Consider the following 114,033-nt stretch of genomic DNA (forward strand, 5'->3'; position numbering starts at 1 on the left):
ATGCGACCGAGCCGGCGACGGTCTACCTGTCCTGCTGGGCGCGCGTGGAGTCCCTGGAGATCGCCGACGTCGACCGGGCGCTGTACGGCGACCGCAGCCTGGTGAAGCAGTTGGCCATGCGCCGCACGCTCTTTGTGTTCCCGCGCGAGCTCCTGCCGGCGGTCTGGCCGAGCGCATCCGCCCGGGTGGCGCGCTTCGAGCGGGCTCGGATGGCCAAGGAGGTCGAGCAGTCCGGGCTCACCGACAACGGTGACGACTGGATCGAGCGGGCCGGCGCCGAGGTCCTCGCAGTACTGGCTGAAGCGCCCGATGGTCGAACTGCCGTGGAGGTGCGCGAGGCGATACCGATGATCAACGTGAAGGCCGTACGGACGGGCGGCGCGGTCTGGGCGGCGAACGCGGTACTCACCCATCTCGGTGCCAACGCCGACATCGTGCGTGCCGGCAACGCCGGTCACTGGCGCACCTCGCGATCGCGCCTGACCCTGATGTCGCACTGGCTCGGCGAGGTCCCGTCGCCGTGGGATGCGGCTGACGGGTACCGCGAGATCGTGCGCCGCTGGCTGTACACCTTCGGTCCAGGCACCGAGGAGGATCTTGTCTGGTGGCTGGGTTCGACGAAGACCGTGATACGAACTGCGCTGGCCGAGCTCGACGCCGTCGCGGTCTCGCTCGAGGACGGCGGTACTGGCTGGCTGCTGCCGGATGACCTTGATGAGCCTGCGGATCCCGGCTCGTGGGTCGCGTTGCTGCCGGTGCTCGATCCGACGGTGATGGGCTGGCAGGGGCGGGACTTCTACCTCGGCGCCCATCGCGAGCCGCTGTTCGACACCCGCGGCAACGCCGGTACGACGGCTTGGGTCGACGGTCGTGTGGTGGGGTGCTGGACGCAGGATGACGCCGGTGTCGTGACCGTGGGCTTGCTCGGGAAGGTCTCGGCCAGCGCGCGCCGCGCCCTCGACGCCGAGGCCTCCCGCCTCACCAAGTGGCTCGGTGGCCTCCGCATCGGCACCGTCTACTCGACACCAGCCATGAAATCCAACCGGCTCCAGGTCTAGGCCGTACTACGACCTGACGAGGTCGTGGCGGAGGAGGACCGTGCGGTTGTCGAAGGTGCGGGACTCGGCGAGCTCCAGCGACAGCCGCTCCTTGACCGGGTGGTAGACCGGCTTGCCGCCGCCGAGGAGTACCGGGTGGACGATCACGTGGTACTCCTCGAGCAGGCCGAGCTCGGTCAGCGTGGCGGCGACGGTGGCACTGCCGGTCAGCAGGATGTCCTTGCCGGGTCGCGACTTGATCTCGCGGAGTGCCTCGGCGTCGCGGATGATCTCGGTGTTCCAGTCGGCGCCTTGCAGGGTCGTCGACAGTACGAGCTTCGGCATCTCGCGCCAGATCGGGGCGAACGTGATCTCGTGCTCGTCGGCTCCGGTCGTGTCCGCGGTCGGCCAGAACGACGACATCATTTCCCAGACGGTCCGCCCGTACAGGAAGAGATCCACGCGCTCGGTGAGGCTCATCGAGTACTCGGACAGCTCCGGCCCGAGCACCGGCCAGTCGAATTCACCGTTCGGTCCTTCGATGAACCCGTCGAGCGACTGGTGAACGTAGTAGATGATCTTCCGCATGATCTGCTCCTGATCTCGCCGGCCCTGTTGGCCTGTCTCGCCCAAGAGTCGGAGCTCAGCGGGCGTCCTTGACATCCGTCACCGGGAGTTCCAAGGGGCGGCGGTGGAGGAGCGTGTGGTGAGGGTCGCCGGTAGGAGTTGCTCGGGAGTGATGTCGCCGGACTGCATCTGAGCGTGCAGGAGGGCCCACGCGCGGCGGCCGAGCTCCTCCTTCGGGAGCGTGACGGTGGTCAGCGGCGGCCCGAGGAACGCGGCGACCGGGATGTCGTCGAACCCGATCACCGACAGCTGGGACGGCACGTCGATCGACAGCTCCCGCAGCCGGGCGAGCGCGCCGATCGCGACGATGTCGCTGAACGCGATCACGCCGGTGACTTTTTCCGCGAGAAGCGCGGGCAGTCGCGCGAACCCGTCGTCGCTCGTCGAACCGGCCCGCGACCGAGACAACCTCCACCCCGTACTCCGCGGCTGCCGCGCGCAGGCCTTCACGGCGTAGGCCGTCCGACCAGGAGGTCGCGGGACCGCCCAGGTACCCGATCTTTCGATGGCCGAGGTCGTGCAGATGCGCGATCGCCTGGCGCATCCCGGCTGCCGAGTCGATGCCGACGGTGCCGAAGGGGAGTTTGCCGACCGAGCGGTTCGTACAGACGACTGGCACGCCGAGAGCGGAGATCTGCCCGAGATCGCTGACGGGCATGCGGGGGGAGCAGAGGATGATGCCGTCGCAGGTGCCGGCGAGTTGGGTGACGAGTCGCAGCTCCTGCTCGGGGTTCTCGCCGGAGTCGACCACCAGCAGGCGATGGTCGCCGGCGGAGACGTCCTCGGCGAGGCCTTTGAGGACGTGCGGGAAGAACGGGTTGGCGAGATCCGGTACGACGACGCCGATCGTGCTGGTGACGCCGCGGCGGAAGTCGCGGGCGACCACGTTCGGGCGGTAGCCGAGCTCGGCGGCGGCCTCGCGGACCCGGCCGGCCAGCAGTTGGTCGGAGATGGTCTGGCCGTTCAGAACGCGGGAAACGGTCGAGATCGACACCTGCGCACGCTGCGCGATGTCGACGATCGTCGTTCGCTTGCCGGGTCTGCTCACGATCCTCCGATCAGGTCCTGGGGCCGAGGCTACCCGGTCCGACGGTGGGGAAACTTCTTGCCGGTTCGTTCTTGACAACCGTTCATAGTTGACCAAATGCTAATCAGACAACGTTTTCTGAGCAATCTTCTGCTGATCGATTGTGAGAAGGTCCGACGTGAACCGACCGCCCCGGCGTCGGGCGATAGCGGCTGCCCTGACCCTGGCAACCGCGCTCGCCGTGCCCACCACGCCTGCCCACGCCCTGCCCACCACGCCTGCCCACACCGTGCGCGCCACGACCGCCCTCGCTTCCTCCGCCGCTGTCGCGCAGCCCATTTCAGCCGTGGCCGCAGCCGGGTCTTCCGCGCCTCGGGATGGGGTGATTCCGGAGCGGTTCGTCGGGTTGAGCATCGAGTGGTCGTTGATCGAGCGATATATGAGTGCGGAGGCGCGACCCGCGTTCGTGAATCTGCTCCGCAACCTCGGCAGCGGCGTACTGCGGATCGGCGGGTCGTCGCAAGATGTCATGCCGTTCGAGCCGGCTGCGCCGAACACGGACGAGATCATCACTCCTGAGGACCTTCAATCCATCCGTGCGACTCTCGATGCCGTCAACGCTCCTTCTGCGGAAGGCGGAACGCGATGGGCAAGCGACGGCGGATCAGGCGGAGGCGGCGGCCGCTGGCTGAGTGATGGCGCAGCTGATGGTGAGGGCGGGACGAGGTGGCTGAGTGATGGCGCGGCCGATGGTGAGGGCGGGACCCGCTGGCTGAGTGATGGCGCAGCTGATGGTGAGGGCGGGACCCGCTGGCTGAGTGATGGCGCAGCTGATGGTGAGGGCGGCACCCGCTGGCTGAGTGATGGCGCAGCTGATGGTGAGGGCGGGACGAGGTGGCTGAGTGATGGCGCGGCCGATGGTGAGGGCGGCACCCGCTGGCTGAGCGACGGCGCGGCCGATGGTGAGGGCGGCACCCGCTGGCTGAGCGACGGCGCAGTTGAGGGTGGGTCTGGTGGTGGTGGAACCCGCTGGCTGAGCGGCAGCGCGACTGGTGGTGGGCCGCAGTGGCAGGTCGTGTTGGGGACGGCGATGGCGCCGGTGAAGGAGACCAGGCCGTTCGTCAGTCCGGAGCATGCGCGGGCGTTTGCGGATGCGGTGAAGCAGACGTTCCGGCCCGGGCCAGGTGCTTGGGGTTGAACTCGGCAATGAGGCTGATCTGTCGTACGGGACCGCGGGATTGCCGAGCTACCTGACCGACCTCCCGAAGTACGCCGAGGCGGTGAGTCCGTTGCCGGTGGTCGCGCCGAATACCAGCGAGGACATCCTGCCCTGGCAGAGCATCGACGCTCGCAGCGTTCCGACGCGCTGGTTCTGGAACTGGCCGGAGATCCTCGACAACCACCCGGCGTACGGGAGTGATCATTTCTACCCGCTCGCCCGGACCTGTGCGAACAAGCCGTACCGCTGCCCGTCGATCCCCGCGTTGCTCTCCGACGAGCATCTGCAAAGCCTCGACTACCAGGTCGATGAGCACGCGAGAGAGGCCGGGGAGCGCTCTCTGCCGTATCGCCTGGAGGAGACCAACACCGCCGCCGGGCGCGGTGCGGACGGCGTCAGCAACGTCGCGGCGAGTGCGGCGTACGCACTGGACATGATGTTCCACGTCGCCTGCCCACAGTCTCCGAAGACGCCCGGCGCAAACCTCGATTGCAAGGTCGGCGGAGTCGGCGTCAATCTTCACAACGCCGAAGTCCGCGCCTTCTTCGAACCGCAGGAAGGCAACGGCTACTACAACGCGATCAACTACGATCCCACCGCCGCGATGGGTGCGCCGACCGCGGCCCCGGAGTACTACGCGTTGCTGTTCTTCGGCCGATTCGCCCAAGGATCAAAGGGTTTGCGGCCGTTCGAGACCGGTACGCCGGTCAAAGGCTGGCGGACCGACGACCGATTGTTCCTGATCAACAAGACAGACCAGCCGGTCAGTGTCCCGGCGCCCAAGGGATTCGTCGACCGGATGACGCCGTACGACGCGACGGGTGCCGGCAAGTTTCTCGACGCCGCGCAGGTGCGCATCGACGGTCGCCAAACGCGAGCAGACGGTACCTGGCCGGGTTTCCGTCCGCACGTAATGCACAAAGGCCGCGTGACCCTGGCTCCCGGCGAAGCGGCAGTCATCAGCAAGTCTTTCCCAGCTTGAGGAGTTCGGAATGAGCTACAGAACTGCGGCGGTCGCCTTACTGGCGTTCGGCCTTACCACCTCCGGCGTCGCGTACGCCGGTGCGAGCGACACCGAGATCCAATTAACGGTGACGCCGAATCAGTCGAACGGGCGGATCACCGGGGACAACCAAGGATTCTCGGTGGAGTCGGCGGACTTTGCGCACGGCTATCTCACCAAGCAGCGGATGGCTCAGCGGTTACGGACGCTTGGTCCCGGCGTACTGCGGCTTGGTGGCTATTCGATGGATCTTGTCTGGCCCTCGTTCGGTGCGGCGAAGGGCACTCCGGCGCCGGACTGGGCGATCGGGGGCACGGTCGATCGCTCCGACTTCGAGCAGTTGAAGCAACTGGTCCGCGCGTCCGGCTGGAAAGTGACGCTCGGTGCGCCGTTGAAGTCCGTGCTTGATGGTCAGGTGACGATGGATCAGGTCGTCGAGGAGGTCGCCGTCGCGCACGAAGTACTGGGTGACGATCTGCTGTCGGTCGAAATGGGCAACGAGTACGACCACGTCACGACGCTGACTCCCGCGCAGTACTGGGAGAAGCTCAAGGAGTACCAGGCCGCGATTCAGGCGAGGTTGCCCAAGGCAAAGATCAGGATGTCCGGTCCGTCGGCGAATACCGCGAAGACGAACACCCAGCTCGACGGCTTCGCTACCGCGGCGTTGGCCGATCCGGTGGTCAAGCCGAGTGACGTGCTCGGCGAGATCTCCTCGCACTGGTATCCGGGCAGCCATTGCGGCACCTCCAACCTCACCATCCCGCAGCTGATGTCTGCCGCCACGTCCACGACGACCGAGGCCAAGCTGGCGGGCATCGAGAGCATCGGAGAGCGCTTCCTGAAGCCGATCCCGATGACCATCAACGAATCCAACAGCGCGTCCTGCAGCGGCCAGCCAGGAGTGAGCACGAGCTATGCGACCTCGCTGTGGTCGCTCGACTATCTGCTGCAGACGGCGCGAAGCGGGATCAGTCGGCTGCAGTTCCACACGAACACCGCGGCGATCTGCGGCGACTTCAAGCCACGCGCCTCGCCCGACTACCCGATCTCCTACCGGTACTACGGCGCCTTCTGCGCGGCGGACCAAGCCGCGCTCGACCGGGGCGACCTGTCGGCCACGCCGCTGTACTACGGGATCTGGGCGTTCCGCCAAGTCCCGCAAGGCCGGTTCGTCACGCTGGACGTCGCCGCTGCCGATCTCGGCAAGCTGCGCGCGTACGGCATCGAGGGGCGGCACGGTGAACTGACAGTCGTACTGATCAACGTGCAGGACCCGGCAGCGGCCGACGGTACGACGGACAAGGTCAGCTTGGCGCTGTCGGCCGACTACCGGCACGGCAGGCAGGTGACGTTGCGCAGTACGGCACCGGAGGGCTTGGCCTCGTCCGACCCGTCGACGATCACCCTTGGCGGTCAGCAGATCCGTCCGGACGGCAAAGCCACCGGTACGCCGCACGCCCAGGCGCTCAATCCCCACGGCCGAGCTCTTACCGCGGAGATCCCTGCAGGGACTGCCCAGCTCATCACCCTCACCCGCTAGACCCGAGCCCGGGCCCGTTTCACCAGGGCGGGCCTGGGCTCGCCGTCACGCTGGGTAGTGCGGACACGCGTAGTACAGGGGGATTGACTAAGAGGTGGGGGAGGGGGAGGGTCTGAGGGACGGGGTTTGTCAGGGGGAGGTCTGGCGGCCGTCCGGGGGACCAGGCGCTCTCTGGGGTGGAATTCGCGCCGCGTTCGATGGTGGCTCGCCGGTCTGGCCGGCGCGCCTGCGAGCGCGCCGGTCGACAACGTGGAACGGCCGCGCGGCTTTGGAGGAGTCATGGGCGAGTTCACGATCGAAGACTTGAGAGAGCGTGTCAGGGGGCCGGTCTTCGCTGCCGGCGACGACGGGTACGACGAGGCGCGCAAGGTGTACAACGCGATGCACGACAAGCGCCCACGGGTCGTGGTGGGATGCGAGAACGCCGGCGACGTGATCGCGACGGTGAACTTCGCCGCGACCAACGGCCTGGAGTTGGCGGTTCGAGGTGGTTCCCACAGCGTGCCCGGCTTCGGCACTGTCGATGACGGAGTGGTGGCCGACCTGGGCAGGATGCGGCAGGTGCGGGTCGATCCGGTCGCGAGAACGGCGCGCGCCGGCGGTGGAGCGACCTGGGGTGACTTCAACGCCGCCACGCACGCGTTCGGCCTGGCGACGACCGGCGGCATCATTTCGACCACCGGGGTCGGCGGGCTGACGCTCGGCGGTGGGATCGGCTATCTGGCTCGCGGACTCGGGTTGTCGTGCGACAACCTGATCTCGGCCGACGTGGTGACCGCCGACGGGCGGTTCCTGATGGCGAGCGAGAAGGACAACGAGGACCTGTTCTGGGCGTTGAAGGGTGGTGGCGGCAACTTCGGTGTCGTGACTGCCTTGGAGTTCAGGTTGGAGCCTGTCGACACGGTGTACGGCGGGCCGATGTTGTTCGAGATGTCGGACGCGGCCGCAGTACTGGCCGGCTTCCGGGACCTGATCAAGGATGCGCCGGAACAGCTCGGTGGCTTCCCGGCGTTCCAGCTCGCGCCGCCGCTGCCGTTCATTCCCGAGGATCGGCATGGTGATCCGTTCGCGCTGATCGTCGGGTGCTGGGCCGGGAGTCCGGAGCAGGGCGAGCAGCAGATCGCGCAGTTCCGCGAGTTCGCGCCGGTCGTCGCCGAACAGGTCGGGCAGATGCCGTATCCGGCGCTGAACACGGCGTTCGACGGGTTGGTGCCGCCGGGGCTGCAGCACTACTGGAAGGCGAATTTCGTCACCGAGCTGACCGATGACGCGATCCAGGCGCACCTCGAACACGCGCCCGGACTGCCCGCGGTGAACTCGACCGTGCACATCTACCCGATCGACGGCGCTTGCCATCGGGTGCCGGCCGACGCGACCGCGTTCGCGTACCGCGACGCCAACTTCGCGACGGTGATCGCTGGGATGTGGCCTGATCCCGCGATGAACGAGGCCGGCGTCGAGTGGGTTCGCGGGTACTACGACGCCCTCGCGCCGCATTCGGAGGCGGGCGGCTACGTCAACTTCATGGCAGGGGACGACCAGGGGCGGATCGCCGACAACTACAAGGGCAACTACGACCGGTTGGTGGAGGTCAAGCGCAAGTACGACCCGGACAACCTCTTCCACCTCAACCAGAACATCGTGCCGTAGTACGACGCGCAGCCGCAGCCGGGGTCGAGGACCCCGGCTGCGACGTTGGGCGGTCTAGAGGGTGAGGAGGCGGTCGAAGAAGGCTCGGTAGCGCTGCAGGGCGCCGCGGAGGTCTTCGGTTGACGGTTCGCCGTCGGCCCATTGGCCTTCGAGGCTCTGGTGCTGCTGGTCGAACGTGCTGGACAGTCGCTGCAGCACGTCGCCGACCAGCTTGTCGGCGTCGGTGACCGCTATCCGCGGGTCATCGACGAATCCCTGCTGGATAACGTCCCAGCGCGCCTTGAAGTCCACCGCGATGTCATCGGGAACCAGCGGATCCTCAGGGCTCACCGTCGGCTCGGCCGACTTGTCGCCGTCCACCGCACGTGCGCTGTCAGCCGTCTGCCCGTCCCGGTCGTCGAGGGTGTTGTCCTCCGACCCAGCGGCCGGGCGATCCAGCGCATCGGAGCCGGACGTCACACGGTCGCCGTCATCGACGCCGTCGGCGTTCCCGTAGCCAGCTCGGTCCGACCCATCCGCGTACGCCGGGTCGCCCTCGCCAAGGCCGCCACTGCGGTCGCCCTCGCCGAGGCCGCCACTGCGGTCGCCCTCGCCGAGGCCGCCACTGCGGTCGCCCTCGCCGAGGCCGCCACTGCGGTCGCCCTCGCCGAGGCCGCCACTGCGGTCGCCCTCGCCAAGGCCGCCACTGCGGTCGCCCTCGCCAAGGCCGCCACTGCGGTCGCCCTCGTCAAGGCTGCCACTGCGGTCGTCCTCGCCGAGGCCCGTAGTACGGGCCTGGTCGTCTGCGTAGGTGCGTTCACCTTCGTCGGAGTACGCAGTACGGTCCGGGACTTGGTCAGTCGGGGTGCGATCGTTGTCGGGGGTGGTCATGCTTGCTCCCTCTTGTGCGTCGGTCGCGTGGTGTGATCTTCGTGGCCGTGGTCGAGCAGTGCGACGACCAGCCGTCGGTACGCCGTCACTGCCTGGCGGAGGTCTTCCGTGTCGGCCTCGCCTCGGGTCTGCGCGACAGCGACGCGGTGCGCCTGCCGGTAGTTCTCTGCGACCTCTGGGTGATCAACGGAGATGTCGTCGGCGCGCTGGTCGAACTCGTCGACCGGGTAGCCGGACTCGCGCATCATGCGCAGTACAAGGCGATCCGCTTGCGCTACAGCTTCCCCAGGTGCGTCCACGAACCCGCCCTGCAAGTTGTCCCACTCGGCGCGGTACTGCGCGGCGGACTCGTCGCTCAGTGGCGTCAGCTCGAGCTTGGACCGGCGCCGTTCGCGTTCGTGCAGGTCGCGTTCCGCCGTCCGGCGGTCGCCCGACTGCTCCAGCGTGCGTTCGTACTCCGGCCCGAACCGCTCCTGCAGCTGACCCGACCTTCGTCGCTGGTAGGCGTAGAACGCCGCGGCGGCGGCGATCAGGACCACGACGATGACGATGATGGTGATGACGGTTCCCATCAGACCTCCAGTCCAACTTGTGGCAGGCCTGCGATCTGGGGCGGATCGCCAGGACCTCTGTCCGGCCACCGTTTCCGGTGTGCCGTCTGCCCCCGTAACTCGTCTGGTACCCAGGCCCAACCACCCACAAGCGGTCCCTGTACGGAATGCGAAACGTCCGGAGGCCCCAGGGCCCTCCGGACGTTTCGCACCCCGTCAGGCTTTCGGCGCCAGCTTGTGGACGACGATGCCGGACTTGAAGGTGGTGGTGCCGAGCAGCTCCAGGTGAGTCATCGCCTGACCGTCGAAGAGGCGCTCGCCGCTGCCGACGAGGACCGGGAACACCCAGAAGTGGTACTCGTCGACCAGCTTGGCGTCCAGCAGTGCCTGGGAGAACTCGCCGCTACCGAACTTGATCAGGTCACCGCCATCGTCCTCCTTGAGCCGGCGGACGGCCTCCACTGCGTCGCCCTTGAGCAGTTCGGCGTTCCAGGTGGTCTCGGTGAGCGTCCGCGACGCCACGTACTTCTTCATGTTGTTGAAGAGATCCGCCTGCGCACCGCTGCGCACCGCTGCGCTGCGACCAGGCTTCGGCGAAGCCCTCGTAGGTGACGCGGCCGAGCACTTGTGCGTCGACGGTCTCCATCAGGGCCGCGGAGTACGCGAAGTGCTCCTTGTCCCAGTACGGAGGGCTGTAGTCCTGCGGGTTCGAGATGACGCCGTCCAGGCTGACAAAGGTGGACTCGAACAACTTCCTCATGGTTCTGGCCTTTCCAGGGTTGATATCTAGGCTTGGTAGGGGTGCTTGGTGCGCGCATCCCGGAGTGCTTGGGCCCACCAAACGAGCTGGTCGAGCAAGAGCTTGGCGGCGGCGTCGTAGCCGCTGCCAGGGCGGGGCCAGCTGCCGTCGGCGGCGAACTGTTTCCAGTAGCAAGGAAGGGTGACCGTGTTGCGGATGGTGACGGCATGGAGTTCGGTGAACACCTGCCGCAGCTGAGCCACCGCGTGCAGGCCTCCGCTTTCCCTGCCATAGGCGACGAGGGCAACAGGCTTGGCATGCCACTCGTCGTAGTACCAGTCGAGTGCGGTCTTCAGCGGTGCAGGAAAGCTGCAGTTGTACTCCGGTGTCACCACTGCGAACGCATCCGCCGCAGCAAGACGTGGAGCCAGTACTGCGACTGTGGCGGGCGTCGGCTCGTCGGTGCCGGTCAGTGTGGGTGGCAGGTCGGCAGTAGCCAGGTCGATCACGTCTACGTCGAGGTCGGCCCACTTGGCAGCCTGCTGTGCGAACCAGTCAGCCACAGTCGGCCCGAACCGCCCCGTACGCGTACTCCCGACGATCACCACCAGCCGTACCTTCATCCCCTTCACCTCCCCGCTCAGCCCCCTCCGCCTTCCCCGCTTTCCTTCCGTGCTCCTCGCCCTCGCTTTCCTTCCGTGCTCCCCGCCCTCCGCTTTCCTTCCGTGCTCCTCGCCCTCCCGCTTTCCTTCCTTCCCTTTCTTCTCTTGTTCTTGACTCTGCAGGAGTGGGTTTACGGTTTCTTTCCGATCGGCCGTAAGCCCCGGAAAGATATGGTGCGGCCATGCGTTTCGGGGTGCTCGGACCGGTGACGGCCTGGACCGACGACGGTGTCGCCGTCACGGTGCCGGGGCTGAAGGTGCGAGGCCTACTCGCCGATCTCCTCGTGCACGAGGGACGCCCGGTGCCCGCGGACCGGTTGATCGACGACCTCTGGGGCGACGACCTGCCCGGCAACCCGGCAGGGACGCTTTCGGCGAAGGTCTCGCAGCTACGCCGCGCTTTCGAGGACGCGGAGCCGGGCAGTCGTGCCCTGGTCGTGTCGGGGCCTGCTGGGTACTCCCTGAAGGTCGACAGCGCCAGCTATGACGTACTGCGGTTTGCGGCGCATCTGGAGGAAGGCCGGCTGGGGGAGGCGCTCCAGCTTTGGCGCGGCCCGGCGTACGCGGACTTCGCGGACGAGGCGTTCGTGGAGACGACCGTGGCGCGCCTCGCGGAGCTACGGCTAACTGCGCAGGAGGACCACTTCGAAGCGCGGTTGGCGGCGGCCGACTATGCCGTGAGCGAGCTGGCGGACCTGCTGGCGCAGTACCCGCTGCGCGAGCGCCTCCGGGCCACGCATATGAGGGCGCTGTACTGGGCGGGACGGCAGAGTGAGGCGCTGGAGAGCTACGAGCAGGTACGCCGGTTGCTGGCGGAGGACCTGGGGCTGGACCCGAGCCCGGAGCTTGTCGAATTGCAGCGATCGATCCTGGCCTAGGACCTGCCGCGGGAACTGCACCAGGGTGGGCAGCGGGGGTCGTCGCGGGACGAGCGCCAGCAGCGCGGGTTATCGCGAGATCTGTCGCAGCACGATGCAGAGCCTCGGCGTAGGAGCAATCTGCCGGCGCAGCTGACGGAGCTCATCGGACGGTCGGAGGCCGTCGACGAGATCAGGTCGCGCTTGTCCACTGACCGGCTGCTGACCCTCACTGGTCCAGGTGGGGTAGGGAAGACTCGACTGGCTCTTGCTTCGGCCGCTGGCGTGATCGACAGGTTCCCGGACGGCGTGGTCCTGGTCGAGCTGGCTGCTGTAGCACCGGATGCGCTCGACGTCGCCGGGTCGCTCACTGACGCAGTACAGGCTGCTCTGGAACTGCGGGATGCAGGTGGTGCAGGGGAGCCCGCGGTGGCTCGGCTGGCTGCGGCATTGGGGGAGCGGCTGTTGGTGTTGGACAACTGCGAGCACGTCATCGACGAAGCGGCTGCGCTGATTGACCGGCTGCTGGCAGCTGCACCTGGCCTGCGGGTGCTTGCGACGAGCCGTGAGCCGCTAGGCCTTGCCGGCGAAGCCGTGTGGAGTGTGCCGACGCTAGAGGTTCCCGGGGCTGGGGCTGACCTAGAGAATCTCGCAGAGCTCAGTGCGGTGCGGTTGTTCATTGCCCGTGCAGTTGCTGCGGACAGAAGCTTCGCGTTGGATGCCGAGTCCGCTCCTGCCGTCTCGGTGCTTTGCCGGCGACTCGACGGGATCCCGCTCGCCCTGGAGCTTGCAGCGACTCGTGTACGCGCGCTGGGTGTCGATGGCATGGTCGCCCGACTCGACGACCGGTTCCGGCTGCTCGCGACCGGTCACCGAGGAGCTGCGCCTCGCCAGCAGACGTTGATGGCGATGATCGACTGGAGCTGGGATCTGCTGTCTCCTGAGGAGCAGGCCATACTCCGGCGACTCGCAGTACACGCAGACGGCTGTACTGCGGATGCCGCCGAGCAAGTGTGCTCGGAACCCGGCGCACTCGACATACTCATCCGTCTCGTCGACCGGTCGCTCGTAGTAGTACAGGCAGGTGGTCGCTACCGACTGCTGGAGTCAGTAGCCGCGTACTGCGTCGCCAAGCTCCGCGACGCCGGCGAACTCGAGCAAACGCGACTGAGCCATCGCCAGTACTACGTGGAGCTGGCTGAGCTGGCGCGACCTCACCTGTATGGCGGCGAGCAACGTCTGTGGCTTCAGCGATTGGATGACGAGTCCGGCAACCTCCGGAGTGCGCTGGACGGCGCTGTAGCGGATGGCGACCACGAGTTGGCTACTCGGCTCGTGGAGGCGCTCGGCTGGTACTGGTTCCTGCGTGGCCGGTTCGCCGAGGCGAGGCGTTCGCTGGAGGCAGTTCCCGATTCCCCTGCGGTGGCAGCGTGGTTGTCAGGGTTCATGTATCTGCAGGGCGACGCCGCTGCGGCCGCAGTACGGGATCGCTGCTTGCTGGATGTGGATGCACGGGCCGAGTGGTGGATGTCCTTCACCGGCAGCGATGCGGGTGACCTCGCGAAGTGCTTGGAGATGCTGGAGCACTCGCTGAAGTCCTTTACCGCCGACGGCGATCAGTGGGGAGTCGCTGCAGTGCTGGTGGCTCGGGCGAAGCACGCACATGTCCGTGCTGATCAGAAGGCCTTGGAGAGCGACGCTTCGGAGAGTGCGGCGATCTTCGGGACGCTCGGCGACCGGTGGGGCTTGCTGCAGGCAACCGCTTGGCTCGGTGCGCAGGCAGAGCTGACAGGTGACTTCGATGAAGCAACGCGACTCCATGCGGAGGGCCTTCGGATGGCGGAGGAGCTGGGCTCGTGGCCGGAGGTCGCTGCCGAGCTTGGCTGGCTAGGGTGGACCGCTGTCCGGCAGGGCGACTACGCGGCTGCGCGCGAGTACGGCGTACGGGGGCTGCGGTTGGCGACCGAGCAGGGGCACAGGGCGGCGCAGGCTCTGACGGAGCTTGTACTGGGGTTCGCGGCACGGCGTTCGGGAGATCTGGATGAAGCGGAGCGCTGTCTGCAGGACTTGGTGGATGCTGCGCGCCGGCAGGATCAGCCGGTGCTCTACCTGTCGATCGTGTTGGACGAGCTCGGCTTCACCTACGAGCTGGGTGGGTCGTACGCGAAGGCTCGGGCGCTGCATGCGGAGGCGTTCCGGATCTCACAGGACTACGGGTCGACCCGTGCCATGTGCTGGGCGCTGGAGGGACTCGCTGCCGCCCTCGTGGACGAGCCGGAGCTCGCGGCGTGCCTACTGGGTGCTGCTGCCACTGTCGGAGCAGCAGAGGACTACGTAGTGACCGCGGCAGAGGCCGGAGACTTGGAGCGCGCTACTGCCCGAGTGACGGGCTTCGACGCCGCCTACGCGCGAGGCAGTGAGTTGTCGCTGGAGGAAGCCTTCGCTCTGGTGTCAGAGGTAGAGATCTCCAGCTAGGTCCAGCGCCATCCGGTCCTTGTAGCTGCCGGTCGGGTTGCCGCCTTCCAGCTTCACCAGCACCCGTACGGCGCCCGCCGACACGATCTGCTGCAGCTGGACGAGGGAGTGTCGCTGATGGTCTGCAGTACCGAGTCGAGGATCACTGGCGTTGCCGTTCAGTCCGCGAAGATTGCTGGTACGTCGGCGACGAGGCGGCCGAGGCTGCGGGTGAAGCGGTCGCGCTCGGTGGCGGGGAGGTCCTCCAGGAGCCCTTCGAGGCGCACGGTCAGTTGCTGGTGGAACTTGTGGACCGCATCGGCTCCGGCCGGGGTCAGGGTCACCTTGACGACACGGCGATCGCGCGGATCACCCTCCCGTACTACGAGGCCGCGGTGCTCGGCGCGGTCGACCAAGCCGGTCAGGCTGGACCGCTCGAGCCCCAGCACGCCAGAGAGGTCTGCCATGCCAAGGGACTCTTCGGTGAGGGCGCACAGCATCTGGGCCTGGGCGACAGTGAGGTCGCAACCGCGCCCGACCTCGGCGTACACGTTCTGCACCAGGAAGGTCAGGCGGACCAGGCCGCTGGCCGCGCCGAGGGTCTCCTTCATCCTGCCTCCTCTCGTCGGTGCCGGTTCCGCTTGTGATTGTTCGTGGCACGAAGTAATTTGTTCGTCAGGTCAATATTACGTGGCACGAAAGATCTGGAGCAATGAATGGCGGACTACGGGCACGAGCTGGTCTTCGGCACGTTCCTGACCCCGGCGGTGGAGAACCCCGAGCGGGTCATCGCCCTGGCGCAGCTGACCGAGCAGGTCGGGCTCGACCTGGTCACTGTGCAGGACCATCCGTACCAGCCGCGGCTGCTGGACGCGTGGACGCTGCTGTCGGTCATCGCTTCACACACGCAGACCGTGAAGGTCGCGACGAATGTGGCGAACCTGCCGCTGCGGCACCCCGTAGTACTGGCTCGCAGCGTTGCCACGCTCGACCTGATCACTGGCGGCCGGGTCGAGCTCGGCCTGGGGGCGGGCGGGTTCCGGGACGCGGTCGCGGCCAACGCGGGGCCGCGTCTGACGGCGGGGGAGAGCGTCGAGGCGCTGGAGGAGGCGCTGGCGATCATCCGCGAGGTGTGGACGCCTGAGGGTGGCGGCATTCGTCTGGCGGGCAAGCACTACGAGATGGCCGGGGCGAAGCGGGGGCCGGCTCCTTCGCATGACGTCGAGATCTGGCTTGGCGCGTACAAGCCGCGGATGCTTGGGGTGACCGGACGGCTTGCTGACGGGTGGCTGCCGAGCAGTTCGTACACGCCGCCAGAGGTGCTTGCGGAGATGAACAAGATCATCGACGAAGCCGCTGTGGAGGCTGGACGCTCGCCGGCTGAGGTGCGGCGGCTGTACAACGTCTCGGGGCGGTTCGGGAACGGTAGTGGGTTCCTGCAGGGGTCCGAGGCGCACTGGATCGAGCAGTTGGCCGAGCTGACTGCGACTGAGGGGATGAGCACGTACGTGCTGGCGTCGGACGACCCAGACGACGTCCGCCGCTTCGCCGACGTCGCCGCCGGAGTACGAGAGGCCGTAGCAGCCGAGCGCGCAGGCGCTGTCGCGCTAGAGCGTCCTGTGACCGGGGCTGCGGCCGTCGAGGGTCCTGCGACTGCGGCGGCTTCTGCCGCGACGTCGGCGGCACCTGCTGCGGAGCCCGGGAGTGCTGCGACTGGCGCCGCCACCGTGAGTGCTGCTGTGTCGGCGGCTCCTGCCGCAGCTGGCGGCGCGGCTGCTGCGGCCCGTACGGGTGGGTTCAGCGTGGTGGCGACGCCTGCGCCCGCAGTACGGCGTAGTGCTGTGCAGCCGTGGGATGAGTCGGACCGGCCGACCGGACCTGCGCTGGACCCCAGCCGGAGCTACGCGCCTCACCAGCTTGCGTCAGGGCAGCACCTGATCGACGTACACGACCATCTGCGAGCTGAGCTCGAGCAGATCAGGGACCTGGTCGAGCAGGTGGCCGCGGGCTCCATGGGAGTCGGCGCGGCGCGGTCGCACATCAACACCATGACGATGCGGCAGAACAACTGGACGCTCGGCGTGTACTGCGAGTCGTACTGCCGTCTCGTCACCACGCATCACTCGATCGAGGACGCATCCCTGTTCCCGCGACTCCGCCGCGCCGACCCAGCACTCACACCGGTCGTCAACCGCCTCCAGGAAGAGCACCTGGTCATCCACGACGTCCTGGAGGGCGTCGACAAGGCCTTGGTGGCGCTAGTGGACGGCTCAGGTGACATAGACGGTCTCAGAGCCGCCGTAGACCTCCTGGACGACACCCTCCTGTCGCACCTCTCGTACGAAGAGCGCGAACTAGTAGAACCCCTGGCCCGCCTCGGCGTGATGTAACACCACCTCCGTGCATCAGGTGAGTACTTCTCGCGCGAGAAGTACTCACCTCGTGCACAAAGCGCTCGGTGCGTGCGGCGGCCCTTCGCTACTTCGCTTCGCCGAGGAGGGAGGCGAGGATATCGAGGAGGCGGAGGGTGGGGGCCTCGGCGAGCAGCCGGGCGGCGGAGGTGGCCGGCTCGGCGATCAGGCGGACCTGGAGCAGCTTGAAGTCGCGGACGTTCGCCGGGTTGACCAGGTCGCGGTGCACGGCGGCCAGGAAGTCGGGGCCGGCGGAGGCGTCGCTGTAGGTCATCCGGATGAAGCTGTCGCTGACGGGGAAGAGATATGGCCGCTTGAGGTGCAGCAGCTTGGCCTTCTTCGCGTGGCCGAAGCCGCGGTGGCCGGAGAACTTCTCGTCGAGCTCGGTGGCCGCCTCGAACAGCGGGCTGCCGGGCGCGGCGTCCTCGAGTCGCGCGTCGACCGGGACCGCGGCGAACTCCTTGTCCGCTTCCACCTCGAGCAGCCAGACGATGTCCAGGGCGCGGAGATCCGACCCGATCAGCATCGTCCGGGCCAGATCCTCCAACATGATTCGATCCGGGTCGGACCCGCCGATGTTATTCATTCCGGGCAGACCGTCGTAGTACTTGAGCACCGCGCCGTTCGTCTCGGCGTACAGCCGCAGCTGCGCGATTGCCTCGTCCACGACGATCTTCCTACTGCCGATGTTCATGAGCCACACCCTCACACTCTTCGTGGCAGACCCGCCAGCCGGATTGGGCGATCCGACTCCGAATCCGAGCTACATCCGGATGCGGTGCATCGTAGGGGACGGCCGAGTGACCCCCGGCACAGGGTGACATGCCCACTTGTCCACAGCCTGTAACCATCCAGCCCATCCAACCCAGGAGCTCCGTAAACTCTCCGTCACACCCTTTCACAAACCAGGGCCCACCTGCCTACCTCCAGCCTTCTTTCTCCTCTGGTTTTGGTCAGGCGACGGTGAGGGTGCTGGTGATGGGGCTGGTGGAGGCGGTCCACCAGCGGAGGGCGCCGTCGGAGGTGGAGCCAGTCATGGTCCAGGTGTAGGTGCCTTTGGGGACGAGGGCGCCGGCGGTGTTGCGGGCGTCCCAGGAGAGGACGGCGCGGCCGGTGGTGTTGGCGCAGTTGAAGGTGCGTACGACGGTGGTGCCGGAGCGGATCGTCAGCGTGCAGGTGGGGAGCGCTTTGCTGAACGGGAAGTCGGGGGTCCAGCGGTCGTTGACGCCGTCGCCGTTCGGGGTGATGGTCGACGAGCCGAGCGCGTTGCCGAGGTAGCGGGGCGGGTCGACGAAGGTGGAGTTCGGGGCGAGCCGGGCGACGCCGTCCGTGCCGATCCACGCCAGCAGCTCGTCGTGGGCGTCGAAGGCGTTCGGGCCGACACCGCCGTAGTACGTGCCGATGGTGCCGATCGCGGTGGTCCCGAGCCGCAGCTCGCGCAGCAGCGACGGCGAGCCGCCGTACGTGCCCGGGATGCCGTAGACGGCGTGGCCGCCGGTGAGCTTCATCCGGACGGCGACGTTCGTGGTGCCCACCCGCGTGGCCGCGGCCATCGTCACCATGTTGCGGAAGGCAACCATGCCCTTGGTGCAGCCGGCGATCACGCATTCGGACCAGCCGACGTACGAACCGAAGACGCCGATCGCGCCGACACCGTACCCGGCTGCCTTCACCGTGACGGTCTTGTTGCTGGACAGATCGCGGCGGTAGATCGAGCCATCGCGGTTCGACCACACGACGTACGAGCCCCAGAGCGCCCATTTTGTGGTGGTGGCATCGCCGAGTCGCGTACTGGTCCCCGTCCGCAGGTCGTACAGCATCGCCGATTTGGTCCCGTACTGCGGGCAGCCGGGCGCGCACGGATCTCCGGTCAACTCCGCCCGCGTCCACAAGACCCGCGTCCCGGAGACGGTGAAGGTGCCGTCCTGGATGGTCGCGGTCGCCGTGGATGCGAAGACGAGCCGGTCGGGCTCACCGTCGGCACGGACAAGCAGGCGGTCCGTGCCCTCACCTTGCCAGGTGCGTAGCAGGAGCCGGCCACCGTCGGCGCCGAGTTGCCAGGCGGCAGGGCCCTTGTTCACCGAAGGGCCGAGCGTGATCGTCGTTGCAGATTTCGAATAGGTCCGGGTGTGCAGCATGACCTGCGGCAGGCCCGGTTGCGGTGCGGGCGCGTCCGAGTCGATATAGGCAACCTTCGACGCGTCGACCGCGATCGCGCTGGCGTAGGGCGGATAGTGCGGGAGCGTGACCACGCGTTCGAGCGCGGCTGGATCTGCGGCTGACGGACCACGATCGATGGTGGTGTCGACACCGAGCCGCACGAAGTAGAAGGCGGTTCCGTCCGAGGCGAGCGTTTGTACCGCCGGCAGCCTGCTTGGGGTGCCACCGGCTGCGGGCACGGTGGTTGCGGTGCAGTCAGAATCCACGCAGTTGACGTATCCCGTCGCGGTACTCGTGACGGCCATGCCGACGAACCAATCGCGGCCGACCGGGATGTCCTGACTGCTCGGTTGTCCCAGGATCCTGCGGTGAATGATCAGGGGGTCGTCGGTGCCCGCTCCCTCGACCCACGCGATCACGTTGCCCACCAGGGTCGTGTAGTTGTAGACGTAATCGTCGGTGTCGACCAGGCGGGCGGTCGCCGGGGTGGCGAAGGAGTGGTACTCGAGTACGTGAACGCCACCGTTGCCGGCATGGGTGGTGACCTCGACGAGGAAGCCGGTCGCGTCAGCTGTGAGCAAGCGCGCTGTCGGGATCGTCGTCAGGGTCCGGATCGTGCAGCCGGTCGAGCCGGCGGTGACGAGCTGGATGACGCCGGCGCTGTCGGCGCGGACCCAGCCCGTTGGAATGAATGCCCGTTGCTGCCCGGCCGTCGGGCAGCTGTGCAGGGTCGGGTCCGAGATCGTGCGGTACGTCGTGTTGGTGTCGTTGTTGTCGCGGGAGAAGATCATCGAACCGCTGATCGCGGTGGTGTTGTTGGAGACCTGGAAGCTGGGTGCGCCGGTTGGTTTGACCCACGTCGTGATGCTGAGCCCGGAGTCGAGGCCGCGGGTGTCGTAGAGGAGTCCGGCGGTGCTCGCGGACATCGAGAAGACTCGTGCGTGGCCGGTCGGTGTCCCATCGAGCAGCACCGTGCCGACCGGATCAGCCGCAGCCGCCCCGCCGACGAGCGTGGCGCCGACCAACAGCGCCCCGAGTCCGATCGCGATCGATCGCAAAGCCTTCACCGGCATGTCGCGCTCCCCTCGGGTGATCCTCACTCAGACGATGCAGAGCCCACCCTGAAAGTTGCGAGCGAGTCGGCGGAGCTCGCGCCGGACGTAGCCGGCCTGCGTTCCCGCGAGTTCTCCGATCCCGGTCAGGCCTGGATCGGCCGAGAGGGCGGCGTACGGACGCAGAGCGTCACCGGGTCCGGCTGGCCCCGTACACCGGCGCCGGGCCGCGCGGCGTCGTACGGGTCTGGCGGCGCTAGTGGGTGAGGAGGAGCTGGGTTGCGAGGGCGCAGATGAGGAGGGATGAGGCCAGGGCTGTGCTGAGGCGGCCGTGGGGGCTGGTGAGGGCTCGGCCCAGGAGGGCTCCGCCGCCGGCCAGCAGGAGTTGCCAGCTGGTGGAGGCGATGAAGGCGGCGATGACGAATACGGTTTGGTGGAGGAGGGACGGGGTGCTGCGGGCGCCGAGTACGAGAGCGGTGAAGTAGATGACGGTGGTCGGGTTGAGCATGGTCATGCCGAGCAGGCCGAAGTACGCCCGGGTCGGTGTCGGTGTCGGTGGCGGTTTGGTCGGGCTGGACGATGTCAGGCGACGGTGTTGGTTCAGGGCGGTTGCTGCGCTGCGTACGGCCAGCGCGATGAGCACCAGCGCGGAGATCCACTTCAGCGGGGTGGTGATCGGTTCGATCAGCGGCGCGATGACTGAGCCGCCGAGAGTTGCGATGAGTGCGTACAGGCCGTCGGCGGTCGCTACCCCCAGAGCGGCGTACACGCCGATCTTGAGGGAAGTCCGCGCGGTGAGAGCTACTACGTAGGTCGCGACGGCTCCGACAGGCATGGCGATGCCATAGCCGGCGAGCAGCCCCGCGACGAGCGCGGCGGTCACGACCGCGAGTGGATTGGCCTCCGCACCAGGCCGGTCTGCTGCTGGACCCGCACCGTACGAACGGCGGAGCTCAACAGGAGAACGGTTTCGGTCGTGGTCATACCCGAATCCTGCGTTGCGGGGCTCCCGCGCGGCAACCTATTTAGTAATTGTCTAAGGCCCTTGTTAGAGGGTTTGGGAGACGGCTGTGGTGGGGGCGAGGAAGAGGAGGACGGGGCGGCCGCTGTTGGGGAGCATGTCGGTGTACGCCTGTAGCTGAGGGGCGTAGTAGGCGACTCGGGCGTCCAGGGCGGCTGCCGGGACGGCGTCGGTTTTGTAGTCGACGATGATCAGGGTGCCGTCGTCTTCGCGGTAGATCAGGTCGACGAAACCTTCGAGAACCGTGCCATCGGGTTGCAGAGTGCCGATGTACGACTCGCGCCAGTGCTCGCGCGCGGCTGCTCGCCGTACGACGTCCGAGCCGAGCGCCGATCGGACCAGCGCGGTGACGACCTCGGAGTACTCCACCACTCCTTCAGCCAGACATTGCCCAGCGACCGCGGCGTCGAGGCCGGCGCCGGTGGCGAGGTCGACGACTTGGAGTACGCCGTGGACGGCGCGGCCGATGGCGGTGCCGTACCGGCCTTTGGACCAAGGCGGCAGCTCGATGTCGCGCGCGGCCTTGGCGCTACCAGGGTCGGCGCCGTGCAACGCGACATCCGGGCCGGTGCCTTCCAGCCCGGACGCGCTCTGCGCCGACCGACGCCGGCTCGCCTGTCGCGCTTCGGTGATCTTGGCTTCCCACTCCTGGCGATTGACCGGCGGAGCGACCTCGGCCGAGGCGCGCGCGTCGTCCGACGACACCTCGACCGGTGGGCCGTGGAAGAATGTCGTGTGAGGTGCTTCGGCGGCTCCGGCGCTGGTCAGCAACTCGGCGTTGCTGGAGTGCTTTCGACTGCCGGAACGGTGGAGCGAGACGACGAGGTGGTCCCGCGCACGGGTCGCCGCGACGTACAGCAGTCGTCGACGCTCGTAGTCGTCCATCTGCTCATCGACGGGTTGAACCAGATCGAAGTCTTCGGTCTGCACCGACGCTTTGAGCTTGACCGCGTAGCCGCCGTCGGGTGGCCACAGCACCTGTACGCCGCGTTGCCTGTTCGGTGCGGCCGTCATGCCGGACAGGATGACGATCGGAAACTCCAGGCCTTTGGCGGCGTGGATCGTCATCACTCGTACGGCGTCCGCGTCGGTCTCGGGCAGCACGGCCTCCGCGACTCGCGAGGCTTCCTCGCCTTGGTGAGCGGCCCAGGCCAGGTACGACCGGAGGCCGCCGTGCTCGACTTCGGACCAGGCTCGCGCTTGATCGACGACGAAGCGGACTCGGCGCCACGCGTCGCGTGCTCGCGGACCGGTCGCGGCGACCTCGAGCATGCGGCGGTCCGCGACGATCTTCGCGAGTACCTCGCTCGGGGTGAGCCAGCGGGCGGCGTAGTACGTGCGGCGCAGCCATTCCATCGCTTCGCCGACCGGGTGGGTCAGCAGTGAGTCGGGGACCGGCGCGGTGAGAGTGAATGAGCCGCCGGATCGCTTCCAGACGAACAGGTCGTCGTCGCCGCAGCCGAACAGCGGTGAACGCAAGGCTGTCACCAGTGCGAGTTGGTCGCTCGGGTCGCCGAGCGCGCGAGCGCAGGCGAGGAGGTCGCGGACCTCGGAGGTTTGATAGACGAGTGAGCTGGCCTCGGCGCGGTACGGGATGTCGGCGCGGTCGAGGGCATCCTCGAGGAACGGCAGGGACGTTCGGGCGGGAACCAGTACTGCGATGTCGCCGGCGCCGGCGGTGCGCCAGGTTTCGGCCTTCTCGTCGTAGACCTGCCAGCCTTCGCGCAAGGCGCGATCCACGACGGCGGCGACGTCGGCCGCCTCGTGTTCGCGGAGGGCGGTGGCTTGGGCGCGGGGGAGACCGTCGTGCGGCTGGGCGCCTAGCACCGTGACCGCGGGTCCGCCCGGGATCGACGGGTCGCCCGCTGTCGTGGGGGCGAGGTCGTCGGAGGCGAGGTTCGGGACGGAGACGGCGAAACCGCGCCGAAGCGGGATAACAGTGGCGAGGTCCGGCACCTCAGGCGCAGGGTCAGGCTCGCTGTCGGGCACACGCTCAAGCGAGACGTGCGGCTCTGGCGTGGCGTCGAGATCAGGCGAGGCGTGGGGATCAGGCGAGGCGTCCGGCTCAAGTGTGGTGTCGGGTGGAGTGCCGTCGTCGCCGAGGAGGGACAGTTGGTCACCGCTTACTGCACTCGGCTGGTGGTCGACGGCGGGCGCCTTTGAAGCACCCGCGGGGACTGGAGTCGTCGCTGACGCCGAGGTTGGCATGCCTGGCGGGAGGGTTTTGGGTGGCGTTGCCGGTGCCGTCGAGGTCGGCGAGCCTGATGGGAGGGCTGTGGTGGTGGTGGAAGTTAGGTGACGGGTGGTGGGGGCGGGGGTGCGGTGGGGGGTTAGGGGTTGGTAGGCGGGCTGGGCGTTTTCCTGGGGCTGGATGAGGGTGGTGAAGACGTGGTTGACCCAGTCGAGGACCTGGGGGACTGTGCGGAAGTTGGTGGTCAGTTCGACCGTCTCGCCGAGTAGGTCCTGGGCCGTCAGGTAGGTCGCGATGTTCGCGCGGCGGAAGCGGTAGATCGACTGTTTCGGATCGCCGACCACGAAGAGACGCCCAGGGGGTACTTCGACGTCGCGCCAGTCGGGAGCGTCCGCTGCCGCGCCGCCTGCGATTCGTACTGCGAGTTCGATCTGGATCGGGTCGGTGTCCTGGAACTCGTCGAGTAGCAGCCGTTGGTAGCGCTCCTGTAGGGCTGACCGGACGGAGGTCTCACGGCGAAGCAGGTTGCGGGCCAGTACCAGGAGGTCGTGGAACTCCAGCCGGCCCTCGGCGCGGCGTAGCTCGGCCGACTCCAGCACTCGCACCGCGACCCAGTGCGAAAGATGCCGTAGGCAAGCATCGAGGAGCAGCTCGACCAGCGAGCCGGCGACCTCGACGACCTCGGTGCAGTCACCGCGCGTCTTGGTGATGTCGGGCCAGTTCTCCTTGCGACCGATCTTCCCCACCTTCAGGCCGCGCAGGTTCTGCAGGATCGCCAGCTGGGTCTCTTGGTCGTTCGCCGCGTCGAGCATCAGGCCGAGGTCGCGGATCCGATGCACCTTCGGTAGCAGCCTGTCCTCGTCGGTCAGGCAATCTACCGCGACCGAGCCGATCTGCGCGGCGGCCGCGATCAGCCCGCTCAGATCCGGCATCTCGACCAGGTCGGGTGGATCCACCAGCACCCGGTCGCTGATCAGGTCCCAGTCGTTGCCGAACAACCGCGCCAGCGACCGCAGGTGCTTCAGTTCGACCCCGACGGCCATTGCCAGCAGCAACGGCTCCGCGATCGTGTCGTCGTCCAGCAACTGCTGCTGCAACTCCGACCAGCGTTCCTCGAACGCCACCGACGAACCGACCTCGTCCAGTACGTCGATCAGCGGTGGCAGCCCGGCTTCGATCGGATGCGCGAGCAGAAGCTGTTGCGCGAACGAGTGCAACGTCCCGATCGACGCCGAATCCAGATCGTCCAATGCCGCATCAGCCAGCTGCCGCGACGGCCCCCGACGAGCTTTCTCGAACTCCACCCGCAGCCGGTCCCGCAGCTCCGCACCCGCCTTCTCGGTGAACGTGACAGCTGCAACCGTGCTCAGCGGGATCCCGTCCCGCAGCACCAAGGTCGTCACCCGATCCACCAACGCATGCGTCTTCCCAGACCCAGCCCCAGCCTCGACGAACAGCGTCTCGCCGGTGTCCGACCGAATCTGCTCCCGCGCCTCCGCGTCCAGCAACTCCTCACTCATCGAGGGCCACCTCCTCGAATGCAGGTAGCGCGCCTGGGTCGATCAGTCGGACCAAGCGTTCCAGCTCTGGATCCTGGCGTTTCCGTTCCCATCTGGTTCGAACCCCGCTGTGGCCGATTCCGTCGGGGTTGCAGTACGGACATTGCACCCAAAGGAAGTCCGGTACTTCGGGTGCCTTCGCCGGGAACTGGCCGGAAGCGATCGACGACACGATCACCTCCAGCGTGTCCACGTACCTGGCCTCGACCTCGTCCGTCAGCGGCACCGGAATCCGCCGGCCGCCCTTGCGCACGAACCAGTACGCCGCCTCCACGGGCGTCGACTCTTCGCCCAGCCGAGCGCGCGCCGCATACGCATAGACCGGCAGCTGCAACTTGGTCCCGGCCGCCACCGGATCCGACTCGATCGCCTCGTACCGCGAGAAGCCACCGGTCTTCACATCGGTGACGTAGATCGTGCCGTCCCGGCCGAGATCGACCTTGTCCGCCGAGCCCCGCAACAGCACCCGCCCCGATGGAATCGGGATCTCAACCGCCGGCTCCCCATCGAAGCCGAACCGCAGCTCGCTCGCGACCACCGACGCGTCATGCTCGAACCGCCAGCGATCATCATCGGCAAGCAGCACCAGCAGATCGCCCAGGATCCGCAGCCGCTCCCGCTGCCACAACCGCGGATGCCCGGTCAGCCCCTCGGCCTCGAACCGATCGGCCAGCTCCGCACCGATCGCCAGCAACAGCGATCGCTGCTCGGCCGACCATTCCTCGCCGTACTCAGGCAGCGATCCGGCCAGCCGGGACACGAACGCGTCCAGGCTGTTGTGGATCAGATTCCCCACCTGCAGAGGCGAGATCACCAGGAGATCTTCCGGCGACTCAAGCGGCTCCACCTGCAGCAACCGTTCGACGAAGTACGCGTGCGGACAGGTCGCATACGACTCCAGCAATGTCGGCGAGGCAACCCGATCCTCCGACGCGTAGTCCGGCAGGCCGGGCACCCCCGACAGATTCCCGTCGAACCGCGTGAACTCGTCGCCCGAACGCGCCCGCAACAGCACCCGAGCCCGCTCGACCACCTGGTCGGGCAACGCAAGCCCCGCCGACAACGCCCGCACCTGCCAGTCCTGCTCCGTCGCCGCCATCCCTGCCGTGGTCAACGAACCGGCGTACGACGCGGAGGTGAGCGGCCGATCGCCGTACTCCGCTCGGTCCCACTCGGTCGCGGCAAGCGCGTGGTCGCCGGTCAACGACCGCAACGTACCGAGCAACCAGCGCGTCGGTAGCCGACGGCTGGATCGGCGAAGATCGCCACGCGGGAACGACGCGACGACCCGTTGCGAACCGGCCGAGAACGCCGCGAGCAGATGCCGCTGCTTCTCGTCCAGCCGGTCGCGGAACGATGCCAGCTCCGGCGCGGCGGCCTCCCGGACCCGATGGGGGAGTAGCGCGTCCTCGTGAACCCGCCCCGGATAAAGGTCTTCCGACAACCCGACCACGAACACGATGTCCACCGAGAGCCCGATGCTCGTGGACATCGGCGCCACCAGCACTCCGGTGCCGAACGTGCCCACTCGCGGCAGCGATTGCTGCAACTCCAGATCGAGGACATCGCGCAGTACGGTCAGGCCGGCCGGCGTACCGAGCTCGTCGAGGGTCGACAAGCCATGCAGAGATCCCTCCACCGCAACCGCTGCGTATTGCTCCTCGACCGGCAACGAATCGGTGTCTCCCAACAGATCCTGGAAGAGCTCAAGTACCGCGGCGGCCAGCTCCGACCAAGTCTCGAACAACGCGACCGCCTGAAGCCGTCGACGCAGCTCCGAAGCGAACTGATGAAGCCGCTCCGCCGTCTCCGCGTTGTACTGCGCACGCCGTACTGCGGCGGGCCGGGAATCCTCAGCCGCTGCCTCTTGATCGGCCGTACGACGTTCTGACTCCGCATAGCGCGCCAGCCGGTCGTCCCAGTCGTCACCGCGAACCACTCCGGCGACCCGCGACATCCGCTCCCACTGCGGCACCGGGATCCGTTCGCCGGTGAAGTCCCGAGTCGGAGCGTTGGCCAGCGCCCGGAACAAGTCCGCGCGGGGGAGATCGCGGTCGACCAATGCGAGAACTTCCAGCAACGTCCGACCCAGCGCTCGCTCGTGGACCGGCCTCGTCCCCGGACCGTTGACCTCGATCTTGGCGGCCGCGAGATGCTCGTGCAGCAGCCGGGCATACGGAGTGGCTGCCGAGTAGAGCACCGCGATCCGGTGGGCCGGCGTACGGGCGAGGGAGGCGACCACGGCTCGCACGACGCAGCGGACCTCGTCGTCGGCGTCGGAGGCGTTGAGCACCTCGGTCGCGACCGGATAGTTCTTGGAGATGGACGTCGGCAGATCGATGCCGATCCGCTCCAGCGATCGCCGTACGGCGCGATCGGCGCGCTTCACGTCGGTCAGTCCGACGATCACGGTCAGATCGGCTGCGGCCGTCCCGAGTGCTTCGACGAACCCGGCTTCGGCCTGCGTCAGTTCCTGCGGCAGGTAGAGCACCAGCGCACCGAGCTCGGCAACGATTGCAGGATTCTCAGCCGCCCTCGCGGCCGCAGTCTCCAGCAAGTCGGTCTCGTCGTACCAATCCGGCGACAACTCACCGGTGACATGGCGATGAAGCCGAATCAGATCGGGGCCGAGAACTGAGGCTGAGGACACTTTCTCAAGGACCGGCTCGCTCAGATCGCGCAGCTCCCGATGGGCTGCAGCAAGCGCTTGGATCGTGGCCGGATGGTCGGCGACCTCCGCGAAGACCCCGGGCGCCTTCGACAGCGCAGTACGCCAGGTCGCTGCCACGATCGGGCGGGTTGCGGGACGACGCGGTGCGAGCAGGCCGGAGGCGAGCTGTTCGGCCAAGCGGGGCAGCGTTGCCAGATAGAGCCCGGCGATGCCGGCGACGGCCAGAAAACGCCGTGCGGCCACACCGGCCAGGTTGTTGGGCAGCAACAGGGTGACCGGCTTCATCGGGTCCTCGGCCTTCAGGCCCGCCACGACCTCACGCAGCCGCTCCAACGCGGCCGCGCCGTACGCCGTGGTCTCGATCCGGGTCGCGCTCACCTCTGCCTCCCCCCAACAAGCCGAACAGTCGGACGAGCTTTCGATCACCCCAGACGCTAGACCACCCTCCGGACAAAAAGCGCCGACCCTTCCACAGCAGCAGCGGATCGAGGCGCGCCCATGTCGCTGCGGTGGCGGCCAAGGGCTCGGACAATGAAGAAATGACCAAGGAGACCTCCATCGCCCGCGTTCTGGTGGTGCTGGTCTTCGCCCCTGCGGGTGGCCTGTTCGGGAAGGCGGTCGCCGCGGCGGCAGCCGGTTCGAACTGGTGGCCGTGGCTGGCCGGCGCGCTGGTCTGGCTGGTCGTTCTCGGCCTGGCCGCGGTGGCGGTGTCCAACCGGCTCGACGAGCACAGATAATGCTCCGATGGCCGCCGCTGTGCACCACGTCGAGATCTGGGTCCCGGACCTTTCCCGAGCATTGACGAGCTGGGGCTGGATCCTCGGCCGATTGGGCTGGAAGGACGGTGACAGCTGGCCCGGCGGATACATCTGGATCGCGCCCGACGGCAGTTATCTGGTCGTCGAGCAGAGTCCCGCGATGTCGGCGCCCGAGCACGACCGGCTGCGGCCGGGGATGAACCATCTGGCTCTCAATGCCGCGAGCCGGGCCGAGGTCGACGCGATCGTGGCCGAGGTGACTGGTCACGGCTGGACGCTGATGTTCGCCGACCGTCATCCGTACGCCGGTGGTCCGCAGCATTACGCCGCATTCCTGCATAACACCGATGGCTACGAACTCGAGATCGTAGCCCCTTCGAACTAGTCGGCAGGTGAGACTTCTGATGGCTGAAGTGACACACGGGGCTGATGGTGTGACATGGTTTACGCAGGCAGCGGGAGAGGTCGCGTCGCAGTGGTGGAAGGACGGTGCTCGTGACGGAGAAGCCTGACGGGGAAAGCATGCCCGGACCGGTCTCTCCGGAAGTTCTGGAGTCACGGGTCCGGGGACTGCAGTTCGCGCTCGGGGAGCTCATCGAGAACGCGCGCCGGCTCACCCATGGCGAGCACCAGCGCGCGGTCAAGCTGCACCGGCAGATGCAGGAGCAGACGGTGCTGGCCAGGCGTGAATCGCGTGGCCTGGTAGAGGCCGCGACCGCTGAAGCGCTTGCTTCGGCCGAGCCCGCGGCACGCCTGCTCGCGGATCGCTTGGCGCCGGGGCTCGCCTCGATCCCGCCGAACGACGCCCGCTGGCGGTCAAGACAGCTGGTGGGAGCCGGCACCCCGTCGTACGTGCGGATCGGCCAGTTGGAAGCCGGTACGCCAGTAGTCGCGCCCCTGCTGCGGACGAACGGCTGGAAGGTCACGGCTGACCGCAGCGAGGCAGCGCGGCAGCTCCTGCAAAGCGTGGCGCTGCGGCTGATCGCGGCAGCCGAGCCGTTCCGGTTGCGGATCGACGCGTTCGACCCACGGCTGACCGGGATGATGGGGCTGCTCGGGCATCTGACCACGAAGTACCCGCAATTGGTGCCGCGGGCAACACACACCGCGGAGCAGCTGCACACCGTGCTGTCCGGGCTTGTCGACGTGTCGTCGCTACGGGCCAGCAGGCAGGCGCAGCTCGGGCACAAGCGGTTCGAGGAGCTGATCCGCGAGACCGGCCGCGTCACCGACCCGTACAGGCTGATCGTCCTTTTCGACTACCCCTCCGGCATCGATTCCCTCGCGCAGCGCGATCTGGTCCGACTGGCGGCCACGGGCGGGGACAGGGGGATCTGTTTCCTGGTCCACCACGACCCGGCCACGGCAGGCGAGCACGAGGTGGATCCGCGGCAGCTACTGGACCTGTTGACGCCAGTAGCAATCAGTGGAGGCCGGGTAGAGCTGTCACAGTTGCAGAGCGTCCCGGCTCAGCTTGATCCGCCGTTCGACGCGAATGTTGCTGCAGGCATTTGTGACGTCGTCGCCGAGCTGGCCGAGATCGCAGTCCTGCCGACCATCGAGTTCAACCGCACGCTGCCTGACCGCTCCACCTGGTGGCAGCCGGTCAAGGACGAGCTGAGCACGGTCATCGGGTACGACGATCGCACGCCGGCGCTGGTGCGGTTGCGCAGCGGCAACCCGGCGCTGCCGCACGTTCTGGTCGGTGGTGCAGTCGGGCAGGGCAAGTCGAACCTGCTGCTCGTGCTGATCCACGGTCTTGCCGCGCGGTACGACCCGGTGGACCTGGAGATGTACCTGCTCGACTTCAAGCATGGCGTCGAGTTCTCCGCGCTCGGACCGGCGGGGGAGCGGGAGCATTGGCTGCCACATGTCCGCGTGCTTGGTGTGCACAGCGACCGGGCGTTCGGCCTGGCCGTGCTGCGGCATCTGTCCGACGAGCTGGCGCGACGCAGTGAGATCTTCAAGTCGCACGGCAACGTCGCGGACATCGCCGAGATGCCTGCCGGGCCGGAGCGACCGCCGCGCATCCTCGCAGTACTGGATGAGTTCCAGGTGCTGCTGGAGGACGACGACGAGCTTGCTGACGAGGCGGCGCGACTGCTGGAGCGACTGGTGCGACTCGGCCGCGCGTACGGCGTACATGTGGTGCTGGCGACGCAGACGATCGAAGGGGTCAAGCGGCTGTCGACGCGGCGCGACTCGATCTTCGGGCAGGTGCCTTACCGGATCGCGTTGAAGACGACGCCTGCCGACGCGCAGGCGATCCTGCGGACGGGTAACACGGCTGCGGCCGAGCTGCAGTTCCGTGGCGAAGCGGTGCTGAACGCGAATTTTGGCTCGCCTGACGACAACCAGCACGTCCTGGTCAGCTTCGCGGACAAGGCCGTTCTCGACGACCTCCGCCGCGAGCTGTGGCTGAGATCGGGTACTACGCATCCGCCGCGCATCTTCCATCTCGCGGAACCGGCCAGGTTGACCGACACCGCCGCGTCGGTGAAGCCCGAGCTCGGCAGGCCTTGGACGGGGCTGCCGATCGCGGTGACAGAGGCACCCGTGGCCGTTGAGGTTCGGCCCGAGCCGGGCGCCGGCGTACTGGTGCTTGGTGACGGTCCGGCGGATGCGCTGGGGGTTTTGTCGGGGCTGGCGGTGTCGGCGGCGGCTGCTGCCGTACTGCCGCCGCGCTTCATCTTCATCGACGGCACCGACTCGTCACCCGCGGTTGCTGAGGGCAAGGGTGCGCTGATCCAGGCGTTGAGGCAGCTCGGATCCGAGGTCGAGACGGTCGACAAGCATGAGGACATCGCGCCGCGGTTGTTCTCACTGCGCGATGCCGTGCGCGACGGGCACGTCGGTGGGGAGACCTACCTGCTGGGGTTCGGGTTTCACGGCGTACCGAAGATGCAGACACACGCAGACGGGTACTTCGAGAGTCCAGCGAACGCGCTGCAGGACATCGTGCGCGACGGGCCGACCCAGGGGCTGATCACCTTCGGCTGGTGGAACCGACTGCACGTCTGCACCGAGCAACTCGGCTACGGCCGGGCCAACGTCGCTACGCACATGTTCTTGCGGCACCCACAGGACGGCGTACGGGCAGTGTGCGGGCCGCTCGTGCGGTGGGCATCGGAGCCGCACCGCGGGCTCTTCTGGGACGGGCTGCACCCGGAGGCACAGGTCGTCGTACCGTTCGCGCCGCTGCGCGTGGACGAGGTCGACCGCTATGTAGAGCTGGTACGCCGATGAAGACCGAAGAGCAGGAGTGGTCGGAGTACGTCCGGGCGGTGCGGCAAGTGGCTGGAGCACGTGCGGACGCGCAGCAGACGCAGGACCGGTTGACTGCCAACCGGTCGAAGGCAGAGGCCACAGCGATGGCCGAAGCCGACGCCATGGCCGAGCGGGGGCGCAAGCTGGAGCTGCGGCTCAACGAGCTCGCTGAGAAGGCTGCCGGTTCGTTGCAGCGGGCGGGGTTGCCGGCGGAGGGCAAGAAGACCACTGTCACGATGCCTGCGATCAGGGGACTCACAGACATCGAGGCGGCCGCGGCCAAGCTCACCAAGCAGCTGGCGGACACGGTCGACAAGCTCGAAGAGGTCCGTGCGAAGGCCCGGGCGGAGCAGGAGCGCCGCAAGCGCCGTACTATCAGCGCCGCACTCGTAGTGGTCGGCTTTCTTCTGGTCTGGGTGATCTCCGGATCGTTCCTGGCCGCACTGGAGGACGCTGTGATCGCGGCCGTCACCATGCTGGCCGCATCCCGCGTACTAGGCCTGCCACGGCTGCCCGGAGCACGCTGGTGGGGCTGGGGCGGTGCTGTCCTGGTCATCATCCTGATGGCGGCCGGGCTGCCGTGGTGGATCGCCATCGCCGTACCGGTGATCATCTCCGGAACGGCGATCGTGTTGCCGAAGAAGCGCATTCCCTAGGAAGAAGAGGCAGTCAGTGTCCGACGTACAGCGGCTCAAGGAACAGCTGCAGCAGGTCTCCGCCGAGGCCAAGCAGGCAGCTGGTGGCCTGGCCGGGTTCAAGCTCCGCTTCACCCAGCACAGCGCCCAGGTGGAGAGTCTGATCGCCGGTACGGCGACCGGAGTGGACCGCGACATCGCGGAGATCCTGGACGCCGCCGGCAAGGCGGTCGAACAAGCGGCGGAGGCCTTGGAGATCGCGTCGGCCGGCTGCAAGAGCTACGCCGACCAGATCTGACCTCGGATGCCGTCCGACCTGCAGCGAGTCGCGCAAGGTCTGGTCGAGTGTCTCGACGAGGTGCCGGGCGTCGTCCAGCACCTGCAACGTACGGCGGAACGCTGCCGGGAGAACGCCGCGCTGGCGATCATCGCGTCGCAGGGGCGGGCCACTGTCGCCGCTCAGCAGCTAGATGCCGCCGCTCGCTCTTGCGAAGAGGCCGCCCACTACTTGTCGATGGCGCCACCCAAAGCCAAGGCGTGGGCGTCCCGATTGGTAGGCGGCGGCTCGTCGAGTGGGCGACCAGACGCGGCGTCCGCCGATCGCAACAAGGCGACCGGTGGGATCGGGGATGTCGCCTTACGGGACTCCCAAGGCCGCACGCGCCGACTGTCCGCCCCGCTCAAGCCACTGGACGATGCCGAGGGCAATGAACCACCACTGATCAAGGTCGCCCGCAAGGCCCTCGAAAAGCTCCGCAAGCAACAACAAAAAGACGAGAAAGAACGCGAGGACCGCGGCCCGCTCGAAACCCTGGAAGTCGAGATCGAGGTGACCCCCGACGGCCGAGCAGTAGTAGTCGAGGACCAGGACGCCCCCGAGGAACGCGACTACGAAATCAGCGTAGACATCAACGAAGCCGCCACCGAACTCCTCCACGCCATGACCACCAACACCCCCACCTGGCAAACCGCGGTCATCACCATCACCACAGACCACGTAACCGCCACCTTCGACTACCCCGACCTCCCCGAACCGTCCTCACCGCCGATCATCGACGTAGAACTCCCACCACCGTCCGATTCGGCCGGCGATCAAGCATCGGTGGAACGGATCGAAGTACCAGAAATAGACGCAGCCCTCGACGACCTCGCGGACTTCGACCCTGCATTTCACCCGCGGGCCCGCGGAGACAACTTCGCGCCTGGTATCCACGATCCACTCGGCGCCTTCGAGCCGAAGGAGGTCGAGATCGCGGAGCTGCTCGAGCGGCGGGGATGGAGGATCGACGCCCGGCTGGAGGACCACGGATCCTGGGCCAAGAATCCGGATGCGATGGTTAGGAGGACCCGTGGTGACGTGGGGATCGAGTTCGAGTTCAAGACGCCGAGAAGTGGCGCGAGCAACGCGATCAAACGCAACATCCTGGACGCGAGCGAGCAGGTGCCGCCGAACGGTGAGGTAGTCATCGACGGCCGGAACGTCGACCTTTCGCAGGCCGATGCATTCCGTGCCTACCGGCGGGCCGTCGGGCAGCCGGGTAAGACAACTGCGAGGGTTGTTCACCTGATCCTCGGTGATGGGCGATTGATCACTTACACGAAGGAGTCTTGATGTCTGCTGTTGACAGCATTTTTTTGGCTGTGAATGAGACTCCGGAGGAGGTTGCCGGGTGGCTTACCGAGGTGCACGGTGTCGAGCGGCGTGAAGACCAGGCGGCTGGAGGAGAAGCGGTGGGCCTTCGGGGGAGGGTCGGAGACGATTGGTTAGGGGTGGTGGTTCAGCGGAACGGCTATGTGTTGGTGGATCCCGAGCCCGGTGAATTGCAGGCGATCGACGGGTACGGGATCGATGTCGGGATTCGGTACCGGTCGGAGGATGTGCTCCATCGCGAGTCTCGGCTGATGTTCGGCAGGTTGGTCGAGGCGCACCCTGAGACGGCGATGCTGTTGCTGCACGATCTGGACATCTTGGTGGCGGCGTACCTGCCGGGAGCCGGCGTTCATGACTTCGTCCCTGGAACAACCCAGGACGCCCCCGACGCCGACCACTGGCGCCCCTGGGTCGTCGCTTAGAACTGCTCACGCGGCTGGTGAGTGCTATCAGCTACTCAAGGAGTGCAGATGGCGGATAGTGATGAGGTTTTTCTGGCGGTTGGGGGCGCGGTCGAGGTGGTCGCGGCGCGGGTGGCGGAGGTTTTGGGTCTGGGGGATGGTCTGGAGCCGGAGGATGGAAGTGGCGAGTGGGCGTTTGTGGGACGGGCGCGGACCGTCGACGCGCCGATGGGTGTCTTCATCGGGCCGAACTATCTCGGTTCGGAGCCTGGGGTGCTGACGGCCTTGGACGCATACCCGGTGATGGTCGACATCCAGTTCCGCACGCACAAGCCACTCCAGGCGGAGGAGGCTCGGCTCGCCTTTGAGTTGATGGTCGCCGGGATGCCCGACGTACCGGCGTTGCTGGTCCACAACGTGGAGTTGCTGGTCGCTGCGTATGTGCCAGGGCAGGCGCCGCGGTACTTCGAGGCGGATCTGACGCCGGACGCGGAAGACGTAGAGACCTGGGGCCGTGGGTACTGCGGCAGGATTGAGTGAGGCTAGGCGCGGTACTGGCGTACCTCGTCGTGCCTACGCCGGTGAACCGGGTTGGTGGCGATCCCGTAGAGCCACGGTAACGAGCTGCCCGCCGATGCGTCGTACCGCTGTCGTCGCTCGAAGGCGAGCAGGTGGCTCACGACTGCCTTTGCGCGATCACCCCGTACCGGTTCCCGGCCCATGGTGCGTACCGTGACGCGGCGGTGGGGGCGCGGTTCGGTGGCAGTCAGAAATCCGGGATGAAGAAAATCTGGGGATCGGCGTCATAAGGCTGTGGGTGGGACGTCACTACGAGTGAACCCATCCCCACAGGGAAGTGGAAGTGATCGAAGTGAACCGATGGTCCTCGATGCCGCTGATGGGAACACCTGTAGGCGGCCGTAAGACGCCGATCAAGCCGACCGGGCGCAGGGTGCACTGATGTCCGCCGACGATGCCAGTGCCGACCCCGTCCCGTTAACCGGGCTGGTGGCGGGGATGCAGCGACGCCGCGTACGAGTGTGGTTCGGTGACCACGTCGTCGCGGACTACCAGGCGGAGGCCGAGTTGGCCGACCGCTATGCGGCCGCCATGTCGCGCCGGTTCGCCGGCTTGCGCGTGACGAGCGAACCGATCCTGCCGAGCGAACCGTCGCCGGGCCGCAAGTTGCCGGGCGAGCGGCGCTGGGAGGTCGCGCCGAAATGAGTTCTCGTCGCTTCCGGCTGATCCGCCATCACGACGTCTCCGGTGTCAGTAGTACCGGACCGGTCGCCGAGGGTGTCCAGTTCACCGACGGGGCCGTCGCGCTCCGCTGGTACGGCGACTACCCGACCACGACCGTCTGGGACGCCATCGAGTCGGTGATCGCGATCCACGGGCACCAGGGCGCCACCGAGGTCGAGTGGATCGACCCCGATCCAGGACCGGACCCGGTCCTCAAACTGAGGCCCCGCAGCGATCTGCCGCCACGCCCCTGGCCCGACCTGCACTCAGCACCCGAACCTGATCCCGATTCCGAACAGGAGCACGGGCACGAGCAGGGGCACGCGTACGAACAGCTCCCGGGGCACGAGACCCGAGACCGACCCCAGGCGCACCGCAGTACGAGCTGACCGCACGAAGTACGAGCTGAGCAACCCAAGCACGAGGTGAGCGCACCGACGTACGAGTCAAGCGCACCGAAGTACGGGTCAAGCGCACCGAAGTACGAGAGCTGAGCACGTACTGCGAACTGAGCGCACGCCGGAGTACGAAAGCACGACTGCGTACGCACTGAGACCACGACCGGATCCGGCGCCGCGGACCTGGTCCGACCCCGAGCGGGCCGTCACCTCCTCCTCCCTCCGGTGGCGGTCCGCTCGAAACCTCTACATCTTCTCCAGCAGGTCGAGGTTGTAGAACGTCGGCGGGCCGTCGCAGAGCTCCATCATCTTCGCGGCGTACTCGCTGGTGTCCGCCCGGGCCGAGTTCTCCATCGCGGCCTCGGCCGACGCGAACTCCACGATCGTGAAGTAGTGCCCCGGGTTGTCGCGGTCGGCGCAGACCATCGCGCTGCCGGGCGCGGAGCCGCCGTCGCCGGCCGCCTCCCGCGCCTTGTCGTACTCCTCGCTGAGCGCGTGGACCTCGTCCGGTTTCGAGGTCTCGTACCCGATGATCTGAACGAATCCAGCCATTTCTTCCCCCTTGCTTTCGTGCGTACTACCTTCGACAGTGCTCCCGCCCCGACCACGTAGCAAGGGGTGACGACCAGCGTTGACGCCGCGCGGACAACACACCACGAAGCGTGTTCGTTGCCCGATCAACCGATCGTGGTTCTGCTGTCCGCAGAGGTGATGGGATTTGTCCGTCGTGCCTGCTTGGCTGTTCTCGTGGACATTCTGATTCTCGGTGGAACAGCCTTTCTGGGGCGTGAGATCGCGACCCAGGCGTTGGCGCGTGGGCATGCCGTCACCTGTCTTGCCCGGGGCGAGAGCGGCGGGGTGGCCGACGGCGCGACGCTGATCGCGACGGACCGGAGCAGCCCCGACGCGTACGCCGCGGTCGCGGAGCAGCAATGGGATGCCGTGTTCGAGGTGTCGTGGCAGCCAGGGTTCGTGAGGGGTGCGCTGGATGCCCTTGCAGACAAGGCGAAACACTGGACCTACATCTCGTCCGGCAATGCGTACGAGAAATTCGATACACCGGGCGCGGACGAGTCGGCGCCGCTGAGGGACGCCTTGGACGGGGACGTCGCCGAGCGCGAGCAGTACGGCGAGGCGAAGGTGGCCTGTGAGGTCGCTTCGGCCGACGCGGTGGGGGATCGGCTGGTGATCGCGCGGGCCGGGCTGATCGGCGGGCCGGGGGATGCCAGCGACCGGGGTGGGGCGTGGGTGGCCCGGGCGGCCCGTGCGCCGGAGGAGCCGTTGCTCGTGCCCGACACCCCCGAGCTGGCGACTTCGGTGATCGACGTCCGCGATTTCGCGTCCTGGCTGCTGGATTGTGCCGGGAACGGTCGCACGGGGGCGTACGACGCAGTCGGGCCCGTGGTGCCTTTCGGGGAGTGGATCGAGTTGGTGCGCTCAGTTGGCGGTCACACCGGGCCGGTGGTGCTCGCGCCGCGGGAGTGGTTGGAGGCGCAGGAGGTAAATCAGTACATGGGTCCTGACTCGATCGCGATGTGGTTGACCGAGCCGGGATACGAAGGCTGGTCGAACCGCAGCGGTCAGGCCGCGATCACCGCGGGGCTGAAGCATCGGCCCCGGGACGAGTTCGTCCGCGACACGCTCGCCTGGGAGCGCGAACTCGGGCTGGACCGGGTCCGGAAGGCCGGCCTCAGCCCGGAGCGGGAGAGCGAGTTGATCAGGTCACTGCAGAGCTGATTGTTCTCAGCGCCGGATCGGCAGAGCGTGGGAGAGTAGCGGCATGCGTCTGGTGCTGATCTCGGACACGCATCTGCCGGTGCGGGCGAAGCGACTGCCTGCTGCCGTGTGGGATGCGATCGACGAAGCCGATGTGGTGATCCACGCGGGCGACTGGGTGAACGTGGAGCTGCTCGACGAGCTGGAGTCGCGATCGCAACGACTGATCGGGTGCTGGGGCAACAACGACGGGCCGGTACTCCGGGCCAGGCTGCCGGAGGTCGCGCGAGTTTCGCTCGACGGGCTGGCGATCGCGGTCGTGCATGAGACCGGTGCGAGCAAGGGTCGTGAAGAACGCTGTGAGAGCGCGTTCCCGGGAGTGGATCTGCTGGTTTTCGGGCACAGCCACATACCGTGGGACACCACGGCACCGAAGGGTTTGCGACTGCTCAATCCGGGCTCTCCAACGGATCGCCGCAGGCAGCCGTTCTGCACGTATCAGACCGCCGAGATCAACTCGGGCCGCCTGGAGAACGTTGCCCTGCACAACCTCTAAGGCGCGGGACAAGCTTTTAGTCGCGGGACAGCCCTTGGGTCGCGGGACAACCTCTGAGTCGCCGGCGGTAGATCCGGAGACAGCGGCAAGTGCCGCCGGCAGACGGTTCGCAGTACGGGCTGATCTCCGGCGCCCTGGATCAGGGCGCCGGGCTCGATCAGGCGCTTGCTGCTTCTTTGACGCGGGTCTTGAGTCGATCCCGGACTTCTTCGGGGGTGTAGGCGCGACGCTTGCGCTCGCCCCTAGCGATCACCACACCGGTTGCCGCGACGCCGACAATTCCCGCCAGTCCTACGACCTTCCATGCCTTCATGAGCATTAATGTAGCGATGTGGAGACACGGATTTCACTGGATGACGCTACGGAACTGACACGAACAGGTGACATTTGGCTTTTCCGGGGTGACAGTGCGGCGGATCGGGCGATCCAGCTGACCACCAACAGCCCGGTCAACCATGTCGGCATGGCGATCGTGCTCGAGGACATGCCACCGCTGATGTGGCATGCCGAGCTAGGCCGTTCGCTGCCGGACGTGTGGTCCGGCAACCACCAGCGCGGCGTGCAGCTGCACGATCTGCGCGACGCGGTGGTGACCTGGTCGCGCCGGTATGGCCAGCACGCGTGGCTCCGGCAGCTCGACCACACCGTCACGCGCGAGATGGAGGACGCCGTACTGCGTACTGTCGCGCGCCTGGACGGGACGCCGTTCCCCTCCACCGCCCGGCTCGCGTCGCGATGGGCGCGGGGGAGGATCCCGAAGTTCCGGCGTGGAGAGCGCGAGCTGGAGCTGGAGACCGCGTACTGCGCGGAGGTGGTCGCCATGACGTACGAGGAGATGGGGTTGCTCGCGGGTGGGCGACGGCTGAACTGGTACGACCCGGGCCGGTTCTGGAGCGGTGACGATCTGGATCTCGCCGGCGGGGCGACGCTCGGCGAGGAGATCGCGGTCGACGTACCGCCGGCCTGATACCTCTTTGTTGCTGCAGGGGTCGCGTCCATTGCTGCCGGGGTCGCGCGATAGACGGCGTACGGAAACTGTCGGTGGGCTGTGATTGGCTTGGGGTAGTCGAATCCGGGAGGGCCGGATCGGCTTGCCGGCTTGGGATTCCGGCTGATTCGTCCGAGCTGGACTCGCGTTGGAGGAGGCGCTGGGGATGTATGCCGTCATCGACACCGAGACCACCGGCCTGCTGCCAGGACACCGGCACCGGGTGATCGAGATCGCGGTCGTCCTGCTGGATGCGCAGGGCCGGTTCGAGCACGAGTGGGTCACCTTGCTGAACCCGCAACGCGACCTCGGTCCACAACACATCCATGGCATCCTCACCGCCGACGTGCTGGCGGCGCCTGAGTTCATTGATGTCGCCGCGCACCTGGCCGGGCTGCTGGCCGGGCGGATGGTGGTGGGGCACAACGTGGAGTTCGATCTGGGGTTCCTGCGGGCGGAGTTCGAGCGGATCGGGTACGCCGTGCCGCTGGTCACCGAGCGGGCGATGTGCACGATGGCGCTTGCCGGTTATCTCTATCCGGGCGCCAAGCGGACTCTTGGCGCGTGCTGCTCGGCAGCCGGGATTCCCCTGGAGGGGTGGCATTCGGCGCTTGCCGATACCCAGGCGACGGCGCTGCTGTTCGGGCGCTATCTGCAAGCGTTTCCCAGCCCGCGGCCTTGGCAATGGGCTTACGAAGAGGTGCGAAGATTGCCTTGGCCATCGATCCCGCAGGTGGAGTTCACGCCGACGGTGCGGCCCGTGCATGCGGGCGGCCGGCATGGCTGGATGAGCCGGCTCGTCGATCAGCTGCCACGGGTGCCCGAGCCGCCACAGGCCGACTCGTATCTGGCGGTCCTAGACACGATTCTGGCCGACCGCGAGATCGACCAGGCCGACGCGGATCAATTGGTCCATGTGGCCACCGACTTGGGCCTGACTCGGCCACAGGTGGACGAACTTCATGGCTACTACGTGGCCGCGTTGGCGTCGGCTCTGTGGGGCGGAGGTGAGGTGACCTCGGACCAACGGAATGACCTCGACAAGGTCGCCCTCATGCTCGGCCATCGAGCATCCGAGGTAGACGACGCGTTGCTGACCGCCAGCCGAGGCGCGTACCCCGTGCCGGCGCGACCCGGCGCGCACGGATTCCCGCCTGGCAGCACGCTGGTCTTCACCGGAGACATGGTCGAACCACGCGAAACCTGGTGGGACCGCGCAGTAGCAGCCGGCTTCATCCCCCAGGAGGCCGTCCGCCCAGACACCGACTTCGTCGTCGCGGCGGACGTAGACAGCCTCTCCCTCAAGGCCCGCACGGCCCGCGAGTACGCCGTCCCAATCATCGCCCTAGAAGACTTCCGCCGCCTACTACCTCCGGCCGAACAACAAGCGAGCTGAAATCGCCGCCCCGCCGGAACCTTCCGAGAGGCGAGTCGCTCGAGTGCCCCTGCCGGGACCCCTGACCGCCCGGCCGTTCGGCGTGCCTTGCCGGGGCTCACGGGTACGGGGTTGTTGGGCATGCTCTGGTGAGTGTCGCGCAGTGGGGCCAGCCCGGCTGGGTAGGGTGCGGGCGTGGATCTCGCGGAGCTGGGTGAACGGATTTACCGGACGGCACATCTGACCGGAGAGTTCGTCCTCCGTTCGGGTGTGACTACGGATCGGTACTTTGACAAGTACGCGTTTGAGGGCGACCCCGTCCTCCTCGACGCGATCGCTGAAGCGATGGCGCCGCTGGTGCCCGCCGATATCGAGGTCCTGGCCGGGCTCGAGATGGGCGGGATCCCTGTCGTCACCGCACTCAGCCGGCACACCGGTCTGCCCTGCGCCTTCGTCCGCAAGAAGGCCAAGTCCTACGGCACCCGCCGCCTGGCCGAAGGCGCCGACATCACGGGCCGTCGCGTCCTCGTCATCGAAGACGTTGTCACCAGCGGCGGCCAAATAGTCCTCTCCACCGCCGAACTCCGCTCCCTCGGCGCCGACATCCGAGAGGCCCTCTGCGTCATCGACCGCGAGGAAGGCGGCCCCCAATCCCTAGCCGCCGCCAACATCTCCCTCCTCTCCCTCCTAACAACCACCACCCTCACCCCAACCCCCTAACCCACCCTCACCCCAACCCCCTAACCCACCCTCACCCCAACCCCCTAACCCACCCTCACCCCAACCCCCTAACCCACCCGCACCCCGCTCCCGCCCCGCACCCACCACCCGGCGCGGATCCCACGAGCCCACCCGGCGCGGCATCCCCGCGTCCTGTGTAGGTACACAGGGTCCGCGCTCGGGCCCTCGTGCCCTGGCGGATCAGGTTGTCAGGGTGGCGTCGTATTGGGTTGCTATTGGTGGGGTTACCGGGGTGAGGATTGTGCCGGTGATGGGGTTGCCGAAGGTGCGGGTTCGGGTTGGGTGGGTGGTCGCGTACCAGGAGATGTAGGCGCAGACGACTCCGTCGATGGCGTCTTCCAGCCGTTTGAGGTCGACCTTGCGGGTGGCCGCGTCGAGGTTTTTGCGGATCAGTTGCCATTCGGTGCTGGTGTCGAGGTGCAGTGGTGGCGAGGCGTCGGCGAGTGACTCCAGGTATCCGACCAGGCGGAGCATCTCGCTGTGGAGGTGGTTGAAGTCGCGGCCGGCTTTCGCCTTGTACTGCAGGATCTTCGGCAGGTCGAACAGCGCGACCAACGCGGGATGCGGGTAGACCTCGGCCGCCCGGCGTACGGGGTTGTTCGTCAGATCGACCTCGAGGCCTAGGAGCTCCGCGATCCGCAGCGCGCGCGATCCGTCGGTGAAGCTCGGGTTGGCGGTGTTCGCAGAGTGGCAGTGCGCGCCGTACCGGCCGAAGTACTGACCGATCAGCCGTTCGCACAAGCGTTTGCCTGACGGGTTCACCACGATCAACGGCGCGTCGAACGCGACCAGGCACGGTCCGTCGGTCCACGGCCGCAACCAGGAGACGATCTCCTCGTCGGTCTGCCGGGTCGCGACGTCACGCAGTACGCCGCTGTCGTCGATCACCGCCAGTCCGGTGCTGCCTCGCTGTCCCCAGGCGAGGTCGACGCCGACGAAATGCGGGCGGCTACTCGTCGTCGTCGCCGACCTCGCGCCGCTCGATCTCGAATCGCAGGGACTTGCCCGAGCGGATCCGCTCGACTGCTGCCAGGCAGGCCGTGTCACTCATGTGTACGCCGATCTCGCCGAGCTTGTTCCGCAGTACCAGTGCCGCGTCTTCGGCCGAGCGGGAGCTGGACTCGTTGATCGCCTCGATCGTCGTGGCCGTGAGCTTCTCGCGGATGTCCGGGTGGACCTCATGGATCTCGTGCGTGATTCTGAACTCCGTCATCGCGTCTCACTCCCGGTTCGGCGGCCTGCCCCAGACTCTGGGTCCAGCGTAGTCATCGGAAGCGGTTATGCGAGTACCCGGCTCACGAAACTGTCGAGCCTCTGACCTAGCCGATCGACCCGGACTCCGGAGGCGACCGTTTCGCCTTGCGGTACCTCGGGGTCACGCAGGCCCCGGACGTAGAGCGAGCACGCCAGATCCGCGCAGATATAGGTGCCGACCGTGTTGCCCGCACGCCCGGCCGAACCGGCTCGCCGGGCCGCGAACAACGAGACGTCGATGACTCGGTGCGCGGTGTGGCAGAGGTCGCACAGTCCGGTACCACGCCGGGGCTTGCCGGTCGCTGCGGTTCCGAGCGCGATCGACGTCACGCCACCATCCCGCGGTACGACGAGGTAGGCACGCGCGGGTGCCTTGGGGTCGCGCCAGCCGAGGTAGTCCAGCGACTCCCACGGCAGCTCACCAAAGTCACGCGGCAGCGTCATCGCCTTCACCAGGCTCTTCGTCGAGTTGACGAATCCGCCTCGAATCTCCGCGGCACTCACCGGTTCCACAGCCATTCCCTCCATAGATCAACCCCACCACCCAACCCGCCCACGCTTCACCTCGCAACCCAATAACCCCTTGCCCTCAGCAACAACCTCGCCCTCGGAGGCGGGGGCGTCCGGTCGTGGTGCGACTGGCGAGTCTCTCGATCGGGTAGTGACTGTGGTCCCCGCGCAGCCGCACTCGTGGTACGCCGTTCTCGTACTTCATCCGCACGATCCGGCGCCCGGGCCACAGATCGCCCCGCGGCCGTCGCCTGTTTCGGCCAGCGCCTTTGCGCCCCGCTTGGGCGCTCCTGTGCGGAGGGGTGCTCCGTTGATGCTGGGGTCAGGTGGCGTCTGCGTAGGTGGTGGTGCGGGAGGTGTCGTGGTTGCGGAGGTCTACGCCGAAGTCGACCGAAGCCTTCAGCCGGAGCAGTCTGGCAGCGGCTTTCGGGTGGTGGGGTTCGTGGCGGGGGGCGTCGGGTTCGTCGCAATGGGGTCACGATCGTTGGCGGGGTTGGTTCTGGCCTGGCTCGTCACCTTGGGTGCTGAGAGAATTTCAGTGAGTGCCGGGCTAGGTCCAGGGGGTCCGCCAATGATCGACACCAGGTTCCACCGCTGGCTCCTGCCATTCCTTGGGCGTCGAGGGCGGCGTGCGCCTGAAGAGCTGCGGCCTCGGGGTACGAGTTCCCGCGTGAGCCGACTGTCCGCGCGGTACGACGCCGAGGTGGATCTCGCGTTGCAGCGGCTTTGGCCGAAGGCGCGGGTTTACCACGATCGCGAGTTCACCCGGGATCGTGCTGACTTTCTGTTGGTGGTTCGCGGGCGCGGTGTGATGATCGAGACGAAGGTCAAGAGCGATCCGGGGTTGTTCCACGGATCCACGCTGCCGCCGTTGCTCGATCGCCTTCAGCGCGACGGCCGGCGCCTGGTCGTACTCCTCAACCAAGGCGACCCGACCCCGGCCCGCCAACTGGTCGCCGACAAGCTCGGCGGCAAGGCCCGCGTGATCGTCTGGTCCGGCCCCGCCGACGACGCCGAACTCCGCGCCGCAGTAGAAGCCCTGATTCGCAGAGAAAGCCGCCGCGCTTAACCCGCCCAAGCATTCAACCGTGACTGGGGAACTGCCACGCCTGACCCGGCCAAGCGTCCATCGGCGAGTGGGAGGCTGGAGGGCGCCTGCTCACCCATGCGCCTAGTGGCGGGTGGAGAACGGCCGGGCCTGATCCACTGGTTCGTCTGCCTGCGGAGGTCAGAACCCGGGTCGGCTGGTGCGGCGACGAGTGGAGTGGGGAAACAGACAGCGCGGAGAGCGAGGGGTGTGTGCTCTCCGCGCTGCGAGTTGGCTCCGTGCCGCGAGGTGTGCCCGAAGTGGGCGGCGGATCGGAGTCGTCTGGGGCCCGTCGCCGGGGGCGATGGGGGAGTGCGGTCAGTGGGGAGTGCGGTCAATCAGGAGTGTGCGGTCAGCACTTCACGGGGGTGGTGCGGCCGCCGTCTACTACCCAGCGGCCTTGGACCAGTTCGACGCGCATCTCGTCTAGCCAGCGGGTCGGGGTTTTGGCTGGCAGGACGGTCTTGCCCTTAGAGTCGACGGTGGTGGCCTTCTTCGTGTCGTAGCAGGCGCGGACGATGACGCCGTTGGCCAGCAGAGTCCTCTTGGCCCAGAGGACAGTGGTGACGCCGGTGTTGTGGAGTCGCTTGCCGCGGTAGTACTTCGCTTGCTGGCTGATCGCCTTGTACAAGTTGGTCGTCATGACCGGGACCAGTTGCTTGGTGGACTTGCCGCCGCTTCGCATCATCACGTCCAAGGCGACGCGGTAGTTGTAGTAGGCGTTGACCACCGGGTCGTCCGATTCGGGCGAACCCTCCACTTGGGCGGAGCCGTCCGCGACCGCGTCGGTCAGGCCGTGCTTGGCTGCCTTCTGCGCGCCGGGTGATTGCGCCGCGACGTCGGATGAGTCGCCGTTGCCGCAGCCTGCGAGCATCAGGACCGGGACTAGCGTGGCGGTCACCGCCAGGTTCCGAATACGCATTGGTCCGAACCTCCTGTCGGGCGCGGCGCCGCTGGCAACTACTGGCGCGGCTTGGCCGCTGACACTTATCGGCACTGACCGTGTAACGCTGAGACACAGACCGTGGTCACTGTGACCTAGATCACAGTCGACCCGGTACCGGGGTAGGGGGTCGGATTTGGCTCCCTGGCTGGACGTCTGAAGGCGCGCTGCTTTCTAGGCTCTATCTCAGTTGTTGAGACCAAGGAGAGAGCCATGACGGACGCCATTCACCCGCGCCCCACCCCCATCGATGAACCGCAATCCGGTCACCCGTCCGCCAGCAACCTGCCCGCAGGCACCCCAAGCAGCGCTACCCCGGACGCAGGTGCGCCGCACCCCAACGCCATCCAGCCAGGAGCGCACCCAGACGCCTCGCAGGTAGAGGCCGATACGCCGTACGCCAGTAACTCGCAGCCAGGTGTCGGTTCGCCGTATGCCGGTGACTCGCGGGCTGGTCGGCGGGTGGTGGGGGTGCGGTTGGTGCGGGGGGCTGGGTATGGGGTGGGGCTGGTTGGGGTTGGCGTGGTGGCGGTGGTGCAGTCGGTGGGCGGGCGGTTGGGCTCGGTGCAGGTGCGGTGGCGTCGGATGGCCGGCTATCTGGGGTCGGCGGAGCCGGTGCGTCTTCGTCGGCCGGGGAGGGTCAACTGCTTTGTGCACGGCGTTTTGAGTGTGGTGTTCGGGCTTCTTAGCCTGTTCTTGCTGATGCTTCTTGTGTTGTCGGTCGTTCGTGGTCCGTTTTACGGGTTCGTGGAGGACGGGCCGTTCGGACCGGGGACATGGGGTGGGCCGACCAAGGCCGGAGCGTGGATGGTGCATGCCGCGATCGCCTTGCCGATCATCGTGATGATTCCGTTTGTGCTGCGGGGGCTCGCGCTCCTGCATGCTGCGGAGATCCGGCGGATGTACGGATCGGCGGTCGGATGGTGGGTGCTCCCGGCAACTATTTTGCTCTCGGTCGGAGGGATTCTCTTCTTCTACTCTTGGACCCAGCAGATCTGATGCCCACTCGTGAACCAGGAACGTACGTCGCAATGCATGATCCCCTCGGCAAGGGCGGCAAGGGCGGCAAGGGCGGCAAGGGCGGCAAGGGCGGCAAGGGCGGCGAGGGCGGCGAGGGCGGCGAGGGCGGCGAGGGCGGGGTTGGGGGACTGCAGTGGCAGGGCGGGGGGTGGCGTCGTGGTGGTGCGGTACAGGGGCCGGCGCGCTGGCGGAGTTGTTGCAGGTCGGCGGGGTGGAGCCGGGTGCGTTCTAGGGTCGGGTCGTGACCACTGATCTGCGCTCCCTGGATGATCCGGCCAAGCGGGATGGGTGGCCGGCTGGGTGGGGTGGGTGGGCGGCTGGGGTGGCGGTCGGGGTGGTGGTTGTGCTGACTGCGGCGGATTTGGGGCAGCACTACCGGATTCCGGTGGGGGCGGCGTTGGCGTTGGGGGTTGCTCGGGGGGTCGGGCTGGCGCTGGCGTGGGTACGGCCGGTGGCGAGTGTTCCGGTGTCCTTGGTGGTGGCCGCAATGGTTGCGGTGGTGAGTGTGCCGGTGTCGTCGGATGAGGCGTGGCCGTGGCCGGTGACGAGTGTTTTCGGGATCGCCGGTGGGCTGGCGATCGTTGGGGCTCGGGGGGCGTCGCGTCGCGAGCTGGGTGGCTGGTGGGTGGTCACTCAGTTGGCCGGAATCGTTGCGATGCTGATGGCGCCGGATCGCGGTAGTTGGCCCGGGCTCGTGACCATGGCGGTCTTCTCGGCGGTCGCAGTGGTCGTTGGAGATCTGCTGAGGTCGCGAGCTGACACCAGACGTCAATTGGCCGCGCAGGAAGGAATCACCGCGGACGAGCGGGCAGAGCGGGCGCGTTGGCAGGAGCGGGCCAGGATTGCGCGTGAGCTGCATGATGTCGTCGCCCATCACCTTTCGGTTGTGGTGGTCCGTGCCGACAGTGCGCCGCATCGACTGGCTGGGTTGTCGGACGACGTACGCGAGGAGTTCGCCGGCATCGCGGTGGACGCCAGGTCTTCGTTGACGGAGATGCGCCGCGTACTTCGTCTGCTGCGCGAAGACGCCACCAGGCCTAGCGCACCCGGCACGTCTACCTCGGTCGTCGCTGACGTCCAAGCTCGCGAGCTCGGGCCGCAGCCTGGGTTGGGGGAGTTGGAGGATCTGGTGGCTGGTACGCGGCGGGCCGGTGCTGATGTGCGGCTGGAGGCTGAGGTTCCTGCTGGGCTGGATCCGGCAGTGGAGCTGAACGCCTATCGGGTCGTGCAGGAGGCGGTCAGCAACGCGGTGCGGCATGCGCCGAAGGCCGTCGTACAGGTGGCTGTTCGGGTGATCGATGGCGAGTTGCGGCTGACGGTGGTGAACGGGCCGGCCCTGGTTGGCGTACCGATTGCGCCTGGCAGTGGGCAAGGGTTGATCGGGATGCGTGAGCGGATGGCATTGGTGGACGGGACCTTGCACGCGGGGCCCACTGCGGATGGTGGGTATCTGGTGGAGGCGGCCATCCCGATTGGCGAGGGGGCGGACAGGTGACGGTCAGGGTGCTGGTGGTTGACGACCAGGAGATCGTTCGGGCTGGATTCAGCGCGCTGCTGGATGTGCAGTCGGATCTCGAGGTTGTCGGCCAGGCGTCGAACGGAGCCGAGGCAGTCGAGTTGGCCGGGCAGTTGGTGCCGGACGTGATTCTGATGGATGTGCGGATGCCGGTGCTTGACGGTCTGGCTGCGACCCGGCAGATCCTTGCCGGCGTCGCGCCGGGGAAGCCGCCTCGGGTCATCATGCTCACCACCTTTGATCTGGACGAGTACGTGTACGACGCGTTGCGCGCGGGGGCGAGTGGGTTCCTGCTGAAGCATTCCTCTCCGGATGAGCTGACTGCCGCCGTCCGGGTCGTGGCGGCGGGGGATGCGTTGCTCGCACCTTCGATCACTCGCCGGTTGGTTGAGGACTTCGCGCGGATGCAGCCTGTTCTTCCTGCTACTGCGGGCGGTCTTACTCCGCGCGAGACCGACGTACTGCGATTGATCGCGCGGGGGCAATCGAATCGGGAGATCGCGGCGACGCTGGTGCTTGCGGAGCAGACCGTGAAGACTCATGTCAGCCGGATCTTGATGAAGCTGGAGCTGAGGGATCGGGCGCAGGCTGTCGTGTATGCGTACGAGGCAGGGGTGGTCGCTCCGGGGCCACGGCGCTGACGGGCGTCGCGCTGATGCCGCCGCGGTCGTGCAGGCGCGGTGCTGCGGCCGGGGTGGTGCGGGCGGTGGTGCAGGCGCGGTGGTGGGGCCGGGGTGGTGCGGGCGCGGTGGTGCTCGGTCGGTAGACGGTGATGGGATCGGATCGGATGGTCGACGGTGATGGAGGTGGGTTGTGGACGGGTTGGAGCGGTTGCGGGGGATTTGCCTGAGGCTGCCGGAGACGACTGAGCGGCTGAGTCACGGGGAGCCGACCTGGTTCGTCCGGGACAAGAAGACGTTCGTGATGTTCGCTGATCAGCATCATGACGACCGGACGGGTTTCTGGTGCGCGGCTCCCGAGGGCGCGCAGGAGGCGTTGATCGCGGCCGATCCTGAGCACTTCTTCCGGCCGCCGTACGTGGGGCATCGCGGCTGGCTCGGGGTGTACCTCGACGTCGATGGTGTGAACTGGGAGCAGCTCGAGGACATCGTCGAGGATGCCTTCCGCAAGATCGCGCCGAAGACGCTGATCGCCCAGCTCGACCGGGGCTGACGTACTGGCATTGGCGTTGGTGGTCATTCGGGGCGTCGTTTGAGGGCTAGTACAGCGTCGGGGAGGTCGTCGATCCAGACTTCCTCGAAATCGTCTGAGTCCTCGCAGTCGTCACTGCCGTCGGGCTTGGCCGGAGGATCGGATTCGGGGTTTTCCTCTGCGTCTCCGGGGCCGGTGTGGTCGGGGTTTCCCACTTCATCTTCCTTGCTGGGTGGCTCGTCTTCGCGGTCTTCTGGGGCGTAGGCGTAGGGGCGGTTGTCGGGGTCGGGGTAGTTGGAGAAGGGTGGGTTGAGGTAGGCGGATTGGGCGTCGTGGCGGCAGGGCATGGCGGTTCGGTAGGTCGCGGCTGACAGGAGCAGGACGGTTAGTTCGCCGGTAGTGACGCCGAGGCGGTCGGCGTCGCGGCGCAGCGCTGCTGCGAGGGCGCTTGGTACGTCGTCCAGTACGACTCGTTGGCCATCGTGGTGACCTTCTACTGATTCGACGGGCCAGTCTCTTCCCCAGCGTTCGTCGCCTAGTTGGAGGACTTCGTCGAGCGGCGGGAGTGGGTCCAGCAGTAGGTCCGGCACTTCCGCGAGTGCGCGGAGCATCACCTTGCCCAGGGTGTGGTGGCTGCGCCAATGGTCGAGGTTGTCAGTGGTCATCAGGAATCTGCGGAGTACGAGGCGGAGGCGCTCGACCTCGGAGCTCTTCAGGGAGGGCTCGTGGGTGACTGGCTCGACGGCGAGTCGGCCGTTGCGGAAGCGGAAGGCGAGGAGGGAATCGGCGGGGACGTCGGGGAGCCAGTCTGGTGGACCGCACCAGCCGCCGAACTCGCCGAGTGATGACGTGATGGCGCCGCCTGCGGTGAGGGCGAGGGATCCCTCGTGCACGAGGACCTGGTCGAGGACGGAGAGCTCGGGGCCGGCGTACAGGACCTGTCTTCCTTTGGTGGCGAAGCGGACGCGATGGGTGAGAGCGACGCCGTCGAGCATTCGGCGGGCGGAGTCGAAGCGGCCGTCGGGGAGCTGCACCATCACCGGCGACTGGCGCAGGGCGGTGCGGATCATGGTGACGGGGTTTGTCGATTTGGTCAGGCCGGCGGCGAGGACTTGGCGGCCGAGGTCGTCGGGGGTCTGTGGGCCGGATGCGTTGATGAGGTCGGAACAGAAGATGACTAGTCGTTTGCTCATGCCAGGGAAAGTACGGGTCCTTGACCCCTTGATCACCGTTGTCCACAAGGGAATTTGTTGGGTGAGGGAAGGCCTGGTGCTGATGGTGGGCGGGTGGCGGCTAGGGAAGGCGGGGGAGTGGGGGAGGTCGAGCCGGGCGAGGGGAGGCTTGGTGTTGGTGGGCGGGTGGCGGTTAGGGAAGGCGTGGGAGGGCAGGGGAAGCCGAGCTCGGTTCGGGAGGGCGGAGTTGCGGCAGTTGTCCACAGGTGGGAGTGAGTGGCGGGTGGGGGTGGGTGGGGCGTGGCTAGGGTGGGGTGGTGAGTGAGATGGCGGTTGAGGGGGGCGGTGGGCGGGGGATCGGGGATCGGGTTGCGGTGGGGTTGGCGGTGGTCAGTTCGGCGGCTGTGATGGTGCTGGAACTGGTGTCGTTGCGGCTGGTCGCGCCGTATCTGGGGTTGACGCTGGAGACGAACACGGCGGTGATCGGAGTCGCGTTGGCGGCGATCGCGACGGGGGCGGCATTCGGCGGGAAGTTCGCGGATGCGGTGTCGCCGATCAGGTCGCTGGGGCCGCTGATTTCGTTCGGTGGGGCGCTGGTACTGCTGATCCTGCCGGTGGTGCGGTGGACGGGCGAGGCCGTTCGCGGTGGGGACAGCAATGTGGTGTTCCTGGCCCTCGCAGCCGCGTTGTTCGTTCCGGCGGCTTTGCTGGCCGCGGTGACGCCGATGGTGACCAAGCTGAGGCTCCAGACGTTGAGCCAGACCGGCACCGTGGTCGGACGGCTCTCGGCGTACGCGACTGTCGGTGCGATCGCGGGCACTGTGCTGACCGGCTTCGTGTTCGTGGCGAAGGTGCCGACGAGCGTGATCGTGCTCTGTCTAGGCGGGCTGCTGGTGGTCGGCGGCGGGGCGCTCACGATCTACCTTCGCGGCTTCAAAGCGGCGGCGAGACCGCTCGCGCTCGCGCTGATCGGCACCGGGCTGACCCTCGTCGCGCCTAGGCCGTGCGAGGTGGAGACGGCGTACCACTGCGCGCGCGTGGTCGCCGATCCGGCGCGTCCCAGCGGGCGCACGTTGTACCTGGACCAGCTCAGGCATTCGTACGTCGACCTCGCGGACCCGACGTTTCTCGAGTTCGACTACATCAAGAACTTCGTCACCGTCATCGACGCCAAGTGGCCGGCCGGGCAGCCCGTCAACGCGCTCCATGTCGGCGGGGGTGGGCTGACCATGCCGCGGTACCTGACGGCCACCAGACCGGCCAGCCAGAACAAGGTGTACGAGATCGACGCGGGCGTGATCGAGGTCGACAAGTCGGAGCTCGGCGCCAAGCCGGGTCCGCCGGAGCTCGATGTCCGGATTCGCGACGGGCGCCTCGGCGTACGGTCCGAGCCGGCCGACAGTCGCGACCTGGTCATCATGGACGCGTTCGGCGGTATCGCGGTGCCTTGGCACCTCACGACGCGCGAGATCGTGGCCGACATCCGCCGGGTGCTCAGTCCGGGCGGCATCTACACGGCGAACATCATCGACTACGGGCCACAGGCGTTCCTCAAGGCGGAGATCCGGACGGTCGCGGCCGAGTTCGCGTACGTCGGGGTGATCGCGAAGGCGGCCGAGCTGACCGGCCGGGACGGCGGCAATTTCGTCCTGATCGCCTCCGAGCAGCCATTGCCGGCGGCGGCCATCCGGGCGCGGCTGGGGCAGCGGGCCGAGTTGCTGGACGACTCGGCCGCAGTACGGGCGTTCGTCGGTGACGCGCCGCTGCTGACCGACGACTATGCGCCGGTCGACCAGCTCCTCACGCCGTACCCGAGCTGAAAACCGTCGTCAACGTACGGCGAAGTTGTGCACGCCACCCCTGATGGAGTTGTGCACCGGCCCGAAGGCTTGTTGCATGAGCACATGCACCCACGCGCAGGCCAGCCCGCTCAGCCCGAGGACCTCGTCGATGTCGACGCCTTGCTCGCTGCCTACGACGGGATCACGCCGGACGTCGAGGACCCCGCTCAGAAGGTCGTCTTCGGTACGTCGGGCCACCGCGGCTCGAGCCTGGACGGAGCCTTCAACGAGGCGCACATCCTGGCCATCACGCAGGCGGTCTGCGAGTACCGGGCCGGTGAGGGGACGACCGGGCCGCTGCTGGTCGGCCGGGACAGCCATGGCCTGTCCGAGCCCGCCTGGCGGACGGTGCTGGAGGTGCTTGCGGGCAACAACGTCCAGACGCTCGTGGACAGCGCCGACCGGCTGACCCCGACGCCGGCCGTGTCGCACGCGATCCTGCGGCTCAACCGCGGCGCGGGCGCGGGGGCGGACGGCATCGTCATCACGCCGAGTCACAACCCGCCGCGCGATGGCGGCATCAAGTACAACCCGCCGCACGGTGGCCCGGCCGACTCCGACGCGACCGGCTGGATCGCCAACAGGGCAAACGAGCTGATCGCCGGCGGCAACCGCGAAGTACGCCGTACTCCGTTCGAAGCCGCCCGGGCGGAGGCAGGGGACTACGACTTCCTCGGCCACTACGTGGATGACCTGCCATCCGTGCTCAACCTGGACGCGATCCGATCTGCCGGAGTCCGGATCGGCGCCGACCCGCTCGGTGGCGCGAGTGTCGACTACTGGGCGGCGATCGCCGAACGGCACCGCCTCGACCTGACCGTGGTGAACCCGCGGGTCGACCCGGCCTGGTCGTTCATGACGCTCGACCACGACGGCAAGATCCGGATGGACTGCTCCTCGCCGTACGCGATGGCCTCGCTGGTCGCCCAGAAGGACCGGTACGACCTCGCGACGGGCAACGACGCCGACTCGGACCGGCACGGCATCGTCACGCCCGACGCCGGCCTGATGAACCCGAACCACTACCTGGCGGCCGCGATCTCCTATCTGTTCGCCAACCGGCAGTGGGGTCCGGACGTGGCGGTCGGCAAGACGCTGGTCTCGTCCTCGCTCATCGACCGAGTGGTCTCCGATCTCGGCCGGCGGCTCTGGGAGGTGCCGGTCGGCTTCAAGTGGTTCGTACCGGGCCTGATCGACGGGTCGGTCGGCTTCGGTGGTGAGGAGTCGGCCGGGGCGAGCTTCCTGCGCTTCGACGGCACGGTCTGGACCACGGACAAGGACGGCATCCTGCTGGCCCTGCTGGCGAGCGAGATCACCGCGGTGACGGGCGAGACCCCGTCGCAGGCGCACGCGAAACTGGTGCAGAAGTTCGGCGCCTCGGCGTACTCGCGGGTCGATGCGCCCGCGACCCGCGACCAGAAGGCGAAGCTGTCGGCGCTGTCCGCGGACGCGGTCACGGCGACCGAGTTGGCCGGCGAGCCGATCCTGGACCGGATGACCAGCGCGCCCGGGAACGGTGCGCCCATCGGCGGGCTCAAGGTAACGACCGAGTCGGCCTGGTTCGCCGCCCGCCCGTCCGGCACCGAGGACCTCTACAAGATCTACGGCGAGTCCTTCAAGGGCGAGGACCACCTCGCCGAGGTCTTCGCCGAGGCCCGCGACGTGGTGTCGGCAGCGCTGGGGTAACCGAGCGCGTTTTGTCGGATGGCGTCGCTAGTGCCCCGAGTCCGAAGTTCTTTGACGTGGACCGGCGCCCAGGCACGCACCTCGCGGCACTTGAGAATCATCCACGATGCTTCGCATCGAGGACGCTTCTCAAGCACCCCGATGCACGCACCTGAACACCGCCCACTGTCAAACAACTTCGAACTCGGGGCACGAGGGTACGGCTGGCGGGTGGTGGGTGAAGTGGCCTGTGACCCACCCGGCACCAGCCGCGTTTTCATGACCAAAGATCTAGCGGACGAAGGCGTCGACCAAGCGGTCTAGGTCGGCGGTGGGGTCGCTGGTGAGGCCGCTGTGGATGGGGCTCGGGTGCACGACCGTACTGCGGGGTGCGGCGAGCCAGCGGAAGCGTTCGCCGATCCGGGTGGTCGCCGCCGGACCGCCGTCGGGATCGCCGGCGCAGATCGCGCGGATGTGCTCGAGCGATGCGCAGACGACGTCGACGTCAACGGCCGGGTCGAGTGCCTTCAAGCGCGAAGGCTCCACGTCCCAGGCGGCGCCGAGGAAGTCCAGCGCGCGGCAGTAGAGCACTGCGCCGACGTTGACGAACTCGCCACGCTGGATCCGCGGGGCCGCCCTGAGGATGACGTAGTCGAACGGAACGAGATTCATCCCGCACCGCCCGGCAGCCAGGCGGACCGGTCAGCCAGCCGTGCGGTCAGATGGCCGAGGTACCGTTCCCGGTCTCCCTCGGAGATCCACTCGTCGGGCACCAGCCCGATCACCTCGGTCAACAGCTCTGGGGTGATCTCCGCGGCCAACTGCGAGTCGACGCCGGGCACGGTGGGAGCGATGTCGCGGAAGACATGATCGTTCGCGTCGTAGGGGAGTCCGGTGAACTTCTCGGCGGACATCCAGGAGTGGTGGAAGTACAACGCGGCTCCGTGGTCGATCAGCCAGAGGTTCTTGTGCCAGACGAGCAGGTTCGTGTTGCGCCAGGACCGATCCACGTTCGCCACGAAGGCGTCGAGCCACAGAACCCTGGCCTGGGTCGCGTCGTCGGGTTTACCGCTCGACCCGTCGTACCCGAAGGAGCCGGGCAGGAAGTCGACGGCGAGGTTGAGTCCGGCGCTGCGGATCAGCAGGTCCTGGATCTCCTCGTCGGGCTCGGACTTGCCGATCATCGGGTCGAGTTCCATCAGCTTCAGCTCGGGCACCCGCAGGCCGAGCCGGCGGAAGAGTTCCCCGACGATGACCTCGGCGACCAGCGCCTTCGGTCCCTGGCCGGCGCCGTGGAACTTGAGCACGTAGGTGCCGAGATCGTTGCCTTCGACAACACCCGGCAACGAACCACCTTCGCGTAGCGGCAGCACGTACCGGGTAGCGGTGACGATCGGCAGACTCACGTCGCAGAGCATATGCGTCCGCGGCCGGCGCCCGTCGGACCGGGCACTGTTTCTGCGCTCCCTCACCGGGTACCCGTGAGGGCACCTGACCGAGGAGAGAGTCACTTGAGCCTGCCGTCCATGGGCGTTGAAGAAGAGCTGCTGCTGATGTCCGCCGACGGGCGTCCGCTTCCGATCAGCAAGGCCGTCGCGGCGGGGGCCGGCGACATCGACGTGGAGCTCGAACTGACCAGAGCCCAGGTGGAGATCAACACGCCGGTCTGCACCACTGCCGAGGAGTTGAATGGTCAGCTCCGCAAGATGCGTTCGGTACTGGCTGTTGCCGCTGCCGAAAAGGGTGCCCGGCTGTGCGCGGTAGCCGCGCCGCCGGCGGGCGAGGCCGAACAGGCGGTGACGAAGAAGCCTCGATACCAGGAGATGGAGAAGCGGTACGGCCTACTGGCCCGTGAGCAGGGCGTTTGCGGCTGCCATGTGCACATCGACGTACCGGACCCGGAAGCTGCCGTCCGGGTCAGCAACCACCTGCGGCCGTGGATGCCGACGCTGCTGGCGTTGACAGCGAACTCGGCGATCTACCTGGGGGCCGACACCGGGTTCGCGAGTTGGCGATCGATCATGTGGTCCCGCTGGCCTTGCTCCGGCCCACCGCCGTACTTCGAATCCGCCGAGCACTATGAGGCTCTGGTCGCGATGCAGCTCGCCTCGGGCAGCATCATGGACGAGCGGATGGTCTATTGGGACATCCGGCCGTCCTCGCACCTCTCGACGGTGGAGGTACGCATCAGCGACGTACCGCTCACCATCGACGAGACGGTGTTGCTGGCGACGCTGATCCGCGCGCTGGTGATGACCGCACTCGACGACGGCGGGCTAGGACCGAAGCTGGAGCCGGAGGTACTACGGGCCGCGTACTGGCTCGCTGCTCGCGACGGGATCGAAGGCAACGGTCTCGACGTACTGCGTGCCAGACCCCTGCCGATGAGCGGGCTGCTGGGATTCCTCCAGCGGCACGTCGCTCCGGCGCTGGAGGAGCTCGGCGAGGCCGACGCGGTCGCGGAAGCGGTCCAGCGCCAACTGAGGGATGGCAATGGCGCGATGAAGCAGCGCAAGGTCTTCCGTGAGGGTGACGACATCATCACCCTCACGGAAATCAAGCCCTGAAGCCCCGGATCGGAAGTTCCGTTGCGCTAGCCGCGGAGGAAGTCCTCCAGGCCGTGGAGGTCGTCGGTGTTGAGGTTGTCGACGCCGGCCGCGGTGAGCTCTGACCAGAGGGCGTCCCGGGCCGCGCCGCGGACGTCCGGGGTCTCCCAGAAGCGGACCTTGTAGCCGGCGCGGTGGGCGGTCGTGACGATGTCACGCAGCTTGGTCCGCTCGGCCGCCGGGAACTCGCCGATGCCTCGCCAGGTGAAGTTCTTGGACCAGTTGTCGCTCACCAACGGCATGACCGATGCGGGCAACTTGGAGTTCAGGTCGGACAGCCGGCCGTCGTAACCGGCGTACCGGATCTTCTGTGCCTGCAGGATGTCCAGCGGCCGGTTGCCGCTGATCACCGATGTCACTGCGCCGCGACGCACCTTGCCACCCGCGTACACGGTGCTGATGCCGCGGTACTTTTGCAGTGCCTTGTCGATCGCCGCGTACGTCGTCGGCCCGTCGCTCTTGATGTCGATGAGCAACTGGAAGTCGCGACCATGGCGGTAGACCTGACCGCCGTTCATCCGGACCCGCTGGGTGAGCGGTTCGAGGTACAGGTTCTCCAGGTTCCGGCCCGGTACGGCGTCAGCCAGGTCGTGTGCGACGCGGAGCTCACCGTCGATCAGCCAGACGTCCGCCTCGACACTGTTGAAGCCGCGGTCGAGTGCGTCCAGCAACGGCCGGCGGTGGTCGTAGTCGTTGTGCGCGTGAGCAGTGGGCAGCGACCGGACCGGAGGAGCGTCGTACGCGCGGGGCAGCCGGAAGCCGGCCTCTGCGGCGACAGTACGGACCCGATCCGGGTAGTCGGAGATGACGCCGTCGACACCGAGTCCGATCAGCCACTGCATCGTCGCGGGGTCGTCCACGGTCCACGGCACGACCTTCATCCCGGCCTGGTGGGCCGAGCGCACCATGTCGGCGGTGACATACGGCTGGTATGACGGGTCGGTGACCTTGCCGTTTTGCGGGAACCCGTGCACCGGGGAGATCGCGGCGGCGCCGAAGGACTTGGTCGCCTTCACCAGGTCGCCGCCGAAGTCGTCGATGTCGATCCCGCCGAGCCACGGCGACTTGCCGGGCTTGCCGGTCTCCAGGAAGTCGTAGTTCGTCAGCGCGACCAGTGGCAGCTCCGGGGCGACCTGGCGCATCCGCATCAGCGAGCCCCAGTCGAAGCTCTGGATCGTCACCTGGCGGGCGATGTGTGCCTTGCGGATCTCCTGGGCGACCACCTGGACGAACTGCTCGCGCGGAGCGGTCTGGCTGGGCGCACCCGCCTCGACCTTGGTCTCGACGTTGAGCTTCACCCCGTTGGCGTGGAACCGGTGGACGAGGTCGAACACCTCGCGCAGTTCCGGCATCCGGGCGCCGGGGTCGGGCGTCTGGCCGGGGAAGCCGGCCTGGGGGAGTGAGCCACAGTCGAGCTGCTTCACCTGGGCCAGCGTCAGCGTGTTGATGAACTTGCCGACGTACGGGTATTCGGGGTCGTTCGGCGTGTAAGGCCCGGTGTCCTTGCACTTGCTGCCGGTGACCTGGCGGTCGTGGGTGACCACTGCCTGGCCGTCCTGAGTGATCTGGACGTCCAGTTCGAGCGTGGTCACGCCGAGTTCGAGGCCGCGGGAGAAGGACGCGATCGTGGATTCGACCGTCAGGCCGAGACCGCCGCGGTGCCCTTGGATGTCGAAGTCACGGTGGTTGCCCAAAGCCGAGATCGAGGCCGAAGCCGAGGCCGAAGCCGAGGCCGGGAGGGTGGCTAGCCCCTGGTTCAGCAGGCCGGCCGTGAGGGCCAGCGGAAGGAGCGCGCGGGGTAGGCGGCGCATGAGGTGGGTTCCCTTCGTCGAGTCGGGGCGGACTGTCAGAGGCCGAGCGTGAACGGTTTACGGGACACCCGGCCTTCTAGAAGGTTACCGACAAGAGGCTGAATGGTGAGCGCCTGACGCCGCAACAGCTCACTCGTACTGCAAAGCCTCCAGGGGATCGAGGCGGGCGGCTCGACGGGCCGGCCAGATCGCGGCGAAGATGCCGACCATGACTGAGACGACGGCGAACAGCGCCAGTTGGCCGGTCGGTACGGCGAAGCTGATCTCGTCCAGCCGGGCCGCGAGCAGCAGAGCCAGTCCGAGCCCGAGCAGGATCCCGATCACGGCACCGATCAGCGCGGTGATCACGCTCTCGTGCCGGATCATCCGCTTCACCTGGCGCCGGGTCAGCCCGATCGCCCGCAGCATGCCGAGCTCGCGAGTCCGCTCGAACACCGTCAGTACGAGGGTGTTGACGATGCCGAACAGGCTTACCAGCACCGACAGCGCGAGCAGCACGTAGAGGACGTTGAGGAGGCTCTTGATGCCGTCGGACTGGACCTTCTTGAACTGCTCGCGGGTCAGCGCCTTCGCATTCGGGAACGTACTCAAGGCCTGCGTGAGGACCGCCGTGTTCGCGGTGGTGACTCCACCTTGGAGGCTGACGAAGGTGTACAGGTTGAGTGGCTGCGGGTTGGTGGCGTCGAAGGCCTCGGTCGAGATCGTCACGTTGCCGAACGGTGATCCGCCGGCCGGCGGCTGGAAGATCCCCCGCACGCGTAGCGGCAGGGTCTTGCCGGCCACGGTCTCCAGCGACAGCTCCGAGCCGGTCGTCAGGCCGTGCTTCTTGGCGAAGTCGGCATCGACGACCGCGCCGTCGGCACCCAGTTCGCCGAGGGTCGCCTGCGAACCGGACTTCCAGTCGAAGGTGACCACCTCCGGCGCCTGATCGTCGACGCCGGTGATCGGGATCGTCTCGCCGAACGCCTGGCCCTGTCCGCCGCGCACGCTCGAGAGCGCGTCCACCCCAGGGACGCTCTCCACCGCCGCGGCCACGGTCGGTGGCAACGGGCTGAAGTTGTTCTGTGCGGTGATCGCGTAGTCCGCGCTGAAGATCTTGTCGACGGCATCCTCGAACGGCCGGATGATGCCCGCGCCGAGAGTGGCGACCAGCGTGACCAGGGCCAGCCCGATCATCAGGGCCGCCGCGGTCGAAGCGGTCCGGTGCGGATCGCGCCGGCTGTTCTGGCCGCCGATACCGACAGCGGGCCGATCACTCAGTACGCCGGGGAACTCCGCGGGCCACTCCGGGCGCCAGGAGCTGATCGCCCGGCGTACGGCCATCAGGCCCACGATCACCAGCAGAATTGGATTCAGTACTGCGCCGAGCACCAACCCACCAGCCCGTGACAAGCCTGATCCGGGTCCCCAGAACCCGCGGCGGACAAGCCAGTACGGCAGAGAGAACAGGGGCCAGACCAGGATCGTCAGGACCAGTACCGACCACCGTGCGATCGGGTCCGAGGCGGCAGCGAGCGGCCGCACCAACCTGGCCGAGAACAGGGCGATGCCGATGAAGATCAGCAGTACGCCGAACGCCAGTAGGCCGAGCAGCGTGCCAGTGGCGAGCCCGTTGACGAACAGCCCGACCACCACGAGCGCGACGCCGAGCGCAGCGAGCAGCGCGGCACCCAGCGGGCGGAAGCGGTTGTACTTGCCCGGCGGCAGTTTGGCGCCTTCCCGGACGGCCGCGATCGGCGGCACCCGGGTCGCACGCCACGCAGGTCGCAGGCTGGCGAGCAAGGTGACCAGTACGCCGACAATCAACGCGACGACGATGGTCCGGGTGCGAAACACGAGCCCGTTGTTGGGCAGTGTCAGGCCCGCGGCGTCGAAGATCTTGAACAGGCCGGTGGCGATCCCCAGACCGAGGAAGAGACCGGCGATCGCGGACACCAGACCGGTCAGCAGCGCTTCGAGCACTACGGAGTACAGGACCTGGCGACGCGAGGCACCGAGCGTCCGCAGCGTCGCGAACTCGCGGGTCCGCTGGGCGATCGTGATGGACAACGAGTTCGCGATCACGAAGGAGCCGACGAACAGCGCGATCCCGCCGAATACGAGCAGGAAGGTCCGGAAGAAGGTCAGGAAGCTCGACGTGCCCTTGGCGTCCTCGGCGGCCTGGTCGTCGGCGCTGCGGATCTGGGTGCCGGTCGGCAGAACCTTCTGGACCGCGTCGACGAGTTGCTTGCCGGAGGTCCCGTCCTTGGCCGACAGCAGGATCTGGTCGAGCTTGCCGGCCTTGTCGAAGAGTTGCTGCGCGGTCGGAAGGTCGAAACCGGCGAGCGTGGCGCCGCCGATCGACGACACCGACCCGAACTCGACCAGCCCGGAGATCTTCATCCGCTGAACGGCACCACGAGCCTGTACGCCGATGGTGTCGCCGGTCGCGAAGCCTTTCGCCTGGGCGGTCTTGGTGTCGATCACCACCTGGCCGGAAGTCGGCCAGTCGCCTTTCACCAGGGCCAGGGTGTTGAACTCGGGCCGTTCCGTGTTGATGCTGAACCCGAGATTCGGGGCGCCTCCGAAGACGACAGCCTTGCCGTCGTGGCCGATCAGTTGTGCCTCACCGGCGACCGCGCCGTCGGCCGCGCCGACCTCAGGCAGCGCCGCCACCTTGGCGAGCAGACCCTGATCGAACGGTGGTGTCCTACCGGCGCCGTCGTCCGACAGGTCGAAAGCGGTCTTGCCGGTGATCGCGGCGTCGGTGTTCTTGTAGTTCTCGGAGAAGATCGAGTCGAAGGCGCTCGAGATCGAATCGGTCAGCACGAAGGTGCCAGACACCAGCGCGACGCCGAGCACGACCCCGATCGCGGTCAGCGCGGTCCGCAGCTTCCGGCCGAGCAGCCCGCGCAACGCGAACCGGATCATTGCAGGTCCAGCGAGTCGATGATCTGCAGGATCTCGCCCTGGGTGGTCCGGCCGGTCTCCTTGACGATCTCCCCGTCGGCCAGGAACAGGACGCGGTCGGCCATCGCGGCCGCCCGGGCGTCGTGAGTCACCATCACCGTCGTCTGGCCGTAGGAGTCGACCGAGCCACGCATCAGTTGCAGGATCTCGTTGCTGGTGCGGGAGTCCAGGTTGCCGGTCGGCTCGTCCGCGAAGATCACCGTCGGCCGCGACACCAGGGCGCGGGCGATCGCGACCCGTTGCTGCTGGCCCCCGGACAGTTCCGCCGGGCGATGCGTGAGCCGGTCCGCGAGTCCGACCCGGGCGATCAGCTCGTCGAAGTACTCCGGGTCGGGCTTCTCGCCGGCGATGGTCAGCGGCAGCACGATGTTCTCGCGCGCGGTGAGCATCGGCAGCAGGTTGAAGAACTGGAAGATGAAGCCGATGTGTTCGCGGCGCAGCTTGGTCAGTGCGTCGTCGCCGAGCGTGGTGATCTCGGTACCGGCGATCAGCACCGAGCCCGGGGTGGGCTTGTCCAGCCCGGCCAGGATGTGCATCAAGGTCGACTTGCCCGAGCCGGACGGCCCCATCACCGCCGTCAGCTTGCCGGCCTCGATCTGCACGCTGACTCCCCGCAGCGCGTGCACAGCCGTGTCGCCCTCGCCGTACGTCCGCTCCAGGTCGGTGGCAACCACCACAGAATCCTGTGCGTGCTCGTTCCCCTCCATGCCGATCATCGCCCTCCCGGCCGATCAATTGCCCCCGAGTGTGCTCGCCTTCGGGGCGCGACGGTAGGGGGTTTATCCCTGACCGGCCCCTGACCGCCGCGGTCAGAGCCAGCCGTTGCGGGCGGCGTGGAAACCGAGCTGGAGGCGGGTGTCGGCCGAGACGCGGTCCATCAAGGCCCGGACCCGGCGTTGCACGGTGCGCATCGAGAGGCCGAGCTGATTGGCGACCGCCTGGTCGGTGAGGCCGGCCAGCAGGAGGCCGAGAATGCGGGCGTCCAGCTCCGGAACCCCGGATCGGGGTCCTTCGACCTTGCCGTCGGCGCCGAGCATCAGCGGGATCCCATCCCGCCAGAGCCGGTCGAACAGGGCGAGCAGGGCATCGAGCATGCCGCTGCGGTGCACGATCAGAGCGCCGATGCTGCGCTCGGACTCCGACAGCAACTCCACGAGCGCGATCCGCCGGTCGACGATCAGCAGCCGGATCGGCAGCTCGGGCACCACCCGGACCTCTTCACCCGCCTGGATCGAGTCGGACGCGATCGCGAAGTATCCCGGCCGGTCGAAGGAGCTGCGTTCGATCAGCACCTGGTACCGGACGCCTCGGGTGACGGCCGCGTCCTCGGCCGTGTTCTCCTCCGGCGCGACCACCGCGATGTCCGACTTGACGAAGCCGAGGACCTCCTCGCGAGCGGACATCTGTAGCTGGGTGAAGCGCTGCCCGACGGCCTTGGGGCCGCGCACGACGTCGACGACATCACTCACAGAGCGGTCGGTGTCGGTCCCGCGATAGACCTCGGTCAGCGTCTCGATCTCGCGCTGGGCCCGCCGCAACGCTTCTTCCCGCTGTACTGCGAGCGCAGCGAGCGCCACCGAGGGAGGCGAGGCGACGTACCGGTCGGTGCCACTGCTCGAGCGGGCGGCGAGGCCGAGAGTCTCGAGCGCGGCCAGTGATCTGGCCGCGTCGAGCGGATGGCAGCTCAGCCGCTCGGCGAGACCGGCGGCGTCGTACGATGGCACCTCGACGAGCGCCCGGTAGGCGAGCTCCTCGGAGTCGTCGAGTCCGAGCGCGTCCAGCACAGGTACCTCCCAGACGAAGCGGCCGGCCAGGCCTGCCGCCATCGTGCCAGTAACCGGATCTGCCCGGTACGACATTTCGCCGTGGTTGCCGCCAGCAACCGTCTGAGGAGGGGAAAGTTTGGGGCGTCGGACCGGGAAGCGCCTCACGGCGCGAGGCCGCTCGAAGCGGCTATATTTGGGACCCGGGGCTACCGCGGCCCGACACCTTCATCAGTATAACCCGGTCTTTGAATGCCTTCAGCCTAACCGGTCCGCAAACACCTTGTCCTATTGAGCTTTAGCGCCATAGCACCCCGAAACGCAGGATGCAAGAGACGCCGCCGGACTACCAGCGAGTTACCAGAGTTGCCCGGCTCGTTCGGTCCGCGCCGCGGTCTGGAGCTGGTCAGCCATCTCGACGAGTTTCGAGGCGGACAGGACCTGCCCGTGGCCGTCGTCCGCGAGATGGGCTCGGCCGGTCGCCACGATCCGGGCGAAGGCGGCGGCCCGATCCAGGGTGGTGGCGAAATCGCCGGTCGCGACGCCCCGCAGTACGGCGTCGACCATTTCCCGCACCTCGGTGGGGCCGGGCGGGTCGGCGACACCAGCGACCACTGCGTGGACCTCGGCGTACTCGCGGCCGGTGGCGTACTCCCGGGACACCTCCTCGGCGTGCGAGTGCACCCAGGAGCGCAGCAGGTACAGCCGCCACAGCGTGCCCGGTAGCGAGTCGGAGGGGCTGTCGGACCACAGGTCGGCCAGCTCGTCGAGGCCGTAGTCGTCGGCAAGCTTCACCACGCGTGCGATCACCTCCGCGTCCTCGGTGGACCGGGCGCCACGGACGAGCAGTTCCGCGGTCCGGTGCGCTACCTCGGCGATCGCCGCCGGGTCCGAGGCGCCGGGCAGCGAGTCGAACAGCTTGTTACCCGGCAGGATCGGCCGGCGCGGAGTAGGTACCGTCACTCGCCCAATGGTGCCCGACAGCGCCCAACGCTGCATGCCGACCCGGCAGTGTTTGATCCATTTCCCACCCCACCGCCCCGGTGGGTCAGTCCCCACCGCCCATTGAGTCAGTACAGTCGGTTGTATGGCAGGTGGGCGGAGTCGGTTGGCGAAGAACATGGTCAAGTACGGCGTGCGGTACGGGCCGATGGCGTTCGAAGCCGTCAAGCACGGCCGCGAACCGGCGCAGCAGGCGGTCCAGGCGGCGCTGGCGAAGCGCTCTGCCCGGAAGAAGGCGTTCGAGCACGCGCTGACTGTCCGCGACGGTTCCCTGCTGAAAGTGATCAAGGACGGCCAGGCGGTGTTCTTCGTCTTCAGCGGCGACGCGATCGTGACCACCTACCCGCCGGTGCCACAGCCGTCGTACCCGGAGCTGCTCCGGCACGCCGACCTGGACCGGCGCGAGAACGCGGCGGAACTGGCCGCCAGTCGGCCCAAGCTGACCGACCGGCTGCCGAAGGTCGCACGCCGCCGCAAGGGTTGACGCGGGTGTAACATCCCCGACCCGACCAGGCAACACCTCCCACGCACAGTGGACAGATCCCCGTCTCGGGTCCGACGGGTGTTCCACGAGGGAGGGCGTCATCATGCTCTGGAAGATCAGGACCGAACTCGCCGACCGGCCCGGAGCGCTGGCCGAACTCGCAGCACGGTGTGGTGCCGACGAGATCAACATCCTCAGTCTTGAGGTCTTCACCGCCGAGTCCGGCGCCGTCGACGAACTGGTGGTCTCCACCGGCGTCGGCTGGACCGCCGAGACCCTCACCGCCTTGGTCACAGAAGCCGGCTGCGTCCGTACGACGGTCCGCCCGTGCCAGGCCGATGTCCTGAACGATGCCCCGACCAGGTACCTCCGCGCCGTACTGCGGCTGCTCGACGACCCGATGTCGGTGGACGAGGAACTAGAGAACCTGCAGGGCTTCGAGGAGTACACCCCGGCCGAATGGGCCCGGGCCGATGTCCTGGTGGAGATCGCGGGCCGGTTGGCCGAGCGCGACCAGGCCGCCGTACAGGATGGCCCGCGACCAGGTAGCGGCGTACCGGAGCTCCGGCGAGCCACTGTCGCGGACGCCGAGGCCGTAGTGGCCATGCACGAGCGCTGTTCGTACGAGAGCCGCGCGCGCCGCTATCACGTGCCCATGCCGAAGCTGACCACCCGTACGGCGAGGCACCTGTCCGCACCGGCCGGTGGCATCTCAGTGGTTGCCTCTGTCGGTGGAGCGGTCGTCGGCATGGCCACTGCCGCTCCGTGGGAGGAGCTGGGCAGTACAGCGATGGAGATGGCCGTCCTGGTCGAGGACGGATGGCAGAACCAGGGGCTGGGCAGCCAACTGCTGCGCCGGGTCATCCAGGAGGCTCGAGAGCTCGGTGCGGACCGTGCTGTCTGCATGGTGCAACCAGAGAACGTCGCGATGCTCCGGACGGTCGAGGGGCTCCGGATGCGGACGAGAGTGGTGCAGGATAGCGGTCATCTGATGGTGACTGTTGCACTGTCCGACCAGAGCCTGTCGCATGCGGTGGATCGGGCGCCGGTGCCCTATCGTCAGACGCGTGCCATCCCTGCCCACCGGTCGCAATCCGCACGGTCTCTTGGTCAACCTGCCCGCGAGCACTCGCTCGCCGGTGGTGGAGCTGCTCCGTCGGTTGATGATCGCGCTGGGGCTGTTGATCCTGATGGTGCTCATCGTTCTGGTCGATCGTGACGGTTACAGGGACACCTATGACGGTCAGGTCGGCTTCATCGACAGCATCTACTACGCGACTGTCACGCTGACCACGACCGGGTACGGCGACATCACTCCGGTGACGCCCACTGCCCGGCTGGTGAACGCCTTCGTCGTCACGCCGCTGCGGATCTCCTTCCTGGTGGTGCTGGTCGGTACGACCCTGGAAGTCTTGGCGAACGAAGGTCGCCGCGTCATGCGCGACACTCGATGGAGGAAGCGCATGAAGGACCACGTCGTTGTCGTCGGCTACGGGACCAAGGGCCGCTCGGCGGTGCAAACCCTGCTCAGCAACGGGGTGCAGCGGGAGAAGATCGTCGTGATCGATCCGCGCGCCACGGCGATCGGGGACGCGGGCAACGATCGGATGGCAGCCTTCCACGGCGACGCGACGAACCGGACCGTACTGCGCAGGGCCGAGGTCGTGACAGCTCGCGAGGTGATCGTGACGACGGATCGCGACGACTCGGCCGTGCTCGTCACACTGGCGGTCCGGCAGCTCAACCCGAAGGCGCACATCGTCGTTGCCGTCCGCGAGGAGGACAACGTGCCGCTGCTGCGGCAGAGCGGCGCGGACGCCGTGGTCACTTCGTCCGAGGCGGTCGGCCGGCTGCTCGGTCTGTCCGCGGTCAGCCCGAACCTCGGCGAGGTGATGGAGGACCTGCTCACGTACGGCGAGGGCCTGGAGGTCGCCGAGCGTCCGGTGCTCGGCCGCGAGGTCGGCAAGGCGCCTGCGTCGGTGCCGGACCGTGTGGTCTCCGTCGTCCGCGACGGCAAGGTCCACCGGTACTACGAGTCGTCCGTCTCCGTGCTGGCAGCGGGTGACAAGCTCATCGTCGTCCGCCCCGCCAAGGAGACCCCCTGGGCCGAGCGCCCAGGCGCCGACGACCAGGAAGAGTAACGCCCAGAACTGGCGACTTCGGACAGCAACTGGGGACCTCGGACAGGAAATGACTTGTCCGAGGTCCCCAGTTGCTGTCCGAGGTCCCGGGAACTCCACCTCCGAACCAGCTTGTTGACTGGTCTGGCGCGCTGTTTTATGGTGTGCTCTGTAAACGATTACAAGAACGATTACAGGAGGTCGGCGTGAGTCGTCCGACGATTGCTGGAGTTGCCCGGGCGGCCGGGGTTTCGGTGGCGTCGGTGTCGCGCGTGCTGAACGGGCTGCCGGCCACCGTGGAGATGGTGGAGCGGGTTCAGCGGGCCGTCGAGCAGCTCGGCTACGTGCCGGATGCGCGAGCCCGGTCGCTGAAGGTCGGCCGGACGTTCCAGCTCACGCTGGCCGTCGCCGATGTCGGTAACCCGGTCTACGTGACGATGATGCGGGCGGTCGAGGAAGTGGTCTCCGCCGCCGGATACCGGCTGGTCGTGACCACCACCGGGCCCGATGTCGTCGACGAGGTCGCGCTGGTGCGGGGGATGGCCCGTGGGTACGCCGACGGCCTGGTGATCAGCCCGCTGCGCGTCGACGACGACCTGATCAAGTCGATCCGCGAGTGCGACGTACCGGTGGTTGTCGCCGGTAATGTTCCGGCGAGCGCGGGCGTCGACACGATCCGGGCGAACTCGCCCAAGGGGATGCTGCTCGCGGTCGAACACCTGCTGCAGAAGGGCCGCCGCCGGATCGCGTTCGTGAACGGTCCGGTCGACACTGTTCCCGGCGCGGCCCGGGCGAAGGGTTTCGCCGAGGCGATGAAGGCGAACGGGTTGCGATCGGTGGCCGAGGTCGAGGCGATCGACTTCACCTTCGCGGCCGGTCGCGAGGCGGCTCGCGAGCTGTTGTCCGGGCTGCCGAGAGGCGCTTCCGGGCGCCCCGATGCGGTGATCGCCGCCAACGACCTGCTGGCTGTCGGGCTGATGCACGAACTCGCCGCCGACGGCCTCGAAGTACCGAAGGATGTCGCTGTGGTCGGGATGGACGACAGTGAGCTTGCCGAGCAGTCGTTCCCACCGCTGACGAGCGTGAACCTCGGTTCCGCCGAACGAGGGCGGCGGGCCGCGGAGTTGCTGCTGGCAAGGATCGAGGACGACACCCGCACCCCGCGGCGAATCGTCGTCCAGCCGACGCTCAGCGTGCGGAGGTCAACCCCTTGAGCACCGTGACAACCGGCAGGCCGAAGCAGAACAGGGAGGCCATCTTCCTGTTCCTGCCCGCGCTGCTGCCGATCTTGTTGTTCAGCGTCTACCCGCTGCTGCGTGGTCTGGCGCTCGGTTTCACCAACGCCCGCGCCGGCCTGCACGTCGATACCCACTTCATCGGCTTCGGCAACTTCTCCAAGCTGCTGCACAACGACCTGTTCTGGTCGTCGTTCAAGATCGGCTTGATCTGGACCTTGTCGGTCACGATCCTGCAGTTCGTCGCCGCGCTCGGCCTGGCCCTGCTGCTCAACACGAACATTCGCTTCCGCGGCGTCGCCCGCACCCTCGCGTTGATCCCGTGGGCGATGCCGCCGGTGGTCGTCGCGATCATGTGGCGGTTGCTGCTGCATCCGACCAACGGCCCGGTCAACGAGATCCTGCAGAACCTGCATCTGACCGATCACCCGATCAACTTCCTCGGCGACTTCAGTACCGCGCTGCCGGCGGTGATCGTGGTCGGGATCTGGGTCGGCATGCCGATGACCACGGTGACCTTGCTCGCCGGTCTGCAGGGCATCGACCGAACCCTGTACGAAGCGGCGGCGGTGGACGGCGCGAGCGCGTGGCGCCAGTTCTGGAACATCACCCTGCCGCAACTGCGGACCGTGATCGTGGCGATCACCAGCCTCGACATGATCTGGAACTTCAACTCGTTCGGCCTGGTTTACGTGCTGACCGCCGGCGGGCCGGGTGGCAAGACGATGCTGCCGATGCTGTTCGCCTACAACGAGGCGTTCCGGTACGGGAACTTCGGGATGGCCGCCGCGATGGGTGACGTGATGGTCGTGATCATCATCGTGTTCCTCGCCTTCTATCTCCGCAACCGGCTGAGGAGTGAGGCATGAGGACCAGGCCGGCGACCCGGGCCGCGCAGTACGTGGCCGTCGTTTGTTACTTGATCTTCCTCGGGTTCCCGCTGCTCTGGCTGATCTCGAGTTCGCTCAAGTCGCCGCAGGAGTTCGCGAGCATCGACCCGTCGTTCCTGCCCAAGCATCCGGACTTCTCCAACTTCACCGATGCCCTGGAGGAGCAGGGGCTGGTCCGGTCGATGCTGAACTCCCTGCAGATCTCGGTCGCGTCGACGGTGCTGGTGCTGATCGTGTCGCTGCCGGTGGCGTACGCGCTGGCCAGGTTCCGCAGCCGGCTGCGGCCGATCACGAACGGGTGGATCCTGGTCAGCCAGGTGTTCCCGGTGATCCTGATCGTGATCCCGCTGTTCATGATCCTGCGGCCGCTGCACCTGACGAACACGATCCCCGGTGTGGTGATCGTCTACACGGTCTGGTCGATGCCGTTCGCCCTGTGGATGCTGCAGGGGTACGTCGCCGCCGTACCGCGTGAGCTCGAGGAAGCCGCCTCCGTCGACGGCGCGAGCCGGGTCCGAACCATCGTGTCGATCGTGATGCCGTTGCTGCGGCCGGGGCTGATCGCGACGGCGATGTTCACCTTCATCTCGGCGTGGAACGAGTTCTTCTTCGCCCTGGTCCTGTTGCAGGACCCCCAACTCAAGACGCTGCCGCTGGTGCTCGCCCGCTTCGTCGGTGCCGAGGGCCAGGTCCAGTTCGGACCCCTCGCGGCCGCGTCCGTCCTGGCCACCGTGCCGAGCCTTGTGTTCTTTGCCTTCCTTCAGCGCCGGTTGACTTCCGGCCTGTTGAGCGGCGCAGTCAAGGGTTAGAGATCCCCTGAGGAGATGCAGATGAAGAAAGTACTGACCGCGCTGCTGGCGGCGAGCGCCCTGGTGACGCTTGCTGCCTGTGGTGGCAACGACGACAACGGCTCCGGCTCCGGTGATTCGGGGTCGACCGAGAAGGTGACGCTGAAGTTCCAGAGCCTCGCCTTCCAGAAGACCACCGTTGCCGCGAGCAAGAAGATCGTCGCGGACTGGAACGCGGCCAACCCGAACATCCAGGTCGAGTACGTCCAGGGCAGCTGGGACTCGGTACACGACCAGCTGGTCACCCAGTTCCAGGGCGGCACCGCGCCGGACATCATCCATGACGAGTCGGCCGACATCACCGGTTTCGCCAACCAGGGCTACCTTGCCGACCTTTCGCCGTACCTGAGTCAGGAGACGAAGGACGCCGTACCGCAAGGTGTCTGGGACAGCGTCTCGAGCGACGGCAAGACCTTCGCGGCGCCGACGCTGCTCCAGTCGTACGTCGTGTTCGGCAACACCGCGCTGCTCAAGCAGGCCGGGATCACGACCACCGGCGACTCGCTGAGCTGGGACGACCTGCAGGCGGATGCCAAGAAGCTCACGGCCGGCGGTAAGTACGGACTCGGCTGGGGACTGAAGAGCCCGACCGCGACCGTGCTGAACCTCGGGATGAACTTCGACGCGGCGTTCTTCGACGGCACCGGCCGCGACGCCAAGGCGAAGGTCGGCGATCCCGAGCTCGAGGTGCCGAAGCGGATCCACGCGATGGCGTACACGGACAAGTCGATCGATCCGACGTCGCTGACGCAGAGCGCTTCCGACGTCCTGCCGGGATTCTTCGGCGGCAAGTACGGAATGATTGTTGCCGGCAACTACGTGGCTCAGCAGATCGTCGAGCAGGGCCCGAAGAGCTTCCAGTGGGAGGTGCTGCCGCCGCTGAAGGGGACTTCGGAGAAGCAGGCCGCGAACCCGCAGACGCTGTCGGTACCGGCCGAGGGTAAGCACGTGAAGCAGGCGGCGCAGTTCATCGACTACTTCATGAAGGCCGACAACCTCGCCGCGGTCGGCCAGGGTGACTGGCTGATCCCGACCACACAGGCGGCCCGCGACGCGATCGCCAAGACGACCGGCGGCAAGAACGGCTGGACCCAGACGCTGGCCAGTGGCACTGAGCTGACCAAGGCGCCGTTCCAGAGCGTGGAGAACTACCCGAAGTGGAAGGACCAGATCGCCACCCCGGCCCTGCAGTCGTTCCTGGCCAACAAGATCGATCTGACGACGCTGGGCAAGAAGCTGTCGGACGGGTGGGGACAGGTCAACGGCTGATGCCTGAAAAGACCAGCACAGTGCTCGAAGACAAGTCGGTAGGTGCCCTCGTCGGCTCGGCGGTCGGTGACGCGATCGGTGGCGCCGTCGAGGGCTGGACCCCCGAGGCGATCCGGGAACGGCACGGCGGCTGGGTGACCGGCATCGTCGGTCCCTGGTACGAAGACTGGCGCAACGCACGGCCGATCGCGCCGTACCACAAGGGCGACGGGCACATCACCGACGACACGTTGATGACGCACGCGCTGGTCGAGGTGTACGACGAACGCCGCGAGCACCTGGACGCGTACGCGATCGCCGAGTCGCTGGTGCCGAAGCTGCAAACCGGGAAGCGCTGGATCCCCGAGCTGGAGACCGACGCCCTGTTGCTGCAGCGGATCTTCCTCGCGGAGAAATGGCTGGTGGCCCGGTTGCACTACGGCCACAACGACCCGCGTGAGGCCGGCGTCGGCAACATCGTGAACTGCGGTGCGGCGATGTATGTGGCGCCGGTCGGGATCGCCAACGCCGGTGATCCCGCCGGGGCGTACGCCGAAGCGATCGATCTGGCCGGGGCGCATCAGTCCAGCTATGGACGGGAGGCGGCCGGGGTGTTCGCGGCCGCGGTCGCGGCGGCAATGATGCCTGAGGCAACAGCTGCGTCGGCGGTCGCCGAGGCGCTCGCGCTGGCCAAGGACGGCACCAGGGCCGCGGTCGCGGCCGTTGTCGAGGCGGCCGATGGCGTGACGGAATGGGAGCAGGCGATTCCCCTGTTGCGTCAGGCGATCGAGCCGTACGACACGGTTGGTCCCGACTATCGCAATCAATCGCTTGATGCGCGGCGGCCGAGCCGGACCAAGGCCATCGAGGAGTTGCCGGTCGCGCTGGGGTTCGTCCTCGTGTCGGGTGGCGATGTGCGGCAGGCTGTGCTCGGCGGCACGAACTACGGCCGGGATGCCGACTCGATCGCGTCGATGGCCGGAGCGATCACGGGTGCCTTGGGCGGAGCGGCCGGCGTACCGGGGGACTGGGCGTCGACGATCGCCGAGGCGAGCCGGACGGATCTGGAGCTGCCGGGACGGGTGATGGCGTCGGTCGCGACAGAACTGTACGAGTCCGACGCGCGCCGCTGGTCGCGTCGCAGTGAAACGTTGGAGAGAATTAGTCGATGAGACTGACCTGGGTGCAGCCGGAAGATCTGCTGCCGCACCAGCTCGTCCAGTCCCGCGCCGAAGGCGTTGACGTCACCGACGTCGAGACCCGCTGGCAAGGAGCCGGCGGTACGGCGACCGCCCCGGTCTCGGGCGCCTCGGACAAGCCTGCGGGAGCCGAGCTGCGGGCGCTCGCGCGGGAGTTGCTGGCCGAGCTGGACACGCACATACCCGAGTGGGCGGCTCCGGCCATCCCGCAGCTACCAGTACTTGGTGCCGCGTCGGATGGGCGCGTGCTGAATGCCTGGTTGGGGCGGGCTGCTGGGAACTTGCTGGGGAAGCCGGTGGAGAAAATTCCCCGGGAGGGGATCCGGGAGATTCTTCAGAGTTCGGGTCAGTGGCCGTTGGCGCGGTACGTGAGTGCGGTCGGGGTACCGGACGACGTACAGGCCCGCTGGCCGTGGAACCGGCGGTCAAAGCCGACCAGCCTGCGTGAGGTGATCGACGGGATGCCGGAGGACGACGATCTCAACTTCGCGATCCTGGCGCTGCAGTTGGTCGAGAAGCATGGCGATGACCTGACGACCGAGGATGTCGCACAGGCCTGGCTCAATGATCTGCCGGCCGGGCGCGTGTTCACCGCCGAGCGGGTGGCGTATCGCAACCTGCTGGACGGCGTCGACCCACTGCGCGCGGCAACGATCAGGAATCCGTTCCGGGAGTGGATCGGTGCGCAGATCCGGACCGATGTCTACGGGTGGGTGCACCCCGGCGATCGGACGGCCGCGGCGCGACTCGCGTTGACCGATGCGCGGCTGAGCCACACGGGTGCCGGCGTGGACGGTGCCATCTGGGTAGCCGCGATGTCGGCGGCCGCGATGGTGCTCGACGACCCACGCGAGGTCGCACTGGCCGGGCTGGAGGCGGTTGCTCCAGATGGTGAGATCGCTCGCGCCGTCCGGTTCGGGTTGGCCCTTGCCGATGATCAACTGGACGACGCGCTGGACCGGCTGCACGCGGAGTACGGGCACCTGCACTGGGTGCATTCGGTCAACAACAGCGCGCTCACGGCGTACGCGTTGACGGCCCCCGATTTCGGCACCGGCATCAGCCGGGCGGTGATGGGTGGCTGGGACACGGACTCGGCCGGCGCGACTGCCGGTGCGGTACTTGGCGCGGTGCTCGGGGTTCCGGCAGAGTGGTCCGGTCCCCTGGACGACCGGCTGGCCACCAGCCTGCCCGGAATGAACCAGATCGCGATCAGCGAGCTGGCGGCACGAACTGTGGAGGCGGCATCAATTGTGGGCCAGCGTGGCTGACGTCGTAGTCGTGGGAAGCGCGAACGTGGACCTGGTACTCCCGGTCCAGCGGATCCCACGACCGGGCGAGACCGTTCTCGCGAGCGGTCTGACCCGCGGTCCTGGCGGCAAGGGCGCGAACCAGGCGGTGGCCGCTGCCCGGGCCGGAGCGTCGACCGCCTTCGTCGCCTCGCTCGGAGCGGACGAGTCCGGCGAGTTGTTGCGCACGGCCCTCAGCGAGTCGGGCGTCGACCTCTCGCTGGTGTCGACCACCGGTACGCCGACCGGTACGGCGATCATCACGGTCGCGGCCGACGGGGAGAACTCGATCGTCGTCGCGCCGTCGGCCAACGCCGAGCTCAAGCTCTCCGCCGAAGCGCTGGACGCCATCCGGTCGGCCAAGGTGGTGCTGTCCCAACTGGAGATCCCGTTCGGGACCGTCCAGGCAGCGGCCGAGGCGAGTTCGTACTTCATCCTGAACGCGGCGCCGGCGGCGGAGCTGTCCGACGAGCTGCTCGCGCGGGTGGACCTGCTGGTGGTGAACGAGACCGAGGCCGAGGCGGTCGGCGGGTCGTTGCTCGAACGCGTGGCCGCCGCGGTGGTCACGCTCGGGGCCGAGGGCGCGGTGATCCTCAGCCGAGGTGCGGACGAGATCCGGGTGCCCGGCGTACTGGTCGAGGTGGTCGACACGACTGCCGCGGGCGACACCTTCTGCGGCGTGCTGGCGGCTACATTAGCTGCTTCGTCAGGGACCGGCCCGATTACAGGACGCGACCTGACGAATGCGGTCCGACGCGCTAACGTTGCTGCTTCATTGAGCGTTAAAACGGCGGGAGCGATCCCATCGGTGCCGCACGGGGAAGCCATCGACGCGCGTTTCGCGGAGGTATACCTGTGAACCCTCTCGTGCCCCGGCCGATCGACCTCCCGGCCAAGGTCGACCTCGGCCTGCGGGCGGATCTCGCCTTCCTCGACGACGGCAAGATCCTCGGTGCCCCCGAGGACCCGTCCGACCTGCCCCGCTGGCGCGGCAAGCTCGCCGAGTGGCTGATGGGCGCCTACGACCGGACCCCGTACGACGGGTCGCACTACGAGGTGCCCGGTCGGGAGTGGACCCAGACGGCGTACTCCGTCGCGCTGGTCTGGCTGTGGGACGAGCAGCTGTACGACGTGCGGTCGGGCAGATTCACCCCGGAGAAGTTCGTCCGGTGCGGGATCGAAGACTTCGGCGGGTACGACGCGGTGGTGCTGTGGCACGCCTACCCGGTGATCGGGATCGACTCCCGCAACCAGTTCGACTTCTACCGTGACGTTCCCGGTCTGCGGGAACTGGTGGCCTCGTTGCACCAGCATGGACTGAAGGTGTTCCTCGACTACAACCCGTGGGATGTCGGGACGCGGCGGATGGCCCGCTCCGACGCGGACGAATTCGCTGCCCTGGTTGCCGAACTGGATGCCGACGGCGTCTTCCTGGACACGTTGAAGGAAGGCGATCCGGCCTTCACCCGGGCACTGCAGAAGGTGAAGCCGGCGGTCGCGTTCGAGGGCGAGTCGCGGTTGCCGATGGCAAGGATCGGCGATCACGCGCTGTCCTGGGCGCAGTGGTTCGCCGACACCCGGGCGCCCGGCGTACTGCGGGCGCATCTGTTCGAACGCCGGCACATGATGCATCACACCCGCCGGTGGAACCGCGACCACAGCGACGAGTTGCAGTCGGCCTGGGTGAACGGCGTCGGCATGCTCGTCTGGGAGTCCGTGTTCTCCGCGTGGGTCGGCTGGAACGCCCGCGACCGGGCGACGCTGCGCCGGATGGTCGCGGCGCAGAGAGCGTTCTCCCCGATTCTCATCAACGGTGACTGGATCCCGTTGACGCCGGAGATCCCGGACAAGGCCCGTGAGCACGGGGTGTTCGGCTCCCGGTTCGAGCTGGCCGACGTCACCTTCTGGACCTTGATCAACCGTGACGACGAGGACTTCGACGGCATCGTCCTGCGCTCGGAGGATCAGGTCGGCGACTGGTACGACGTGACGTCAGGCGTGCCGATCACGGCGGACGACGACGGTGTGCATCTGGTCGTGCCGGGGCGGGGTGTCACCGGCATCGTCCGGGTCGGCGCGACGGCCGGATCGACCTGTCGCGCGACCGCTCGCCGGCTCGGGACGATGTCCCGGCCGCACGTCGACGACTCCGCGTTCCCGATGGCGCCTGCTGCGCGGGTGGCCGTTCCCGAGGTGTCTGGCGCTGACATCGGACCGGTTGTCGAGGTGCCGGCGGGGGAGCGCGTTCTGACGGTCCGGCACCGCCGCCGCGAGACCGGGCTGTACGACGAGGCGCCGTACGTGGAGGAGTGGAAGCCGCTGCCGCCACGCCTGCACGACCAGCAGACGGTGACGCGGGAGATCGCGCTCTCCGGGATCTCTGTGGCGATCCGGGAGGTGACGAACGCGGAGTACGCGGAGTTCCTCGGCGCGACCGGCTACCGGCCGTTCATCGCCAACCGGTTCCTGGCGCACTGGGTTGATGGCGCTCCTGTGCCGGGGACCGAGGACCAGCCGGTCACCTATGTGGATCTGCCGGATGCGCGCGCGTACGCCGAGTGGCGTGGCGGGCGGCTGCCGACCGAGGACGAGTGGCAGGTCGCTGCCGGGCTGGACGGGTTCACCCGCGCGGAGCCGCAGGTGTGGAACCTGACCGAGAGCGAGCACAGCGACGGACGCAGCCGGTTCTGCATCCTCAAGGGTGGTTCCTGGTTCGTTGCCGAGGGCTCCGACTGGTACGCCGACGGTGGGCCGCAGGAGCCGGAAGTGAGCTTCAAGCTGGTGCTCACCGGCGGTGGACTGGACCGCTCGGAGACGATCGGCTTCCGGTGCGCGGGGTGAGATCAATGATCAGATGTGCCCGATGAGACCCGCGCCTCTGCAGGGGGTGAAGGTGCTGGAGGCGGCGACGCTGTTCGCGGGACCGCTGGCGGCGACCTTCCTGGGTGACTTCGGTGCGGACGTGACGAAGATCGAGCACCCGGCCAGGCCCGATGCCGCTCGTGGTCACGGCACCAGCAAGAACGGGATCGGTCTCTGGTTCAAGACCCTCGGCCGGAACAAGCGACTGGCGACGCTCGATCTGTCCCAGGGCCGCGAGGTCTTCCTCGACCTGGTCCGCGCGAACGACGTGCTGGTGGAGAACTTCCGCCCCGGCACGCTGGAGCGTTGGGGACTCGGGCCCGACGTACTGCTCGAGGCCAACCCACGTCTGGTGATCGCGCGAGTGACCGCGTTCGGTCAGGTCGGCCCTTGGTCGAACCGCCCAGGCTTTGGTTCCTTGGCCGAGGCGATGAGCGGATTCGCCGCTGTCACCGGTGAGGCGGACGGGCCGCCGACCCTGCCGCCGTTCGGGCTCGCCGACGGGATCACCGCCCTGGCGACCGCGTACGCCGTACTGGTGGCGCTGCGCGAGCGGGATCGGTCGGGCGCCGGCCAGGTGATCGACATGGCCATCATCGAGCCGATCCTGATGATGCTCGGCGGCGGCATCACGGCGTACCAGCAGACCGGGTATGTCCAGCCCCGGTTGGGGAATCGCTCGTCGAACAACGCGCCGCGCAACGTCTACCGCACCGGCGACGGTAGTTGGGTCGCCGTCTCGACCAGCTCGCAGAGCATCGCCGAGCGGGTGGTGACGCTGGTCGGCCGGGCCGATCTGGTCGCGCAGCCCTGGTTCGGAACGGGCCGGGAGCGGGCGGAGCATGCCGATGAGTTGGACGAGGCTGTCGGTTCCTGGATCGGGGCGCGCTCTCTGGACGAGGTCATGCTCGCGTTCGAGAAGGCGGAGGCGGCGGTCGCACCGGTGCACGACATCCGCGGGATCGTGAGCGACCCGCAGTACCTGGCGCTGAACACGATCGTCGAGGTGGACGATGCGGAGCTCGGTGGTCCGGTGCAGATGCAGAACGTGCTCTTCCGGCTCTCGGAATCGCCCGGCTCGATCCGGTGGGCCGGCCGTCCGCACGGCTCGGACACCGAAGACGTGCTGGCCGAGATCGGTGTCACCCCGGAACAACTAGCGGCACTCCGGGAACGCGGCGTGGTCTAGTGTCCCCCGCCCGACGTTCCTTGGCGCTTGCGACGCCCAGGCGTGCACCTCACGGCACTGGAGAAGCATCCACGATGCTCCGCATCGAGGACGCCTCTCCAGCACCGCGATGCACGCACCTGACCACCGCAATCACTCAAGCAACCTCGGACGGGGGACACTAGGTGCTCACCGCCCTCTACGTCCCCGCGAACAGGCCGGATCGGTTCGCGAAAGCTGTTGCTGCAGGCCCCGATCTGGTGGTGTTCGACCTGGAGGACGCCGTACCGGTCGACGACAAGGCTGCTGCGAGGAGCTGGGCGGTGGCCTGGGTCGCGGCGCGTTCGGGCGGCTCGTTCGAAGTACGGGTGAATGCGCCGGGGACGCCGTGGATCGACGATGACCTGGCGGCGCTGTCCGCGGTACCGGCGGTCCGGATCCGGTTGCCGAAGGTGGAGAGCGCTCTCGACGTACGCCGGGTGCTGGATCAGGTGCCGACGGCAAGGATCACCGCGCTGATCGAGTCGCCGCTCGGGCTGGAACGGGCGTTCGAGATCGCGACGGCGGATCCGCGGGTGGTCGCGGTCGCGCTGGGGGAGGCCGATCTGGCGAGCTCGCTCGGTGTCGATGGTCCGGAGGGGCTCGCGTGGGCGCGTGGCCGGCTGGTGTCCGCGTCGCGTGCGGCGGGGTTGGGAGCGCCGATGCTGTCGGTGTATCCGCACGTGAAGGACGAGGAAGGGCTGCGGCGGACCTGTCTTGAAGGCCGGGCGCTGGGGTTCGTGGGGCGTACCGCGATCCATCCGCGGCAACTGGTGCCTATCGTCGAGAGTTTCACCCCGTCGGCGACCCAGATGGCCGATGCGGCCACGCTGCTGGCCGCGGTGGAGAAGGCGGGGGTCGCGGACGGCGGTGTGATCGTGCTGCCCGACGGCCGGATGGTCGACCCGGCGATGCTCGGCCGCGCCCGCGAGATCGTCGACCTGATGCGCCAGATCGAGAACTGACCTCCCTCTACGACCGTTCCCGCAACAACAGCGGTGCCTGGCACAACGTGAAGACCTGCGGAAACCAGGCGAACCTCCGCGCTCACCGGGAGAGAAACCGGGAGCAGACGAGCTAGGCTCGGTTCCATGCTGCCGCGCGTGGTTGATGCTGTGGTGATCGGCTCAGGCCCGAATGGGCTGGTGAGTGCGATCACCCTCGCCGACAGAGGCTGGGATGTACTGGTGCTGGAGGCAGCCGACCAGTTCGGCGGGGCAGTGCGCTCGGTCGAGCAGGACGGCTGGATCAGCGACCGGTTCAGCTCCAGCTATCCGCTCGGCGTGGCATCTCCCGTACTGCGGTCGCTCGAGCTCGAGAAGTTCGGGCTGCGCTGGGGAAACGCGCCCGCACCGGTGACGCATCTGCTGGACCCGGAGACCTCGGCAACGATCCATCAGGATCCGAACGACACGGCTGCCTCCCTCGCGGTGGATCATCCGGCGGACGGTGACGCCTGGCTGCGGCTCTATTCGCAGTACGTGAAGATCCGCGAGCCGTTCCTGGATGCCCTGCTGACGTCGTGGCCGCCGGTGACGGCCGGCCTGCGGCTGACTCGGCGGCTCGGTTCGGCGGGGGAGCTGGCCAGGTTCGCGCGGTTCATGGCGATGCCGATGCATCGGATGGGGCAGGAGCTGTTCGCCGGTCCCAGAGGTCGCGCTCTCCTGGCGGGGAACGCGTTTCACGCGGATGTGTCGCTGACCGGCAGTGTCAGCGGCACGATGGGCTGGCTGCTCGCGATGCTGGCGCAGGATGTCGGGTTCCCTGTCGCTGTCGGCGGTTCCGGCTCGCTGTCCGGAGCGCTGGTACGCCGGGCCGAACAAGCTGGTGCGCTGCTGATCTCCGGTACGCCGGTCGAGGGGATCGACGTGTCCGCGGGGAAGGTCACCGGAGTACGCACCGCGGCGGGTGAGCGCGTCGTAGTACGCCGGGCCGTGATCGCCGATGTGTCCGCACCCGCCCTGTACGGCGAATTGTTGCCGTCAGCAAGTGTTCCGGCAGGGCTGCGGCGTGATCTGGATTCGTTCGAGTGGGATTATCCGACGGTGAAGCTCAACTACCGGTTGAGCGGGCCGATCCCGTGGCAGGCGGAGGAGGCGCGGTCGGCCGGTGTAGTACACCTCGGTGGTACTGCGAACGAGTTGGTGCACACCTCCGCGGACCTCGACACCGGTCGCGTGCCGACGGCGCCGTTCTTGCTCATCGGACAGACGACCAAGGCGGATCCGTCCCGCTCACCGGCCGGCACCGAGGCACTGTGGGTGTACTCGCATCTTCCGCGCGGCATCGCCGACGACGCGGCAGCCGAGAAGCTCGCCGTCCGGATGGATCGCGCGATCGAGCGCCACGCGCCGGGCTTCCTCGACCTGGTGCTCGATCGCGAACTGCAGCGGCCGAGCGATCTCTCCGCAGCGAACGCCGCTCTCGGGCTGGGTGCGCTCGGTGGCGGGACCTCCCAGCTCCACCAGCAGCTCATTTTCCGCCCGACCATCGGTCTCGGCAGTCCCCGCACCGTCGTCTCCGGCCTGTACCTCGGCAGTTCTGCGATCCATCCCGGTCCTGGCGTTCACGGCGCCTGCGGTCATCTGGCCGCCCGCACAGCCCTTCGCGACGCGTCGCCCCTCGGCACCCTCACCCGAACCCCCACCACAGCCGCCCTCCGCCACCTCCAACGCTGAACCCCGCCAACTGGCAGAGGCGGCGGAACCACGCCGCCGCGCCACCATGGGTGATGCGCAGTGCGCGCCACCGTAGGCGGGCTACAGAGGCTCGCTGCCCGCGCCACCATCGGTCGGGCAGCGGAGTCGCGCTGCTGTGGGGCGGGCTTGGGGCGAAGTAGGGTCGTGGGTGGGTGTAGTGGGAGGAGTGGGTGTGGGCGAGCGGGTTGAGGATTTGTTGCGGGAGTCGGCGCCGCAGGTGCTGGGGTTTCTCGCGCGGCGGCATGGGCAGTTCGACCTGTGCGAGGACGCTGTGCAGGAGGCCTTGCTCGCGGCCGCCACGCAGTGGCCGACAGACGGCGTACCGGCGAACCCGCGCGGCTGGTTGATCACGGTCGCGACCCACAAACTGACTGATCAGTTCAGGAGCGAGAGCGCTCGCCGCAAGCGCGAGGACAACGTGGCCACGCTGGCAGGGCCTGCGGAACTAGTTGCCCCAGGCGCCGATGCCGACCAGCCGCCGGAGTCCGACGACACGTTGACACTGCTCTTTCTCTGCTGTCACCCCGCGGTCACGCCGGCATCGCAGGTCGCACTCACCTTGCGCGCCGTCGGTGGTCTCACGACGGCCGAGATCGCCAAGGCGTTCATGGTGCCGGAGGCAACGATGGCGCCGCGGATCAGCCGGGCGAAGAAGAGCATCAAGCAGGCCGGTAGCCGGTTCGTCCTGCCACCGGAGGAAGAGCGCGCCGACCGGCTGCGCGTAGTACTGCAGGTGCTCTACCTGATCTTCAACGAGGGCTACACGGCGAGCTCCGGCGCGGAGCTGCAACGCGTCGAGCTGACGGCCGAGGCGATCCGGCTGGCCAGACTGCTCTACCAACTCGTGCCGGACGACGGCGAGGTGGCCGGCCTGCTCGCGTTGATGTTGCTGACCGACGCCCGCCGTACGGCGCGGACCGACGCCGACGGCGGCATCATCCCGATCGACGAACAGGACCGAAGTCTGTGGTCGCGCGAACCGATCGAGGAAGGCGCGCACCTGATCCTCCGGACGCTAGCGCACGGCGAGGTGGGCTCGTACCAGTTGCAGGCCGCGATCGCCGCGATTCACGCGGAGGCGCCGAGCACGGAGGAGACCGACTGGCCGCAGATCGTCGCTCTCTACCAGCTGCTGGAGAAGGTCGCGCCTAACCCGATGGTGACGCTCAACCGGGCGATCGCGGTAGCCCAGGTCGACGGCCCACAAGCCGGTCTGGACCTGCTGGCCACCATCGAGGACGACCGTCTCATCACCGAGAGCCACCGCCTCGACGCCGTTCGCGCCCATCTGCTGGAGCGGGCAGGCCGGCCCGCGGAAGCCCGTGAGCACTACCTCGAGGCAGCCCGCCGTACTACGAGCCTGCCGGAGCAGCGCTACTTGACCGCTAAGGCTTCCGCGATCGCGGACCAGCCAAGCTGACTGTCAAGCGCGCCGCCTTGCCGAGCAGCACCAGTCGGCCGGGAGTGAGCTGAGTCACGTGACTTGAGTTGTAACTTCGGTTTACAGTTACTGCATGGTCAACCTGGCACCGCGTAGATCTGCGCCCCATCCGGTCGGTCCGGCTGCCGCCCGGGTCCGCCGCGACCCGATCGGGATGGGGGTCGCGCTGCTGAACCGGCTGTCCAAGTGGCGGGCGATCGACCGATTGGGGCTGCGCAGGCAGACCGAGCGGGTGGTGTTCGAGGCCACCAAGACCGGTTTCCGGACGGCGGGAGCGCTCTCCCGGAGTTTCACTGCCGCGACCAAGCTGGCGAAACCGTCTCGGCTGCCCGTTGCCAAAGCCAGCGGCCGGTTCGACCTGACACCGACCGAGGACCAGCAGATGGTCGTCGCAGTGGTGGCGGAGTTCGCCGCCGAAGTGCTGCGACCCGCTGCCGCCGAGGCTGACGTGGCCGGTACCACGGACGCCAAGGTGCTCCAGCAGAGCGTCGAGCTCGGGCTGAGCCTGATCGAGGTGCCCGAGGAACTCGGCGGAATCGTCAGCGAGCGCTCCACCATGACCGGCGTACTGGTCGCGGAGGCGATGGCTCACGGCGACATGGGGCAGGCGGTCGCTTGCCTCGCACCAGCTGCGGTGAGTACGGCGATCTCGTTGTGGGGCGACGAGGCTCAGCAGGCGACGTACCTGCCCGCCTTCACCGGCGAATCGGTCCCGGCCGCGGCACTCGCGATCGTGGAACCACGGCCGCTCTTCGACCCGTTCGCGTTGAAGACTCGCGCGACCAGGCAACGAAACGGCCATCTGCTCAACGGAGTGAAGTCGCTCGTACCGCGAGGTGCCGAGGCCGAGGTGTTCGTCATCGCGGCGCGACTGGAGGATCAGGGGCCGGCGCTGTTCCTGATCGAGTCGGGTCATCCGGGGGTCACGATCGAGGCGGAGCCGTCGATGGGTCTGCGGGCTGCGTCGCTCAGCCGGGTGCTGCTGGAGGACGTACCGGCTGTGCAGTTGGGGACTCTGGCTGACTATGCCGAGTGCATCCGGCTCTCGCGACTCGGCTGGTGCGCGCTCTCTCTCGGTACTGCGAAGTCGGTGCTCGACTACGTCACGCCGTACGTGAACGAGCGAACGGCCTTCGGTGAGCCGATCAGCCATCGGCAGTCGGTCGCGTTCATGGTCGCGAACATCGGGATCGAGCTGGAAGGGATGCGGCTCGTGACGTACCGGGCCGGATCGCGCGCTGAACAAGGGCTTCCGTACGCGCGAGAGGTCGCGCTGGCGCGGCGGCTGTGCACCGAGAAGGGGATGCAGATCGGCACCGACGGCGTCCAGTTGCTCGGCGGCCACGGCTTCGTCAAGGAACATCCGGTGGAACGGTGGTACCGCGATCTGCGGGCCGTCGGCGTGATGGAAGGTGCGGTGCTGGTCTGATGATCAACCTCGAGACCCCGCGGAAGTTCCGCGCGTTCGTGAACCAGGCCCATCAGGTCGCTGCCGAGATGCTGCGGCCGAACTCGCGGCAGTACGACCTCGCCGAGCACGCGTATCCGAAAGAGCTCGACATGCTGGCCGCGATGGTCGACGGGCTCGGCGCGTCCGGCACCGGATCTGGTGCCGGAGCGGGCGGCGTACGGCGTACTGAATCGTCCGATGATGACGCAGGCAAGGTGAAGAACGGGTCGAACCTGTCGTCGGTGCTTTCCATCATGGAGATGTGCTGGGGTGACGTCGGGCTGCTGCTGTCGATGCCGCGGCAGGGGCTCGGCAACTCCGCGATCGCTTCGGTGGCGTCCGACGAGCAGTTGAAGCGTTTTGAGGGTGTGTGGGCCGGGATGGCGATCACCGAGCCGGGGTGTGGTTCGGATTCGGCCAGTATCCAGACGACGGCGCGGCTCGACGGTGACCACTACGTCATCGACGGCGAGAAGATCTTCGTCACCGCGGGCGGCCGCTGCGATGCCGTGGTGGTGTGGGCGACGCTGGACAAGTCGCTCGGGCGGGCCGCGATCAAGTCGTTCGTGGTCTTCAAGGACACGCCGGGGATGACGGTCGACCGGCTCGAGCACAAGCTGGGGATCCGCTCGTCGGACACCGCGACGATCCGCTTCGAGAACTGCCGGGTGCCGGCTGCCAACCTCCTCGGCAGCACCGAAGTCGACGCGGACAAAGGGTTCGCGGGCGTCATGCAGACCTTCGACAACACCCGGCCGCTGGTCGCCGCGATGGCAGTCGGCTGCGCCCGCGCCTCGCTGGAAGTCACCCGCGAACTGCTCGCATCCGCCGACGTGGAGATCGACTACGACCGCCCGGTCCACCTGCAAACAGCGGCCGCAGCCTCCTACCTACAGATGGAAGCGGACTGGGAGGCGGCGTATTTGCTGACCCTCCAGGCGGCCTGGATGGCAGACAACGGCAAACCCAACTCCCTCCAGGCCTCAATGGCCAAAGCCAAAGCAGGCCGAGTAGGCAACGACATCACCCTGCGCTGCGTAGAACTGGCCGGCAGCCTCGGCTACAGCGAACACGAACTCCTCGAAAAATGGGCCCGGGACTCCAAAATCCTCGACATCTTCGAAGGCACCCAACAGATCCAGCAACTAATCGTCGCACGCAGGCTACTCGGGAAGACGTCGGCCGAGCTGAAATAGCCTTATATGCCAGTGATTTCAGCCTGCCTCGAATGGACGTCAGGGCAGGTCGGGGCCGCTGTCGAGCTCGGCGTGATCCGGCCCGATTTCGGCCCTGCTCCGTCGCTGCTCCGTGAGCCGCGGAGCAAGTCGCTCAAGCCGGCGATCAACAGCCTGGCGAGCGCGGTCGTAGGACGACGGAAGCATATGCGTGTACATCTGCAGTGTGAAACCCGGGTCGTAGTGCCCGAGGTACTCGGACAGCTCCTTGATGTTGACGCCGTCAGCGAGGGTGATGTTGGCAAAGTAGTGGCGCAGGGCATGCATGCCGGCGGTGTAGTCCGCCTTGTAGCGGGTGTCGGCCTCGCGTGTCCTTCTCGGGTGGTGGTATAACACTGGCCGCCGCAATGGCGGGCTTCCAGATCGCCATGTTGTACAGATCCGCCCGAAGTGCCCTGCCATCCGACCAGGTGAAAAGCAGGTCATGGCTCTGGGTATCGCCAGGGCGGACGCGGCCACGACAGAGGCCGCGACCGCCAGGGCCGCACTACGCGAATGCGCCGCACGCGAGAGAGCAGTACTCGAATGCGCTGCACGCGAGAGCGCGGTACCGGGAGATGCAGCAGCCGACGGCGCGGTACCCGGGGGTGTTGCAGGCGAGGGCGGTGCTGGGCGTGGGGTCACAGGACATTCCTGTGCCAGGGGCCCAGCACCCGCAATGACCTCGCGGTGAACTGGCTGTGTACTCAGGCGGGAGCGTCGCCGTGGTCGGGGATCTCCAGTTGTACGCCGCCCTGGAGGGCCGACTGGTGGGCGTAGATGCCGGGGAGGGTGTAGCGGGCCGAGACCCAGGCGTTGACCGGCGGGAGCGTCTTGTCCGCGACCGCGCGGACGAAGTCGTCGGCGAGGAAGTGGTGCGAACCCTCGTGACCGTTGTGCAGGCCGTCGAACTCGTCGGGCAGGCGGCTGCGGTCGTGGACCGGCGAAAGGCCGGACCGGAACTCGTTGCGCAGCGCCGGGTCGACCTTCGCCAGGTCCTCGTCGTTCAGCGACCCGCTCGGCTCGGTCTCCATCAGATTGCTGATGTCCTCCACGCCTTCCTTGGTCTGCCAGACCGTGGTCGTCGCCAGCTGCTCGAAGCTGCCCTCGGTGCCGAACATGCGCAGCCGCGACCCACGGATGCGCGACGGGTAGCCGACCCGGCGCATCTCATTGGTCCGCATGATCCCGCCGTCGGCGAGCTTGAACAGCGCGGTCGCGTTGCTGAAGTCGTTGTCGAACTGGCTGATCTCCTTGTCGAAGACGCCGTCGCCACGGTCGTCCTGCACGCCGATGCAGGACACGTGGGTGGCGTGCTGACCGGTCACCGACAACACATTGCCGACGGCATGGGTCGGGTAGAGCATGGGCGGGAACGACGCGGTCTTCTTCCAGTCCTCGCCACCGCTGTACTGGTACGCCGCGTAGAACCCGAGATCCATGTCGTGCATGTAGTCGCCCTCGGAGTAGAAGACCCGGCCGAATTCACCCGCGGCCAGCCGCTGGCGGCAGTAAACCGAGGACGGGTAGTAGAAGGCTGTCTCGCCCATCATGTAGGTCAGGCCGGTCTCCTTGACCAGCTCGATGATCCGCGCGATCTGGTCGGCCTGGATCGCCATCGGCACCGTCGAGTAGACGTGTTTGCCGCCCTCCAGCGCCTGGATCGCCATCTCGCCGTGCAGCCAGCGCTGGGTGAAGATCGCGACCGCGTCGACGTCGGAGGCGAGCATCTCCTCGAACGACTGGTAGGTGATCGAGATGCCCTGCTTCTCGGCCATCTCCTTGGCGCGCTCAGGCAGTACGTCCGTCAACCGGACGTCGTTGACGTCCGGATGCGCCGACCACAGCCGCAGGAACGAAGGGGCGAACTGGCCGGCTCCGACCACACCGATGCTGATGCTCATGAACCAAGGCAATCACGCAATTTTCGATCGCACAATGCATGGAACCATATTATTATGCGTATTACGCTGCTACGGTACTCGTCATGCACCAGCAGTCCACGTGCTGGGGTAGCCCACTTCACCGCAACTCCTGGGAGAGTCATGCCTGGATTGGACCGAAGGACTCTGCTCCTGGCTGGTGGCGCTGCCGCCCTGGCCGCTGTGACGGCGCCCGCCCTCGAGGCGCAGGCGAAATCGACCCCGGCTGCCTCCTTGCGCACTGCCTCCGGGCGAGGCCGGAGCACGCTCTCGTTCCCGACCGTTGACGTTCAAGCTGATTGCGGCGCTGCCGGCGACGGCGTAACGAATGACAGCGCGGCCTTCAGGCAAGCTGCCCTCACCTTGCAAGCCGCTGGTGGCGGCACCCTGGTCATCCCGGCAGGGATCTATGTCGTAGGCGAGCAGGTACATACGAGCGGAGTCACGCCGTACTACGTGGCTCAGCCGGTGTTCTCGGTCCACGACCTCGATCTGGTGGATATCCAGGGCAACGGAGCAGTCCTGCGACTCGCAGACGGGCTTCACTATGGATCGTTCGACCCCAACACCGGCGCGGTGGCCAACCCGACGACGCAGTCCACGCTCCCTGAGCGTGCCTGCAAAACGGGCAACATCCTCGAGTTCACCCAGTGTCAGAACGTCACGATCAACGATCTGGAGATCGACGGCCGGAGCGACCATCTGGTTCTGGGTGGACCTTGGGGGGACAACGGTCGTCAACTTCCCGGGAGTGGAATCTGGCTGCAGAAGTGTTCTGAGGTCCAGATCGTCGACGTCACGACGCACCACCATCCGCTCGACGGGGTCTATATCGCGTGGGCCGGTCTGACCGGCACCGACCCCGCAACCCCGCACACACTGACCCGAGTGGTGAGCGAGTACAACGGCCGGCAGGGATTGTCGTGGGTCGGCGGTCGAGGACTCACTTGCACCGACTGCAGTTTCAGCCACACCGGGCGCGGAGCGCTGTCCTCAGCGCCGGCAGCGGGTCTCGACATCGAGCCCCAGGGGACGGTGTGTCGCGACGGCCGATTCGAGAACTGTCATTTCGAGGACAACGCCGGAGTCGGCATGCTGGCCGCCGCGGGCGACGGTGGTTACACCACGTTCGTCGACTGCACCTTCTGGGGCACGACCAACTACAGCATCTGGTGCAGGCGGCCATATCTTGCGTTCGAAGGCTGCACGGTGCGGGGAAGCGCGGTGCACACGTACGGCTCTGCCGTGGCTGCCGAGGCCACCCAGTTCACTTCGTGCACCTTTGCCGACGAACTTCCGTCGGGTGTGCCGAGCGGTTCCGTGTTCAGGACCAAGTACCTCTACGACAGCTCGAACGACTGCCCGAACGTGAGTTGGGACGGCTGCACCTTCACCGCCAACCAGGTGAAAACGATCTATGTGGCCGGCAGCACCACAGCCCCGGCTGCGCTGACCGGCTGCACTTTCGTCCACCGGACTCCGTCCTTCAGCGACGGCGCCACGCACCAGTGCATCATCCGGAACAGCACCATCGAGGGGACCCGGTTCTCGGAGGACTTTCCTCCCGGAACGACCACCGCGTTCTACATCTCGCGCAGCGGGGTGACCGTCAGCGCCGGCGCCGCGACCGTGGTGGACGGCCCGCTGGTGAGGTGGGGAAGTACCAGCGGACTCACCGGAACCATCCCGCCCGGCTCGTACTGAGCACGGCCCAGCAGAGCACTGGTTACAGAGGAGAGTCACGTGGTCAACATCGACAGCAGTCCAGCCGACGAGGACGCGAAGCTGGCGCAGACGGGGAACTCGTGGGTGATGAGCCGGCGCGCCGTCCTGGGCGTCAGTCTGGGCGTCGCCGCGGCGGGTGTGGTCGCATCTTCTGCGACGGCAGTGCCTCAGGTGGTAGTGGGCTCGTTGCAGCAACGACTCCCTATCGTGGTGTCACCGGCAGAGTCGGGCGATGCCGCCTTGGCCGTCGGGGAACTGGTCGAGCACATCACCGCGGTGACCGGCACCGCACCGGAGGTGGTGTCGACGGATCCGGGTCGCCCGGCCATCTGGCTCGGCGCGGCCGCTCGTGACCGCTTCGGGCTCCCGCTGCCAAGCAACTCGTCCGGATTCGTCGTCACGGCTTCATCGGGCTCGGTCACCGTGGTCGGTGGCAGCGGAACCGGCACGTTGTACGGCGTGTACGAGCTTCTCGAGCGCTGCGGGGTGCGCTGGCTCGCGCCCGGTCCGTACGGGACAGTGCTGCCGTCGGGCAGCCTGGCAGTTGCTCCCGGCAAATATGCGTCCGCGCCGCACTTCAGCGAGCGGGTGCTCCAGGGCCTGCCCCGGTACGGCTCGCTGCCGGCGGGTTCGCCAGTGAACCCGCTCGAGGCCGCAGTCTGGTACCGGCGTCAGCGACTCACCGGCGTTCCGTACGGCGCCCACGGCATCCCGCTCTATCCGGCGGCAACCAAGACCTCCAACCCTGAGCTGTTCATCCACGAGAACGGGGTCGTGGCAAACCAGCTCGATGTCACCATCCCGGAGGTACTGGATCGCTGCGAGGCAGCAATCCGACGCACCCTTGCGACGAACCCCACCACGGAGTTCATCAATCTCGGGCCCAACGACGGCCCAGGGTTCGGGGTCACCGACTGGGACGTGCCCGGACGGATCGATCCCCTGTACGGCGACCTGGTGGTGACCGATCGCTACATCAAGTTCTTCAACCTGTTGCTGGACCGTCTCGCCGACTTTCCTGATCTGAAGCTGGCCTTCTACGCCTACAGCGAGTACATGGAGGCGCCCCAGCGCGAGAAGCCGAATCCCCGGATCGTTCCGGTTTTCGCGCCGATCGCCGTCGATCGCCGCAAGTCGATCGCCGACGACGACGGCTGGGAACGCCGTTATGTGCTGCAGGTGATCGCGGAATGGAAGGCACTCGGTGTGGACTGGATGTACCGCGGGTACGTCGGAAACCTCGCCGAGCCTGGTCTGCCGTACTCGGCGGCCCGCCAGCTCGCCGACGAACTCCCTGAGTACGCGCGCCTCGGTGCGACTGGGGGCATCCGCCTCGAGTGCATCAGCGGGTGGGGCCACCTCGGGCCGGCGTTCTACCTGGCCGCGAAGCTTTTCTGGGATCCCATGGCCAACTCGGCCGCGATCCTGCGGGACTACTACCGGGTCGCGTACGGATCGGCAGCAACCACGGTTCAGCGGTACTTCCAGCTTCTCGAGACGACGATGGCCACAGCGCCGTACACCGCCGGCAGCATGGTCGAGTTCCCTGAGTCACTCCCGGATCGGGTGATGGCCGAGCTGAGGAGCCTGCTCGATCATGCAGCCAGCACCCTCACCGCGGACGGGAACACCGCCGCGGCCAACAGGCTCGCCGTCGTCGACCGGGTCCACGACTTCGGAGCGACAACTCTCAAGAGCCTGCGTGCACACAAGGTCGGCGACACCGCGGCGGCGGTCGTGTCACTTGTCGAGGCGCGCGCACAATTCGACGCCACCCAGGTCGAGAGCCCGGCAGGTCTCCGCCCGGCCAGCAAGACCTACCTCGAGCGCTTCCTCGGACGAGCGGTCGACCAGATCGCTGCCGCCCTCGCGGCGTACGGTCCGCCGGTCGTGACGGCGCCCCGGCACTGGGAGTTGCTCGTCGACACCGGCGGTACAGGCGTACTGCCTACTCCGCAGGACGGTCGCTGGGCCACCATCGACACCCACCACACGTGGTCAGCACAGGGACTCCGCTATCTGAAGGGACAGGCGTGGTACCGCTGCATGCTGCCGGCGACGCCGGTCTCGGGGCGCCCACGGCTGATCCTGCCCAGCGTTGACGAGGTTGCCACGGTCTGGGTCAACGGCGTTGCCGCACCGCTGATCACAGGATCTGGCAGCTTCTTGCCCGAGAGCTTCGACCTCGGGGCCGGCTGGTCCACCACCAGCCCGAACCAGATCCTCGTGCTGGTGACCAACCGGGTCCTGGACGAACTCGGCACCGGCGGGATCCACGGAACGGCTGTCATCCTCGCCGACCCAACGGTGACGTGGAGTCCGTCCGGTGTGAGCGCGCCGACCGTACAGGAACCGTTCGCCGGTCCGAGCGCGCCCGCGGCTCCACATGGCGCGACGCCGATCGCCGCCGACTGGGAGGCGATCATCGACCCGTACGGGGCCGCAGAGCGGATGGCGCTGTATGACCCGCGGATCAGCAGCCAACACTTCCGTGCCTACGACCCGGCGCGGTCCCCGCTCGCGCAGGGGCTCGGACGCTACAGCGAAGGCCTGGTTGTCCGGGCGAGGCTCAAGAAACGGCCTCGCCATGGCGCTGGCGGCATCCGACTGCTGCTCGCCGCTGACCCAGCCAACGTCCAGGTCTGGGTGGACTCGGTCCCACTGGAACTGACGCCCGCGGAACCCGGTTGGTGGATGGCAAAGATCCCTCGGTCATCCATCGGCAAGTCGGCCACCATCGTGGTGGCACAGCGGCGACTCGGTGACGTCCCCCTCGCACCGCACTGGAGCTGAGTCATGATCCGCAGAAAGGCACTGGTCACCGGCGGCGGCAGCGGCCTCGGCGAGGCAGCGGCACAGCGGTTGCGTGCCGACGGCCTCGAAGTCGTCACCGTCGACCTGCGCGGCGCCGACGTCGCAGCCGACGTCACCGACCAGGAGTCGCTGGCCCGCATCGTCACGAAGGTCGGCCCGGTCGACGTCCTGGTGAACTCGGCGGGTGTGGTGGGACCGAACCGGCCGCTGATCGAGACCACGGCCGACGAGTGGCGCGATGTGTTCGAGGTGAACGTCATCGGCACCGTGAACACCATCCGGGCGTTCGCGCCTGCGATGTGCGAGCGTGGCTGGGGCCGGGTCGTCAACATCGCGAGCATGGCCGGCAAGGACGGCAACCCGAACCTGTCGGTGTACTCCGCCTCCAAGGCCCGCGGTCATCGGGCTGACGAAGTCGGTCGGCAAGGAACTCGCCACCAGCGGTGTCCTGGTCAATGCCATCGCTCCGGCCGTCATCGCGACGCCGATGAACGACAACACCGCGCCGGACGTACTGGCGCACATCACGAATCTCATCCCGATGAAGCGGGTCGGCCGGCCCGAGGAGGTGGCCGAGCTGGTGGCGTTCCTCTGCTCCGAGCGAGTCAGCTTCTCGACCGGCGCGGTCTACGACATCAGCGGCGGGCGGGCGACCTACTGAGCGTCGACCAGCAGCTTCTGCACGCAGTACTGATCACTCGATGAAGGAGACGGCGATTACTACGCCCGAGGCGCTGACGGTTACGACATCGGATGAGATCGAGTGCGACTGGTACCGGCCGGGCGACCCGGAGGGCAAGGGCTGGACCGATACCGACCAGCTCTATCACCGGTTGCCCGCCCGCGCCCGCGGCGTTGTTCCCGACTCGGTCTGGGACCTCAGCACGTACCCCAGCAGCCTGCTGGTGCGGTTCCGTACCGATGCCGCCCGGATCGCTGCCCGCTGGACCGTCGGCCTGCCCCAGCTGGGCACGTGGCACATGGCGCCCTCAGCGCGGAGCGGCCTGGATCTGTACGGCCGTGATGATGCCGGCCGATTCCGCTGGGTCGGGATATCGCAGTCGAGCAGCTACCCGACGACCGTCGCCCCGATGGTCGATGGTCTCGACGGAGCCGTGCGCGAGTACCTCGCCTATCTCCCGCTGTTCAACACGCTGGAAAGCCTGGAGATCGGCGTCGAACCGGGTGCGCGGTTCGAGGTCCTGCCGCCACCGGGTGATCGACCGATCGTCTACTACGGCACCTCGATCGTTCACGGAGCCGCCGCGTCTCGTCCGGGCATGACCGTGCCCGCGCAGCTCGGCCGCCGACTCGGCCGGACCGTGGTGGGCCTGGGATTCTCCGGCAGCGGCAAGATGGAGATCGAGCTGGCCCAGCTGATCGCCGATATCGACGCCGCCGTCTACGTGGTGGACTGCCTGCCGAACATGGACGCCGACCAGGTCACCGAACGGGCATTGCCGTTCATCCGCGAGCTCAGGTCACGGCGACCCGACGTCCCGGTTCTGCTGATCGAGGACCGCACCTACGCCAATGCCTGGGCCCGCCCGGCGATGCAGGACCACCACCGCACCAACCGCGCTGCGCTGGCCGAGGCGTATCGTGCGGCGAACGACCCGGGAGTGCACTACGTCACTGGACAGGGGCTGCTTGGTGAAGACGGCGACGACACCGTCGACGGCTCGCACCCCACCGATCTCGGCTTCGCCCGGATCTCCGAGGCGCTGACGCCGATTCTGGAACGGCTGCTCGGTCGATGATCACTACGGCGAGACCAGCGCCTCGACGTCCATCACCCCAGGATTGACGACCCGATCCAGCCCAGCATCGGCAAAACTCCCGGCAGCACATCGAGAATCGGCGGTGTCGTTGACTGCACGCCGGGTGCGGGTTAGGGGCGCGGGCAGCCCGATCAGCAGCAAGTCCGAGCACGGCCACCAGATGCGGTACGACGCGAGCGTCCAGCGAACGGTGAGATTCGAACTCGGTGAGGCTATGACAGCAGGGGCGGTCCCGGCGCTCGCTGCTGAACGCCGCGCTCCGGGCACTGCGCGGTCGGGCACTGCGTGGTCGGGCACTGCGCCTACGCGTACCGCAGCCCTCGGCGACGTTCCTTGCCTTCCTCGCCCGGTCGCCGAGCAGCCGAACTACGGGGTCGCGATCGCGCAGCTCGCGAACGCCCGGCAGCATGACGCGATAAGGCTCTACGGCCGCAACTCCAACGTCGCGATCTACACCGGCGTGCAGCAGATCCATGCCGACAACGCGTCCCCGCGAGAGGTGTTCAAGGCAGTCGCCAAGCGCCTCGACGCGATCGGGGACGAAGTGCGCCGCCAGTACGAGGAGAAGGTGCTGTGATCGTCACTCGGTACGAGGTGAAGCACTGTGATCGTCACCGGACACCGGGGCGCTCTTGGCTCCGAACCGGAGAACACCCTGCGTTCCTTCCGGCGAGCTGTAGCGGACGGCTGCGAGCTGGACCTCCGTGTCACCGCCGACGGTGAACCGGTCGGCTCCTGCACGATGCAGGAGCCGACCGCACCACGAACGGCCACGGACCGGCGTCCTCGATGCACTTCGCCGACCTCCGCGCTCTCGATGCCGGCCTCGGCGAGGTCGTCCCGACCTGGGCAGAGACGGTCGAGGCTGTCTCGGTGCGCTTCCAGGCGGAGGTCAAGGCCCTGGAGGCGGCCTCCTTGCTGGCGGAGTCGCTGAAGGATCCCGCCCTGGCGCCCGCACCTCGTCACCTCGTTCTCGTCGGAGACTCTGCTGGCCTTCCGCCACTTGCTGTCGTCGGCCGCAACCGGCCTGATCCTCGGCCGTACCCCGCCTGTCGACCAGATCCTCGCCCGTACTCACGCTGCCTCCACCGGCTGGGCTCTCTGCGGCAGCGATCTTGATCGGCACGTTGTCTGACAGATCAACGACCGGCTCGCGCGGACGAGTGGACCTGACCGGCATCGCGTCCACCTCGCCGCCGAGGTGGTGAGCACCCTGCACGCTCACGGTCCGGCGGTCACGGCGGCTCTGACCTTCGGCTGATCGCAGAGTTCGTCCGGTTCGCCCGCGACGGCGGCGCCACGCAGACCTCGCCGATCGCGGCGCGGATGTCGGTGGCGGCCGGCTAGGTTGCCGTCAATTCCCTCCGCGGCGCCGGCGGCCTCCTGCCGGTGCCGGTCCTCGATCCGGAGCTGATCGCGTAATTCGAGCACGGCCAGAGCCGCTAGCGGGTCGATCGCCTCTGAGTGCTAGGTGCATCGAGACGGCTGCTTGTGCGTTGCGGGCGCTTTCCCTCATGATAAGCTCGCCTCGTGCATAATGAGCCCGTTGCGTCCAGCAATCAAGCGTTGGCGCGTGGGCTTCTCGTGCTCCAGATGCTGGTGGAGTCCCCAGATCCGTTGACAACCACGGAGATCGCGCGACGGCTCAACCTGCACCAGAGCTCGATCAGTCGAATCCTGACGACGTTGGCTCAGTACGGCTACGTGCGCCGGCCGTCGCGTGGCCGTTTCGCTCCCGATTTCGGGTTGCTGTCGCTGGCAGCAAGCACCATCCCGAAATTCTCCCTGGTGACTCGTCCGCGGGCGGCGATGGAGCAGATTGCCGAGTTGTGTCCCGGCTTCAGTGTCACTTTGGGCGCGCTCTGGAAGGGCAGGATGATCTACTTCCTGCGAACCGCCACCGGCGCGCCCACGGTCGACTTCGTGACGTCAGACTTCCCGGTTCACCTCTCTGCGCCCGGTCTGCGATTGCTGGTGGATCTCCCGCGCGAGGAGGCGTTGGCAATTCTGCGCGGATCCCGGGAACGCTTCGGCTGGCGTGGCGAGGACGTGGTTCCCTCCTCGGAGGAGGAGGCGCTGGACTTCGCGACTGCGCAGGTCGCGCACGATGTGCTCATTCTCCCCGGCTGGAGCCGGCGTGGCGACGTCGGCGCTGCGATCCCGGTTCAGTCGCCCGATGAAGGGCAGCAGCCGTTGGCGCTCTCGTTGACGGGCACCGCAAAGCCTGGCGTCGATCAGGACACGCTCCGTCTCTGGCTCCACGACGGTCGTCGTCTGCTGGAGTCCGCACTCCGCACTCCCTGAGGCGATCAGGGCGTCGCTGTCGACTCGAACAGCTCCATCACCACTACGGGATCCTTCGAGTCGACCGGCTGCTGTCCTCGCGTTCCCAGTTTCTTCCAGGGCGTGACGTCCTGCCCGAACTCACCGGCCGGCCTCTCTCCGGCATCTTCGGCGACCGCCCGGAGTCATCCATGTGCATTGCGCATACAATCAAAGTCAGCGGAGAAAGCTGATGCGAATCGTATCCCTATGCGTATTACGCTGATACGGTGTCCGAGATGCATCTAGCAGGCCAATGCTGGAACATATCGAAGGAGCATCCATGGTGATCTCTGCACCCGCCGCCCGACTGAGCCGACGTCGAGTCCTCGGCGGCGCCTTCGCCATCGCCGCAGGCGCCACCGCGCTGGCCGCCTGCGACAGCCATGGTTCGTCCGGATCCGCAGGTGTGCTCAACGTCTGGGGTGGTGTGCCGGAAGATTCCGGGCCGGGCGACATGATTGCCGCCTTCGAGAAGGCCAATCCGGGCATCAAGGTCAAGTACACGCGTTATGTGAACGACCCGACGGGCAACCTGAAGCTCGACACGGCTCTTCAGGGTGGGGTGCCGATCGACGTGATCTTCAACTACGGACCACCGAAAGTCAGTAAGCGTGTCGCTGCTGGGCTCCTGGTCGACCTCAGCGAGAAGATCGCGGCAGAAAGCAGTTTCGCGAAGTTCGCTGCGGGCGCCACCCCGAGAGCGAATTACGTCTTCGACGGCAAGGTCTACACCGTGCCTGCAGCAAGGTCGCCCCAGCTGGTGATGGCGAATGCTGACCTGCTCGACAAAGCCGGAATCGAGATCCCGGCCGACTGGGATGTCGAGGACTACCACCGGATTGCCAAACAACTCACTGTTGGCTCAGTCAACGGATCGCTCGGTTCGCCGGCCATCGGGGTGCCGACCCTCGGCCCGGATGCGAACTACACGAAGGGCGGCCAGGGGTCGAACTTCGCAGCTGCCGCCTGGCGAAAACAGGTCGAACTAGGCGTGGAGATGCAAAACGATCGCAGCGCCGTCCCGCACAAGACGGTCCTGGCCCAGAAGCTACAGACGTTCGCGCAGAACGCCTTCCTGGGCGGGCAGTTCGCGATGCTCAGCACCCAGGCTTTCCTTGTGCGCTATATCAGCGACACCAAGCAGTATCCGCACTCCTTCAAGGTGCGCGCTTACCCGGTCCCTGCGCCGGTCAAGGGCAAGGCGTACTGGAATCCAGGCGCCTACGGCGACCTGATGTCGATCAGCGCCAAGTCGAGCCAGAAGGACGCGGCCTGGACGTTTCTCAAGTACTGGGTGACCAACGCAGGCGCCTACATGATCAAGGGCGGCCGGCTGCCCTCGCTACCGGACCCGGCCAAGAAGGCTGACGCGATCAGCCAGCTGCTCGGGCCGGACATGACGAAGCTCTACGATGTCGACTCGTTCGGCGCGGTGCTCTTCGACCCGGCCATCAAGATTCCGGTGGACACGATTTTCACCGCCTCGACCGAGATCGCCGACCTTCAGACGAAGCTGAACGATCAGGCCTACCTCGGTTCGATCTCGGTCGATCAATGGGTGCAGCGAATGACAGCGCAGTCTGATGCGGCGATCCGCAAGGCGAGCTGAGATCGGGGTGTCCACACCATGACCAACGTCATCGTCAAGAGTGCGCCGGCTGTTGTTCAGCGTCGGCCCGCACGGTCACGGCGGATACCGACCAGGGTCGGCTGGCTGTTCATCGCGCCGAACCTGCTGGGCTTCTTGGCCTTCACCCTGATTCCGCTGGTCGCCGGCCTTGCGATCGCCTTCACCGACTGGAATGTGGTCTCCGGTCTCGGCGCAGTCCATTTCGTCGGTCTGGACAATTTTGCCGAGCTACTCGGCGACCCCCTCTTCTGGACCTCGGCCCTGCGCACTGCCGGGTACGCCGGAATCAGCGTTCCTGGCACGATGTTGCTCGGGTTGCTGCTCGGTCTCGCGCTGAACAGCGATGTTCCCGGCCGGGCGGCCCTCCGGGCGATCTTCTTCATCCCGCACATCGTCAGCTCGATTGCCATCGGCATGGTGTGGCTACTGCTCCTTGGTCCGGAGAACGGTCCGATCAACCGGATCCTCCAAGGCCTTGGCGTGTCCTCTCCGCCCGGTTGGCTGGTCTCGGAGGTCTGGGGACTGCCGTCGCTGGTGCTGATCGTCACCTGGTCCGGCGTCGGATACTGCGCAGTCATCTATGTCGCTGCCCTGCAGAGCATGCCCCCGAGCCTGCACGAAGCAGCATTGCTGGACGGAGCGGGACCGTTCGCCCGGTTCAGAACAGTGACCTGGCGGTCGTTGATGCCGACCACCACCTTCCTGGGAGTCACGATGTTGATCAGCCACTCACAAGGCTTCGGTCTGATCGCCTTCCTCACCCAAGGTGGCCCGGGAGATTCGACGACGGTGTTGTCCTACTACATGTACGAGCAGGGGTTTCAGTTCTACCGGTTCGGCTACGCCGCAGCCATCGGAATCATGAGCTTTCTCGGCGTGCTCGTCCTCAGCGTTGTGATGTGGCGATTCCAGCGCGGCCGCGGGCTGTACACGTGAGCGGCTCGATCGAGGCGGTCAGCACCCGTTCTCGCGCCACCAGCGCCCGGCTGTCGCGGCTCCCGCGGCTGATCCGGAAATATGCCCTCGCTGCCGTGCTGTGGATCTTCGCGCTCGGCTTCATCGCGCCGCTCGTCTGGATGGTTTCGTCCTCGCTCAAGCGAAACATCGACGTGTTCACGGTCCCGATGCGATGGATCCCGAGTCCGATTCAGTGGGCGAACTACGCCGAGGTCTGGCTGGGCGATCATTCGATGTTGCGGTACTTCGGCAACTCGATGCTGGTGACCTCGGTCAGTGTCGCGGGCGACCTGATCACCTCCTCGATGGCGGGCTATGCCTTCGCCCTGCTGAGCTTCCGTGGCCGGAACAAGATCTTCTTCATCTACCTTTCGACGGCAATCGTCCCGTCCCAGCTGCTGCTCGTACCGCGCTTCATGTTCTTCCAGCAGGTCGGTCTGTACAACACATTGTGGGCACTGATCCTGCCTGGACTGTTCACCCTGTACGGCACCTTCCTGCTCCGGCAGTTCTTCATCGCCACACCCACCGAGCTGGCCGAAGCCGCCCGACTGGACGGGGCAACCGAGTGGCAAGTGTTCTGGCGGATCTATCTGCCGCTGGCGCGCCCGATGCTCGCGGCCCTGGGAATCATCCGGTTTGTCGGATCGTGGAACGACTACGAGACGCCGTTGGTGATGTTGTCGGATGACTCGCGCTACACCATCCCGCTCGGGCTGACCCAGTTCGTGGACGGTGACGGTGGTCTGTCGGCCGGCTTGGCGATGGCTGCCTCGGTGTCGTCGGTACTTCCGATTCTGATCGTCTTCTTGATCTTCCAGCGCCAGTTCGTCGCCGCCCTGGCCTTCACCGGGCTGAAGTGAGCCGCGCGGGCCGGAAGTTGCCACCCTCGATCGCCACGAAAGCGAGCTGAACGTGCGAGTAGAACAAGTGACCTCCGACTTGACGGTCATCGGCGGTGGTTTGGCCGGAGTCTGCGCGGCGATCGCCGCGGCCCGCCAGGGCGCGACCGTCAGTCTCGTCCAGAACCGTCCGGTCCTGGGTGGCAACTCCTCAAGTGAGATTCGGGTCTGGGTGTGTGGTGCCACAGCTCACGGCGTTCAGCAGTACGCCCGCGAGACCGGCATCATGGGAGAGCTCTGGCTCAGGAACCAAGCCACCAATCCCGACGGCAACCCCTACTACTGGGACTTGGTCGTACTGGAGGCAGTGCGCGCTGAGCCGAACATCACGCTGTTTCTCAACACCGACATTCGCGATTCCGAGGCGGACGGCCCACCACAGGAGCGCACGATCCGCTCGGTCACCGGCTGGATGATGGGATCCGAGAGGCTGATCACCTTCACCAGCCAGGTCTTTTGCGACTGCACCGGTGACGGCTACCTCGGCTACCTCGCAGGTGCAGATCACCTCACCGGTCGTGAGTCACGCGATGTCTACGGTGAGTCCTGGGCGCCCGTAGTAGCGGACAGCACGACGCTCGGCAGCACAATCTTGTTCTACACCAAGGATGCCGGCCATCCGGTCGGCTTCGTCGCGCCGAGTTTCGCGGTGGACATCGAGCGAACCGGCATCCCGGAGCATCGGCTGATCACGCCCGACATGAACGGGTGTGACTACTGGTGGATCGAATGGGGTGGCGAACTGGATATCGTGCACGACGATGCACGGATCCGGGATGAGCTGCAAGGGGTGATCTACGGGATCTGGGACTACATCAAGAACTCGGGGAAGTTCGCCGCGGACAACCTCACCCTGGAATGGATCGGCGCTGTTCCCGGCAAGCGCGAGTACCGGCGGTTTCTCGGCGACTATGTGCTGACCCAGCACGACGTACTGAATCAGACCGAGTTCGACGACCGGGCAGGCTTCGGCGGATGGTCGATCGACTTGCACCCGGCAGGTGGGGTCTACGCCACCGAGCCCGGTTCGCGGCACTGGCACCCCGACGGCAACTACCACATCCCGCTTCGATCGCTGTACTCCCGCAATGTCACCAACCTGTGGATGGCCGGCCGCAACATCTCGGCAAGCCACGTCGCGTTCGGATCGACCAGGGTGATGGCGACCTGTGCGTTGACCGGCGAGGCAGCAGGGCTGGGCGCTGCGGTTGCAGTTGGCAACGATCTGACACCAAGACGGCTGGCGACGGAGCAGTTGGAGCTCTTTCAGCGCGCGCTGACCAAGTCGGACGCATCGGTGCTCGGCCTGGTCGACACTGATCCGGCCAACCAGTCGCTCACCGCGACCGCCAAGGCATCCTCCACGCTGCGTGATGTCTGCGTCGAGGGTCCGATCGTGGCGGCCTTCGAGTTGAAATCCGCGGTGGGCGTGGTCTTGCCCGTCGCCCCCGGGTTCGAGGGCCTTGAGTTGTTGGTAGAGGCTGATGCCGATACCGAGATCGTGGTAACGGTGCATGCCACCGACAAGGCCCAGGTCTACCTGCCTGGCTCACCGATCAGTTCTGCCACGGTGCCGGTCATGGGAGGCCGAGCGGAGTGGATCGAGGTTCCGGTGAAGGCCGGCCTGGAGGGGTCGGCCAATGTCTTTGTGGTGATCGAGAAGAATCCCCTCGCCCGGTTGCAGCTCGCTGATCACTCCGAACCGGGCATCTTGGTCCTTCGTCACCGTGACGCCCCACCCGACGAGATCTGGACCGAGCAGTTCAGGCATTGGAAGTTGGCCGAACACCGCCGCTCCGTTTGCCTGCGCACGCGGGGAAATGTCGACGTTTACGATGCACGGCACGTCATCGGAGGGTACGCACGTCCCTATGCGGGACCGAACATGTGGGTCAGCGCGCCACTCGCCGACGATTCCAGTCCGTGGATCGAACTTCGCTGGAGCGCGCGGGTAACTCTGACCGAGCTGACCGTCATCCTCGATGACTCCCTGGACATCGACCTGACCAACCTTCATCGCCAGAGGACCGAGTTCGACACCATGCCGGGGTTGCTGACCGACTACACCATCCAGGCAGAGACTGCCGAGGGCTGGATCGAGGTTGCTGTTGTGAGAGGCAATCAGCGGCGCAAGGTGAGGCACCTGTTCAAGCCGGAACTCACGGCCGAGGCGATTCGGTTGGTCGCTCAAGCAACCGGTGGGGACCCGCACGCTCACGTTGTTTCGTTGCGTGCGTACTGATGCGATTTCAGGATCGGGTTGTTCTGATCACCGGTGCGGGGTCGGGCATCGGACGGGTGATCGCACAGGCCTTCGCCGGGGAGGGTGCGGCGGTGGCGGTCACCGACATCGATGAAGCCGCCGCCACTGAGACGGCGGCCATGACGCCCGGTAGCTTCGCGCTGCGGCTGGATGTCACCGACGCACAGGCGATTCGGGATGTGTCGGCCGAGATTCAGGATCGGCACGGTCCGATCGACGTCTTGATCAACAACGCGATGATCTGCTCGGACACGCCATTCACTGAGATGAGTGACGAGGCGTTGCTGCGCGAGTTGAACGTCGATCTGGCCGGCGCGATGCGACTCACCCGTGCAGTGCTGCCAAGCATGGTCGCGAAAGGCAGCGGGGTGATCGTGAATCTCAGCTCGGTCAACGGCGTGCAGTACTTCGGCCAGACCGTCTACTCCGCGGCGAAGGCGGGGCTGATCTCGTTCACCAGGTCCATCGCGGCCGAGTACGGCCGATACGGGATCCGCTGCAATGCAGTGGCGCCGGCCTCCATCGCGACGCCCGCCTGGCAGCGCCGGATCGAACGGAACCCGTCCGTCCTCGAGCGCCTCACACAGTTTTATCCGCTGGGCAGGGTCGGCCAGAGTGAGGACGTTGCTGATGCGGTGCTCTTCCTGGCTTCGGACCAGGCATCCTGGATCACCGGAATCACCCTGCCGGTCGACGGCGGGCCTGCTGGCCGGCAATGTGTCGGTGGCGGGGCTCGCGGACGATTCCAGCCTCCGTCGTTGAACTCGTGAGGATCAGACCGCGACGTGTCGGTGAGTGGAGACTGGAGGGATGCGGATGAGTGAGTCGGTGGTACTGCGGGGCGGGGCGCTGGCCGATGCGCGGCTGGGGCCGGAGCCGGTGCCTGGTGACCTGCGGATCACGGACGGGCGGGTGGCCACCGTCGGTGCGGTGGAGCCGGAGCCGGGTGAGCGGGTGGTCGACTGCTCCGGTCGGTTCATCCTGCCGGGACTGATCGATGCTCATTCCCATGCCGATGCGGCGGTGTTCGACGACGAGGTCAGCCAGGCGCTGCTGCGGCAGGGTGTCACGGCGGTGATCGCAGGGCAGGACGGGGTTTCGTTCGCTCCTGGCGACGGCCGGTACGCGACCCGCTACTTCGCGGCCATCAATGGTGCGCATCCGAGCTACCGCGGTGGGGGAGTGGCCGCGCTGCTGGACGGGTATGGGCACACCACGCCGATCAACGTTGGATACCTGATCCCGGCCGGCACCGTCCGTGAATCGGTCTGCGGCCTGAGCGCCGCGACACCGACGCTGGCTCAGCTAAGGCAGATGCGGGACCTGGTTGCATCCGGTATGGGGGAAGGCGCGCTGGGGTTGTCGACGGGTCTGGACTACGTTCCCGGCTGCTTCGCTGACGTCGACGAACTCGCCGCGCTGTGCGCCCCGGTGGCCGCGCGAGATGGGCTCTACGTCACCCATATGCGTGGCGGTTATGAGGAGAACTCCCGAGCGGGCCTGGACGAGGTCGCCTCGATCGCCCGCGCGAGTGAGGTCAGGGCCCATGTATCGCATTTCCACGCCCGCTCGGAGTTGATTGTGGAACTCGTCGAGGAGTTCATCGCTGCCGGAGTCGATCTGAGCTTCGATTCCTACCCGTACTCGCGTGGCTGCACGATCTTGGCGATGCTGGTGCTGCCCCCGGCCTTTCTGCGCAACGGATTCGACTCCTGCGTTGCCGAGCTTGGCCGCCCGGAGGTGGGGCAGCGGTTCTTGGCCGAGTGGATCCCGATCATGGCGGCCCGTGCGGACATGGGGCCGAACTGGGCGGACAACATCCGCTTCGCCCACATCGCCGCGGACTCCTATCGGTGGGCGCATGGCCTGACGCCGGCCGCGGCCGCGGGCCGGCTCGGGATTTCGCCTGCCGAGTTGGTGCTACAGGTGCTGGCCGAGGCCGACCTCGAGGTCAGCGTGATCATGCGGGTGCCCAAGGAACGCAACGACGCGGAGATGGCCGGGCATCTCAAGCACCCGGCCCACATGGGCGGCTCCGACGGCATCTTTCTCGGGCGGTCGCCGCATCCGCGCGCCTTCGGGACCTTTGCCCGCTATCTCGCGGTCTTCGGCGCCGAACGCGGGGATCTGGGCTGGACCGACATCGCCACCACGTTCAGCGCCAACCCGGCCCGCAGGTTCCGCCTCGGCAGACGCGGCTCGCTGAGCGCGGGCAGCATCGCCGATCTGATCGTCGTCGATCCTGCCGCGGTCCGGTCAGCGGCCGATTACGACCATCCGCGCCGGCTCGCCGAGGGCGTCGACGATGTCTTCGTCGCCGGGCAGCAGGTGCTCCGCCGCGGCGAACTGACCGGGGTCCGCAGCGGCATCGGGCTGCGCCGGGAGCCGATTGTCGGCTGACCCTTTGCCACGGGGGTTCAGCTCCAGCCGCCTAGGTCGAGGTCCGTGATGGTGATGGGGTTGCCGGTGGCGAGGGACTGGTTGGCGGCGATGCCGACGGCAACGGCTCGGACGCCGTCGTCGAGGTCGGCGGCGCGGCCCAGGGGGTCGTTGCCCGGTCCCTTGAAGAGGTCCGCGTAGATCAGTTGGTCGCCGCCACCGTGGCTGCCTTCGCCGCGGGGGATCTCGACCTCGACCGCGGAGGCCCAGTGCTTCTGCAGGACCAGCCGTTCGCCGTCGGACCGTACTTCGCCGGCAACCACGCGCTCGGCCGGGTAGCTCGGGTCGATCCGGTCGTCGATCACCGCAGCCCGCTCGACCACCTCGAGCTCGGCGCGGCCCTCGGTGCCGTTGACCGAGACGCGGTACCCCTCCCACGGTGAGTGGGCGTTGAGCGAGTAGCTCATCCGGGCGCCGTTCGCGTACTCCGCGATCACGGATATGTTGTCCTCGATCGTGATCCCCGGTCCGAACACGTCCTGGTCGCGTCGATAGCCGTCGTACTGCTCGCTCTCCCAGTAGAGCTGACGGTTGATGTCGTCGGTCCGGAGATCCAGCAACCACGGGTCATCGGCCGAGCCATCGACCGTACCGCGTTCAGGTCGTTGCCCGAGGCCACGAGCTGCTGCGTTGTCCGAGCCGTAGAAGGACAGGCCGCCGGAGGCGAAGACGCGGGTCGGGGAGGAGGCGATCCACCAGTTCACCAGGTCGAAGTGATGCGACGCCTTGTGCACCATGAGACCACCGGAGAACTGCTTCTCGCGGTGCCACCGCCGGAAGTAGTCGGCGCCGTGCCGGGTGTCGAGCACCCACTGGAACTCGACGCTGGTCACCTTGCCGATCTCGCCGTCCTGGATCAGCTGCCGGAGTGCGCTGTTCCGCGGGGAGTAGCGGTAGTTGAAGGTCACGACGACGGACTTGCCGGACTCGTTCATCGCGTCGACGATCTGGCGCGTGCCGTCGGCGTCGATCGTCAGCGGCTTCTCCACGATCACATCCGCGCCGGCGCGCAGCAGACGGGACACCACGGCGGCGTGGGTGTAGTCGGGGCTTGTCACGACCACGCGGTCGACGGACTGCTCCTTGACCATCTGCTCCAGGTCGTCAGCGCCGTACTGCGGAAGCTCCGCGCTACCGAGCTCCTGCACGTACCTTTGGTGGAACGCCAGTCGCCCCGGGTTCGGATCGAGCAAGGCGACCAGCTGCGCCTCCTCGGGGTGCTCCTCGATGATCGCGCGAACGTACGAACGCGCTCGGGAACCGGTCCCGGCGACTGCATATCGTCTGGGCACGACGACGCTCCTTCTACTCGTGTAGATCTGCACGCTAGCAACCAGTTCATGGGGCGGTCAAGGCCGTACTATCGGCTCATGTCCAAGGCCACCCCAGTCACCCGGAACGACGTGGCGCAGTACGCCGGCGTCAGTACCGCCGTGGTCAGTTACGTGGTCAACGAAGGCCCGCGCCCGGTCGCGCCGGAAACCCGGGAACGGGTCCTGGAGGCGATCCGGGTCCTCGGCTACCGGCCGAACGCCACCGCCCGCGCCCTCCGGATGGGCACCACCCACACTCTCGGCCTCATTACCCCCGACGGCGGCAACCCCCTCTTCGCCGAACTGGCCAAGGCCATCGACAAGGAGGCCTCGGCCCGCGGGTACGTCGTACTGCAGACCAGCACCGACGGTGATCCCGTGACCGAGCAGGCCAAGATCGCGGAGCTCCTGATTCGCCAGGTCAGCGGTCTCCTGCTGGTCGGCCCGGCCGCCGACCCGGACCTGACCGAGGTGAGCATCCCGGTGGTGGCGATCAACCGGGTCCTGTCAGAGGTGAGCTCGGTACGGCCGCAGTACCGTGAAGGCGCCCGCGCAGGTGTCGAGCACTTGATTGCCCACGGCCACCGTGTCGTCGGCCTGGTCGTCGGCGGGCCCCCGAACGGCGAACGCGAACTCGGCTGGCAGGACGCCCTCCACCAAGCCGGCTTGACCGACGGCCCGATCGCTCGTGCCCAATTCAGTCGACACGGTGGGTACGGTGCCGGCCGAGAGTTGCTCACGGCAACCAATAGACCCACGGCGATCTTCGCCAGCTCCGACCTCCAGGCCGTCGGCGTCCTCCGGGCAATCCACGAAGCCGGCCTCCGCGTCCCCGACGACATCGCCGTCCTTGCCTTCGACGGCACCGCCGAAACCGAATACACCTGGCCCCCGCTCACCGTCGTACGGCAGCCGCTGGAGCGGATGGCCCGTGACGCGGTCAGCCGGTTGATCGGCGGTCAGGATGCCGTCGAGGCGATCACCTACCCGACCGAACTCGTCCTCAGAACCTCCTGCGGCTGCTAACCCCCCCATACGGGTTGCCCAGGCCCCAGTTCCCCGCAGGTTGCCCTCTCTTCGTCCTGGATACGTCGCAGCGGTTACGGCTGCAGAACTTTCTACGGTTCGTCGCGGCAGCGGTGTCGCTGACGCTCTTGGTCACCGGCCTGGACACACGAGAGCCGGTCTTCGCGTTCGTCATCCAGCTGCGTCGGGCGGCCATGATCGCGTGGGCTGCCTGACAGCCGGCGGTGGCTATCGCGCCGGCAGACTCGGTGAGGTGCCCGTATTCGGCGTGGCCGGCGCGGGCGTAGGCAAGAGTGTGTCGAGCATCGCGCCACCAGCGTTCCGATGCCTGCCGCTGCAGGGCTTCGGGATAGTCGGGCTGCGGGAGGATGCCGTAGAGGACCTTGTCGATGGCCCGTTCCGCAACGACGCCGTTGAACTCCGCGCGGGGTGGAGTCTCCCGGCGGAGGGGCCGAAGGTCGCGACCTTCACTTCAGATGCGCCGCGTCCAAGGCTGCCTGCAGCGATCCGCGGTAGCCGTCGGACGTGTAGGTCGCGCCGGACACGGTGTCGATCCGGGCACTCTGAGCAACGAGTGTCTCGCGCTGGAGCACCGGAATGGCATAGCTGTTGATCTCGCGGTCCCGGCCGCCTTCCGTCGGGTAGTCGATGGCGGTAGCGGCCACGATCCGCCCGGCCTTGATGGTCACGCGCACCTGCACGGGTCCGTATCTGGTGGGAACCGAAGTGCCGTTCACCACGGTACTTCCGGCAGGCTGGCCGGCTCCCGGTGTCGTAGCCACCACGCCGGGCGGTGCGGCGGCGGACGTTGTCGAGTGGCGTCCAGAGTTGGTGCTGGTCGGATAGAGGAACAGCAGGCCCAGCACGGCCGCCGTACCGCCGAAGACGAGCGCGTTGCGCCTGGTTCGGCTGACCGGTGCCGTGCTCATAGTGCCCCCGCTTGATGGGCTGCATCCAGTGCGGACTGCAACGAACTCTGGTATCCGGCCGAGGTGAAGGTCGCGCCCGAGACGGTGTCGATCCGTCCGCTCTGAGCCTGGACGACTTCCTGGTTCAGCTGCGGAACCGCCTGGCTGTTGATGCTGTCGGTCCGGCTGTCTCCCTTCGGCGCCACGATCGCGTCCGCGGCCACGATCCGCCCACCCCGGATCCGCAGCTGGACCTGTACCGGCCCGTACTGCGTATCGACCAGCCCGCCGTTCACCGTCACACTCGCCCGCTTCGGCTTCGGCTTCGGCTTCGGTGTGGGCGTGGACGTGGGTTCGGGCGTGGGCTTGGTGGGCTGTGCGGCAGCTGGCCGCGGTGTCCGGGCCGGCGGTCGGGAACGGGAAGGGGTCGTCGAGCGGGCGGGACCCGTCGTGATCGCCGGGCCCGCAGTCTGTTCCACGGCCGGGCGGGCACTCAGACGCAGCCCGACACCCACCGCGGCCACGCTGATCGCCGACATCGCGAGTACCGCACCGCGCCTCACGGCAGACACCGAATCGTCGTCACCACGAGAACCGTTCCTGATGGAGTTGGGAAGCCGGCAGACCGGCCTCCAGCGCGGCCGCCGAGATCGCGTCCATCCACGGGTCCGGTCCGCAGACGAAGACGTCGTACGCCGAAAGGTGCGGGACGAGTGCCTCGAGTGCGGCGGCATCTTCCCACTGGGCTGCCTCCTGCGGGAGCCACGACTTGCGGTCGGTGATGCGCCGCCCGAGCACGTAGTGGACGGTGGTGCCGCGGTCGCGAGCCAGTTGCTCGAGCTCTTCGCGGAACACCAGGTCCGGACTGCTCCGGGCGCGGTAGACCAGGACGGCGTCACCGGGGGAGTAGGGCAGATCCTCCAGCAGGGCACGGAGCGGGGTGATTCCGATGCCGCAGGCAAGCATCGCGAGGCGCCGGCCGATCCGGCGCTCGCCCGTCAGCCGGCCGTACGGACCCTCGATCAGCACCTTGGTTCCAGGCCGGAGACCGGCCAGCCGGCGGCTGCTGTCGCCCGCATCCTTGGCGGTGATCTGCAGTCGATGGTGCCGCGGCGGTGCGGACAGCGAGTACGGGTTGCCACGCGACCAGCCCGGACCGTCGAGGAACCGGAAGACGAAGAACTGGCCGGCCTGGACCGGTAGCCGGTGCAACCCGCGACCGGCCAGGTGGACCGTGACGACGTCCTGGCTCTCCCGGACGACCGAACTCACGGTGATCCCGTGCCGCAGCGTCCGCCAGATCGGTAGCCCGACGCGGTAGAAGGCGATCGCGCCGGCCGCGAGTGCGTAGGCGGACCACCAATAGACCTGGGCGAGCCGTGAGGTGGAGAAGTCCTGACCGGTCCAGATCTCGTGCGGGATGGACAAGCCGACGCCGACGTAGGCGTAGAGATGCAGCAGATGCCACGACTCGTACCGGAGTGCCTTTCGAGCGACCCGCACAGACGTGACAGCGACGGCGGTCAGGGCGATGGTGGCTGCCACGGCCAGCAGCATCCCGCCGTACGCGGTGACGATGGTCCACGTCTCCCGCAGCAGGTCGCTGTGGTCGCGGAGGGTGTAGCCGACTGTGATCAGCACGATGTGTGCCAGCAGCAGATTGAACGAGTAGAAGCCGACCAGCCGGTGCCGCCGCGCCAGCTCGTCCTGACCGTAGCTCCGCTCGATGATCGGGACCCGTGCCATCAGGAACACCTGTACGAGCAGGAGATCCGCCGCGACCAGTCCGGTCAGCCGTCCCACCGAGATGAGCAGATCGGCCGGCCCGGAGCCCAGCAACTGCAGGCCGCGGCCGGACACCCAGAGCAGTAGGACGACCAGCGCGCTGACCCAGCAGGCGATGGCGACCGCGTCGCGCCACCACGGGGGTGTCCGGCGCATCCGCGATCTTGCGTGCGAGGACCGCGTCGCTCCGGCCGTCCTCATTGTGCTCATGGTGACGACGATGCCCTCGGAATCTTAGGGATTCCTTGGAGCCTGCGGTGGTCGGTCGGGCAGCCTCGGCAGCGACAGTTCGAAGGTTGCGCCGACCTGACTTTCGACCAGCCGCAACTGACCGCCGTGACGGTTCGCGACGTCGTGGCTGAGGGCGAGACCGAGGCCGTAGTGGGCCCGTCCGGCCCGTTGCTCGCCCGAGTGGAACCGTCGCAGTACCTGGTCAGCCGCCTCGGGCGCGATCCCGGGCCCGGTGTCGCTGACGGTGACGACCACCAACCGCCGCTCTCGCCGGACGGCGATGCGCACCTGCCCGCCGGCCGGGGTGTGGTCGATGGCGTTGTCGACCAGCGACAGGACTGCCCGGCGCAGCGCGGTGGCCGACCCGGAAACCCCGGCGGGTGGCTCGCCGACGTCGGCGAGCAGTTCGACGCCGCGGTCCGCGGCGTGGGCCCGAGCGCTGTCGACGACTCCCTGGACGAGTTCGGACAGTTCGAGTGCCTCACGGGTCTCCTGGCCACGTGGATCGGCGGCGGCCAGCAGATCTTCGACGACCTCACCCAGCCGTTGCGCGTCGAGAACCACACCCTGCGAGTCCGCTTTGGTCTGGTCAGGGAAATCACCCGACCGGACGGCGCGGTTCAGCAGTTGCGCGCGGGTGGTGAGCAGGGTCAGCGGTGTCCGCAGTTCGTGGCCGGCGTCGGCGATGAAGGTGCGCTGCAGGGTGAGTGCCTGCGCCAACGGCCGGACCGCGCGCCGCCCGAACAACACACCAAGCAGTACCGCGAACAGCAGGCCGATCACCGACGCGACCCCCATCGCCTTCAGCAGCCTGGTTCGCTCCTGATGGGCAGAGGTGAGATCGAGCACCACCTGGACGGTCTGGCCGCCTCGTTGCCGGGTCGCGACCCGGAACATGTCGTGATCACCGGACTCGGCGAGATTCGTCAACACCGGTTGGGGTTTCGCACCGACCCGCAGCCTGGCCAGCTCGACGGTCAATTCGCCGGGCAGGCCCGGCGTGGCGGTGACGACACCGGCGCGAGTCATCACCAACCAGGCGCTCGGCGGCGGGTCGCCGACGTCGTCGGCAGTGCGTGCGGTGGAACGAAGGAGATCGTCGGCCGCGACGGACTGCCCGCGAACGACGACGACTGTCACCAGCAGGACGAGGAGCAGCATCGCCAGCGCGACCATGCCCGCGGCCTGGGCGGCCAGTCGCCGGGCGGCGGTGCGAACGAGGATGTCATCACCGATCGATCTCCGGGCCGGTCGACGCTTCGTCATGGGCTGCCCAGCCGGTAGCCGAGGCCGCGGACGGTACTGATCACACCGCGGCCGAGCTTTCGCCGGCAGTAGTGGACATAGGTGTCGACGATGGACTCGGACTCGGCCTCGCCGAACACCCGGTCGAGCAGGTCTCGCCGGCTGAAGACCACGGCCGGCCGGGCTGCGAGCAGGCCGAGCAGCGCCGCCTCTCGCTCGGACAACTCGACCTGTTCGCCACGAGTACGCCGTACGGTGCGCGTGGACAGGTCCAGGGAACCGCCCGGCACCGGCAAGGAGTGGGCGTGGTCGGTGTGACGCCGGAGCAACGCGCGAAGCCGGGCCAGCAACTCGCTGAGCTCGAAGGGTTTTGCCAGGTAGTCTTCGGCGCCCGCGTCGAGGCCGTCCACCCGGTCCTGCGTGCTGCCCCGGGCGGACAGCACCATCATCGGCGTCGTCACACCGCGGCTCCGGAGCCGGGCGATCAGATCCAGGCCTTCGACCGCCGGCAGACCACGGTCGATCATCATCACCTCGAACGACCGGGTCAGCGCCAGGTGCAGCCCGCGCTGACCATCGGGAGCGATGGTCACCTCGTATCCCTCGGCGGCGAGGACGCGATCGAGCATGGTCGCCAGGTCCTGGTCGTCCTCGACGAGCAACAGTTCGGTCATCGTGGCCATCCGGCGGTGGTTCGCCAGGTCCCGTCCGGCGCGATACAGAGACCCTCGTAGGCGGCGATACGGTCGAGGAAATCGGTCCAGTCATCGCCCGACACGAAGGCGGCGGTCGCCAGGACGTCGGCAAGCTCCAGGGACGGACCGACGACCGTGATGGAGAGCCGGCGGCCGGTCACTGCCCGGCCGGTTCGCGGGTCGTACAGATGAGCACCCCGCGCGGTTGTCCCGCTGGTCGCGACGGCGCCGGCCGAAACGGCGACCGAGGTCTTGACGGCAGCCGGATCAAGCGGGTCCTGGATCCCGACGACGAAGGGCTCACCGCTCGGGCAGTTCACCACCACATCGCCGCCGGCGTTGAGGCACCAGTCAAGCTCTCCGACCGCGGTGAGCAGACGGGCCGCGCGCTCGGTCGCCCAGCCTTTGACCAGTCCGGACGGATCCCAGTTCCCGTCCGGCCTGGTGGCATCGAAGAGACCTCCGGTCAGCTCAGCCGCCCGCAGACAGCGACCGGCCACTTCACGGACCAGCGGAGTGGCATCGGCCCAGCCGAGCTCACCGCGCCCGAGCCTGCTGACTTCGCTGTCGTCGCGGTACGGCGAGAAGACCCGGTCGACCTCACGGAGTTCCGCGTACACAGCGCGCACCGCCGCGTCCGCGGCCGCCGACCCGGCCGACGCGCCACGAGCAAGCACGCTGACGGGAAGCCCCATCACCTGCTCGACCCAGCTCCGCCTACTCACCACGGGACCCCCATCCCGCCCAGCCTGACTCATGGTTGCTGAGTACAAGCTGAGCCGGGTGCCCGCCGCGTCGAAATCTCCGCGCCGAGGTGTATTGCCGGTATCACGGCGATCTCGACGTTCAGCATACCCCCGGGGGTATGCTGATGATTGATCGCCGATCCGGAGGAGCTTGGGATGTGTCGAGCAGTGAAGTGCCGCCAGTGCGGCAAGACGACGTGGGCCGGCTGCGGTCAGCACGCCGCGCAGGTCAAGCAGGCGGTCCCGGTAGAGCAGTGGTGTGGCGGTCACCCGAAGGGTGAAGGTGGTGGTGGGTACTTCGCCCGCCTGTTCGGTCGCTGACCAAGCGTCAGGCAGATTTGAGGCAGTGACGTCCGGGATGGTTTCGGTGTGGAGGTGGCAGCGGTGCAGATGGACAGCCAGGTGATGAAGGACCCGTTGACGCGGCTCAAGCGCGCACATGGGCAGCTCGCGGGTGTGATTGCGATGATCGAGGCAGGCGATGAGTGCGAGCGGGTGTTGACCCAGCTTGCCGCCGTGTCGAGTGCGCTGGACCGGGCCGGATTCAAGATCATCTCCACCGGCATGCGGCACTGCCAAGCGATGCGCGACCGCGGCGAGGAGCCGCCGCTGACCGAGGAGCAGTTGGAGAAGCTGTTCCTCGCCTTGGCCTGAGACCAGTACCGGACCCTGCGTTCTTGTCTGTCGAGATGAGCGCGGAGGTCTGTTCAACGCATACTCCCAGGGGTATGCAGATAAGGAATTGAGATGGCCATCGACATCGAGGTGATCGAGACGTCGTCACTGGGTGACCGCAGTTACCTGGCCAGCGACGGCCAGGTAGCGGTCGTGGTCGACCCGCAACGCGATATCGACCGGATTCTCGACCTCGTCAACCGCAAGGGGGCGCGGATCACGTATGTCCTGGAAACACACATCCACAATGACTACGTGACCGGCGGCCTGGAGTTGGCCCGGGCAACTGGCGCGACGTATGTCGTGGGAGCCGGTGACGAGGTCGAGTTCGAACGGCTCGCGGTCGGCGACGGGGACGAGATCAGCACCGGCACGATCAGGCTGCGGGTTCTCCACACTCCCGGGCACACCCATCACCACATCGCCTACGCCCTTCACAGCAGCGACGGCAACGGCGAGATCCAAGCGGTGTTCACCGGCGGATCGATGCTGTTCGGCGCGACCGGCCGCACCGATCTGTTAGGCCCCGAGCACACCGACGAACTGACCCACGCGCAGTACCACTCCGTACGGCGACTGGCCGCGGAACTGCCCGGCACCGCCGAGGTGCTGCCCACCCACGGGTTCGGCAGTTTCTGCTCCGCGACCCCGACCAGCGGCGACTCCTCGACCGTGGCCGAGCAGCACACCGCGAACCCCGCCCTCACACTGCAGGAGCAGGACTACGTCGACACGCTGCTAGCCGGCCTGGACGCCTACCCCGCCTACTACGCCCACATGGGCGTCATCAACAAACGCGGCCCGGAGCCGGTCGACCTGTCCCTGCCCGAACCAGTCGACGCCGCCGAGTTGCGTCACCGGCTGGAAGCAGGCGAATGGGTCGTCGACCTGCGCGAACGAACCGCCTTCGCCGCTGGGCACCTGGCCGGAACCCTGGCCTTCGAGCTGTCCGCCAACTTCGTCACCTACCTGGGCTGGCTCTACCAGTACGGCACCCCGCTCACCCTCATCGGTGACACCCAAGACCAGGTCGCCGACGCCCGCCGTGAACTGGTCCGGATCGGCATCGACGTACTGTCCGGCGCCGCCACCGGAGACATCACCGCCCTGGCCGGCAACCAGCCCCTACGGTCCTACCCGGTCACCGACTTCGCCGGGCTCGCCGCCGCCCGCAAAGAACGCGCGATCCGGGTGATTGATGCCCGACGCAACGACGAACGCGCCAAGAGCAGCGTCAGCGAATCGATCCACATCCCGCTGCACGAACTCGCCGACCGGCTCGGCGAGATCCCTGACGGAGAAGTCTGGGTGTACTGCGGCTCCGGCTATCGCGCATCCATCGCCGCCTCCGTACTCGACCGCCATGGTCACCAACTCGTCCTCGTCAACGACGCCTACGACCACGCCGAACAAGCGGGTCTGATCCAGTCGTGAAGCCCCACAGCGGGCAACGACGGGACACGGCGTGATCGTTGCGTCGGGCTCGGCGCCGTCATCGGAGCCCTGCTCGGGCTCTCCTCGGCCACCGCCGTGCTCCCGCGGATCCGTCGACGCGGTCTGATCGCCTGGCGTATCGCAGATGTGTTTGGAGCCGCAGGAACCGTGACAGCGTTCGCAGGCACGGCCGTGAATGAGGTTCTTCCCGAGAACCTCGTACTGCTCGGATTCGCCGCCCTGATGATCGCCGCGGCAGTCCAGATACTCCGCGGCTCAGGCACCACCGGCGGATGCTGCGCCCTGCCCGGCGGCGGGTGACCTGGCGCAGCTGCCTACCCAAGGCATCGTGGAGGTGCCACGTCGACCTGCTCGCACTGTCCGTCAGCCCCACAACCCTGTCGCCGAAATGCCGTTCCGGAGGATTACCCGCGGGAACGGCATCTTGTCGGATCAGCCCAAGGTCTTCTGCAGCGCCTGGACTGCCTGCTTCTCGGTGGTCGGGTTCTTGGTTTTGCGGACTGAGGTGAACAGCGCGTCGTTCTGGCTGTCGATGAAGTCCCAGGCCTTTCCGTCGAGGGGCTTGAGGGTGTCTTCGTCGTCGTCCCAGGCCTTTTCGTAGGCGTCGACGGCGTTGTTCAGTCCGGTCTGGTCGCTCTTGACGAGGTCTGCGTCCATGCTGTTGACCAAGGTGCGGAACCGGGCCACATCGGCTGCGGGGAAGTGTGAGATCGCCTGCTCCGAGGTGAGGTGGAGGTTCGCCGCTGCCGGGTTCGGGCCCTCGCCCTCGGCGGCCCGCGTTCGTGTGCGGCTGTGCGTTTGCCCAGGTCAGGAGGATGCCGGTGGCAACGGCTGCGGCTGCCATCACGCCGAGGAGGGGCCACTCGCGGCGCGGCTGGTGATACTTGGCCGATCGTACGTCGCGCTGGTGTCCTTCGATGACGTCGGTCTTGGTGAGGGTGAGGTAGACGACGGTTGCCAGGATCGCGCTCAGGAAGATGAGGCTGGTGACCAGGGTTCCGAGGCCCAGGCCCTGGTCGGGGACCTTGGGGGACGCCAGCCAGTCGCCGAGGTTCGCGCCGAGCGGACGGGTGAGGATGTACGCCAGCCAGAAGGCCAGGACCGGGTTCGCGCCCAGACGCCAGCAGGCGACGATGATCGCGATCAGGGCCAGCGGCAACAGAACTGACACGCCCGGACTCCAGCCGGTCAGCTCGAGAGTCCAGTCGCCGGCCGCGGTTCCGAGGGCGAAGGTGACGAGGACGGCCAGCCAGTAGAAGCCCTCGCGCGGCCGGCTGACGATGCTGTGGATCGAGAGTGTGCGTTCACGGGCCCACCAGATGCCGAACACGACGACAAGAGCCACCGTGAAGACGGCTGTACTGATCCACAACGGCACGCCGAGTTGGTCGGTGAGGATGTCGGTGTAGAGCGTGCCGGTGACGCTGACGACCACGACGGTGAGCCAGTAGGCGGCCGGCTTGTATCGGGTCGTGCTCACCTGCCAGCCGAGGACTACGGCGAACACCACGGTGAAGATGATCGCGGTGGCAACAAGGCCAACGCCCAGCTGCATGTTGATCCAGTCGGCGAAGCTCTCACCGACGGTGGTGCACAGGATCTTGATGAGCCAGAACCAGACAGTGACCTCGGGCACCTTGTTGAGCAGCGCCCGGGATGTTGCCGTGCGGGTCGCGGTATTGGTTGT

At 67.3% G+C, this 114,033-nt stretch carries 106 protein-coding genes and 2 pseudogenes (2 of these 108 running past the window's edge); 69 read left to right on the top strand and 39 right to left on the bottom strand.

Annotated elements, in window-relative coordinates; all coding sequences use genetic code 11:
* A protein-coding gene (locus F1D05_RS37760; RefSeq protein ID WP_246486301.1) for a winged helix DNA-binding domain-containing protein crosses the window boundary here: on the top strand, positions 1 to 1,058 show its 3' portion. 55 nt of this gene lie to the left of the window's left edge; only the last 1,058 of its 1,113 coding nucleotides appear in the window; its start codon lies beyond the left edge, outside the window; its stop codon occupies positions 1,056 to 1,058.
* A 6-nt stretch (positions 1,059 to 1,064) separates the two neighbouring features.
* Here F1D05_RS37760 and F1D05_RS37765 read toward each other — a convergent pair whose 3' ends face one another.
* Both F1D05_RS37765 and F1D05_RS37770 read right to left on the bottom strand, forming a co-directional pair.
* Positions 1,065 to 1,625 carry a dihydrofolate reductase family protein gene (locus F1D05_RS37765; RefSeq protein WP_185444993.1) on the bottom strand — a complete coding sequence of 187 codons (561 nt, stop codon included), beginning with the start codon at positions 1,623 to 1,625 and terminating at the stop codon, positions 1,065 to 1,067.
* 78 nt (positions 1,626 to 1,703) lie between these two features.
* Positions 1,704 to 2,712 (bottom strand): annotated as a pseudogene (locus F1D05_RS37770) (LacI family DNA-binding transcriptional regulator).
* A gap of 157 nt (positions 2,713 to 2,869) precedes the next feature.
* Between F1D05_RS37770 and F1D05_RS37775 the strand changes: the two are divergent.
* From F1D05_RS37775 to F1D05_RS37790, 4 genes are all read left to right on the top strand, one after another.
* The gene (locus F1D05_RS37775) at positions 2,870 to 3,889 is read left to right on the top strand and encodes a hypothetical protein (protein ID WP_185444995.1); all 1,020 of its coding nucleotides are present in this window, start codon (positions 2,870 to 2,872) and stop codon (positions 3,887 to 3,889) included.
* Positions 3,876 to 4,892: a hypothetical protein gene (locus tag F1D05_RS37780; RefSeq protein WP_185444996.1), complete on the top strand. Its 1,017-nt coding sequence runs from the start codon at positions 3,876 to 3,878 to the stop codon at positions 4,890 to 4,892. The genes F1D05_RS37775 and F1D05_RS37780 overlap by 14 nt, the downstream gene beginning before the upstream one ends.
* A 10-nt stretch (positions 4,893 to 4,902) precedes the next feature.
* Complete coding sequence (locus F1D05_RS37785) at positions 4,903 to 6,456, top strand: hypothetical protein (protein WP_185444997.1); 1,554 nt, start codon at positions 4,903 to 4,905, stop codon at positions 6,454 to 6,456.
* Positions 6,457 to 6,759: 303 nt separating this feature from the next.
* The gene (locus F1D05_RS37790) at positions 6,760 to 8,106 is read left to right on the top strand and encodes an FAD-binding oxidoreductase (RefSeq protein ID WP_246486302.1); all 1,347 of its coding nucleotides are present in this window, start codon (positions 6,760 to 6,762) and stop codon (positions 8,104 to 8,106) included.
* 54 nt (positions 8,107 to 8,160) lie between these two features.
* On the opposite strand, the gene F1D05_RS37795 is transcribed toward F1D05_RS37790, so the two are convergent.
* The 4 genes from F1D05_RS37795 to F1D05_RS37810 form a co-directional block, all read right to left on the bottom strand.
* Positions 8,161 to 8,976 (bottom strand): hypothetical protein, encoded by an 816-nt coding sequence (locus tag F1D05_RS37795; protein ID WP_185444999.1) that lies wholly within the window; start codon positions 8,974 to 8,976, stop codon positions 8,161 to 8,163.
* Positions 8,973 to 9,548: a hypothetical protein gene (locus tag F1D05_RS37800; RefSeq protein WP_185445000.1), complete on the bottom strand. Its 576-nt coding sequence runs from the start codon at positions 9,546 to 9,548 to the stop codon at positions 8,973 to 8,975. The genes F1D05_RS37795 and F1D05_RS37800 overlap by 4 nt, the downstream gene beginning before the upstream one ends.
* A gap of 195 nt (positions 9,549 to 9,743) precedes the next feature.
* A complete protein-coding gene (locus F1D05_RS41665; RefSeq protein ID WP_246486303.1) occupies positions 9,744 to 10,061 on the bottom strand; it encodes a dihydrofolate reductase family protein in 318 nt (105 codons plus the stop codon).
* Between the two features lie 252 nt (positions 10,062 to 10,313).
* Positions 10,314 to 10,889, bottom strand: coding sequence for an NADPH-dependent FMN reductase (locus tag F1D05_RS37810; protein ID WP_185445001.1), 576 nt, complete (start codon positions 10,887 to 10,889; stop codon positions 10,314 to 10,316).
* A 221-nt stretch (positions 10,890 to 11,110) separates the two neighbouring features.
* Between F1D05_RS37810 and F1D05_RS41670 the strand changes: the two genes are divergently transcribed.
* Both F1D05_RS41670 and F1D05_RS37815 read left to right on the top strand, forming a co-directional pair.
* Entirely contained in the window at positions 11,111 to 11,806 is a 696-nt protein-coding gene (locus tag F1D05_RS41670; RefSeq protein ID WP_281388879.1) for an AfsR/SARP family transcriptional regulator, read from the top strand.
* A gap of 264 nt (positions 11,807 to 12,070) precedes the next feature.
* Positions 12,071 to 14,260, top strand: coding sequence for an ATP-binding protein (locus tag F1D05_RS37815; protein WP_246486304.1), 2,190 nt, complete (start codon positions 12,071 to 12,073; stop codon positions 14,258 to 14,260).
* Between the two features lie 158 nt (positions 14,261 to 14,418).
* Here the strand turns inward: F1D05_RS37815 and F1D05_RS37820 are convergent, their stop codons facing one another.
* On the bottom strand, positions 14,419 to 14,850 hold the full coding sequence (locus F1D05_RS37820; protein ID WP_185445002.1) for a MarR family winged helix-turn-helix transcriptional regulator: 432 nt from the start codon (positions 14,848 to 14,850) through the stop codon (positions 14,419 to 14,421).
* A 105-nt stretch (positions 14,851 to 14,955) separates the two neighbouring features.
* Here F1D05_RS37820 and F1D05_RS37825 point away from each other — a divergent pair, with 105 nt between their 5' ends.
* On the top strand, positions 14,956 to 16,629 hold the full coding sequence (locus F1D05_RS37825; protein ID WP_185445003.1) for an LLM class flavin-dependent oxidoreductase: 1,674 nt from the start codon (positions 14,956 to 14,958) through the stop codon (positions 16,627 to 16,629).
* Positions 16,630 to 16,717: 88 nt separating this feature from the next.
* Here F1D05_RS37825 and F1D05_RS37830 read toward each other — a convergent pair whose 3' ends face one another.
* The 5 genes from F1D05_RS37830 to F1D05_RS37850 form a co-directional block, all read right to left on the bottom strand.
* Positions 16,718 to 17,344: a DUF6308 family protein gene (locus tag F1D05_RS37830; protein WP_185445004.1), complete on the bottom strand. Its 627-nt coding sequence runs from the start codon at positions 17,342 to 17,344 to the stop codon at positions 16,718 to 16,720.
* Positions 17,345 to 17,603: 259 nt separating this feature from the next.
* Complete coding sequence (locus F1D05_RS37835) at positions 17,604 to 19,883, bottom strand: gliding motility-associated C-terminal domain-containing protein (protein ID WP_185445005.1); 2,280 nt, start codon at positions 19,881 to 19,883, stop codon at positions 17,604 to 17,606.
* 235 nt (positions 19,884 to 20,118) lie between these two features.
* Complete coding sequence (locus F1D05_RS37840) at positions 20,119 to 20,745, bottom strand: LysE family transporter (protein WP_246486305.1); 627 nt, start codon at positions 20,743 to 20,745, stop codon at positions 20,119 to 20,121.
* A 165-nt stretch (positions 20,746 to 20,910) separates the two neighbouring features.
* Complete coding sequence (locus F1D05_RS37845) at positions 20,911 to 24,594, bottom strand: UvrD-helicase domain-containing protein (RefSeq protein ID WP_185445006.1); 3,684 nt, start codon at positions 24,592 to 24,594, stop codon at positions 20,911 to 20,913.
* The gene (locus F1D05_RS37850) at positions 24,587 to 27,682 is read right to left on the bottom strand and encodes a PD-(D/E)XK nuclease family protein (RefSeq protein ID WP_185445007.1); all 3,096 of its coding nucleotides are present in this window, start codon (positions 27,680 to 27,682) and stop codon (positions 24,587 to 24,589) included. Before F1D05_RS37850 ends, F1D05_RS37845 begins: the two co-directional genes overlap by 8 nt.
* 161 nt (positions 27,683 to 27,843) lie before the next feature.
* On the opposite strand from F1D05_RS37850, the gene F1D05_RS37855 reads away from it, so the two are divergent.
* The 8 genes from F1D05_RS37855 to F1D05_RS37890 all read left to right on the top strand — a co-directional run bounded on the left by F1D05_RS37855 (position 27,844) and on the right by F1D05_RS37890 (position 34,556).
* A complete protein-coding gene (locus F1D05_RS37855; protein ID WP_185445008.1) occupies positions 27,844 to 28,041 on the top strand; it encodes a hypothetical protein in 198 nt (65 codons plus the stop codon).
* Between the two features lie 7 nt (positions 28,042 to 28,048).
* Positions 28,049 to 28,447 carry a VOC family protein gene (locus F1D05_RS37860; RefSeq protein ID WP_185445009.1) on the top strand — a complete coding sequence of 133 codons (399 nt, stop codon included), beginning with the start codon at positions 28,049 to 28,051 and terminating at the stop codon, positions 28,445 to 28,447.
* A 110-nt stretch (positions 28,448 to 28,557) separates the two neighbouring features.
* Complete coding sequence (locus F1D05_RS37865; protein ID WP_246486306.1) at positions 28,558 to 31,308, top strand: FtsK/SpoIIIE domain-containing protein; 2,751 nt, start codon at positions 28,558 to 28,560, stop codon at positions 31,306 to 31,308.
* On the top strand, positions 31,305 to 31,985 hold the full coding sequence (locus F1D05_RS37870; RefSeq protein WP_185445010.1) for a hypothetical protein: 681 nt from the start codon (positions 31,305 to 31,307) through the stop codon (positions 31,983 to 31,985). Before F1D05_RS37865 ends, F1D05_RS37870 begins: the two co-directional genes overlap by 4 nt.
* 16 nt (positions 31,986 to 32,001) lie before the next feature.
* The gene (locus F1D05_RS37875; RefSeq protein ID WP_185445011.1) at positions 32,002 to 32,262 is read left to right on the top strand and encodes a hypothetical protein; all 261 of its coding nucleotides are present in this window, start codon (positions 32,002 to 32,004) and stop codon (positions 32,260 to 32,262) included.
* Between the two features lie 6 nt (positions 32,263 to 32,268).
* A complete protein-coding gene (locus F1D05_RS37880) occupies positions 32,269 to 33,576 on the top strand; it encodes a hypothetical protein (RefSeq protein WP_185445012.1) in 1,308 nt (435 codons plus the stop codon).
* Between the two features lie 158 nt (positions 33,577 to 33,734).
* On the top strand, positions 33,735 to 34,037 hold the full coding sequence (locus F1D05_RS37885; RefSeq protein WP_185445013.1) for a hypothetical protein: 303 nt from the start codon (positions 33,735 to 33,737) through the stop codon (positions 34,035 to 34,037).
* A gap of 48 nt (positions 34,038 to 34,085) precedes the next feature.
* Complete coding sequence (locus F1D05_RS37890; protein WP_185445014.1) at positions 34,086 to 34,556, top strand: hypothetical protein; 471 nt, start codon at positions 34,086 to 34,088, stop codon at positions 34,554 to 34,556.
* Positions 34,557 to 34,558: 2 nt separating this feature from the next.
* Here F1D05_RS37890 and F1D05_RS37895 read toward each other — a convergent pair whose 3' ends face one another.
* Positions 34,559 to 34,738 (bottom strand): hypothetical protein, encoded by a 180-nt coding sequence (locus F1D05_RS37895; RefSeq protein WP_185445015.1) that lies wholly within the window; start codon positions 34,736 to 34,738, stop codon positions 34,559 to 34,561.
* Positions 34,739 to 34,976: 238 nt separating this feature from the next.
* On the opposite strand from F1D05_RS37895, the gene F1D05_RS37900 reads away from it, so the two are divergent.
* Both F1D05_RS37900 and F1D05_RS37905 read left to right on the top strand, forming a co-directional pair.
* Complete coding sequence (locus F1D05_RS37900; protein WP_246486307.1) at positions 34,977 to 35,240, top strand: hypothetical protein; 264 nt, start codon at positions 34,977 to 34,979, stop codon at positions 35,238 to 35,240.
* Entirely contained in the window at positions 35,237 to 35,647 is a 411-nt protein-coding gene (locus F1D05_RS37905; protein WP_246486308.1) for a hypothetical protein, read from the top strand. Before F1D05_RS37900 ends, F1D05_RS37905 begins: the two co-directional genes overlap by 4 nt.
* A 255-nt stretch (positions 35,648 to 35,902) precedes the next feature.
* On the opposite strand, the gene F1D05_RS37910 is transcribed toward F1D05_RS37905, so the two are convergent.
* Positions 35,903 to 36,208 (bottom strand): putative quinol monooxygenase, encoded by a 306-nt coding sequence (locus F1D05_RS37910; RefSeq protein WP_185445016.1) that lies wholly within the window; start codon positions 36,206 to 36,208, stop codon positions 35,903 to 35,905.
* 195 nt (positions 36,209 to 36,403) lie between these two features.
* Between F1D05_RS37910 and F1D05_RS37915 the strand changes: the two genes are divergently transcribed.
* Together F1D05_RS37915 and F1D05_RS37920 are read left to right on the top strand one after the other, a co-directional pair.
* On the top strand, positions 36,404 to 37,393 hold the full coding sequence (locus F1D05_RS37915; protein ID WP_185445017.1) for an NAD-dependent epimerase/dehydratase family protein: 990 nt from the start codon (positions 36,404 to 36,406) through the stop codon (positions 37,391 to 37,393).
* Between the two features lie 43 nt (positions 37,394 to 37,436).
* Complete coding sequence (locus F1D05_RS37920; RefSeq protein WP_185445018.1) at positions 37,437 to 37,928, top strand: metallophosphoesterase family protein; 492 nt, start codon at positions 37,437 to 37,439, stop codon at positions 37,926 to 37,928.
* 157 nt (positions 37,929 to 38,085) lie between these two features.
* Here F1D05_RS37920 and F1D05_RS37925 read toward each other — a convergent pair whose 3' ends face one another.
* Positions 38,086 to 38,241: a hypothetical protein gene (locus tag F1D05_RS37925; protein WP_185445019.1), complete on the bottom strand. Its 156-nt coding sequence runs from the start codon at positions 38,239 to 38,241 to the stop codon at positions 38,086 to 38,088.
* 150 nt (positions 38,242 to 38,391) lie between these two features.
* Here F1D05_RS37925 and F1D05_RS37930 point away from each other — a divergent pair, with 150 nt between their 5' ends.
* From F1D05_RS37930 to pyrE, 3 genes are all read left to right on the top strand, one after another.
* On the top strand, positions 38,392 to 38,895 hold the full coding sequence (locus F1D05_RS37930; RefSeq protein ID WP_246486309.1) for a hypothetical protein: 504 nt from the start codon (positions 38,392 to 38,394) through the stop codon (positions 38,893 to 38,895).
* Positions 38,896 to 39,082: 187 nt separating this feature from the next.
* Complete coding sequence (locus tag F1D05_RS37935; protein WP_185445021.1) at positions 39,083 to 40,312, top strand: exonuclease domain-containing protein; 1,230 nt, start codon at positions 39,083 to 39,085, stop codon at positions 40,310 to 40,312.
* 174 nt (positions 40,313 to 40,486) lie between these two features.
* Positions 40,487 to 41,011, top strand: coding sequence for an orotate phosphoribosyltransferase (gene pyrE / locus F1D05_RS37940; protein ID WP_185445022.1), 525 nt, complete (start codon positions 40,487 to 40,489; stop codon positions 41,009 to 41,011).
* A gap of 201 nt (positions 41,012 to 41,212) precedes the next feature.
* Here pyrE and F1D05_RS37945 read toward each other — a convergent pair whose 3' ends face one another.
* The 3 genes from F1D05_RS37945 to F1D05_RS37955 all read right to left on the bottom strand — a co-directional run bounded on the left by F1D05_RS37945 (position 41,213) and on the right by F1D05_RS37955 (position 42,799).
* The gene (locus tag F1D05_RS37945; protein WP_185445023.1) at positions 41,213 to 42,079 is read right to left on the bottom strand and encodes a DUF429 domain-containing protein; all 867 of its coding nucleotides are present in this window, start codon (positions 42,077 to 42,079) and stop codon (positions 41,213 to 41,215) included.
* Positions 41,982 to 42,245 carry a hypothetical protein gene (locus F1D05_RS37950; protein ID WP_185445024.1) on the bottom strand — a complete coding sequence of 88 codons (264 nt, stop codon included), beginning with the start codon at positions 42,243 to 42,245 and terminating at the stop codon, positions 41,982 to 41,984. Before F1D05_RS37950 ends, F1D05_RS37945 begins: the two co-directional genes overlap by 98 nt.
* Positions 42,246 to 42,310: 65 nt before the next feature.
* Positions 42,311 to 42,799: an FBP domain-containing protein gene (locus F1D05_RS37955; protein ID WP_185445025.1), complete on the bottom strand. Its 489-nt coding sequence runs from the start codon at positions 42,797 to 42,799 to the stop codon at positions 42,311 to 42,313.
* Positions 42,800 to 43,466: 667 nt separating this feature from the next.
* Here F1D05_RS37955 and F1D05_RS37960 point away from each other — a divergent pair.
* Positions 43,467 to 43,865 carry a hypothetical protein gene (locus F1D05_RS37960; protein ID WP_246486311.1) on the top strand — a complete coding sequence of 133 codons (399 nt, stop codon included), beginning with the start codon at positions 43,467 to 43,469 and terminating at the stop codon, positions 43,863 to 43,865.
* A gap of 370 nt (positions 43,866 to 44,235) precedes the next feature.
* Here the strand turns inward: F1D05_RS37960 and F1D05_RS37965 are convergent, their stop codons facing one another.
* On the bottom strand, positions 44,236 to 44,805 hold the full coding sequence (locus tag F1D05_RS37965; RefSeq protein WP_185445027.1) for a hypothetical protein: 570 nt from the start codon (positions 44,803 to 44,805) through the stop codon (positions 44,236 to 44,238).
* 234 nt (positions 44,806 to 45,039) lie between these two features.
* On the opposite strand from F1D05_RS37965, the gene F1D05_RS37970 reads away from it, so the two are divergent.
* From F1D05_RS37970 to F1D05_RS37990, 5 genes are all read left to right on the top strand, one after another.
* Positions 45,040 to 45,825, top strand: a complete 786-nt coding sequence (locus F1D05_RS37970; RefSeq protein WP_185445028.1) for a hypothetical protein — start codon at positions 45,040 to 45,042, stop codon at positions 45,823 to 45,825.
* A 32-nt stretch (positions 45,826 to 45,857) separates the two neighbouring features.
* Entirely contained in the window at positions 45,858 to 46,091 is a 234-nt protein-coding gene (locus F1D05_RS37975) for a hypothetical protein (protein WP_185445029.1), read from the top strand.
* Complete coding sequence (locus F1D05_RS42425; RefSeq protein WP_185445030.1) at positions 46,088 to 47,341, top strand: sensor histidine kinase; 1,254 nt, start codon at positions 46,088 to 46,090, stop codon at positions 47,339 to 47,341. Before F1D05_RS37975 ends, F1D05_RS42425 begins: the two co-directional genes overlap by 4 nt.
* Complete coding sequence (locus tag F1D05_RS37985) at positions 47,338 to 48,003, top strand: response regulator (RefSeq protein WP_185445031.1); 666 nt, start codon at positions 47,338 to 47,340, stop codon at positions 48,001 to 48,003. Before F1D05_RS42425 ends, F1D05_RS37985 begins: the two co-directional genes overlap by 4 nt.
* Positions 48,004 to 48,175: 172 nt before the next feature.
* The gene (locus F1D05_RS37990) at positions 48,176 to 48,535 is read left to right on the top strand and encodes an MmcQ/YjbR family DNA-binding protein (RefSeq protein ID WP_185445032.1); all 360 of its coding nucleotides are present in this window, start codon (positions 48,176 to 48,178) and stop codon (positions 48,533 to 48,535) included.
* A gap of 23 nt (positions 48,536 to 48,558) precedes the next feature.
* Here F1D05_RS37990 and F1D05_RS37995 read toward each other — a convergent pair whose 3' ends face one another.
* On the bottom strand, positions 48,559 to 49,707 hold the full coding sequence (locus tag F1D05_RS37995; protein ID WP_185445033.1) for a hypothetical protein: 1,149 nt from the start codon (positions 49,705 to 49,707) through the stop codon (positions 48,559 to 48,561).
* A gap of 305 nt (positions 49,708 to 50,012) precedes the next feature.
* On the opposite strand from F1D05_RS37995, the gene F1D05_RS38000 reads away from it, so the two are divergent.
* Positions 50,013 to 51,506 (top strand): fused MFS/spermidine synthase, encoded by a 1,494-nt coding sequence (locus F1D05_RS38000; RefSeq protein WP_185445034.1) that lies wholly within the window; start codon positions 50,013 to 50,015, stop codon positions 51,504 to 51,506.
* An 84-nt stretch (positions 51,507 to 51,590) separates the two neighbouring features.
* Positions 51,591 to 53,213, top strand: coding sequence for a phosphoglucomutase (alpha-D-glucose-1,6-bisphosphate-dependent) (gene pgm / locus F1D05_RS38005; protein ID WP_185445035.1), 1,623 nt, complete (start codon positions 51,591 to 51,593; stop codon positions 53,211 to 53,213).
* A gap of 270 nt (positions 53,214 to 53,483) precedes the next feature.
* Here pgm and F1D05_RS38010 read toward each other — a convergent pair whose 3' ends face one another.
* Complete coding sequence (locus F1D05_RS38010; protein ID WP_185445036.1) at positions 53,484 to 53,864, bottom strand: DUF3037 domain-containing protein; 381 nt, start codon at positions 53,862 to 53,864, stop codon at positions 53,484 to 53,486.
* Positions 53,861 to 54,598 (bottom strand): HipA family kinase, encoded by a 738-nt coding sequence (locus F1D05_RS38015; protein WP_185445037.1) that lies wholly within the window; start codon positions 54,596 to 54,598, stop codon positions 53,861 to 53,863. The genes F1D05_RS38010 and F1D05_RS38015 overlap by 4 nt, the downstream gene beginning before the upstream one ends.
* Before the next feature lie 120 nt (positions 54,599 to 54,718).
* On the opposite strand from F1D05_RS38015, the gene F1D05_RS38020 reads away from it, so the two are divergent.
* Positions 54,719 to 55,759, top strand: coding sequence for a carboxylate-amine ligase (locus tag F1D05_RS38020; RefSeq protein WP_185445038.1), 1,041 nt, complete (start codon positions 54,719 to 54,721; stop codon positions 55,757 to 55,759).
* A gap of 26 nt (positions 55,760 to 55,785) precedes the next feature.
* Here the strand turns inward: F1D05_RS38020 and F1D05_RS38025 are convergent, their stop codons facing one another.
* From F1D05_RS38025 to F1D05_RS38045, 5 genes are all read right to left on the bottom strand, one after another.
* Positions 55,786 to 57,609 (bottom strand): glycerophosphodiester phosphodiesterase family protein, encoded by a 1,824-nt coding sequence (locus F1D05_RS38025; RefSeq protein ID WP_185445039.1) that lies wholly within the window; start codon positions 57,607 to 57,609, stop codon positions 55,786 to 55,788.
* A 129-nt stretch (positions 57,610 to 57,738) separates the two neighbouring features.
* Positions 57,739 to 60,519 carry an ABC transporter permease gene (locus F1D05_RS38030; protein ID WP_185445040.1) on the bottom strand — a complete coding sequence of 927 codons (2,781 nt, stop codon included), beginning with the start codon at positions 60,517 to 60,519 and terminating at the stop codon, positions 57,739 to 57,741.
* Positions 60,516 to 61,274, bottom strand: coding sequence for an ABC transporter ATP-binding protein (locus F1D05_RS38035; RefSeq protein ID WP_428994988.1), 759 nt, complete (start codon positions 61,272 to 61,274; stop codon positions 60,516 to 60,518). The genes F1D05_RS38030 and F1D05_RS38035 overlap by 4 nt, the downstream gene beginning before the upstream one ends.
* A gap of 93 nt (positions 61,275 to 61,367) precedes the next feature.
* Positions 61,368 to 62,417: a helix-turn-helix transcriptional regulator gene (locus F1D05_RS38040; protein WP_206685993.1), complete on the bottom strand. Its 1,050-nt coding sequence runs from the start codon at positions 62,415 to 62,417 to the stop codon at positions 61,368 to 61,370.
* A gap of 261 nt (positions 62,418 to 62,678) precedes the next feature.
* Entirely contained in the window at positions 62,679 to 63,284 is a 606-nt protein-coding gene (locus F1D05_RS38045; RefSeq protein WP_185445041.1) for a hypothetical protein, read from the bottom strand.
* Positions 63,285 to 63,408: 124 nt separating this feature from the next.
* On the opposite strand from F1D05_RS38045, the gene F1D05_RS38050 reads away from it, so the two are divergent.
* From F1D05_RS38050 to F1D05_RS38135, 18 genes are all read left to right on the top strand, one after another.
* Positions 63,409 to 63,807, top strand: coding sequence for a hypothetical protein (locus F1D05_RS38050; RefSeq protein WP_246486312.1), 399 nt, complete (start codon positions 63,409 to 63,411; stop codon positions 63,805 to 63,807).
* Between the two features lie 103 nt (positions 63,808 to 63,910).
* Positions 63,911 to 65,026 (top strand): GNAT family N-acetyltransferase, encoded by a 1,116-nt coding sequence (locus F1D05_RS38055; RefSeq protein WP_246486313.1) that lies wholly within the window; start codon positions 63,911 to 63,913, stop codon positions 65,024 to 65,026.
* Positions 64,971 to 65,948, top strand: a complete 978-nt coding sequence (locus F1D05_RS38060; RefSeq protein WP_246486314.1) for a potassium channel family protein — start codon at positions 64,971 to 64,973, stop codon at positions 65,946 to 65,948. Before F1D05_RS38055 ends, F1D05_RS38060 begins: the two co-directional genes overlap by 56 nt.
* 185 nt (positions 65,949 to 66,133) lie before the next feature.
* A complete protein-coding gene (locus tag F1D05_RS38065; RefSeq protein ID WP_185445043.1) occupies positions 66,134 to 67,141 on the top strand; it encodes a LacI family DNA-binding transcriptional regulator in 1,008 nt (335 codons plus the stop codon).
* Between the two features lie 5 nt (positions 67,142 to 67,146).
* On the top strand, positions 67,147 to 68,031 hold the full coding sequence (locus F1D05_RS38070) for a carbohydrate ABC transporter permease (protein WP_246486953.1): 885 nt from the start codon (positions 67,147 to 67,149) through the stop codon (positions 68,029 to 68,031).
* Positions 68,028 to 68,861, top strand: a complete 834-nt coding sequence (locus F1D05_RS38075) for a carbohydrate ABC transporter permease (RefSeq protein WP_185445045.1) — start codon at positions 68,028 to 68,030, stop codon at positions 68,859 to 68,861. The genes F1D05_RS38070 and F1D05_RS38075 overlap by 4 nt, the downstream gene beginning before the upstream one ends.
* A 21-nt stretch (positions 68,862 to 68,882) precedes the next feature.
* Positions 68,883 to 70,169 carry an extracellular solute-binding protein gene (locus F1D05_RS38080; RefSeq protein ID WP_185445046.1) on the top strand — a complete coding sequence of 429 codons (1,287 nt, stop codon included), beginning with the start codon at positions 68,883 to 68,885 and terminating at the stop codon, positions 70,167 to 70,169.
* Entirely contained in the window at positions 70,169 to 71,320 is a 1,152-nt protein-coding gene (locus F1D05_RS38085; RefSeq protein WP_185445047.1) for an ADP-ribosylglycohydrolase family protein, read from the top strand. Before F1D05_RS38080 ends, F1D05_RS38085 begins: the two co-directional genes overlap by 1 nt.
* Complete coding sequence (locus F1D05_RS38090; RefSeq protein WP_185445048.1) at positions 71,317 to 72,618, top strand: ADP-ribosylglycohydrolase family protein; 1,302 nt, start codon at positions 71,317 to 71,319, stop codon at positions 72,616 to 72,618. The genes F1D05_RS38085 and F1D05_RS38090 overlap by 4 nt, the downstream gene beginning before the upstream one ends.
* Positions 72,611 to 73,495: a ribokinase gene (locus F1D05_RS38095; RefSeq protein WP_185445049.1), complete on the top strand. Its 885-nt coding sequence runs from the start codon at positions 72,611 to 72,613 to the stop codon at positions 73,493 to 73,495. The genes F1D05_RS38090 and F1D05_RS38095 overlap by 8 nt, the downstream gene beginning before the upstream one ends.
* Positions 73,492 to 75,477 carry an SUMF1/EgtB/PvdO family nonheme iron enzyme gene (locus F1D05_RS38100; protein WP_185445050.1) on the top strand — a complete coding sequence of 662 codons (1,986 nt, stop codon included), beginning with the start codon at positions 73,492 to 73,494 and terminating at the stop codon, positions 75,475 to 75,477. Before F1D05_RS38095 ends, F1D05_RS38100 begins: the two co-directional genes overlap by 4 nt.
* A gap of 22 nt (positions 75,478 to 75,499) precedes the next feature.
* Positions 75,500 to 76,687, top strand: a complete 1,188-nt coding sequence (locus tag F1D05_RS38105) for a CaiB/BaiF CoA transferase family protein (RefSeq protein ID WP_185445051.1) — start codon at positions 75,500 to 75,502, stop codon at positions 76,685 to 76,687.
* Positions 76,688 to 76,851: 164 nt separating this feature from the next.
* On the top strand, positions 76,852 to 77,670 hold the full coding sequence (locus F1D05_RS38110) for an HpcH/HpaI aldolase/citrate lyase family protein (RefSeq protein WP_185445052.1): 819 nt from the start codon (positions 76,852 to 76,854) through the stop codon (positions 77,668 to 77,670).
* Positions 77,667 to 77,786, top strand: coding sequence for a CGNR zinc finger domain-containing protein (locus F1D05_RS43370; RefSeq protein ID WP_206686451.1), 120 nt, complete (start codon positions 77,667 to 77,669; stop codon positions 77,784 to 77,786). The genes F1D05_RS38110 and F1D05_RS43370 overlap by 4 nt, the downstream gene beginning before the upstream one ends.
* A 10-nt stretch (positions 77,787 to 77,796) precedes the next feature.
* Positions 77,797 to 79,383, top strand: a complete 1,587-nt coding sequence (locus tag F1D05_RS38120) for a phytoene desaturase family protein (RefSeq protein WP_185445053.1) — start codon at positions 77,797 to 77,799, stop codon at positions 79,381 to 79,383.
* A 187-nt stretch (positions 79,384 to 79,570) separates the two neighbouring features.
* Entirely contained in the window at positions 79,571 to 80,824 is a 1,254-nt protein-coding gene (locus F1D05_RS38125) for an RNA polymerase sigma factor (RefSeq protein WP_185449843.1), read from the top strand.
* A 94-nt stretch (positions 80,825 to 80,918) separates the two neighbouring features.
* A complete protein-coding gene (locus F1D05_RS38130; RefSeq protein WP_343066557.1) occupies positions 80,919 to 82,274 on the top strand; it encodes an acyl-CoA dehydrogenase family protein in 1,356 nt (451 codons plus the stop codon).
* Positions 82,274 to 83,491 (top strand): acyl-CoA dehydrogenase family protein, encoded by a 1,218-nt coding sequence (locus tag F1D05_RS38135; protein ID WP_185445054.1) that lies wholly within the window; start codon positions 82,274 to 82,276, stop codon positions 83,489 to 83,491. The genes F1D05_RS38130 and F1D05_RS38135 overlap by 1 nt, the downstream gene beginning before the upstream one ends.
* 39 nt (positions 83,492 to 83,530) lie before the next feature.
* Here the strand turns inward: F1D05_RS38135 and F1D05_RS38140 are convergent, their stop codons facing one another.
* Complete coding sequence (locus tag F1D05_RS38140; protein WP_343066558.1) at positions 83,531 to 83,956, bottom strand: tyrosine-type recombinase/integrase; 426 nt, start codon at positions 83,954 to 83,956, stop codon at positions 83,531 to 83,533.
* 260 nt (positions 83,957 to 84,216) lie between these two features.
* Positions 84,217 to 85,413: a Gfo/Idh/MocA family protein gene (locus tag F1D05_RS38145; RefSeq protein ID WP_185445055.1), complete on the bottom strand. Its 1,197-nt coding sequence runs from the start codon at positions 85,411 to 85,413 to the stop codon at positions 84,217 to 84,219.
* A 141-nt stretch (positions 85,414 to 85,554) separates the two neighbouring features.
* Between F1D05_RS38145 and F1D05_RS38150 the strand changes: the two genes are divergently transcribed.
* The 6 genes from F1D05_RS38150 (at position 85,555) to F1D05_RS41685 (ending at position 92,685) form a co-directional block, all read left to right on the top strand.
* Complete coding sequence (locus tag F1D05_RS38150; RefSeq protein WP_185445056.1) at positions 85,555 to 87,135, top strand: right-handed parallel beta-helix repeat-containing protein; 1,581 nt, start codon at positions 85,555 to 85,557, stop codon at positions 87,133 to 87,135.
* Between the two features lie 39 nt (positions 87,136 to 87,174).
* Positions 87,175 to 89,949, top strand: coding sequence for a DUF4838 domain-containing protein (locus tag F1D05_RS38155; RefSeq protein WP_185445057.1), 2,775 nt, complete (start codon positions 87,175 to 87,177; stop codon positions 89,947 to 89,949).
* Positions 89,950 to 89,952: 3 nt separating this feature from the next.
* On the top strand, positions 89,953 to 90,675 hold the full coding sequence (locus F1D05_RS38160) for an SDR family NAD(P)-dependent oxidoreductase (protein ID WP_206685996.1): 723 nt from the start codon (positions 89,953 to 89,955) through the stop codon (positions 90,673 to 90,675).
* Positions 90,672 to 91,730 (top strand): SGNH/GDSL hydrolase family protein, encoded by a 1,059-nt coding sequence (locus F1D05_RS38165; protein ID WP_185445058.1) that lies wholly within the window; start codon positions 90,672 to 90,674, stop codon positions 91,728 to 91,730. Before F1D05_RS38160 ends, F1D05_RS38165 begins: the two co-directional genes overlap by 4 nt.
* 103 nt (positions 91,731 to 91,833) lie before the next feature.
* Positions 91,834 to 92,328: a hypothetical protein gene (locus F1D05_RS38170; protein WP_185445059.1), complete on the top strand. Its 495-nt coding sequence runs from the start codon at positions 91,834 to 91,836 to the stop codon at positions 92,326 to 92,328.
* A gap of 27 nt (positions 92,329 to 92,355) precedes the next feature.
* Positions 92,356 to 92,685 carry a glycerophosphodiester phosphodiesterase gene (locus F1D05_RS41685; RefSeq protein ID WP_246486315.1) on the top strand — a complete coding sequence of 110 codons (330 nt, stop codon included), beginning with the start codon at positions 92,356 to 92,358 and terminating at the stop codon, positions 92,683 to 92,685.
* A 287-nt stretch (positions 92,686 to 92,972) separates the two neighbouring features.
* Here F1D05_RS41685 and F1D05_RS38180 read toward each other — a convergent pair whose 3' ends face one another.
* Positions 92,973 to 93,182: a hypothetical protein gene (locus F1D05_RS38180; protein WP_185445060.1), complete on the bottom strand. Its 210-nt coding sequence runs from the start codon at positions 93,180 to 93,182 to the stop codon at positions 92,973 to 92,975.
* Positions 93,183 to 93,281: 99 nt separating this feature from the next.
* On the opposite strand from F1D05_RS38180, the gene F1D05_RS38185 reads away from it, so the two are divergent.
* The 7 genes from F1D05_RS38185 to F1D05_RS38215 all read left to right on the top strand — a co-directional run bounded on the left by F1D05_RS38185 (position 93,282) and on the right by F1D05_RS38215 (position 102,228).
* On the top strand, positions 93,282 to 94,055 hold the full coding sequence (locus F1D05_RS38185; protein WP_281388881.1) for an IclR family transcriptional regulator: 774 nt from the start codon (positions 93,282 to 93,284) through the stop codon (positions 94,053 to 94,055).
* 301 nt (positions 94,056 to 94,356) lie between these two features.
* Positions 94,357 to 95,685 carry an ABC transporter substrate-binding protein gene (locus tag F1D05_RS38190; protein WP_185445062.1) on the top strand — a complete coding sequence of 443 codons (1,329 nt, stop codon included), beginning with the start codon at positions 94,357 to 94,359 and terminating at the stop codon, positions 95,683 to 95,685.
* An 18-nt stretch (positions 95,686 to 95,703) separates the two neighbouring features.
* Entirely contained in the window at positions 95,704 to 96,642 is a 939-nt protein-coding gene (locus F1D05_RS38195) for a carbohydrate ABC transporter permease (protein ID WP_185445063.1), read from the top strand.
* Complete coding sequence (locus F1D05_RS38200; RefSeq protein ID WP_246486316.1) at positions 96,639 to 97,526, top strand: carbohydrate ABC transporter permease; 888 nt, start codon at positions 96,639 to 96,641, stop codon at positions 97,524 to 97,526. The genes F1D05_RS38195 and F1D05_RS38200 overlap by 4 nt, the downstream gene beginning before the upstream one ends.
* 67 nt (positions 97,527 to 97,593) lie before the next feature.
* Entirely contained in the window at positions 97,594 to 99,807 is a 2,214-nt protein-coding gene (locus tag F1D05_RS38205; protein ID WP_246486317.1) for an FAD-dependent oxidoreductase, read from the top strand.
* Positions 99,807 to 100,598: an SDR family NAD(P)-dependent oxidoreductase gene (locus F1D05_RS38210; RefSeq protein WP_185445065.1), complete on the top strand. Its 792-nt coding sequence runs from the start codon at positions 99,807 to 99,809 to the stop codon at positions 100,596 to 100,598. Before F1D05_RS38205 ends, F1D05_RS38210 begins: the two co-directional genes overlap by 1 nt.
* Before the next feature lie 46 nt (positions 100,599 to 100,644).
* The gene (locus F1D05_RS38215; RefSeq protein ID WP_185445066.1) at positions 100,645 to 102,228 is read left to right on the top strand and encodes an N-acyl-D-amino-acid deacylase family protein; all 1,584 of its coding nucleotides are present in this window, start codon (positions 100,645 to 100,647) and stop codon (positions 102,226 to 102,228) included.
* Between the two features lie 17 nt (positions 102,229 to 102,245).
* Here F1D05_RS38215 and F1D05_RS38220 read toward each other — a convergent pair whose 3' ends face one another.
* Positions 102,246 to 103,559, bottom strand: coding sequence for a Gfo/Idh/MocA family protein (locus F1D05_RS38220; protein WP_246486318.1), 1,314 nt, complete (start codon positions 103,557 to 103,559; stop codon positions 102,246 to 102,248).
* A gap of 78 nt (positions 103,560 to 103,637) precedes the next feature.
* On the opposite strand from F1D05_RS38220, the gene F1D05_RS38225 reads away from it, so the two are divergent.
* Complete coding sequence (locus F1D05_RS38225; protein WP_185445067.1) at positions 103,638 to 104,606, top strand: LacI family DNA-binding transcriptional regulator; 969 nt, start codon at positions 103,638 to 103,640, stop codon at positions 104,604 to 104,606.
* Between the two features lie 467 nt (positions 104,607 to 105,073).
* Here F1D05_RS38225 and F1D05_RS41690 read toward each other — a convergent pair whose 3' ends face one another.
* The 6 genes from F1D05_RS41690 to F1D05_RS38255 form a co-directional block, all read right to left on the bottom strand.
* Positions 105,074 to 105,535, bottom strand: a complete 462-nt coding sequence (locus tag F1D05_RS41690; protein ID WP_185445068.1) for an FMN-binding protein — start codon at positions 105,533 to 105,535, stop codon at positions 105,074 to 105,076.
* On the bottom strand, positions 105,532 to 106,086 hold the full coding sequence (locus F1D05_RS42430) for an FMN-binding protein (protein ID WP_281388883.1): 555 nt from the start codon (positions 106,084 to 106,086) through the stop codon (positions 105,532 to 105,534). Before F1D05_RS42430 ends, F1D05_RS41690 begins: the two co-directional genes overlap by 4 nt.
* Before the next feature lie 10 nt (positions 106,087 to 106,096).
* The gene (locus tag F1D05_RS38240) at positions 106,097 to 107,455 is read right to left on the bottom strand and encodes a ferredoxin reductase family protein (RefSeq protein ID WP_185445069.1); all 1,359 of its coding nucleotides are present in this window, start codon (positions 107,453 to 107,455) and stop codon (positions 106,097 to 106,099) included.
* A 78-nt stretch (positions 107,456 to 107,533) separates the two neighbouring features.
* Entirely contained in the window at positions 107,534 to 108,796 is a 1,263-nt protein-coding gene (locus tag F1D05_RS38245) for a sensor histidine kinase (RefSeq protein WP_185445070.1), read from the bottom strand.
* A complete protein-coding gene (locus F1D05_RS38250) occupies positions 108,793 to 109,449 on the bottom strand; it encodes a response regulator transcription factor (protein WP_185445071.1) in 657 nt (218 codons plus the stop codon). Before F1D05_RS38250 ends, F1D05_RS38245 begins: the two co-directional genes overlap by 4 nt.
* Complete coding sequence (locus F1D05_RS38255; protein ID WP_206685997.1) at positions 109,446 to 110,195, bottom strand: FAD:protein FMN transferase; 750 nt, start codon at positions 110,193 to 110,195, stop codon at positions 109,446 to 109,448. The genes F1D05_RS38250 and F1D05_RS38255 overlap by 4 nt, the downstream gene beginning before the upstream one ends.
* A 177-nt stretch (positions 110,196 to 110,372) precedes the next feature.
* Between F1D05_RS38255 and F1D05_RS38260 the strand changes: the two genes are divergently transcribed.
* The 4 genes from F1D05_RS38260 to F1D05_RS41700 all read left to right on the top strand — a co-directional run bounded on the left by F1D05_RS38260 (position 110,373) and on the right by F1D05_RS41700 (position 112,646).
* Positions 110,373 to 110,537 carry a hypothetical protein gene (locus F1D05_RS38260; protein ID WP_185445073.1) on the top strand — a complete coding sequence of 55 codons (165 nt, stop codon included), beginning with the start codon at positions 110,373 to 110,375 and terminating at the stop codon, positions 110,535 to 110,537.
* A gap of 69 nt (positions 110,538 to 110,606) precedes the next feature.
* Complete coding sequence (locus F1D05_RS38265) at positions 110,607 to 110,870, top strand: metal-sensitive transcriptional regulator (RefSeq protein WP_206686455.1); 264 nt, start codon at positions 110,607 to 110,609, stop codon at positions 110,868 to 110,870.
* Positions 110,871 to 110,963: 93 nt separating this feature from the next.
* Entirely contained in the window at positions 110,964 to 112,325 is a 1,362-nt protein-coding gene (locus F1D05_RS38270) for an MBL fold metallo-hydrolase (RefSeq protein ID WP_206685998.1), read from the top strand.
* Between the two features lie 168 nt (positions 112,326 to 112,493).
* The gene (locus tag F1D05_RS41700) at positions 112,494 to 112,646 is read left to right on the top strand and encodes a hypothetical protein (RefSeq protein WP_185445075.1); all 153 of its coding nucleotides are present in this window, start codon (positions 112,494 to 112,496) and stop codon (positions 112,644 to 112,646) included.
* A gap of 132 nt (positions 112,647 to 112,778) precedes the next feature.
* Here F1D05_RS41700 and F1D05_RS41705 read toward each other — a convergent pair whose 3' ends face one another.
* Complete coding sequence (locus tag F1D05_RS41705) at positions 112,779 to 113,003, bottom strand: hypothetical protein (protein ID WP_246486984.1); 225 nt, start codon at positions 113,001 to 113,003, stop codon at positions 112,779 to 112,781.
* Between the two features lie 283 nt (positions 113,004 to 113,286).
* A pseudogene (locus F1D05_RS41710) lies at positions 113,287 to 113,952 on the bottom strand (COG4705 family protein); the annotation flags it as partial.
* Between F1D05_RS41710 and F1D05_RS41715 the strand changes: the two are divergent.
* Positions 113,858 to 114,033, top strand: partial view of a hypothetical protein gene (locus F1D05_RS41715; RefSeq protein WP_246486985.1) — the 5' portion only. 22 nt of this gene lie beyond the right edge of the window; only the first 176 of its 198 coding nucleotides appear in the window; the start codon lies at positions 113,858 to 113,860; its stop codon lies off the right edge, out of view. The pseudogene F1D05_RS41710 and the gene F1D05_RS41715 overlap by 95 nt on opposite strands.

The sequence above is a fragment of the Kribbella qitaiheensis genome (assembly GCF_014217565.1).
Taxonomy (GTDB): Bacteria; Actinomycetota; Actinomycetes; order Propionibacteriales; family Kribbellaceae; genus Kribbella; species Kribbella qitaiheensis_A.

What these genes read in the sequence shown, in the direction of transcription:
- F1D05_RS38025 (WP_185445039.1), bottom strand. Translation starts at nt 57,609, where the DNA reads ATGCGCCGCCTACCCCGCGCGCTCCTTCCGCTGGCCCTCACGGCCGGC.
- F1D05_RS37820 (WP_185445002.1), bottom strand. Translation starts at nt 14,850, where the DNA reads ATGAAGGAGACCCTCGGCGCGGCCAGCGGCCTGGTCCGCCTGACCTTC.
- F1D05_RS38055 (WP_246486313.1), top strand. Translation starts at nt 63,911, where the DNA reads ATGCTCTGGAAGATCAGGACCGAACTCGCCGACCGGCCCGGAGCGCTG.
- F1D05_RS38060 (WP_246486314.1), top strand. Translation starts at nt 64,971, where the DNA reads ATGATCGCGCTGGGGCTGTTGATCCTGATGGTGCTCATCGTTCTGGTC.
- F1D05_RS41665 (WP_246486303.1), bottom strand. Translation starts at nt 10,061, where the DNA reads ATGAAGAAGTACGTGGCGTCGCGGACGCTCACCGAGACCACCTGGAAC.
- F1D05_RS41690 (WP_185445068.1), bottom strand. Translation starts at nt 105,535, where the DNA reads ATGAGCACGGCACCGGTCAGCCGAACCAGGCGCAACGCGCTCGTCTTC.
- F1D05_RS38085 (WP_185445047.1), top strand. Translation starts at nt 70,169, where the DNA reads ATGCCTGAAAAGACCAGCACAGTGCTCGAAGACAAGTCGGTAGGTGCC.
- F1D05_RS41705 (WP_246486984.1), bottom strand. Translation starts at nt 113,003, where the DNA reads ATGGACGCAGACCTCGTCAAGAGCGACCAGACCGGACTGAACAACGCC.
- F1D05_RS38120 (WP_185445053.1), top strand. Translation starts at nt 77,797, where the DNA reads ATGCTGCCGCGCGTGGTTGATGCTGTGGTGATCGGCTCAGGCCCGAAT.
- F1D05_RS38140 (WP_343066558.1), bottom strand. Translation starts at nt 83,956, where the DNA reads ATGACCTGCTTTTCACCTGGTCGGATGGCAGGGCACTTCGGGCGGATC.
- F1D05_RS38145 (WP_185445055.1), bottom strand. Translation starts at nt 85,413, where the DNA reads ATGAGCATCAGCATCGGTGTGGTCGGAGCCGGCCAGTTCGCCCCTTCG.
- F1D05_RS37975 (WP_185445029.1), top strand. Translation starts at nt 45,858, where the DNA reads ATGCATGATCCCCTCGGCAAGGGCGGCAAGGGCGGCAAGGGCGGCAAG.
- F1D05_RS37950 (WP_185445024.1), bottom strand. Translation starts at nt 42,245, where the DNA reads ATGACGGAGTTCAGAATCACGCACGAGATCCATGAGGTCCACCCGGAC.
- F1D05_RS37880 (WP_185445012.1), top strand. Translation starts at nt 32,269, where the DNA reads ATGCCGTCCGACCTGCAGCGAGTCGCGCAAGGTCTGGTCGAGTGTCTC.
- F1D05_RS37810 (WP_185445001.1), bottom strand. Translation starts at nt 10,889, where the DNA reads ATGAAGGTACGGCTGGTGGTGATCGTCGGGAGTACGCGTACGGGGCGG.
- F1D05_RS38215 (WP_185445066.1), top strand. Translation starts at nt 100,645, where the DNA reads ATGAGTGAGTCGGTGGTACTGCGGGGCGGGGCGCTGGCCGATGCGCGG.
- F1D05_RS41670 (WP_281388879.1), top strand. Translation starts at nt 11,111, where the DNA reads ATGCGTTTCGGGGTGCTCGGACCGGTGACGGCCTGGACCGACGACGGT.
- F1D05_RS38075 (WP_185445045.1), top strand. Translation starts at nt 68,028, where the DNA reads ATGAGGACCAGGCCGGCGACCCGGGCCGCGCAGTACGTGGCCGTCGTT.
- F1D05_RS37890 (WP_185445014.1), top strand. Translation starts at nt 34,086, where the DNA reads ATGGCGGATAGTGATGAGGTTTTTCTGGCGGTTGGGGGCGCGGTCGAG.
- F1D05_RS37935 (WP_185445021.1), top strand. Translation starts at nt 39,083, where the DNA reads ATGTATGCCGTCATCGACACCGAGACCACCGGCCTGCTGCCAGGACAC.
- F1D05_RS38020 (WP_185445038.1), top strand. Translation starts at nt 54,719, where the DNA reads ATGGGCGTTGAAGAAGAGCTGCTGCTGATGTCCGCCGACGGGCGTCCG.
- F1D05_RS37910 (WP_185445016.1), bottom strand. Translation starts at nt 36,208, where the DNA reads ATGGCTGGATTCGTTCAGATCATCGGGTACGAGACCTCGAAACCGGAC.
- F1D05_RS37860 (WP_185445009.1), top strand. Translation starts at nt 28,049, where the DNA reads ATGGCCGCCGCTGTGCACCACGTCGAGATCTGGGTCCCGGACCTTTCC.
- F1D05_RS38130 (WP_343066557.1), top strand. Translation starts at nt 80,919, where the DNA reads ATGGTCAACCTGGCACCGCGTAGATCTGCGCCCCATCCGGTCGGTCCG.
- F1D05_RS38040 (WP_206685993.1), bottom strand. Translation starts at nt 62,417, where the DNA reads ATGTCGTACCGGGCAGATCCGGTTACTGGCACGATGGCGGCAGGCCTG.
- F1D05_RS37825 (WP_185445003.1), top strand. Translation starts at nt 14,956, where the DNA reads ATGGCGGACTACGGGCACGAGCTGGTCTTCGGCACGTTCCTGACCCCG.
- F1D05_RS37920 (WP_185445018.1), top strand. Translation starts at nt 37,437, where the DNA reads ATGCGTCTGGTGCTGATCTCGGACACGCATCTGCCGGTGCGGGCGAAG.
- F1D05_RS37785 (WP_185444997.1), top strand. Translation starts at nt 4,903, where the DNA reads ATGAGCTACAGAACTGCGGCGGTCGCCTTACTGGCGTTCGGCCTTACC.
- F1D05_RS37830 (WP_185445004.1), bottom strand. Translation starts at nt 17,344, where the DNA reads ATGAACATCGGCAGTAGGAAGATCGTCGTGGACGAGGCAATCGCGCAG.
- F1D05_RS37995 (WP_185445033.1), bottom strand. Translation starts at nt 49,707, where the DNA reads ATGAGCAAACGACTAGTCATCTTCTGTTCCGACCTCATCAACGCATCC.
- F1D05_RS38090 (WP_185445048.1), top strand. Translation starts at nt 71,317, where the DNA reads ATGAGACTGACCTGGGTGCAGCCGGAAGATCTGCTGCCGCACCAGCTC.
- F1D05_RS38165 (WP_185445058.1), top strand. Translation starts at nt 90,672, where the DNA reads ATGAAGGAGACGGCGATTACTACGCCCGAGGCGCTGACGGTTACGACA.
- F1D05_RS37895 (WP_185445015.1), bottom strand. Translation starts at nt 34,738, where the DNA reads ATGGGCCGGGAACCGGTACGGGGTGATCGCGCAAAGGCAGTCGTGAGC.
- F1D05_RS38000 (WP_185445034.1), top strand. Translation starts at nt 50,013, where the DNA reads ATGGCGGTTGAGGGGGGCGGTGGGCGGGGGATCGGGGATCGGGTTGCG.
- F1D05_RS38035 (WP_428994988.1), bottom strand. Translation starts at nt 61,274, where the DNA reads ATGATCGGCATGGAGGGGAACGAGCACGCACAGGATTCTGTGGTGGTT.
- F1D05_RS38240 (WP_185445069.1), bottom strand. Translation starts at nt 107,455, where the DNA reads ATGCGCCGGACACCCCCGTGGTGGCGCGACGCGGTCGCCATCGCCTGC.
- F1D05_RS38105 (WP_185445051.1), top strand. Translation starts at nt 75,500, where the DNA reads ATGAGACCCGCGCCTCTGCAGGGGGTGAAGGTGCTGGAGGCGGCGACG.
- F1D05_RS38195 (WP_185445063.1), top strand. Translation starts at nt 95,704, where the DNA reads ATGACCAACGTCATCGTCAAGAGTGCGCCGGCTGTTGTTCAGCGTCGG.
- F1D05_RS37870 (WP_185445010.1), top strand. Translation starts at nt 31,305, where the DNA reads ATGAAGACCGAAGAGCAGGAGTGGTCGGAGTACGTCCGGGCGGTGCGG.
- F1D05_RS38250 (WP_185445071.1), bottom strand. Translation starts at nt 109,449, where the DNA reads ATGACCGAACTGTTGCTCGTCGAGGACGACCAGGACCTGGCGACCATG.
- F1D05_RS37925 (WP_185445019.1), bottom strand. Translation starts at nt 38,241, where the DNA reads ATGAAGGCATGGAAGGTCGTAGGACTGGCGGGAATTGTCGGCGTCGCG.
- F1D05_RS37970 (WP_185445028.1), top strand. Translation starts at nt 45,040, where the DNA reads ATGACGGACGCCATTCACCCGCGCCCCACCCCCATCGATGAACCGCAA.
- F1D05_RS38050 (WP_246486312.1), top strand. Translation starts at nt 63,409, where the DNA reads ATGGCAGGTGGGCGGAGTCGGTTGGCGAAGAACATGGTCAAGTACGGC.
- F1D05_RS38160 (WP_206685996.1), top strand. Translation starts at nt 89,953, where the DNA reads ATGATCCGCAGAAAGGCACTGGTCACCGGCGGCGGCAGCGGCCTCGGC.
- F1D05_RS37835 (WP_185445005.1), bottom strand. Translation starts at nt 19,883, where the DNA reads ATGCCGGTGAAGGCTTTGCGATCGATCGCGATCGGACTCGGGGCGCTG.
- F1D05_RS38150 (WP_185445056.1), top strand. Translation starts at nt 85,555, where the DNA reads ATGCCTGGATTGGACCGAAGGACTCTGCTCCTGGCTGGTGGCGCTGCC.
- F1D05_RS38260 (WP_185445073.1), top strand. Translation starts at nt 110,373, where the DNA reads ATGTGTCGAGCAGTGAAGTGCCGCCAGTGCGGCAAGACGACGTGGGCC.
- F1D05_RS37800 (WP_185445000.1), bottom strand. Translation starts at nt 9,548, where the DNA reads ATGGGAACCGTCATCACCATCATCGTCATCGTCGTGGTCCTGATCGCC.
- F1D05_RS38190 (WP_185445062.1), top strand. Translation starts at nt 94,357, where the DNA reads ATGGTGATCTCTGCACCCGCCGCCCGACTGAGCCGACGTCGAGTCCTC.
- F1D05_RS38210 (WP_185445065.1), top strand. Translation starts at nt 99,807, where the DNA reads ATGCGATTTCAGGATCGGGTTGTTCTGATCACCGGTGCGGGGTCGGGC.
- F1D05_RS37930 (WP_246486309.1), top strand. Translation starts at nt 38,392, where the DNA reads ATGGCGATCGTGCTCGAGGACATGCCACCGCTGATGTGGCATGCCGAG.
- F1D05_RS37900 (WP_246486307.1), top strand. Translation starts at nt 34,977, where the DNA reads ATGTCCGCCGACGATGCCAGTGCCGACCCCGTCCCGTTAACCGGGCTG.
- F1D05_RS38080 (WP_185445046.1), top strand. Translation starts at nt 68,883, where the DNA reads ATGAAGAAAGTACTGACCGCGCTGCTGGCGGCGAGCGCCCTGGTGACG.
- F1D05_RS37855 (WP_185445008.1), top strand. Translation starts at nt 27,844, where the DNA reads ATGACCAAGGAGACCTCCATCGCCCGCGTTCTGGTGGTGCTGGTCTTC.
- F1D05_RS38265 (WP_206686455.1), top strand. Translation starts at nt 110,607, where the DNA reads ATGGACAGCCAGGTGATGAAGGACCCGTTGACGCGGCTCAAGCGCGCA.
- F1D05_RS38225 (WP_185445067.1), top strand. Translation starts at nt 103,638, where the DNA reads ATGTCCAAGGCCACCCCAGTCACCCGGAACGACGTGGCGCAGTACGCC.
- F1D05_RS38010 (WP_185445036.1), bottom strand. Translation starts at nt 53,864, where the DNA reads ATGAATCTCGTTCCGTTCGACTACGTCATCCTCAGGGCGGCCCCGCGG.
- F1D05_RS37965 (WP_185445027.1), bottom strand. Translation starts at nt 44,805, where the DNA reads ATGCGTATTCGGAACCTGGCGGTGACCGCCACGCTAGTCCCGGTCCTG.
- F1D05_RS37845 (WP_185445006.1), bottom strand. Translation starts at nt 24,594, where the DNA reads ATGAGTGAGGAGTTGCTGGACGCGGAGGCGCGGGAGCAGATTCGGTCG.
- F1D05_RS37765 (WP_185444993.1), bottom strand. Translation starts at nt 1,625, where the DNA reads ATGCGGAAGATCATCTACTACGTTCACCAGTCGCTCGACGGGTTCATC.
- F1D05_RS37795 (WP_185444999.1), bottom strand. Translation starts at nt 8,976, where the DNA reads ATGACCACCCCCGACAACGATCGCACCCCGACTGACCAAGTCCCGGAC.
- F1D05_RS38245 (WP_185445070.1), bottom strand. Translation starts at nt 108,796, where the DNA reads ATGACGAAGCGTCGACCGGCCCGGAGATCGATCGGTGATGACATCCTC.
- F1D05_RS38270 (WP_206685998.1), top strand. Translation starts at nt 110,964, where the DNA reads ATGGCCATCGACATCGAGGTGATCGAGACGTCGTCACTGGGTGACCGC.
- F1D05_RS38030 (WP_185445040.1), bottom strand. Translation starts at nt 60,519, where the DNA reads ATGATCCGGTTCGCGTTGCGCGGGCTGCTCGGCCGGAAGCTGCGGACC.
- pgm (WP_185445035.1), top strand. Translation starts at nt 51,591, where the DNA reads ATGCACCCACGCGCAGGCCAGCCCGCTCAGCCCGAGGACCTCGTCGAT.
- F1D05_RS38135 (WP_185445054.1), top strand. Translation starts at nt 82,274, where the DNA reads ATGATCAACCTCGAGACCCCGCGGAAGTTCCGCGCGTTCGTGAACCAG.
- F1D05_RS37905 (WP_246486308.1), top strand. Translation starts at nt 35,237, where the DNA reads ATGAGTTCTCGTCGCTTCCGGCTGATCCGCCATCACGACGTCTCCGGT.